Genomic DNA, 91,029 nt, shown 5'->3' on the forward strand with positions numbered 1-91,029 from the left:
TTCTGCCGTTCCAGAACACGCTTTCGACCTTTGAGATCAGCGGCCAGGGCGTGATTGATGCTTTGGAAAACGGCGTCAGCCAAGTCGAAGAGGTCAAGGGCCGCTTCCCGCAGGTGGCGGGCATGACCTTCACATGGGACCCGTCAGTGGCACCGAACGAAGGCCGCATCACCGAAGTCATGGTGGCCGATGGCGACGGCTTTAAGCCGATTGACCCCGCCGCGACCTATTTGGTTGTCACCAACAACTATGTCCGCAATGGCGGCGACGGATACAGCATGTTCGAAGGTGACGACAAGAATGCCTACGACTTTGGCCCGGACTTAGCTGATGTGACGGCGGAATACCTTGCAGAAAACGCGCCTTACACGCCTTATCTGGATGGTCGCATCAAGCAGAAGTAACGCGAATTAGATAACAAAAATCAGGCCGCATCAGTCGATGCGGCCTTTTTTTGTTTCGGACCCGTTAGCTGAAATCGTATTCCGGCCAAAGCTCTGCGTCGAACCCTTGCAGCATCGGTTGAAGATGCTCTGAAACGTCGCGCCAACCGCCAATGGACTTGGTCGAGATTTTCTTGCGCACTTGGTCGATACTGGCCGTTCTGACCTGTTTGGTGTTCTTTTCCGGGTGCATCATGGTTTCGGACCATTTGATGTCACAGAAATCGGCAACCTGTTGGCTGTACGTCTTGGGATCGGCGACCAGCTTTTCGTAAGGAACTGTCAGAATTCTGTCGCCAAACACAGCGGTCCAATGCGTCATATAGCGACGGTACAGGTTCGCTGTGTGGGCAATTGCTTCAAGGTTTGAGGCATAGCGCATCCCGCCAGCAGGGAACCTTCTGATCCATTTGGACAGACCAACGTCGCGCGGATCGCGCAGCATGTTGATGACTTTGGCATTGGGGAAGGCCGACAGAAGGAAACCCGCGCGCTGAAAGTTGTGCGGCATCTTATCGACAAACGCGGCGGAGTCGTGGGGGATTGGAGGCATCAACTTGCGGAATTCCCGTGCAAATTCCGCCGCCTCTTTTTCGCCGAACCGTTTACCGGTTTTTAAATGGGCCTGAGACAGGTCGCCGGTAATCGTAAGCTCTCCGCACCCCGCGATTTCGGGGTCAGAACTCAGCATCATTTCCATCAACGTGGTGCCGGAACGGGGCTGGCCCAGAACGAAAATGGGTTTGGGGGATTCCGAAAGGTCAGCCATGACCGGATCGACCCCAACGGGGAACAGGTCCGTGATCTGCGTCAGCTTTTCTTCTTCTGCCTGGAAATCATACGGGTTTGCTTCGTGCTGGACTGCATTGGCCCGCGCAAATTGAGGAAGCGCGGCGCCCAACCCTTCGGTCTTTGAGATCAGCTCGGCCTTGGCGAATTCTAACTCTGAAAGTTCATGCTCATTTGATTTGCGGGCGCCTTCAACCGCTGGCATCAGGTCTGGCGCGGTTTCCGCGTTCGCCATGGTTGAAAGTTGGAACAGCGTCGCCACATGCCCGGGCTCTTCGGTCAGAATCCGCTGCATAATTTCCTTCGACCCCGCCTTGTCGCCGCTTTGATGCAGGTTAACGGCCATCTGAAACGCTACATTGTGATTTTCAGGGTCCAGCGCATAAGCCCGGGTAATGTCGCGCGCGCTGTCTTCGACAAACGAGATGCGCCCATAGGCCCGTGCACGCGCCGACAAAAGACCGGGGTTATCCGGGTCCGAGGCCAGCTTTCTGGAAGTATAGTCGATGATCAGACGCCAGTTGCTTCCCTTTTGCTGGATTTCGTCGATGACGCGGGTCAGTTCCTTGTTGTTGGGGAACTTCTCAAGCTTTTGTTCAGCAAATTCCAGCGCCTTGGGAATTTGACCGGTTTGCATCAGCGCGTTGGCAAGGTTTTCGACAAATTGCGGATCGTCCGGTTTCATCCTCGAGGCTTCGACGAAATGTGGTATCGACTTTCGATACTGCTTCATCTCGGTCAGGACAAAGCCGGAAATGGCGTGAAAATCCGTGTCTTTTGGGAACTTCTTGAGGCCCAACTGTGCTTTTTTCAATGCTTGCTGCAGCTTGCCTGCGTCCAGGGCCGACAGCGCCTTACTTTTCAGGGAACTTGCTGTTTGATTTTGCATATGACCCCGTGAGAACCTGTGCCTGTAGGAAATACTGTTGATGGTTCATTACCCATGTGCGGACGGTTTGCAATAACTCTTCCCAACGACGCTATGGCGCAGCTTTTTGCAGCTCGGCCTGCTAATACGTTGCCTGCCGTGCCCAACTTTAATGTTTGCCCGACAAATCAGGTGCATGTGGTACGGGCCGGAGAAAACGGCCGCACGCTGGACCCTCTGCGATGGGGGTTTCTGCCGCATTGGTACAAGACGGAAACCGCGGGTCCCTTGCTGATCAACGCGCGGGCAGAAACATTGGCCGAGAAGCCCGCCTTTCGTGCAGCTTGCCGCGAGCGGCGGTGCCTGATCGTGGCCACCGGGTTTTACGAATGGACCAAGACGGACCAGGGTGATCGGCTGCCTTGGTACATTCAACGTAATGATGGCGCGCCCATTGCCTTTGCTGGAGTCTGGCAAGATTGGGGGGGCGAGGGCGCGCGGCAAGGGACCTGCGCAATCGTCACAACCCCTGCCAACAAACACCTGAGCGCGATCCATCACCGAATGCCCCTGATACTTGAGCAAAACAACTGGCCCTTGTGGTTGGGTGAAACTGGAAAAGGGGCCGCGCGATTGATGCAACCGGGGGCCGAAGGTGTTCTTAGTTTTCACCGGGTGGATCCGGTGGTGAATTCCAACCGGGCATCTGGTCCTGACCTGATTGAGCCTGTCGATGCGTGATCGCTGTTCTTTCCAAACCGGGCAGGGCGGGTTAGACCGCTGACATGGTTCTGAAATTTTCCAACCTGCCCGAACTCTATGCGCATGGATTTGACACGGTGATCGACGTGCGCAGCCCTGCGGAATTTGCCGAAGATCATTTGCCCGGTGCAATAAACCTGCCGGTGTTGGACAATGAAGAACGCGCAAGGGTCGGCACGATATACGTTCAGCAAAGCCCCTTTCTGGCGCGAAAGCTGGGCGCGGCATTGGTGTTTCGGAACGCGGCTAATCATATCGAACGCAGCCTGTCCCACCACGAAGGAGGGTGGAAGCCCTTGGTTTATTGCTGGCGCGGCGGGCAGAGGTCAGGGTCGTTTACTTGGATGCTGCAGCAAATCGGCTGGCGAGCCGAAGTTGTAGAGGGCGGTTATCGCACCTATCGCAGGTTGGTGAACCATTACCTGTATGATGACCCGTTGCCCCACCGATTGATTGCGCTGGACGGGTATACGGGTACCGCAAAGACCGAATTGCTGACCAAGCTCGGCGCGTGTGGCGTTCAGGTGCTTGATCTTGAAGGGCTGGCAAATCACCGGGGGTCATTGCTGGGTGAAATGCCCGGAGGACAGCCCAGCCAGAAGGCCTTCGAATCTGCGTTGGCAGCCTGTTTGTGCCTGCTGGATCCCGCCCGTCCGGTGGTGGTGGAAGCGGAGTCTTCGAAAATCGGATCGTTGATCTTGCCTCCAACCATCTGGTCCGCGCTTCGAAACGCGCCCCGTATTCAGATCGCTGCCCCGATTGAGGCACGCTCGGCCTATCTGGTGTCGGCCTATGACGACGTGTTGTCAGATAGTGACCGGTTGCGGGATCGGCTGTCTCCGCTCCGGTTTCACCGGGGCCACGATATTGTGGATGGGTGGGTGTCGTTGATCGACGCAGGCGACAAGAAGGCTCTGACCCGAGCCTTGATGGAGCAGCACTATGACCCGGCTTATGCCAAGTCCAGCCGGGCGCGCAAAGCGCCGGTCATCGCCCATGTCGATGTTCCTAGGTTGGACGACGCGGGACTGGACAGTGCGGCGGCACAGGTCCAACAGGTTTTGGATCAGCTTTGAAGGCGCAGACCGGATGTTTCGGTCATTTGGCCAATGACAACCGCGGGGTATCCCGCCTCACGTAGCGTCGTACAGGTTTGATGTGCGTGATCCGGGGAAACGGCAGCCAATAAGCCCCCGGCGGTTTGCGGGTCGAACAGCAGGTCGATCTTGCCGCCGGAGGGCAATTCGGGCGCCAGCGCGCGATTGTCATTGAACAGCGTGGATCTGACGCCGCCTTCGCTCAGTTCAAGTGCGCCGGTCATGATCGGGATTGCATCGGGGTCAAGGGTTGCCCCGCAGCCTGATGCTTCGCAGATACCCAAAAGGTGCCCTGCGAGGCCAAACCCGGTTACGTCCGTCATGGCATGGGCGTCGGCCAGAATGCGCGAAGCTGCATCCTGCGGCTGGACCATCTGTTGAAATGCCTTTGAGACCCACGCTCCGTCCGCCGCGCCAGCCATTTCAGCGGCCATCAGGATACCGCTGCCCAATGGTTTGGTCAGGATCAGGGCATCACCGGGGCGTGCACCGACAAGCGTGATCGGGTCGCGCTCACACAGGCCGGTCAAGGTGAAGCCGATGGTCAATTCGTCCCCCATGGAACTGTGGCCACCTACAATTTCAGCTCCGGCTGAACGGATAACGTCGTTAGTCGTCGTCATGACCTCGACCATCGTGCGGTGCTGCAAGTCCGGGGACATCCTCGGCAAAATGATCGTTGCAGTCGCTGCCTGCGGTACGGCCCCCATCGCCCAGATATCACCAAGGGCGTGCACGGCGGCGATCCGAGCCATCAGGACCGGGTCGAGTGTGAAACCGCGAAGGTGATCCGATGTCATGACCTGCCGTGCGTTTCCGGTTAGCAGAAGGGCGGCGTCGTCATTGGGCAACGGCGTCACATCTGCGCGGTCGGGTTTGGGCAGGTTGCGCAGGGCGTCCCGCAACGCGCCCCTCCCGATCTTTGCGCCACACCCCCCGCACATAGGTTTGTCACCGACCGCGCTGTCCAACCCGGCGGCGTGGTCGCGGGGCAGTGCTGGTTGTGCCATCTGAGGCAGGTTGCGGAATTTGTTCATGAATGTCTGGTCGATGTGGTCCTTCCATTTCCACATCAACGCACCACTGAAGGAGGTGCCCAGACGTTCGGCCAGCGCGGACTTTCCGCCCAAAGACACCAGTTTCAGGTAGTCCTTTTGCGGGACATACCGGCGCAGTTTTCCCGCGCCAAGGGCTGCGCGCAAGTTGTTGAACAGAATGGGAGCTTCTCTTACTGCATAGACGCCTGCCTTGGGTCTTGGGCTTTCGGTCAGATGCGCGCAATCCCCGGCGGCAAAGACAGCCGGGTCACTGGATTGAAGGTGCCCGTCGACCTGAATAAAGCCGTCTTTCAAATCCAGCCCTGTCTGCGCGATCCACTCATGGGCGCGGGCACCGGCGGCACCGGTTACAAAGTTCGCCGGAATCTGACGCCCGTCCTCAAGCAGCACGTGATCGTTTGTAATCCGCGTGATGGTCGCGCCTTCGATGACTTCAATGCCAAGGCCGGACATCGAGCGCCTTATCGTCGATGCGGCTTTGTCCTGCGTTGCGGTCAGGGCTTGGGCATTGTCGATCAACGTGACCTGCGCGGGTCGGTTTCTGGACTTCAGGGCATGGGCCATTGCCATGACCAATTCGACGCCCGCTATACCGCCGCCAATAACGACCACCGCAGCAGGGCCGCTTTGGTCGACAAAATCGCCCCATTTGGCGGCAAATGGCCCCAGCGGTTTGGCTGGGGTCGCGTGTTCGGCGAAGCCCTCAAGTCGTGGCATGTCCGAGGTGATGCCCACGTTGACCGAAGCCACGTCAAACGTGATCGGAGGGCGTCCGGGCACATGCACATGTCGGTCATTCAGGTCGATTCCATCCACGGCCCCTAGAACGATGCGCGCACCTGCGAACCGGGCCAGCTTGACCAGATCGATATTCAGCTCGTGCCTGTCATAATGCCCGGCGACAAACCCCGGCAGCATGCCCGAATACGGTGCGGTCGGGCCGGGGTTGATCACCGTGACCCGAGCGCCCGGCAGTGGGTCCATCCCCCATTTCCGCAGCAGCAGTGCGTGGGTGTGACCGCCGCCAATAAGAACCAGATCGCGGGTCAGGGGCAGCGGAGGTGTATTCATATCGCTAGTTCGCCGTATGGTCCGGTACGTCTTCGACCTGTTCGACGGCGTGGGTGGCCCAAAGCCCGTCCTCGCCCGCGTCTGGCAGGTTCTCGGGTTTTTCATGGCGGTGAATGTGCCACTTTGCAATGAACAGGGCCGTGATCGGGGCTGTCAGGAACAAGAACAGCGTGATCAACAGCTCATGCAGGGACAGATGACTTTCAATCAAAACCGAATGGATGATCGAAGCCACAAGAACGCCGCCCACCCCCAGAGTCGTAGCTTTGGTCGGCGCATGAAGGCGCGACATCGGGTCTTTCAGTTTGATCATCCCGTAAGAGCCCACGAACCCGAAAATCCCCGAGACGGCTAGAAAGAACGCGATCAAAAACTCGAAAATGAATGCCATGCCGCCCTCACTCGATAATATTGCCGCGCAACATGAAACGCGCGTAAGCCACGGTTGAGACGAAGCCCAGCATGGCAATGATCATGGCGGATTCGAAAAAGATCTCGGTCCCCAGGGATAAGCCATACAGGATCAGAAGGGCGATAGTGTTGATCACCATCGTATCCAGCGCCAGCACACGGGTGCCGACACCGTCTGCTGTGATGATCCGCCAAAGGCACATCATGATGGCGGTTCCGAAGCACGCAAAGGCAAACCAGATGGCGTAGTCGATCATTCGAAAATCTCCTTGAGCCGGCGTTCATAGCGCTGCTTGATTTGATCCCGCACCGCATCGGGGTCGGGGGCGTCCAGGCAATGAACCAAAAGGCAATGACCTTGCGCTGACAGATCGCTGCTGACCGTGCCCGGTGTCATTGTAATGGTGCCGGCCAGAACGGTTATGGCCTCGGGCGTGCGTAGTTCCAGCGGTACGCTGATCCAATTGGGTTGGCGGTCTGCATCGCGTTTGAACAGGATGATCCGGGCGACGGTGACATTGGCCACGACGATATCCCAAAGTACGACCAGAATATACTCTACGACCATGGGCCAATTCCGCAGTTTCGGGCGATCCGGCCAGTAGGGTTGCGTGACGAATGGGATGATGATCCCTAAAATCAGGCCGAAGACCAACGAGTTCAGCGAAGGTCCGTTCGCCAGCAGAACCCACACAACCGTCAAAAGAAACGTCAGATGAGGGTGCGGAAATATCCGGTGCAGGAGTCTTATCATTCTTCGCCTCCCAATACGGCTGAGATATAGTCTTCCGGGGTAAACAACTGCTGGGCCGTGCTGCTGGCGTATTGCAATGCAGGACCAGCGAATAGCGTCAGCATGACAAGGCCAAGAACAAGCGTAAAGACGGCAGTGAAGGCAAGACCGGGTTGCGGTTCTGGCGCCGGAACTGCGTCAACCCCGTCTTCGTTTTCTTGGTCCGCTTCTGGGTTGTGCTGGGCGCCATGACTTTTCCAAAAGATCAGCGACCCGGCCCGCGCCAGCCCGACAATCGTGACGAATGAGCCGATCAGGATTACGGCCCAGATTGCGTTTGCGTCCGGTGCATCCCGCGCGGCGTCCAGAACCAACAATTTGCCGACAAAGCCGGATAGCGGCGGCATCCCTGCCAACGCGATGGCCCCGACAAAGAACAGGGCTGAAATCAACCCGCTCTGCGGCATTGGGCGCGTGGGGGCAATCGCTCCGCCGCGACGTTCCATCACCAGATCAGCCACCAGGAACAGCAGGGCGGTCGCTAGGGTCGAATGGTAGATATAGTACAGCGCGGCGGTCGTGGCGGTTTCCGTGAACAGTGAAATGGCAATCAGCAGCGTTCCCATAGACGCGATGGCGCAAAAGGCCACCATCCGCGCGATATGCTGCGCGCCAAGGATGCCGATCGTGCCCACCGCAAGCGTCACCAGAGCAGCCGGTTGTAGCCATGCGCCTACCAGTCCTTGCGTCGCTTCTACCTCGGGGCCGAAGCCCAGCGTGTACATCCGCAGGATCGAATAGGCCCCGACCTTGGTCATGATGGCAAACAGTGCTGCGACAGGCAGAGGGGCGTTCGCGTAGCTGGCGGGTAGCCAGAAATGCAGAGGCAATACCGCGGCCTTGATACAGAACACCAACAGCAACAGCACCGCGCCGACCCGCAGCAGGGCCGTGTCGTCGGCCGGTAGCTCGGCCACGCGTACAGCCATGTCCGCCATGTTTAGTGTACCGGTCACAGCATAAAGCGTTCCCAGTGCGAACAGGAACAGGGTTGATCCCAGCAGGTTATAAGCGACGTATTGCACGCCTGCCTTCAGACGCACCGCCCCGCCGCCATGGGTCATCAGGCCGTAAGAGGCGATCAGCAGAACCTCGAAGAAAACAAACAGGTTGAAGGCGTCGCCAGTCAGGAATGCGCCGCACACACCCATCAATTGAAAGTGGAACAAGGCATGGAAATGTTTGCCCCGGTCGTCCCAGCCCGAGGCGATGGCATACAGCACAATCGGCAGCGCCAGCAGGGCGGTCAGCAGTACCATCATGGCCGACAGTCGGTCCAGAACTAGAACAATACCGAACGGCGCGGGCCAGTCGCCCAGTTCATAAACCTGAATGTCGCCTCCCGCCGCCTGTGCAGTAATCGTCAGGGCAATCCCCAGCAGACCAACAACCCCGGCGACCGAGAAGATGCGTTGCAGGTCCAAATGATACCGCAGGACCATGATAATAAACGGGGCCAGGATCGCAGGAAGGACGACCGGCGCTACGATCCAGTGGTTCATGCGTCTTCTCCCGGCGCATCCACGCTGTCTTGCGCGGTCATGTCGATGTGGTCATCCCTGGACGACAGGTACGCCGACAATGAGATCATGACGATCACCGCCGTCATCCCGAACGAGATCACGATGGCCGTTAGAACCAGCGCCTGTGGCAGCGGATCGGTATAGGGAACGTCTTCGTATTTGTTCAGGACAGCAGGAGCGTTCAGCGCCAGCCGTCCGGTGGCGAACAGGAATACATTCACGGCGTAGGTCAGCAAGGACAGGCCCAGAATAACCGGAAAGGTTCTACGGCGCAGGATCAGGAAAATCCCGGCGGCGGTCATGATGCCAACGGCTGAGGCGACAAGCGCTTCCATTAGGCTTGCTCCTTTTCTTGTTCTTCTTCCGGGGGATTATCCCGCAGCGGGTTGATATCCATCGGGAATTCCTGCGCCATTCCGGGCTGCCAGGCAAACCGTGACAGACTGTCCAAAGCCAGCATGACAGCGCCCAGAACCGCTAGGAAAACGCCTGTGTCGAACAGCATCGCCGTGGCCCATTCGAACTCTTCCAGCGGTGGCCAGTGCAGATAGCCGAAGTCGCTGGTCAGGAAGGGGCGTTCGTTGAACCACGCACCCAGACCCGTTGCGGCTGCGATCAGGACACCCCAGCCGATTGTGCCGTGATAATAGAACCGCTGCCGTTCAATGGCCCAAGTGTATCCGCTGGCCATGTATTGCATCAGGTAGGCGATGGCGACGATCAGTCCGGCGATAAAGCCGCCTCCGGGCTGGTTGTGGCCGCGGAAAAAGATATAGGCCCCCACCATCAACGCAATTGGCATCATCATGCGCGTCACGACCACCATCATGAGAGGGTGTGAATCACCCGATTGTGGCCAGTGCGGTTTGCGGTTCAGCAGATAGCTGCGGACATTCGTCCCCAATACGGATTCTGTCAGCGCAAAGATGATCAGGGCAGCAATCCCCAGCACAATGATTTCACCAAAGGTATCAAAACCCCGGAAGTCGACCAGAATCACGTTGACGACGTTGGTGCCTCCGCCTCCTTTGTACGAGTTGGCAAGGTGGAACTCGGAAATGGTTGGAAACGCAAAGTCACGCAGCATGAGCGCATAGATCAACGCGCCAGTACCCAGCCCTGCGACGACTGAAATAGCCGCGTCCCGCCAACGCCGCGTTGCGCTGCTGTCCCATGGTGTATCCGTAGGCAGAAAGTTCAGCGACAGCAGCAGAAGGATCATGGTCACCACTTCGACCGAGATCTGCGTCAGGGCCAAATCCGGAGCCGAGAGGTAGTTGAACGCCATTGAAACGATCAGTCCAACGACTCCAATCAGGACCAGCGACAGCAACCGGTTACGGTGGAACCACATAATCGCCAGCGTCGCACCCGCCAGACAGATCCAACCGATGAACGGAATGAGTGGCGCAGGCAGGGCTTCGCGTGTCGCGACCCCCAGCGACCCGGTCGAATACGCATAGTATCCCAGTCCGAGCGTGAAGGCGATCAGGATTATGGCGTACCGGCTGATCACACCATTATGCAGCGCGTCTGTGACCCACCTGCTGAACACCGTGAATGCGCCAATGACATAGTCAAAGATCGCTTTGGCCTCGGGGCGGGGAAGGGCGTTCCAAAGCTGCTCGCCCCGGCGGTGAAGGGCCAGCAGGAACAGACCGCCCAGCGTTGCAACAACGGACATGTAAAGCGCAGGCGTAAAGCCGTGCCACAGCTTCAGCGAGTAGTAGGGCAGTTTCTCGCCACCAATCACCGCGCTGGATACAACGGCGACCAGTGGCCCTACAATGGCCGCAGAATACAGGCCAATCAGCACAACAAGCACCACAAGGAAAGCCGGGGCCAGCCATAGCCCGACCGGAGGATCATGTGGATGGGCCGGGTAATCGCTCCGCTGTGGGCCGAGAAACACATGGCTGACAAAGCGGAATGAATATGCGGCAGAAAACAGCGCCGCCAGCAAAGCAAGACCCGGCACCAGATAGTGTGAGTTCAACCAAGTGGTGTGAACGGTTTCTTCCAGCATCATCTCCTTGGACAAGAAGCCGTTCAGGGGCGGTAGCCCTGCCATTGACAGTGCTGCAATCGCTCCGATGGTGAAGGTTATCGGCATAAGCTTTCGCAGACCGCCAAGCCGCTTGATGTCGCGGGTTCCCGTCTCGTGATCGACAATGCCTGCGGTCATGAATAGCGCGGCCTTGAAGGTCGCGTGGTTGATGATGTGGAACACGGCGGCGACGGCTGCGAACTTGGTGCCAAAGCCCAACAACATCGTGACCAGCCCCAGATGTGACACCGTTGAAAACGCCAGCAGCGCCTTCAGGTCATCTTTGAACAGAGCGATGCAGGCACCGATCAGCATCGTGACCAAACCTGTTGTCGCGACAATATAGAACCACGCATCTGTTCCGGCCAGAACCGGCCACATTCGCGCCATCAGGAAAAGCCCGGCCTTCACCATTGTGGCAGAGTGCAGGTAAGCCGAAACCGGTGTCGGTGCAGCCATCGCATGGGGCAACCAGAAGTGAAATGGGAATTGGGCCGACTTGGTGAAACACCCCAACAGGATCAGGATCAGGGCAGGCAGATAATGCGGCGACGACTGGATCAGCTCTTTGTTCTGAAGAATGACGCTCAGGTCGTAGGAGCCGACGATATTGCCAAGGATCAGCATCCCCGCGATCATGGCGAGCCCGCCTGACCCCGTTACCGCCAGTGCCATTCTGGCCCCTTGGCGCCCTTCGGGAAGGTGTTTCCAATAGCCGATCAGTAAGAATGAGCTCAGCGACGTAAGTTCCCAGAAAATAAGTAGAAGAAGGATGTTGTCCGACAAAACGATACCGACCATCGCGCCCTGAAACAGCAGCAGGTACGTGTAGAACTGCCCCATCGGATCTTCGCGTGACAGGTAGAACCGGGCGTAGAGAATGATCAGCAGACCGATGCCCAGGATCAGCAGGGCAAACAGAAAACCAAGACCGTCCAGCATGAAATTGGCGTTCAGACCAAGGCTGGGAATCCAATCAAACCGAGCGGTCACGACATCCCCCCGCATGACCGACGGGATGTGGATGAGCAAACCCATCAAGGCCAGAAACGTGGTCAGCCCCGCGGCGGATGCAGCTGCGTTTCGTCCCGCCCTGATAAGAAGGGCTGGAAACACAGCGCCGAGAAAGGGAAGGGCCGCGATGAGGAATAGGGACAAGTGCGATACTCCGGTCTGGGCGGTCAAAATTAGTACTGATTTTGTAAGGAAATATTTCCGACTGTCCAGCTATTGCAAGTTTTGCACTTTGTCCTACCCCTGCATTCAGGGCGAAGTTTTGTGCGGGAAAATGACGCGATCTTGATTGGCGCGTCTATTTTCGGCGCGGAATTGAAACTGGGACTGTGATAAACCCGTCTTGTCGGTTTAGGAGTATGCGACGTGGCAGGTGAAACAGCTAGAACACGCAGATGGGTTGTGCTTGGCACGGTCGGCGTCGTGGCAACAGGGTTGGCGGTTCGCGAATACCGGCTGATCCCTCCTGTTTACGCGGGTGGGCAGCTTGGGGTTCGGGACGCGCACCAACAGGCTGTATCAGGTGAGATATTGTTGCTTGATATCCGCACGCCACGGGAATGGGCGGCGACAGGCGTCGGAGAAGGGGCGGCAACGCTGGACATGCGCCGGGAGGATTTTGTCGAGGTGTTGGATCAATTGACCGATGGCGACAGGACCACGGCAATCGCTTTGATCTGCGCGCGTGGTGTCCGGTCAGCCCGGCTGAGTAACCGCCTAAGCGAGGCCGGGTTTGAGAACATTATCGACGTTCCCGAAGGTATGCTTGGGTCCGCTGCGGGTCCGGGCTGGCTGCGTACGGGCCTGCCTTTGGTTGACTACGAAAAGGAATAGCTATGATCCGAACGGTGACATTGGCACTTGGCCTTTCGCTTGCGGGTCAGACCGGCCTTGCCGCCTGTGCTGATCAGGACGGGATGTGCGAAACGGCCTCGGGTGGGTACCACATCGAACTGCCACAGGCCGAAAACCCGCCGCTGGTGGTTTTTCTGCACGGCTATGGCGGCACCGCAACGGGAACTTTGAAAAACCGCAGGATGGTCGACCCTCTGCTGGCCCGAGGCTATGCGGTCATGGCCCCCGAAGGGTCAGAGCGAAACGGACGCCAAAGCTGGAATTTTTTCCCCGGATGGGAAGGCAGGGACGAAACCGCATTCCTGACCGAAGTGGTGCAGGACGCCTCGGACCGGTTTGGTGTTGATGCCGACCGCGTGGTTCTGGGTGGGTTTTCGGCCGGGGCCTTCATGGTCTACTATCTGGCATGCGCTGCGCCCGAGACATTCTCGGCCTATGTGCCGGTATCCGGCGGGTTTTGGCGGCCCCATCCCCAAAGCTGCGAGGGAGCGGTGCGCCTGTTTCACACGCATGGCTGGACCGACAATGTAGTCCCGCTGGAAGGCCGCATCCTTGGCGGAGGCCGCTTTCATCAGGGCGATATTTTTGCCGGGTTGGAAATATGGCGCGTAGCCAACGAATGCGCAGACACCAAGCCAACCGGTTTTTCCACAACCGGCCAATTCATGCGCCGTCACTGGAGTGGTTGCGCCGATGGCAGCGCGTTGGAATTCGCGCTTTTCCCCGGGGGGCACAATGTGCCAAAGGGGTGGTCCGATATGATGGTTGATTGGTATGAAGGCCTGCCGGGAGGCTGATCAAAGCCCATTACTCGGCAGGTGTCATGACGCCCTTGCCCTCGATCAGACGCTTCAACTCATCCCGGTGTCGACGGGCCGACCGGGTGATTGCGGGTTCCTGAATGTCCTCTTTCATACCGACCATACGGCGCGCGGGTGCAGATGAAACACCGCTGAGCGCCGATAACGGAATGGCAAACGCGAGGCTAATGGCAATCGGAGCCAGCCAGATCGACACGAGGCCCGACAGAATGCCAACACTCAGGGCGACGCCGCTGATGGTTTCCAGCGCATGGCACAGGATCAATGTACGCAACCCATAGCTGCCGCCATCGCGCGCCTGTGGGGACCAGCCTTTTTGCACACCAAACGCTGTACGGAAAACGGCGATCATCTGCTGCACCATAAGGATCGGAGCATAGAGGATGGACAGGACCACCTCGGCCAGAAAAGAGGTCAGGAACTTGGAACCGCCACCAAACTCGGAATAGCGCATACCGCTTAGGGGCAGTGCCAGAACGCCAAGCACTTTGGGGGCTAGTAGCATGGCGTACATGACCAAGATAATCAGGACGTGACGGGTTTCCGACATTTCAGGCCACTGCGGGAACAGAGGGTTATCGGGGCTGAAATAATGCAGAACCGACGCGTCTTCGCCCTGACCGATAAGCGCCCACATGACCAGTAACGCGAACCAAAGCGGTGACATCAGGTATCCAACAGCACCGTGGAACATGTGGAACCGCGATACGGCCCGGAACCCGGCAGAATCCAACAATTTCAGGTGCTGCAGGTTGCCCTGGCACCAGCGCCTGTCCCGCAATGCGTGATCAATCAGCGTCGGCGGGGTTTCTTCGTAAGATCCACGGATGCGCGGCAGGAACCGCACGCCCCATCCGGCGCGGCGCATTAGCCCAGCCTCGACGAAGTCGTGGCTCATGATCAGCTTTTCCTGACCGCTGAGCGTCCGTAGTTTTGGCAGACCCGCACAATTGGCAAAAGCCTTGGTGCGGATAATGGCGTTGTGACCCCAATAGTTGCCCTCTTGCCCGCACCAGCGGGCCAGCCCTTCGGCAAAGGCGATACCGTAAACCCCATTGGCGAATTGCTGCATGCGGGCAAAAACCGACTGCGCGCCGATCAATTGAGGATAGCTCTGGATCAGGCCCGCGCCGGGGTCGCGCGCCAACGAGTCGGTCAGGCGCAGGATTGCCTGGCCCGTCATCAGGCTGTCTGCGTCCAGCACTAGCATCGCGTCCCAATCAGCACCCCAGCGACTGACCCAATCGGCAATGTTTCCGACCTTGCGGTCCGTGTTCTGTTCACGCCGACGGTAATAGAGTTCCAACCCCGGCGCGAGCGTGGTGCGCAACGCTTCGATACTGGCTTGTTCCTGCGCGGCAATTTCGGGATCGCGGGTGTCGGACAAGATGAACATGCCATAGTGATGCTGACCACCTTGCGCGCGCAGGTCTTCCAGCATCGTCCGGGCATTCCCCAGAACATTCCACGGAACCTCGTTATAGACAGGCATCAGCAGAGCAACGCGCAGCGGCTGCGCGCGATCTTGCCGTTGCGGCGGTTCTTGCCGGGACAGCGACACCATGCCCAGCAATACAGTGCAGACCGTGAAAGCGATCCAGAAGAAATTAAAGGAAATCAGGGTTAGAAGGATACCTTCTACCAGATTGATTCCTTCGGCCGCAAACCAGTCCGCCATCACCCATAACAAGCACAGCGTCGCAACCATTGCGGGCGAGAACACAAGCGCACGCCAAAAGCCAGCCGAAGGACGCTGGCCGCCCGGGACTTGTGCATCGCGGAACCCTGCGCGGAAATTCTGCGCTGGCATCGCCAAAGGTGTCTCCGGCGGCATGATATGCAAATCGCTGCTCATATGGTCCATCGGTACAGCCAGACCTCTGAGGCCGGTTGTTTGTCTTTCATCAATTGCGCACGCAGTTCGACGTGGTTGCGTTCACCGGGTTGGAACGAGAATGCCAGCCGCAACCCACCCGTATCGGGGTTACGCTGCAATACACCGTCCGAGGTTTCGGCATGGGGCGAGTCCACGAAGATGGTCATCGCCTCGGGATCATCGAACAGATCGCTTGGCTCAAAGTCGATGACAGCCAGACGGCCGTCGCCAAAGGTGTTGTCCCCCATCGCCGTGTTGATCACGCGCGGCATTGGGGTCCGCTGTGGTTCTTCGCCCCAGATCAGGCGATAGGACATGTCGACCTGGCTGCCTGCCGTGTACGGCTCCATTGGCCGCCAATAGGCTACGATATTGTCATAAATCTCTTGATCGGCCGGAATTTCCACCAGCGTTACCGTGCCTTTGCCCCAATCGCCATTCGGTTCGACCCACAGGCTAGGGCGTTTGTGGTAATTGGCTTCAAGATCGGCATAGTCCGAGAATTCCCGCTTGCGCTGCATCAGGCCGAAACCACGCGGGTTCATGTCGACGAAAGAGGAAATCTGCAAACGGGTAGGGTTGGCCAATGGCCGCCACAGTACCTCGCCGGCGCCGTTGCGGATCAATAGCCCGTCGCTGTCATGGACAGCAGGGCGGAAGTCGTCAAAGCGGCTGTGGTTGGTTTGATCGAACAGGAACATCGACGTGCCCGGTGCGATCCCTACATGAGTCAGGTCCTCGCGCGGGAACAGCGTAGCTTCGACATCCATCACGCAATCCGCACCGGCGGTGACGTTGAACCGATAAGCACCGGTTACGCTGGGGCTGTCCATCAGGGCGTGCACAACCATGTTGCGCTGGCCGGGTTCGGGACGTTCCAGCCAAAAGCGGATGAATTCCGGAAATTCCTCGCCGTCCGGGTCGCCGGTTTTCAGGGCAAGGCCACGCGCGGACAGGCCGTAAACCTCGTGCAGGCCAATGGCGCGAAAATAGCTGGCCCCTTGCCAGACGCAGAACTCGTCTGTCTCGCCGGGGCGGTGCATTTCGGTCCGCAGGCGCAGGCCAGAAAAGCCCAGCGTATCGTCGATGGGCAGTTGTGGCACGTCTTTGGACTTGTCGAACATCGACAGGTCAAAAGCGACCGGCGTGGCCATGCCATCCTCGACCGTGGCCACTTTGACAGTGCGGGGGAAGTAAAGGCCGGGTGTGAAGAAATCGACGTTAAACGGCGTTTCGGTTTCGTACCACAGCGCGCGATCTAGACGGAACCGGATCGAGCGGTATTGCTGATAGGTCAGGTCCTGCCATTCCTGCGGGACCATTTCCCGTTCCGCAAATGGCCGACTGGCCAGATCGCGGGCAAGCGCGATCACGTCTTCGCGCTGAAATGGAACTTCACCACCTACCGCAAAGGTCGCCGGGGCGATTGCAAGCGCCGAGGTTGAGGTCAGAAATGCGCGACGTGTGAAATTCATTTTTTCGACTTCCAAGGTTGTGACTTAAACCACGCGGCCGTGTAAGCGACGCCGATGATCATGGCAAAGCCAATCATGTTTGCGGCAAACACGCTGGCAACATCCCGCCCACTCAGGTCCAGTCCGACGCCGATAAGTCGTGCTGCTGCCATTGAAAATACGAAGACAGCCAGTGACTGCTGCCCAACTTTGGTGATTACGGTCAACAGGAACTGCCAGACCCGCGCGGCAGCTCCGTGCCCGGTCGCGATCAGGCGGTGACCATGCTCACCGGCGACGACCCAGCCCAGATAGGCTAGCGACAGGAAGTGAATGTAACGGAAGAGGCCGAATTCCGTTTTGTCGCGGAATTCTTTGGTGACGGGCCAGACTTTGCGGATTTCGTCGGCAAGGTCAGGGGCTGCCGCATTGATCCACATAAACACTTTCCAGGACCCGAAAGGCATTGACAGGATCAGGAATAGCGCCGCTGCCCAGATCAACGTTTTCGACACAGGCGGGGCAGGAATCCAGCCTCGCATGAAGGCAAAGCCAGTGAAGAACAGCAACTGCCATCCAAAGGGGTTGAAAAACCACTCCCGTTCCGACCACGGTTCGGCGGGCAGGGCCAGCGCACCCGTCTGTGCGACGAGCCAGATCGCTATGGACGTGGCGGCAACGGCCCAAAATCCAACCCGATACAAGCCCATGAACACGGGCATAAGGGCCAGAACCACCAGATACATCGGCAGAATGTCAAAGTAGTTCGGCACGTAAGTCAGCGTGAACAACCCTACCATTTGCGGGGCCGGGTCATTGAAGAAATGCTGCAGGTTCAGGGACGAGATGTAGGTTTTCTCGAAAAGCCCGGTCTGATCCAGTGCAGCCATCGACATGGCCACGAAGAAGAACAGGCAGATATGCGCCCAGTATACCTGCCAGATGCGGAAGGCGACACGCGCCGTGCCCATCCACCAGCCTTTGCGCAAAAAAGCACCGCCAAATGCGATGGCCGAGGCCATGCCCGAGCAGAACACAAAAATCTCGGTTGCGTCCGAGAACCCGAACCGCGCGGGAATCCACTTGGCCCAGGGGTCGTTTGGGATATGGGCGATCAGGATGATAAACATCGCGATGCCGCGATAGAAATCCAGGCGCGGGTCGCGCACGCGGGCAGGGGCGGCTGCTTGGGCCGCCACAGGCGCAAAATCAGAAGCGGGCGATGCTGTCGCCATACGTGTTCTGTCCTTCTTTGGTCTTTTGTTTTTGTTATTCAGCCGGAACGCTTTGTGCATCCCGATCATCGCGGGCCGCGTCGATCAATGCGCGGCGCGCAAGGGCGTAATTGTCCTCGCCACCGGCCCGTTTTGCGCGGCGGTCATCCAAAATGCGCTCGACTGCATCTAGACGCCCGGCGCGCAGGCCGGAATCAATTGTGATGCGCTCGAATACATCCCGTTGCGCGTGACTGCCACCTGCCAATTGCATTCCGTCACGTGCATTGAACAGGAAATCAAAGGCTTGACCATAAAGCCCCTCGCCGAAGGCTTCCAGCCCCTTGGCCGCCGCGACCCCCGGATCGGACATGCGGATCGGGGTGTCACCCTGATTGCGCTGGGCGTCTTTCTGGATGCGTTGCAGCATCTTGCCGGTGGCCTCGGGGCGCTTGTCGCCAGTGAGGGCCAGCAAATAGTGCAGATCGGCGAAGATCAGGCAACCATCCTCGGTGCGCGCGGCGCTGAGATCGGCCAGTTCTTCCCAGCGGTTGCCAACATTGACGCCCTCAAGCTCAAGCCGGGATAGCAGAGAGGTGGCGTTCGAGATGTCGCGGTAGTCGTCGGTTTTGTCCTGACGGATATAGTTGTCATACAACTCCATCACCTGATCGACCTGACCCAAATCCAGATGCATCAGCGCCTTGTGCCACCAGACGTGATAGCGGAAGTTGTTGCAATGGGTCCAGGCGTCCTCGCGCCCGGCCAACCAGTCCAGACCCAGTTGTGCATTGCCTGTCATCTCATGCACATGTGCGACGGCGTGCAGGCCCCATGCATCGTCGGAGGCCATCCACAAGGCCTGACGACCTGCGATCTCGGCTTTTTCATAGGCGCCCGTTTCTTCCAGCGCGAAAGAGTGGCAGCCCAGCAGATAGCCGCGCCCCGCGTGATCAGGTTCATACGCGGGCATCACCCTTTCGATGGATCGGCGCATCCCGGCGGAGTCACCTAAAATAAACCGGGTGGCATGGCTGAGCTTCATTGCAAGCGTATCTTGCGGATGCGCGCGCAGGACCTCTTCGAACTTCTGTACAGCCTGCGAAGGCAGATCGGCCAGATAAAGCTCCAATGCATCAACATACAGACGTTCGCGGTCTGTGACTGGCTGACGCTCCATCGCGGCTTTTGCAGAGAACAGCGCGCCGGTTGCAACAGGCATCATCTCGCGCCGCCCCAAGAGGACCATGAACAAGCCTTTGACCGCGTGACCCAGCGCAAAGTCGGGCTCAAGTTCCAGAACAGCGACCAGGTGCTGCGGGGTGACCGCCGCGTGCGCCATGAATCCAAGCAGCACCCCGTTCCATGCTTCGACGCTTGTCGGGTGGCTCAGAGTGTTCATCTGTCCGAAAACGTCTTGTTTCATGCTCGTGGTCCGATCCAGTTTTGAATATGTTGCTCCATTCGACTTACCAGAGACTCTAGCGGCGTCGTATCAGTATCGACCAACCTCTCGAATTGGTGAAAGGCTGTGTGCCTAAAACGTGAAAAAAACCGCCGATTCAACGGCATGTTTCAGCAACATGCCGCCTAATTCGGCGTTCTGTTTCAATCTTTGAACGGATTTTCAGCGTTCAGAACATCCTGTGTGTCCGCCCCAAAGACCGGGGGAGCGGCACGATATGTAACCGGTGTGCGCGAGAAATTGAGCGGATTTCCGATCAGTTTCACTTCGGCTGGACCGGCCTGCATTGCAATCTGCATTTGCCGCGCCGCGACCTGTTCGGTGTCAAAAACCTGATCCATTGTCTGCACGGGGCCGACGGGCACTTTGCGGTTTTCAAGCTCGGATATCACCGTTTCAGTATCAACGGATCGAACGGCGGGGCGAAGTATTGCGTTCAGCGCATCCCGGTTTTCAAGACGCGAAGGGTTCGTGGCAAACCTCGCGTCATCGGCCAGTTCGGGGCGCTCGACAAAGTCGCAGAAACGCCTGAACTGGCTGTCATTCCCGACTGCCAGAATGACGTGGCCGTCTGACGTTTCATAGACATCATAAGGCACGATATTTGGATGGCCGTTTCCGCGCCGCTGCGGAACGTCGCCAGAGGTCAGGTAGTTGACCCCTTCATTGATCAGCCACGCAATCTGAGCATCCACAAGCGCAAGGTCGATCTGCTGGCCTTCTCCGGTCAAGTCTCGGTGACGCAGCGCGGCCAGAATGCCAACAGTTGCGTACATCCCGCACATGACATCCGCGATGCCCACACCCACTTTCATCGGAGCGCCCTCGGGATCACCTGTCAGGGACATGATGCCGCCGTAGCCTTGCGCCATCAGGTCATAGCCGGGTTTTGACGAATTGGGGCCCGTCTGCCCATAACCCGAAATGGAACAATAGACGAGGCCGGGAAGATCTTTGGACAACGCCTTGTAATCCAACCCGTATTTTGCCAGCCCCCCGGGTTTGAAGTTCTCGATCAGGATATCCGCATATGAGGCCAGTCTTTTGATCTCGGCCTGACCCTCGGCTGTAGCGATGTCTATGGCGACGGATTTCTTGTTGCGGTTGGCCGACATGAAATACGCGCTCAGGTCCGAGGGGTTTCCGTCGGCGTCCGCCACATAGGGCGGCCCCCATTGGCGCGTGTCGTCGCCCTTGGTTGCTGGGTTTTCGATCTTGATCACGTTGGCGCCCAGATCCCCCAGAAGCTGAGTGCAAGTCGGCCCCGCAAGGATGCGGGACAGGTCCAATACCTTTACGCCTTTCAGCGGGCCTTCAGATACGGCCATCATAGCCTCCACGGTCAATTTCTGCGGCAATCACAGTGAATGTGTCAGATTTCATCGCCGCGTCCAGTGCTGCGCGCAATTCGGAACGTGTGCGAACCGTGTGGCCGCTGCCGCCAAATGCGCGGCCCATTGCCGCAAAATCGTGTCGGTCGAAGTCCACACCTTTGTTTCCCATCTGACGTTGCCGCTGTTTCAACTCGATCAGGGCAAGGCTTGCATCCACGAAGACCAGAAAAATGGGGTTACCGCCCATTTCGGCGGCGGTCGAAAGCTCTCCGGCGACCATCAGGAATCCGGCGTCCCCCGAAAAGCTGATCACGGGGCGGTCGGGCTCTGCCAGTTTTAGACCGATCGCCATCGGCACGGCGCACCCCATCGTGCAAAGGGCCGAAGATTGGATCAACCCGCGTTCCTCGGAACATTCCCACATCTGGCTGAGAAGGATTCGATGGGCCCCGCTATCTGCCGTGGCTAGTGTTTCCGGTGGCAATGCAGCGCGTGTTTCAGCGATAACGGCTGCCGGTCCCCACTCATCATCAACCGGAAAGGCCTGTAACAATGCAGACTTGACCTTGTCCGGTTCACCGCCGGGCCAGGTTTTGCGGGCGGGGTTGCCCTTGGCAATCGCTTCAAGTGTCGCGCCTGTATCGGCCACCAAATTCAACCCGGCCTGATGCATGTAGTGGTCATTAACCACGGCCGAGATATCAATGACCCGCTTTTCATCTGGGTCCCAAATCTCGCGCCAGCCGGGGCGCATTTCGATTGGGTCATAGCCCAGACACAAAACCAGATCAGCCTGTTCAATCAACGGCACCAGATGCTTGTCGGCCAACGGTGACAGACCCGCACCACCCAAGCACAGGGGGTGATCTTCGGGGACGACGCCCTTGGCCTTGTAGGTGGTGACGAATGGAATGTCGAAATGTTCCAAAAACGCCTGCACGACGTTTCGCGAGTCATCGTAAAGAACATCAAGCCCGACAATGGCAATGGGGCGTTCGGCCTCGGTGACCCAGCGGCGGGCTTTCTCAATGCAATTCCCTTCGGGCGCGACCGCACCGGGTTTGGTAAGTCTGCGGCGTTTTACGCCCGATACGCGTGTATCCGCGACCGAGATGGGCACATCAATATGCACCGGACCGGGGCGGGGCTGGTTGGCCAGCGACACGGCCTTGTCCGCAATGATATCCGCGCCCTTTGCGGTAAGCGTAAAGGTCCCCTTGGTGATCGAGTGATAGACCTGCGCGTGATCCATGACCTGATGGGTATAGGTCAGCGCCTCATCCGCGTCGACGCACCCGGTCAGAACGATCATGGGCACCCTGTCCTGCAAAGCGTTGGCAACCACATTGATCCCGTTCATCGCTCCGGGGCCGAGTGTTGCGACAAGAATTGCAGGCGCGCCGTCGCGGTGATGCACGGCCTCAGCCATGAAACCTGCTGCGTTTTCGTGTTTGGTCAGGTGAAAGGTGATCCCGGCCTGTTCCAGCGCGTCCACCAGTGTCAGGACTTCGCCGCCCGGCATGCCAAAGGCGTGGCGGCACCCGGCCTCATAAAGACGTTCGGCCAGAAGGTCCGCAGCGCGGGGCGAAAGGTCCTGCATCAGTCGAGCTCCGAAAATATGTTTCAAAGCAGATTGCGGAGGACGGCCCCGGACGCAAGGCGGATCACGCCAGTGTGACTATTTGACTGCGGTTTCGGCTATGGACTGAAACTTTGTATCCAGATCAGCCGCGATGTTTCGCAACGGTTCGCCGCCTTCCAGCAGATAGGGTGAAAAAACAAAGCTGGGTGTCTTGTAGGACAAAGTGGCGGTGCCATCGGGGCTTTCTGTCACATAGAACCGGATCGGGGCCTCGATCATCGCGTTCACTGACGTTTCAAGAACGCGTACCGCGTAGTCATTGTTAAAGACACCAATGACCCGGTTGCCGGGAATGGTGATCCCACGTGCTGCGGCAGCCTGTGTCGGCCCGGCCTGAGTGACCACGATCAAACCGTTTTCCTTCACGGCGGCTTTTGTGTCTGTCAGCAGGTCCTCGTAGGATTTTTGCGTTGGATAAACGGCCCATCCTGACGGCGCGTCGTCTGCCCAGGCAGGCAAGGCCAAGAACCCCAATGCAAACAAAGCAGCTTTCATAATAAATCTCCCACGAAATACCCGAACGCGTCTTGCAAGAAATAGAACAGGCTTCGGTCGCAATACTGCGCGCATTCCAAACGGATTAACAGTTCAGAACCTAAGGGATCACAGCATTGTAGGTAAGAACCAAGACTGGGGACTAGCCTTGGTCTTCGCGCTTTTTCAACAAATAGACGTCCATGATCCAGCCATGATCCGCCCGGGCGGTGGCGCGTGTGTCCACAATCTGCTGGGCGACCTTTGCCAAAGCCCCTTTGATCAGGATTTCCTCGGTCATGCCGACGTAAGCGCCCCACCAGATGTCGTAATCCGCCATCGACAGGTGCTGGAATGAGCATTCCCCGTCCAGCATAACCGCGACTGTCGACGCATCCTGTGGCCATCCTTCATCCCGAATGCGCCGTCCGGTTGTGACAACATATGGCGCACCAAGGTTGTTGATCGGGATGGCATGAGCCGCAGTCAGGGCCTGCAAAGCAGTAATGCCCGGTATGACACGGGTCTCGGGGTAAGGGTTCAGCCGTGACGCGATCCTGAGAGAACTGTCATATAATGACGGGTCACCCCAGATCAGCAACGCAACGTGGCGCGCGCCAGGATGGGCGGAAATCGCATCGCGCCAGCGCTGGGCGATAGCGTCATGCCACTCGTCGACGCCCTGTAGATACCCGTCTTCCGAGCGGCGTTTGGGGATGTCAAAATACGCGATTTGCGGCGGTGTGTCCGTTACTGCATTGATGATTTCTTCGCGCAGCCCGGCAAGATCGGCTTTGTTCTCGCCTTTTTTCGGAATCAGGATCAAGTCAGCCGCCCGAATGGCCTGCGCGCCTTGAAAGGTCACGTGGTCCGGGTTACCCGAGCCGATGCCGATCAGGGTCAGGTCAAACATCGTCAAACTCTGCCAACGGACCATAAAGGATCAGGGCTGGGGCTGTGCCGATTTCTGCCGCTAACTTCTCGGACAGTGCGCCGACCGATGATCGGTGAAATTTTTGGTCGGGTGTAGATACGGATTCAGCCATCAAAGCAGGGGTTTCCAATGGTAAGCCATGATCGTGCAACGCTTTGACCAGAAGGGGAAAAGTTCGCTTGCCCATGAAAACAACAGTGGTTGCGCCTGGGTCGGCCAATGCGGGCAGGTTCAGATTGTCAGGAAGTTTTCCGCTGACATCGTGGCCCGTCACAAATTGCACACGCCGGGCGGTCAGTCGCCGGGTTAGAGGGATACCGGCCGCCGCCGCAGCGGCAACAGCCGATGGAATTCCGGGTATGATTTCGTACTCGATGCCGGCTTCTTGCAGGGCGACAAGCTCTTCCTCGAGCCGTCCGAATAAGCCTCCATCGCCCGATTTCAAACGCACCACACGCGCACCGGTATTTGCGTAGTCGACCAGCAATCGGCTGACGTGATCCTGTTTGGGCGACGGACGTCCGGCCCGTTTGCCGACACCCACCAGATCGGCGTCGTCCCGCGCATGAGACAGGATCGGACCGCTGCTGAGATCGTCAAACAGCACGGCGTCAGCCTTTTGCATTCTGTCCACAGCCTTCAGCGTCAACAGTTCCGGATCACCGGGCCCCGAGCCTATGAATGAGACAAACCCGCTCATGCCGAGGCTTCCGCGATCAGGTGAAAGAACGTGCCGGTTACGTTGCCGCGTACCGACCCGGTTTGCGGTCCTTCAGCCCCTTCAGCGTCGAATACGCGTGCCAATGGCGCATCTGGCTGCTCGAGAATGGATGAATAATGGAACTCATGCCCCCTCAGCGGTGTCTTGGCGTCATAGCCGGGCATTGGGGCCAACAGTTCTGCCCGGCGGTACCCAAGGTTGAACTTGCGTTTCTCATAGGACGTGACCAGTCCCAGCAACCCTGCCATCTGATGCCGGGTGCCATCCTTGTCGACAAGGGCTTCTCCCAAGGCCATGTAACCTCCGCATTCACCGTGAACGGGCTTGGTTTCCGCGTGTTTACGCAGGCCGGACAGAAATGTTGCAGCAGCGGCCAGTGTGCCCGCGTGAAGCTCGGGATAACCGCCCGGCAACCAGACCAGATCCGCGTCGGGTGCGGGCGGTTCGTCCGCAAGTGGTGAAAAGGGCAGAATTTCCGCCCCGGCGGCGCGCCACCCTTCCAGCAAGTGCGGATAGGTAAAAGAAAACGCCGCGTCCCGTGCCAGCGCGATCCGCTGCGCAGGAGGCCGCGGCAGCGCGGATGACGATGGCCTCTTGGGGCCTGAGGAAGCCGCATTCTTGATGGCCTCAAGATCCACGTGTTCCCGAAGGAACGCGGCATATCCGACGATTGCGCTTTCAAGGTCAGGATGTTCAACAGCCTGAATCAGGCCCAGATGCCGTTCAGGAAGCGTCAGGTCGCCCCGGCGCGGCAAAACGCCCAGAACAGGCAATCCGGCGCGCTCCATGCCCAGCCGCGTCAAACGTTCGTGACGTGGGCTGGCGCATCGGTTCAGGATTACGCCTGCAAAGGGAAGATCGGGATTGTACATCCGAAATCCCAGCGCCGTTGCAGCGGCTGATTGAGCCTGCCCTCCAACATCCAGCACCAACACGACGGGCCAACCCATCCGCTGCGCGGTTTCCGCGCTTGAGCCATGCCCAAGCTCACCGGGTTTGGCGACACCGTCGAACAGGCCCATCGACCCCTCGGCGACGACGATATCCGCGCCCTCAGCTTGCGCGGAAATCGCGGTCAAAAGCGGCTCTCCCATCGCCCAGCTATCAAGATTGAACGAGGCGCGCCCGGCTGCTGCCCTGTGGAAGGCCGGGTCGATATAATCCGGCCCGCTTTTGAACGGCTGCACCGTCAGCCCATCTTCGGCCAGCGCCCTTAGAAGCCCCAGCATGACTGTCGTTTTCCCAGTCCCCGAAGACGGTGCGGAGATCAACAGGCCCGGAGGGTTAGTCATCGCCATGGCTCCAGCTTGACCACGGGCTATCCGCGCTTTGCGGGCGATAGCGGCGGTCGTAATCCTTTGAATACAGGCAGCTTTCGTCAAACCCTTCGCCCGCCAATGCGGGGCCAACCATGATCAGCGCCGTGCGCGAGATACTTTCGTCCAGCGCATCTTTCAGCGTTTCCAGCGTCGCGCGGATGATGCGTTCATCCGGCCAGCTTGCGCGATAAACAACGGCGACGGGGCAATCTGCACCGTAGGCCGGGGTCAGGTCGGCGATCACCTTGTCCAGATTGCCGATCGACAGGTGAATGGCCAGCGTTGCGCCTGTGCGGGCAAAGTTTTCCAGGGTCTCGCCTTCGGGCATCGAGGACGCACGGCCCGGTGTCCGGGTCAGAACCACTGATTGCGCAAGCCCGGGCAGCGTCAGTTCGGTCCCCAGCGCTGCCGCTGCCGCCGCGAACGAGGGCACGCCCGGCGTGACGCTGACGGGGATCCCCATCTCTTTCAGCCTGCGAATTTGCTCGCCCATGGCCGACCAGACCGACAGGTCGCCGGAATGCAGGCGCGCAACGTCGTGGCCTGCTTTGTGCGCAGCCTCGATCTCGGCCATGATCTGATCCAGATCCATGGGGGCAGTATTGATGATTTGCGCCCCTTCGGGGCAGTGGCCAAGGATTTCCTCGGGCACCAGCGAGCCCGCGTACAGGCACACTGGGCAGGACGCGATGATATCGCGTCCGCGCAGGGTCAGCAGGTCGGCGGCACCGGGTCCGGCACCGATGAAATGAACGGTCATGATTTTCCTCCGATGGCTATGGCGCAGGTCGCTAGCCGGTCGTCCGATATGTGTCTGGGGGAAAGCAACCGGGCCTGAGGCCCGGCGGCCGCAAGGGCGGATGCTTCGGATACGCTGCCAGTGCCATATGTGGCACGGCTGCGGTTCGAGCATGTCAGGGTGCGTTGTCCGGCCAGTTCACCGGCCGCCACATAGCGCAAGGGCAGGGCCAGTGCGTCCGCAAAGGCCGCTAAGGCCGGATGCCCCTTTTTGTCGCTGGCCGTCGCCAAGGCTGAAACGTTGTGACCTATGGTTGCCGCTTCATAGGCAGCCCGCAGGCTTTCAACCGTCGCAGATGACGAAAAACCGAGGCCCGCGACAATCATAGCGTCACGCTCCACTGGACGACCGGGTAGGATGACTTCCACCCGCGGCGAGGGCCCAAAGCCGAAGCCTGCGCCAATTCAATCCGCAACAACTCACCGCCCAGCTTCTCGTGCCATTGGGTCAGCATTGCCTCGCTTTCCAATGTCACGGCGTTTGCCACCAACCGCGTCCCTGCCGGCAGTGTTTCACTGATCCATTCCAGAAGGGCGGTGCTCAGGCCGCCACCGATGAAAACAGCGTCGGGCTTTGGGAGCGCGGCCAAGGCTTCAGGTGCAGTACCATGCACTACCTCCAGCCGGTCTTGCCCCAACGCGTCCGCGTTGCGCCGAATGCGGTCGGCGCGGTCCTTGCGCGGTTCGATGGTGGTGGCGCTTAGCGTCGGATCACACATCAGCCATTCGATACCGATCGAGCCAGTGCCGCCTCCGATATCCCAAAGGTGCTCCCCTCTCTGAGGGGCGAGGGCAGACAGGGTCAATGCGCGAATGGGCCGTTTTGTAATTTGGCCGTCGGTTTCAAAAATCTCATCGGGTTTGCCAGAGGCCTTGGGAATGGCGTTGCCGTGTCCCGCCACGTCTAGTGCAACGCAAACGGGGTGGTCGAAACCGCCTTGCAAGGCTTCGGTCAGAGTCAAGCTGTGGGATCGCTCTCGGGGGCCGCCCAAAGCCTCCATCACGTGAAGCCGGGTGTCGGCAAATCCGGTTTCGGTCAGATACTGCGCCAGCTCTGCGACCGCAGCCCCGTTGCGCAGCAGAAGTATCGCACGAAGCCCCGCTGCCAAATGGGGGCGCAATCGCGTCAGGGGCGCGGCGTGCAAGCCGAAGGTCTGAGTCCCTTCGAGCGGCCAACCCAAGCGCGCAGCGGCCAGTGAAAACGTCGATCGCCCGGGCAGAGCCGTCCACTCACCGGCCTCAAAATTGCGGGCAATCACCGAGCCTGCGCCGAACCAGAAGGGATCGCCGGAGGCCAAAACCACGGTCTTGCGCCCCCTCAAACCGCTCAGGATAGGCAGGCCGTCGGAAAATGGGACAGGCCATTCGATCCGTTCGGCCTTGCCTTGGGGTATCAATGCAAGATGGCGTGGTGGGCCCATGATAACTTCGGCCTGTTCCAGCACTTGACGGATTGCAGGCGAAAGGCCATCCAGTCCATCTTCACCCAAGCCCAAAACGGTCAACCACGGAGTATCAGACATGCCTAACCTCCTGATTCTTGGTGGTACAACCGAAGCGAATGCATTGGCTCAAGCCACAGCGGATCTGGGGATGCCCGCGATCTATTCCTATGCTGGCCGCGTGGACAAGCCGCGTCCGCAACCCTTGCCGGTGCGGGTTGGCGGTTTTGGCGGCGTTGATGGGCTGGTTGCTTACATTTATGACAACGAAATAACCCACATTGTCGATGCAACCCACCCGTTTGCCACCCAGATGAGCCGAAACGCGATTGAGGCCAGCGCGGTTGCACAAACTAAGCTCGCTGCGCTGACCCGTCCCCCCTGGGCAGCACAAGCCGGTGACGATTGGCGCCACGTTCCGGACATTGCGGCGGCGGTTGCGGCGTTGTCTGGCGACCCTCGCCGCATTTTCCTGGCGGTTGGACGTATGCACCTTAAGGACTTTGCCGCACAGCCCCAGCATCATTATCTGTTGCGGCTGGTGGACGCGCCCGGCGCGCTGCCCCTGCCGAATTGCGAGATTGTCGTGGATCGCGGGCCTTTCGCCGAAGCGGACGACCGCGCGCTGATGCAAAGGCACGGGACCAAGTTGGTTGTCTCTAAGAACGCTGGCGGAACCGGGGCAAGCGCCAAACTGGACGCTGCCCGATCTTTGGGCGTGCCGGTCTTGATGATCGACCGGCCGGTCCTGCCGCAAAGAACAGAACTGACGAGCGTTGCTCAGGTTCTGGACTGGTTGGATCATTCCTGAACCTCGGCCTGATCCTCGTCCGGGGTAAAGCGCGGCGTGTAGATGATGGGTGTTCCGTCCCGCTCGATCAGGCGTGTTCGCGAGGAACCGACCAGAACGACGGTTTGCATATCGGCCATGTCCGGCGTTGCTTCGGCCAAAGTCGAAACTCGGATCGCCTCATCTGCGCGGGATACGGCGCGGGCAAACAGAATTAACCGTTCGGGTTCGCATTCGTCACGCAGAATTTCCAGCGTTTTTACAAAGCCTTCGGGACGAGACTTTGAGCGTGGATTGTAAAACGCCATCGAGAAATCCGCCTGTGCAGCCAGACGCAGACGTTTTTCAATCAGCCACCACGGTTTTAGGTTGTCGCTCAGGTTGATCGTGCAAAAGTCATGACCCAGCGGTGCGCCCGCCCGCGCCGCAGCCGCTAGCATCGCTGTGATCCCGGGTAGAACGTCTATCTGGAGATTGCGCCATTCCTCCGGCCCATTCTCCAACGCTTCAAACACTGCGGCTGCCATCGCGAAAACGCCGGGATCGCCCGAGGATACCACGACCACGCGCTTACCTTCCGCTGCCAATTGCAACGCATGCTGCGAGCGGTCGATCTCGACCCGGTTGTCACTGGCGTGCAGGGTCAGGCCGGCGCGTTCGGCGACGCGCGCGACATAGGGGATGTAGCCGACAACATCCGTCGCCTCATCCAGTGCAGCCGTAACTTCGGGTGTCACAAGTCCTTCGTTGCCGGGGCCGAGTCCAGCAATTTTGACCCAGCCGCTCATGGTCGCCGCCCTTGTCCGTGTACAATGATGATCGAGAAGTAAGGCGTGACCTTGTCCTCAGCTTCGGACAATTTCATCACTTTCTGGTTGGGCATCTGCGCAAATTCGACGATCCAAGCCCTGTCATACATTCCTGCCGTCCTGAGCGCCCGCTTCACCTTGTCAATGTTGCGACCGATCTTCATGACCACCAAAGCATCGGTATACGCCATGCGCTGCGCCAGATCGTCTTCGGGCAGCGTGCCAACCAACACGGTCAATACGTCGTCGCCCCATGTGATCGGGTCACCCGTGGCCGTCCACGCGCCGGACATTCCGGTAATTGCGGGCACGACTTCCACGTCAGCTTTGGTTCGCAAGCGGTTGTAAAGATGCATGAAAGATCCATAGAAAAAAGGATCTCCTTCACACAGAACCACGACATCCTCGCCTTGTTCCGTCAGGGATTTCAAATGCGCGGCGCAGCCTTCATAGAAGGCCGACAGCATTTCGTTATAGCGCGGATCACTTAAGGGGATTTCGGTCGTTACCGGGTATTCCATCGGAAATTCCACGGCGTTTTCTGGGATCATCCCGTTGACGATCTTGCGTGCCTGCCCGCTGCGACCGGGCTTGCGGAAAAACGCCACATGTCGCGCGTTGCGCAGCAGGCGGTCGGCCCGGACGCTCATCAGGTCCGGGTCGCCGGGGCCAAGGCCAACGCCGTATATTTTGCCCGCTGTCATTCGGCGCGGCTCGCGATGGCGTTAACGGCGGCGACGGTGATGGCGCTGCCGCCCAGACGCCCCTTAACGATGCACGAGGGGACGGGTTGCGCCTCCCACAGGGCGTCCTTGGATTCAACCGCACCGACAAAGCCCACGGGACAGCCAATGATAGCGGCTGGGCGAGGACACTCGGGGTCTTCTAGCATGTTCAGCAGGTGGAACAGCGCGGTGGGTGCGTTGCCAATGGCGACCACAGCTCCGTCCAGATGCGGGCGCCACAGCTCCAGCGCGGCGGCCGAGCGCGTGTTGCTCATCTCGGCGGCAAGCGGGCGCACGCGGTCGTCATGCAGAGTGCAGATCACCTCGTTGTCGGCAGGCAGGCGGAACCGGGTCACACCTTCGCTGACCATGCGCGCGTCACACAGGATCGGTGCGCCAGCCTCCAGTGCTACGCGTGCGGTGGCGACAAAACCGGGCGAGAAATGCACGAACTCTTCCAGCCCCACCATGCCTGCTGCGTGGATCATGCGGACGGCGACCTGCTCTTCATCGCTGTCAAAACGTGCAAGATCGGCCTCGGACCGGATGGTGGCAAAGCTTTCCTTGTAGATCGCCGCGCCATCGGTTTCGTAAGTGTAAGGCATCAGGTGAAGTCCATATTCATCAGTGTTTCTACGGTCAGGCCGGTCTGGCAGGGCTCATCCCCCGCTCGGCCTCGATTTACAAGATCAAAACGCCCAGCATTCCCGATCAGAGTCACATCGGCAGGGCCCATCCGCGCGCATCCCTTGGAACAGCCCGAGACATGCAGGTTGCCCGGTACGCGCGCTGCCAAAGCGCGGGCGATATCACGGGTTTCCACTTGCGCTTGCGGGCAGAATGGCGCGCCGGGGCACGCGTCGGTGGTCATCAAAGGATCGGTGCCGTCCGTGACAAAGGCTGGAGCGGGTATCGCCGCCCCGCCTTCCAGCAGGACCACCCGCCATGGGGTGACACGCAGAGCTTGGGCCCCGCTTTGCGCGATCAGGTGTTTCAGGGCGCGTGTAGGCAGTTGCCCAAAGGCTGCACCATAGAGCGTTCCCTGATCGCAGGGCCCGGGTTGCAGCGGGGTGCCCACTGGGCCCGGTGTTGACCCTTGCCACTCCGGCGGCAAGTTCGAGACCACGCGGGCCATGCGCCTGCTTTCGGGCGAGTAGGTTTGGGAGAACCATGCGGCTAGGGCGATCAGATGGTCGATGGCTTCGGAGCCTTGGACCAGACGCCCGGTCTCGGCCCCATCGGCGCGCAGGATCATGCCTTCCGGACCGATTTCCAACCGGATATCAGCGGAATCACCTGCCAGCAGGCGCTCAGGTCCGGTGTCGATGGCAAAGCCGAATTTGGCGGGCAGGGCGGGCAACTCCGCCAACCGGTCAATCAGTTCCTGTGTCAGCCGGGCGGTCATGTCGCCAGCTTGATACAGGGGCGAGACCAGAATGTTGCGGCGCACCTCGATACCCGGCTCGGCGTCCAGCAGGTTCAGCGCGGCCAGTTCGGTTAGCAGGGATTGATGATCCGCCTCGGCCACGCCCCGCAGCTGCAGGTTAGCGCGGTTGGTCAGGTCGATGGTGCCATTGCCGAAACGCTCGGCCAGATCACACAGGCCCATGGCCTGCGTGGCATCCAGACGGGCCAGCCGAGGCCGCACCCGCACCACCAGCCCATCGCCCGACATCATCGGTCGATGCGCGCCGGGGCACCAGCCCTGGACGATGGGCGCGCTCATCGCAGCCCCTCCAGATCGGCGCGGATCGAGTTTCGCCGCGTGTTCCAAAGCCCGGCCTCCATTAAGGCGCGGAACCGGTCCTGCATGGCCTGATGCGCCTTTGGGTTGGCCTCGGCCAGAAAGGCGTCGACGTCTTCGTTGCCCAGCGTGGCATCGTGGTAGAGGTCGAACAGATGCGGTGCGACCGTGCCAGATAGATGCGCGAATGAGGCCATATGATCCAGTGTCGCTGCGATCTCGGCTGCGCCACGGAATCCGTGGCGTTGCATCCCGGCGATCCAGCCCGGATTGGCGGCGCGGGCATGGACGACGCGGCTGATTTCCTCGGGCAGGGTCCGCGCTCGGGGGGTGTCGGGGTTGGTATTGTCCAGATGATAGAGCTGCGCCGTGCCGCCGGTAATCTTCTTGGCGGCGGCGAACCCGGCCTCGTGCGTGGCGTAGTCATTGGCCAGCAGCAGGTCGGTTTCCGTCAGGTCCTGTAGGTGAACAAAGCTGTCGGCTTTGGCGACGCGCTGGGTGATGCCGTCCTTGTCTTGCGCAATATGCTCGCCTTCCAGCGCGTAGGAACTGGCGTCCAGCCATGCCTCGCCCGCCTGCGCGCGCGCTTCGTCGGTGTAGATTTCCGACAATTGCGTCATGTTCACGCCATAGCTGCCAGGCGCGGGGCCATAGACGCGGGCGGCGGGTTCGTGACCGGCATAAGGGTTCCAGTCAGCGGCCTCGTCCCGCGCCGACAACGCCCGCACCGCCTGACCGTACAGCGCCGAAAGCGTCGGGAACACGTCGCGGAACAGGCCCGAGACCCGCAATGTCACATCCAGACGCGGACGGCTGAGGTCGGTGATTGGCAGAACCTCGATACCAGAGACCCGTTCCGAGCCCTTGTCCCAGACCGGTTTGACGCCCAGCAGATGCAGCGCCATGGCGAATTCCTCACCCGCCGTGCGCATGGTGGCTGACCCCCAAAGGTCAACGATTAGGCCTTTTGGGTAATCGCCTTCCTCTTGCAAATGTCGCCGCACAAGCTCCTCGGCCAGTTTGACGCCCTGCGCATAAGCCGCGCGGGTCGGGACCGAACGCGGGTCGGTGGTATAGAGGTTTCGGCCCGTAGGCAGCACGTCCGAGCGCCCGCGATAAGGCGAACCGGACGGCCCAGCTTCGATCCGCTTTCCGGCCAGCGCGTCGATCAGAGCGCTTCGTTCAGATTGGGCCGAGGGCGCGGGATCGAAACCGCCAGTGATTTCTGGCACGCGGCCGAAGATGTGCAGACCGTCGCCAAACTGGCTTTCCTTGATGTCGCAGACAAAGCGGTCGATGCGGGTGATTGCCTCGGCGGTGCAGGTGGCCTGATCCAACCCTAGATCGCTTTCCAACCCGATGGCCTGCGCCTCATCCCGGATATCCTCTTGTAGCCGGTCACGGCGCTTGGGGTCCAGACCGTCGGCGTTCGAGAATTCGTCCAACAGGGATTCCAGCCGCACCATCCGGTCGGGTGTGCCGCTTTCCTTCAGCGCGGGTGGGATGTGGCCCAGCGTAACCGCGCCGATCCGGCGTTTGGCCTGCGCGGCCTCGCCGGGGTCGTTGACGATGAACGGGTAGATCACCGGAAGATCGCGGATCAGAACCTCGGGCCAGCATTTGTCCGACAGGGCGACCGACTTGCCCGGCAGCCATTCCAGCGTGCCATGTGCGCCGATATGGATCAGCGCATCGGCGCCAAGGCTTTTGCGCAGCCACAGGTAAAACGCGACATAGCTGTGGCGCGGGGTGCGCGACAGATCGTGGTAGTCGTCATCGCGCAGTTCCGGCGTGCCGCGTTCGGGTTGCAGCGCGACCAGAGCTTTGCCCCGGCGCAGGGCGGTGAAGTGGAATGCGCCGTCAGTGCAGGCGGGATCATCCTCGGGTGCGCCCCAGACCGTTTGCAGGTCGGTGCGCAGTTGTTCGGGCAGGTCCGCCAGTGCGGTTTGATACTCAGTCAGTGGCCATGAAATGCGCGCGTCCAGAAGCGTATCGGCAATTGGTTCGGCGGGCGCGGTATCGTAGCCCTCGGCCCGAAGGTCACGCAGCATCGCCTCGGCCGAGGCCAGCGCGTCCAGACCAACCGCATGGGCCATCTGCCAGTCTTTGCCGGGATAGGTGGACAACACCAGCGCAGGCAACCGATCGGATTTGGGTTTGTCCTGCAGATTCAGCCAGCCGGTGACGCGGTCAAGGATAGCTTCGATCCGTTCCTCCTCGGCCCGGTGGGCAAAGCGGGAATATTCCAGATGCGGATCACGCTTGCCCGGTTCCTTGAACGAGGCGATGCCTGCGTTGATCCGCCCGTCCACCTCGGGCAGAACGACATGCATGGCAAGGTCGGCGGGGGACAGACCTCGTTCCGCCTCGGCCCAGGCTTTGCGGCGCGAGGTGGCCAGCGCGACCTGAAACACGGGGACATTCGCTGCGTCCAAGGGCGAGGTACCAGAGGCGCCCTTTCCCGAGAAAGACGTGGCGTTGAGGATCGCCGACGGAGAAAGCGATACGATGGTGTCGCGCAGCCAGTCGGCGGCGGCGGGGGCTTTCAACGAGGGGGCGAACAGGCCCACAGCCTGAAACCCGCGCGCACGCAGGCTGCGGATCAGGGCCGCCACGGGGGCGGTGTCTGCGGATGTGAGATAGGCGCGGTAGAAACTGACCACAACGCGTTTCGCATGGCCGGAAAACGCCTGTTCTGCCGGGATCACGCCGCGATCCGGGCACCAAACACCGCAGTCGGGGATGGTCTTGGCCCCCATCACCGGACCCGCATACAACCCCGCTGCCAGCGCCATCTGCGCCAAAGCGGCTTGTGCTGCGACCTCGCCCCCCGTGTCGCACAGATGTGCCAAGCGCCGCAGGGTCGAGACGGGCAGGGTGGAATAGTCATCCAGCCGCGTATCCTCGCGCCCATCGGCGGGCAGCACGGCCACAGCAATTCCTTTGGCCTGCGCCAGCGCCAGAACCTGTTGCAAGCCATAGGCCCAATAGGGCACCCCGCCAATCAGGCGGATCAGGATACCCTTGGCACCCTCCAACGTCTGCTCCACATAGGTGTCAACGGACAGAGGATGTTTCAGCGCCGTCAGATTGGCCAGCCGCAGGGTCGGCATCCGCCCCTCAGGGCCTCCGCCACGATGCCAGCCCGCCGCAAAAGCGCCAAGGTCGCTGTCGGAAAAAGACAGCACCACCAAATCCGCCGGGCTTTGGCCCAGATCGGTCGGGGTCTCGGATTCCTCGAGCCCGTGGCTTTCGCGGAAGACGACGTGCATGATTTACTCGGCGGCCTCTTTCACACCCACAAGGATATCACGGATTTCAGCTTCCTTTATATCGTCATGCTCGGCGATGACGACCAACCGCGAGCGGCGCGCCTCATCCGGTTCCCAAAGGCGATCATACTGATGACGCACGCGCGCGCCCACGGCCTGCACCAGCAGGCGCATCGGTTTGCCTTGAACGGCGGCATAGCCTTTGACGCGCAGGATGTTCAGTTCAGACGCCAGACGTTCGATTTTGGCCACCAGATCGGCCGGGTCGGCCTGTTCGGGCAGTTCGACGATGATGCTTTCGAAATCGTCATGTTCGTGGTCGTCGTGACCGTCATGATGGCTGGGGCGCGCATCCATGTCATCCTCGGCAGCCGCTTCAAGTCCTAACACAACACGGACGTCCACGGCACCTTCGGCAACCTCAACCACAGGCAGCGGGCGAGGGGACTCGGCGGCGATGATCTCGCGCGCTTTGGCGACGCCTTCGGGACCGGCCAGATCCGGCTTGGTCAGCAGGATGATGTCGGCGCAGGAAATCTGATCCTCAAACACCTCGGACAGGGGCGTTTCATGGTCGATCGAGTCATCGGCCAGACGCTGAGCGTCCACGGCCTCGACATTCGGCGCAAAGCGACCGGCAGCCACAGCCTCGGCATCGGCCAGCGCGATCACGCCATCGACGGTGATTTTCGAACGGATATCGGGCCAGTCGAACGCCTTCAGCAGCGGCTTGGGCAGGGCGAGGCCAGATGTTTCGATCAGGATGTGATCGGGACGCGGCTCAAGCGCCATCAGAGCTTCGATGGTCGGGATGAAGTCGTCGGCCACGGTGCAGCAGATGCAGCCGTTCGCCAGTTCCATGATGTTCTCTGCCGGGCAATCCGGGATCGAGCAGGATTTCAGGATGTCGCCATCGACGCCAACATCGCCGAACTCATTGACCACCACGGCCAGACGTTTGCCCTGCGGGTTCTGCATCAGGTGCTTAACCAAAGTTGTTTTGCCCGAGCCCAAAAAGCCGGTGATCACGGTGACGGGGAGTTTTTCCAAGTTGCTCATTTCTGGGCTCCAATCGGGGGAATGCGGGCCGCGCAGTTTTTGCGGAAATGTTCGGGGCGTTCGCGCCATTTGACTAAGCCGTCTTCGGTCGCAAGGTACTTGGTCGCACCTTCGACGATGGTTTCGACATGGTCGCTTTCATTCAGGTGCTCATACACGAACGTCCAGCGTTCGGGCCCACCGCGTAGAACGATGGAACAGCCCTGATCACAATTCGACAGGCATTCTACGGCTTTCAGGACAACGCCCTCTGGCAGCGTGGCCTGTTCAAGGGCTTTGTGCAGCAATGCGCCGGGCCGCTGCGCGTCGTCGTCGACGGGTAGTCCTCGGCGACAGGTGGTGCAGACCAGCAGCTCGACTGGTGCAGTTTCGGTCACGTCTCTCATCCCCCCAAATCCTCTTTGTGGGGGACGGGGTCTCATGCGGGCCACGCGTTGCGACATGGACCCGACACCGGAACACCCCGTCCGGTTACATCTTCGGGCGTTGGCAGGTCTCCCGGCTTGCGGATATCGGGGCATAGCCCTGTCAGATGTCCCGCCTTCCCGACCTTTTTGGCCAGTGGCTTTGGGCACCCTCTCCGGTCACGGTCGCGGGGGCGGCTGTGTTTCACGGAAGATCCGCTGACACATTCCCTTTTCATCCATCCTCAGATGGACACCAACGGATCGGACATGCGGCACCCGGCAGGGGATTGTCAAGCGACTCGCAGATATCTGCGCTACCAGAGTGAAAAAGCGACCTGACAGCGTCGCTGGGCGGCATGACTTGGGGGCAAGCGTCATGCTGCCATGTCCTAAACAAGAGAGGTATGTCGCATGAAGGTAGGCTTTATCGGGCTGGGCAATGTGGGTGGAAAACTATCGGGATCCTTGCTTCGCAACGGGATCGACCTGACCGTGCATGATCTTAATCCCGATCTGGTGGCTGAATTTGTTGCGCAGGGTGCAAAGGCCGCCGAAAGCCCTGCGCAGTTGATGCGCGACAGCGATGCCGTCATTACCTGCCTGCCATCACCCGCCGCGTCGGATGCGGTGATGCAAGAGATGCTGCCCAATGTCCTTACCGGCAAGATCTGGATGGAGATGTCGACCACCGACGAGGCCGAGGTCAAACGGCTAGGTGCCCTTGTTATCGAGCGCGGGGGCGCAGCGGTTGATTGCCCTGTGTCGGGCGGGTGCCACCGCGCTGCGACGGGTAACATCTCGATCTTTGCGGGCTGTGACCGGGATACCTTTGAGCGTATCCTGCCATTTCTGACGACAATGGGCCGGCGCATCCTGCACACCGGTGATCTCGGCTCGGCCTCGGTGCTGAAGGTCCTGACAAACTATCTGGCCACGGCGAATCTGATCACCTGCGCCGAAGCATTGGTTACCGCCAAGGCTGCCGGTATGGACCTGAATACCACGTATGAGGCCATCAAGATCTCTTCGGGTACATCCTTTGTCCATGAGACAGAAAGCCAGGTCATTTTGAACGGATCGCGGGATATCTCATTCACAATGGACCTTGTGAAAAAGGACATCGGTCTGTTTCAGGAGGTGGCAGACCGCGCCGGTGTTCCGCTTGAAATGAACCCGCTGATGATCCGCATTTTTGACGACGCCATCGCACGTTACGGAGAGCGGGAGCTTTCGCCGAACATCATCCGGCGCCTGGAGGATGCGACTGGGCTGGATGTCAGCGCCCCAGGGTTTCCGCCCGAGATGGAAGACGATGAACCCGAAGAGCCAGGGTACGAGGTCGTCCCTCAGGGTCGCAACGCCGTTTAGTTATTCATGAAGTCCGTCACCTTGCCACCGCGCGCTTGTCCACCGGGCGCGCAGCGGTCCTCCTGTGGGCAGGATCGCTTTTCTAGCAACAGAAGCAGGGTAAGGCCTACGGGAACAAAAATGCCATTTCTTGATGGGCTTAGGCGCGGGGAGGGCACTATTGCCTACGTGCTAAACTCGAGCACCACAGAGCTAAGTCGATGATTTAGAATAAAATGGAGGCGAGTACCGGATTGGAAGGCGGCGAATAAATTTGTTGTAAACCAATTGCTTAATGGAAGTGTATCCTCCTGAATATCCGCCTTATATCCTCCGCTTTGGTTCGTTTGTATCCAAGCGCCTGTTCTCGCGGTCTAGGATGTTGTGACCGGCTGAAGTCAGGCTTCACGCAACACTGAAGCTACCGCACCATCTCCGATTGAGTTTTCAAACAGACGATCACATCGTATTGATGCATTGAATCAATTAGGACTGCGCCTTGATGCCGACGTATTGTAGTTTTCTGGTTTTCCATCCTGATGACGCTGATTTGGTTCTTGCTATTTGTGAAGAAGTAGGTTGGCTCGCCGAATTGATCGATGACCCATCAGGGCGATATCGATTTGCTGGAAAGGCGTTGTTCGAATCTTTGCACCCTGAGACCTGCGCCAGGACGGATGAGATTCGCGAAGGAGAAGAACTTGGTAAACTTCTGTTGTTGGAAGGTGACTACGCTGACATCGATAATACAGTTCTGCTAATATTCGCTGCTATTCTGATACTTGAAGGCTTTCCTAACAAATACAATCCTCCATCCGGTTGCTTTGAGCTTGCCGATGACGCTCAAAAGCGCGAGGAAATCTTTGAAAACGTGTTTCGTAAGAAGGGATATTTTGAGAAATTCACTCATCGCGATGTCATGCCTACTGCATTGGCACTAGCAGCGAAAGCATGGACCGACAGGAGCACGATATATGCGATTCATAAGCTCGCAGACAGCATAATCACCGAAAGCGTATCGCCTTGGTCAATGCATCCAAGCCAAGGGCAAACCTTCGAGAAACACTCACCAAGTCACGCTTCGCATGTAGGAACTTCGACTGCAATTAATCTTGCGTATTCAGCGATTCAGGAGCTCGGTCTAGATGTGAAATCTGGTCCAAAAAAACCTCGTTGGTTGGACAAGGATAGCTTCGAATGGAACCCCAAGGTTCTTTCAGACTTGGAAAAACCGTCTAAGTCTGGTTGGTGTCGATCCATCTAGGACTTACGACTGGGTCGTAAGAGGCGTGCAGAGTGAAGTGCAGGTTCATCCAGTGCGAGATAGCCCTGCGCAAGGTAGTGACGGCGAGGGGATCAGAGACATTGAGATATCATTTCCGGATGCCATCAATTCTTGCGAGTATCTTCGGAATTATCTGACGGCTCATGCCTTTAGCACTTCAACAGCTAAGCTAGGTCCCTATGAGGTTTACAACGTGCAACAAGTGGCAAGACAGCTGGTTCTTTTTCGAAGCGGGCTATTCAACACTTGGACCAAGGAGCTTAAAGCTCGCTATGCGATAACTTGCTGATCTGGTCCAAATGTTACATCTGGTTTCGCTGGGGGCCATCGGGTTTGGCGATGAAAATTGTGGAAGCGTTATCTCTTAACACATCAGAACAATACTGACTGCTGGGTCCGATACTGAGGCAGTTTGAGTTTCGAACCAAAAATCTGAGTAGGTTATAAATACGCGATCCTTCCCCCGTTCCCCCCGTGGGGCCTCGAGATATCCGCGAAAAAGCATCAGGATGGCCCCCGGTCACACCATTCACTCTAGCCACGCGCCAAATTCAGGCGTTACCTCCTTAGATGTCGCGATAGTTGCGCCCCCACTTAAATCCAATGCCCCATGCACAGGCAGCACTAGCAAGAGCGGTATAGCCAGCGCCCATTTGTCCGGATGCATAGAGGCACACCAGCCCGACTATCGCCATCAACCAAGCCTGTGCTTTATCAGTATTATTCATTGCGGTAGTTTTCCTCATCTTCTGCATACGCTGACTACTTCTCACGCCCTCAGCCGTATCAAAGTGGCAGTGTAATTTGGCGTTTCTATGTCCCAAAATCGGAAATCGCATTGGTTTTAGCAAATCCGTAACACTCACAACCTTCCTTGACGATTGCAACGAAGCCTCCTATCTGCTTGAATTGAGCCATCATAGGAAGGCCGATCAATGAAGCAGTACGTTACCTATCGACGAGTATCCACGACCGAACAGGGGCGCTCTGGGCTTGGCCTAGAGGCCCAGACACGGGACATAGACTTGTTCCTGGCTAACTACTCAGACGAACCCTTCGAGGTCATAGGAGAGTTCACAGACGTCCTGAGCGGGACAAACAATGAGCGCCCTCAGTTGACCAAGGCGATCACCCTAGCGAAGCAGGCAGGGGCCGAGTTGCTGGTCGCTAAGTTGGACCGTCTTTCGCGCAAGGTATCTTTCATTGCAACGCTGATGGATGACAAGAAGCTGTCTCTGCGTGTCGCTTCGATGCCTCATGCAGACAAGTTCCAACTGCATGTCTACGCGGCATTGGCGGAACAGGAACGTGAGTTCATATCCAAGCGCACCAAGGCTGCGCTGCAGGCCGCCAAGGCCCGAGGTCAGAAGCTCGGTGGTATGCGTGATGCTACAATGAAACGGAACGAAGCTGTAAGGGCCAACGCTGTTGCAAGGGCTGAGAAGGTGCGGGGCCTAGTGCTACCCCTGAGAGACGCAGGGAGGTCATTACGGGCGATCGCTGAGGAGCTTGATAAGGCTGGCGTGGCAACTGCGCGAGGTGGTGCTTGGAGTGCCGCTCAGGTGAAACGGATCATCGAGAGGTTGGAGTTGAACACTTAGTTCTCCTCTCGCTTTTCGCTTGTTCTTCTTCCACTGCAGCATTCTGGGTTCGGAAACTAAGGGTAGGAAGCTGCAGGTCTATGGGTTTCTCCCTCCCCCCTGAATTAACCCAAAACGTCTCGGCTGGTGTTCATCTGGCCGAGGCTCGGAAGCCCCCACGACAGATGAGAGATCGAGAGGGGACTATTTCTGATAGACACCCCTCTTTTGCGTTTGGTGCGGGTTTGGATCGGGTGCCAGAAACCCAACGAAACAGGGGGGTTCTGGATTGCAGCTCCCTCATGAGACAGAAGAAACGAAAGCTATACCTCAAGGTTCGGCTCAACGACCGGCATAACCTCAGCGTTGTTGCTCAAACCTATTCTCCCTCCCCATAAGAATACAGATACCAAAAGTTACACCTCTAGTTATCGCCTAGAGTACACCTCAGGTTCACCTCGGTATCTCCTCTGTTTTGATGGTCGATGATGGTCAATTAACGGTCGATGACACGCTAGGTACATCTCGTGATAAATCAGTGGGTTAGAATTAGTGCTGACTTATGAGACACAGAAACCAAAAGATTTACCTTTAGTTACACGATCAGGTTCCTCTCAAGGCTTCAAGGTTCCCCGTCTGTGTACCTCCGGTGACTGTCCACCACCGATAATCAACCAACGACTGTGACCATCAATCCTTATTCCTATACCGCTTCGACCCTGGTCCTTGGTCGATGCCGGTTCAGGTCTCACGCGCATCCCTGTCGTCACTGACGGGTCGATGTATGAGACCTTTTATCGTTTCACCTCGCCCATGTTGCCTTTGTCAGCTTGGCACATGGGTGGGTTGGTGGGGACGCCCTCGGCTGTTGTGGTGACTGGCTTCGGGGGCGTCCTCAGTAATCCCAGCGTAAGCATCCAACGCACAACCCAAGGAGGCCATCATGATCACCTGTGCCTCAGCTACATGCGACAACCCATTGCCTGCCAATGAGTACACCCAGCGTCCACCTCAGCGATGGGGCCTGTGTTCCCGGTGTCGGTTGGTCGTCGAGAACCGAGGGGTTCCACTGGGTGGCTTCGTCGCTGGCGGTGCGATCAACGCTGTTGCCCGGTCGGTCTTGAGGCAGACCAAACCGACACCATCAGAGGTCGCTGAGGCGGTCCGGTTAACCCGAGGTACGCGGCATCGCATCGGTGATTGGGATGGTCGCCCGGCTTACCGCATGGCTGCGCTGCGACATGGTCGGGCAAGGGAACGATTACAACACTTGCTGGTCGGTAGGCGATATGAGCCGAACGCCTCGGTTATCGTCAGAGCGTTTGTTCACTACTCACTCGCACGAGAGTTCCTTGGCACCGGCCACCGTTACAACGTCTATCTCTCAGGTGGCACGTTCATGGGTCGCCAAGGTCTGTGTGCCCCGCCCGGTCGCAAGGATGAGGTGCTGACCGGCGATGTCCAATACTCGAAGTATCGCCTGAGTTACGCCGACTTTGCCATTGTTGGTACACACGCCCTGAGAGCAGCCGAGAGACTCGGTCTGCGTCGATCTGATGGAGACCTGCGAGCCTTCATTGTGACCTCCTACGGTCGCCTCCTCGCCTCTGGTGATGCACATCCACCGGTCTCTGTTCCCATTCGGTCGATGCGCACAGATTTCCTCGGTGACAGTTTGTTCGATCATGTTCTCCCGAGGTCCTCGAAGATACCCTTTCGATACCACAAGGCAATCCGTCGTTCCTCTGGTCTAATCTCCGGTGAATGGCCTGAGGGCCTCGACCCCGTCTCTGATCTGACACCCCGACCGTCACCCCCACCCAAACCCAACGCGGTACTGAAAGCACCCTCGATGCCAGACCCAAGCTGGCTGTTTGCGAAGACATAAGGACCGTCGCGATGCAAAGATCGAAACCCAAGAAGCCACCTCGGCAGATGTACCTCAAGACCTGCCACGCCTGCGGTGAAGAACATGAAACTCACAAGCCAAAAGCATCGAGGTGCGACCGGTGCATCTCTGAGAACCGCAGGATCAACTACAAGTCTTGCATCTCGTGCGGTGTGAAGTTCCCGGCTCCGTTCGGCGATGAATACAACTGTTCTTCCTGTGCCGAAGCTCATGGGATTGGGCAGGCCGAACTCACCCATGAACAACGCGAGGCTATCAAGGCTGAAGAGACGCTCGCTCGATGGAAGAACAAGGTCGCGATCCTCGAGGCAAAACTCGATGAACGCAGCAACGCAAGGCCGAAATGGACACGAAAGATGGCCACCAAGGTCAAGAAAAGCGCGGTCGGCGTAGCATGGCTCGAGCTTGTAAGCCGCGATGGGCAGGTCTCATCTTTATCCCAACTCCACGAGCGCGAGATCAACGAGGAAACCAAGCTGCGTCTGGCTATGGCGTTTATCCGCCTCCGGCTAAAAGGCTACGCGCTGGACGCACTGGCTCAACTATGCCCCGTCCACCTGATGTCTCTCGATGAGGACAAGGCGATCACTAGCCTGCCCCTAATCGAAAACCCAAACCCACCAACACCGCAAGAGTTGGCCGAGATCGAACTCGGTCTTCGATAACCAACCCATTCCAAAGGACACAAGAAACATGGTTGAAAGAGTAACCCTCGGTGGCGGCGATGCCACCGCACAAACAATGCCATCCTCCAAATCATATGCTTCAAGTGCAGACTACGTGAGCGGGGGCGTCACCGTCCGCGACACCAAGAACACGCAGCGCGATGTTCACTCACAAAGCGATCTCAAAGACAGCGACGTGATCAACGTACAAGGGATGTCAATGAAGGTCGCCCAGGCTAAAGAACTTGGATTGCTCAACGCCGTCTTTGATGAAGGCCTGTCGATTGGCGCGGCTCAGAGGGCAGCGCAGGAACATAGTTCTGTGGTAGTCGAGACGCTCGAAGAACCCAAAGGTAGCGACACAGGCCATGCAGAGTTCGACTCCGTGATCGACGGTCTGAACGCCTCACTCGATGACAGCATCATGACAATGGAAGAAGCCAAGACGTATGAAACAGCGTTCGGTCAGATTGCTATGTCTGGAATGTCAGTCGATGAGGTCATTGAAACCATGCGTGGTCTGGCTGATGGGTCGGTATCAGAACTAGACGTGGATGGCGACACCCGCGCGATGTTCGCGAATGTCCAAAGCACGATCACTGAGGCCGCAACCCAGAGCGCGATGCAGGAACTCGGACCTGATGGCTTCGATTTCCTGAAACAGGCGTCAGCCACAAATCCCGGCGTGGACCGCGTGGTCCGCCAGTTCGCCGTTGATCGAGCAGCGGGCCGTGCTGATGGCATCACTTGGACTGAGTTCGTGCAGCACATCCGTGAACAGCTTGGTCACTGACTTTGTCTGGTGATGGCTCGCTACCGTCACCAACCACGACCCCGGCAGGTTCGACACCCAGCCCAGACCAGTTCGCCTGAGGGCGGCTGCGAGGATAACTTTGGTTCACCTGTCGGGGTCGAAAGAACGAATGACAAGAACATGACCGATTTAACCGAAATGGTTTGGGACACCGACATTGATCGGGTCCTCAACCGTATCCAGCCCCGTTCCTGCGCCGATCCCGATCACTTCTATGCCACCGTTGATCTCATCGAAAACGGTTGGTCTCCCACCGGCGACGGCAGGTTAACCATGAGTCAACTCGAAGCGTGGGATGCGCGAGTGAAAACAGAACGAACAACCAATGCTCAAGATCCGACGCGCGGCGACGTACCTACGAACAACGATGTTCCCCACGGTGCAACGAGAGAAAACCACTGGCATCTTCGTCAGATACACCCACCACCCAGCCGATCCGCGAATTGACGCAGCGATCATCGACGTCGAACACGCCAAGACTGGTCGTTTCGGTATTGGCTGGCACTTTTTGGTGCTGGTCGATGGTACGGTCGAACTCTGTAGACACCCCCTGACGCGCGGCGCAGTCGGTCGAGAGAATTTCACCAGAAGCCACATCCAGATTGGCGTAGTGGGGGGCGAGACCGGGAGACCGGCAAGTTCTCTGAGACCCTCACGACTGCCCAGCGTGACGCCCTCGAAGCTCTCTATCAGAAACTCGCGGATACACTCGGTGTCCCCCTCGAGATCGACAAGAGCCTCGAGATGTTCACCCTATTGCAGCATGACCAGTCCGAAGCCGCCGAGGTCGAACTCGAAGACCGCCTCGACCGCAACGAAGTGATGACGACAGGCGGTTAATGACGCCCAAGAACAACAAAAGAAAGCTACATCCTCGGGGTTCGCTCCGAGACAATGTTTTCGATGGCATCCGCTAGGTGAACATCGGCAATCGCCAGATCACCGCGTTCCACGCGAAGCCTGTGAGCTTCAGCCAGAACGTCACCGTGAGTTGCACCTTCGGGTGGCTCAAAGCGGTAACTCGCAAGTTCGATCCTCAAGCCCAGCGGGTCGTGGAAATAGATCGAGTTCATGAAGCCTCGGTCTTTGATTGGAGTGTGCGTGATGCCTCTCTCATCCAACCGCTCCTCAACCTGCATAAGGACCGAGCGGGACACCGCAAATGCTAGGTGATGAACTGCGCCGACTTGATCATTGAGTGAACTGCCGGACGGCTTTCGATCTTCATTGGTGAACACCGTGATCGTCTGACCGTTACCGGCAGCGAAGTACAAGTGACCCTGTGAATGATCATCCAAGTTTGGTTGATCAAAAATAAGCGAAAACCCGAGAAGACCCTCCCAGAAATCTATTGATGTCTGCCGGTCTGCGCCTGTCAGGGTAATGTGGTGAATGCCCTGTGCCTGCAATTTGCGCATGTTGAGTTTCCTCCCCTTTGATGAGTTCGCGTCTCACCCAACCATTAAGTCCGCAAGCAAACCACGATAGCAACCGCCCGATTTCAGCTTGCAGCTTCCGCACTACTGCAAACCCTCCCCATGAACACCCTCGACCCCAGAATACACCTTCGGTGATCCATTGATTTCATTGGCTTTTCTGAAGCCAAAATCGACCCTCCGCAGGGGTCGGTAAGGAAGTGCTGTTTTAGGGGTTTTGAGGGCTTCCAGAAAAGGACACCCCAAATGGCAAATCCCCTGACAATAGGTGACGCGAAACGTCACTACCAAAAACACACTCCGCTGCACGGAAGGACCCGCCAGCACAAGGCAGACCTCGGCGCAATCGCCAAGGCATTCGCCCCGATGACCAAGGCTGAGACCCTTATCGGCAAACGCCGTGAAGAGGTGATCGACCGGAAGATCGAAGAGATGCTCGCGCGTCTCCAAGGTCGCCGCACCCGGCATCGCTACGATCAATCCGCAGTGATCGCCCTCGAGCATCTGACCGACCATCCCCTCGACCCCAATACGCAACTGCCGATCTGGCGTGACATGTTGCTCCGGTCGAAAGGGACGACCTTGTCCAAGGTTGAGTTCTATCGGGATGCTCGGTCGATCTTGCTGCAGCACTCAATGTTCAACTCGGCGGCACAGTGAAGCCGTTCAGATCAAAGGACCCAGAAACCATGACATCCAAAACCAACCCCACACCGGGACCACTAACCGACGACACTGAGGTCTGGCAGCGCACCCTGTCTATTCTGGCAGGTATCAAGCAGGTTGCCAGTGAGGTACGTGCAGAAGCCCGCCAGATCGAAGCGGTTTATCCTGATCAGTGGATTAAACCCGGACATTGGGAACGGGCCGATTTAGTAAGCGCCCTTAACAACGCCCACACGGTCATGAGCGCCGAAGTTCGCGCGATTGCGCGTGGCCGTAACTTAGCCATGCCTGAGAGTTTGAGGTGACGACGGACAAACTCAAAACCTCAAATCACAGGTTTCAAGCGGCTCAGGGTGACCCCCTTGGCCGCCCCTACTTACGCGACATCAGCTACGGCTTTGGGTGTACTGTCAGTTGTTCATTTTCCGAGCGGCCTGCTTCGCGTCGTATTGCTTCCACAGCCCCATATGTCCGTTTTGCCGCGCGTTTGCCAGCCATAGCTTCTTTCGAGCGTCGGGCCTTTCCATAGACCGGTACTGTCCACCGGAGAATTTTGGCCAGTCTATCGCTAAACCAAGTTTGACCATTTCAGCGGATAGATCACGACCATCCTCAAGGTAGCACTTTGCAACAGTCCGTCCGTGGGTGTCTTGCTCGGTCACTTCGGCCCTAATTTTTTGACCCTTGCAAAGCGAAACGAGCGCCCATTTCGCCTTTTTTCCATAGGGATGGTTCATCTCGGGAGCATCGACGCCAAACAGACGAACCTGTGTTTTCTTAATGACCAGTGTATCGCCATCTACAACGTAGGCTGAACCCGATAGTATCGTGACGTCGGGTTTCGGGACCGTATGGTCTGGATCAAAACGCTCTGGCTGCGACGTGCGCTGCCGTTGGTTCGTAGTCAATCTAGGTTTCTCATGCACACCTGACTGACTCGGCGGAGTAGTTGTATCGACTGGCCTGTTACTGCGAATTGCCAAATACACAGCAACAGCCAAAACCAAACCCAAAACTATCAAGATTTCCATGAGCTAGGTCTCCAAGAGTTAGGTCAATCAAATTTTTCGCACTGGATCAGGATCGAGCCAAGCACACGTTCGGGTTGATACGCTAGGGACACCTCATATTCACTCAGAGAGATGTGACGGATTTACCCCGCTGAGGGAATTCACGCGCGTGACAACGAGGCATGTGATCCATGCTCATGGCCACTCCCAGAATAGCTATCGGAATTTCAATTGGTTGATGTTTTTCCCGTCTTCTAGAGCTAACGGCGCAATTTGGCAGAAAATCGCAGAAGAATGGCAGCTTCGCAAAAGCAATCAATTCGTATCGTCCAGATGTGCAACCCAGGGTGAAAAGTCTTAATAAATGATTAAGTGAAGAATGATCGAGTGATGAGTGTGGAGCATGTTGTAGAATGACGGAGAACAAGGATCGCTTGACGGCTGAGGAAGCAAAGGGCCTTCGGACCGCAAAAGAACTAGAAGGTCATCTTGCGTGGTTGGACACGTTTACCCCCGCAGCCTTGGGTGTCCTGGCCATCGCATCTGGGATCTACACCTATCTCGGCGTGTCCTCATTGCTCGAAGACAATGGTGCGGTTTCTTTCTTCGCAGCCGTTGCGTACTCAATCGCTGTCTCTGTGGGCATCTTCGTGTTTTGGAGCTACATGCTCCGTCTGCTGCCTTCAATGCGAACGGCTAGTGGTTTCATTGGTTTGACGATCTCTACGATTGTTGGCTCTGTCGCCATTATCGCCATGTCTAGCTGGCTGAACGCAGCCGCACTCGCAGGCTCGGCGGCAGTCGAACAACACTTGGAGAACACTGTCCGCGACTACCAAGCTGCTCTCGAGCAAGCCCACGACATAGCCCTCAGTGGCCAAGCGTTGGGTCGCGAGGTGGAACGCGCCCGCCAGAGTTTTGAAGAACTGGCTGAACTTGAGCAGTCCGGAGACCTCTCAGGTACCGCCGGTCGGGGTGCCGTGTTTCGTGTGCTGACCCAAAAAGCTGAGGAGTTGCGAAACCTTGAAGAGCAGATCGCGGCGCAGCAAGAACCTATCGAGGAAGCCTTCCAACAAGGCAACGAAATCCTCGCAAAGATGCGCGAGCTTACTGTAGCCCCCGGTCCAGTGGATCGCCGATCGGTTCAGTTTTCTGAGGAAAGCGTGAAGTTGGCTGGTGTAATCTCGCGCCTCAACCAATACAGCGTCGCACCACTTGTTGCTCGTGCTGCTGAGGACTTGCCATCCTCGGTCGTACTCCCAGAGCTTGATGGGCGCAGCTCCGACGTACGAGACGCCCAATCGTCCACAATCAACTCTGTTTTGAACGCCTTGGACCAACGCAGCAAGACACTCAAGAACGCTGCTGACGAGGTATTGGACATGGAACCGCCCATCGAGACGGCATATAACCCGATTTCCAGCGCCGATGCAGTAATCAAGTACGCCCACAACTTCGTACCTTCTTGGGCTGGAGCTATAGCCATCGACTTGTTGCCCGCCGTGTTGGTGTTTGTGCTGGCTATCACTCAAGCCGCAATCCGCAGTGGTAAGGACGGCATGAGCATTGAGGATACTCTGACGCTTTCTGACCTTAGAGCGGCAATGAACGCCATGAAGGACGTAGAGGCGACTATGGGCGTGGCAGACGCAGCTATCCTCAACCGCGCCACTCCACAAAAAGATGAAACGTGATGAGCCTGTTAAGTCGTCTCGATCCTCGTTCAGGTCTACGCTACGTTCTCATCCTACAGCTCGCTATTGCAGGTGTTCTGATAGCGTCGGACGTTCTTGGTGTAGTGCCAAGCCCGTTCAAGGAGCGTGTTGAACTCCCGACTGGTCCGATATCCCCCGGCGATCAACGTCGAGAGTATCGCACTGATCGTAGCGATCCGTCGCTTTTGCCGCAGGATGGGCCTCTGGACGTACCCGTGCCAGAGGCTTTTCCAAACCGATTGGACTTTAATGTGCAGGATGTCGAGGGGCTAGGGCGAGTTCTCTTACTGAGCGGACAGATCGAGGTGGATGACTCTTCTCGCTTCGCCTCCTTCCTATCAGGCATGCAAGACAAACCAGACCTTGTAGCTCTTCACAGTCCTGGGGGCGTAGTCACTGAGGCGCTCGCCATTGGCAAGCGGGTGAGAGAAGCTGAGCTGACTTCTGCCGTTCTGGCTGGTGCAATGTGCGTGTCGTCATGCCCGTACATCCTAGCAGGCGGCGAGGAACGCATAGTTTCACTTCGCGGTATTGTAGGTATGCATCAGCACTACTACGACCAGCCTCGCTTAATACCTGTCGTCTTCGCAGTAGAGGGCATCCAGAAGGGGCAAGGAGAAACGATGCAGCATTTGATCGACATGGGTGTGGACCCGTCACTGATGCTGTTCTCACTGAATACCCCACCCGAAGAAATTTATGCGCTTATCGAGGAAGAACTAGTGGATACCCGCATAGCAACCCAAATTATCGATTAACACGTGACACCGAGGACTTCGCCTTGTTCAAGAAGCTAACCATTGCCTTGGCATTTTTCGCCACTACTGCTGTCGCTGGTGGCCTCCAAGTGCGCGACGCGGACACGATCGTTGTCGATGGCACTCCGGTCCGTTTGAACGGCGTGGATGCGCCGGAGCTTGGCACTCGTTCTGGTCAGGATGCTAAACGCTGGATGGTGAACTTCCTACGCGGCAAGAACATCGAGTGCAAACTCAATGGCGAGCGCACCTATGATCGCTGGGTTGGTGTTTGTTACGCTGACGGACAAGACATTGGTGCTGCCGTAATTGCGGCGGGGCATGCACTGGATTGTGCGAGGTACTCAGGGGGGCGCTATCGGCACTTGGAGACCTCTGCGGCCAAGTCTCGGTTGAGGCGGGCAGGGTACTGTAGGTGAGATTGCTTATACTTATTACATATTTAGCCGTTAGTGATAAAATCTGTTCAGGCGGTAAATGTCATTTCGCCGACTTGTTTGTCACTAACCGAGTATTGGCGAAACTGAAAACTTCACTAGTCCGGCGGAAGAACGCGATATCTGGCATCGAATTGATCATCAATACCCATCGAGGATTTATGCCATTCTTTGTTGGACTTCACGCGACACCTAAAGTCCATCTGCTGCCCAACGTGACCAGCAGTAATTGAAATCACGATTTTCGAGCTGGACGTGTCTCCTTGGATCGGCGGGCCAAAAGCGACCCAATCTAGTGTGTAATCCGATTGCTCAAATGCTGGATCAATGTCAACTTCCAGCGTCAAAATATCACCTACATTAAGATAAGACTCTGGTTCTTTGGAAAAATCGACCAGGACTCCTAGTGGAGAAACCTCTGTCATGTAAGGACGGGAAACTGAGTTTCCGAATGAGTCGGAAAAGTTGATAATCGTCGGAACGTTGTATTCTGTCTTCATTCCCATTTTTTGATAGTAGCCTTTAAGTGCATCAATTACGTCTCCCGAATAGCACACGGCTTGTTCAGCTTGACGAAGACTCAATGGATTGGCATGCGAGAGCCGATTACGGGGTTCGATAAGGCGACCAAGAAACTCTTTTGCAACGTCGCGACCCTGCGGGAAAGCCGCGGATAGCGGGCCGCGAAACCGTTGCCACTCCTGCCCACATATTATGGTTACTAGATCGTCGAGAAACACTGCGTCTATGAACCTTGGAAACCGATCCGGATTTCCATCTCGTCTTCTTTCGGCGTTTTCAACGATTTGTTTCTTAATCAATCGGTTTCCGTTGTTGTCTTGGTATTTCTCGTATTCCGTCGAGATTTCTATGAAACTTTCATCGATTAGTCTGCGAAGCCATCGCTCGAGTGTTTCAATTCGTGCCTTTGCAGCTTCTCTTACTTGTGAGTCCGTTAGGTGTTCCAGCATCGCGCCCCTCTAGATGGCTGGTTTAGTTGAAAGCTTCGCAAATGGCTTCGCGAACCAGTTCTAAGTCGCCATCGACACTCTCGTATAACTCTGCGAGATCGCTGGCGAAGTTAACTGCATCGCTGCGGTATTTGTTGATGGTGAAATAACCGTAGAAATTCCCATCTGGATCAACCAAGACAGGCACTGAATTGTCCGATGAATGCTTGTTCCATGGGCTGGAAGACGAGTATTTACTTCCAAATGTGCCAAATTTGTTAACTATGCTATCGCTGTCATATTTGGAGCCTTTTCCATACTTGTTGCAGATCGATTCAGAATTGTACTTGCTGCAATTCAGGCACCCGAGGAACTCATCGTGGCCGCTACCCCCAAATAGTAACAGCTCTTGTGCGTTCCCAATACTCGCAAGGAGCCAAAAGGCGAGCGCGATCAAGCTTTGTCTCAACTAACTATCCTTATTGACGAAAGTGGATCTTACCGAAACGATCAGTAGGGCAAATCACGTCGCAATATCTAGGCCAATTTTGCGCTCATTGCCTAGTGTTTAGTCAATCTGGGCAATATCTTCGGTATCCGCAGCTGTGTCGTTGATGAAGTGCTGCGCAGTGTCCGCTCAGCAACATAGCTACCGTTTCGGAAGGGGTATGAGTTTCTGATTATAATCGAGTGGCAGACGAAATCCGAGGTTGCTCTTCCAAGCCTCAGACCGTCTTAGTGATGTATTCGAACTTCAACCTCTCAATGGCTTCCTTCCGAACTTTCAAACTTGGACCTTCACCATAGGCCCCAGCCACATCGCCGGATCCATGCCCGGTGATGAAGTCGTTTATTTCTTTGGATACCCCGGCGTCACGCAGCATGTCCTTAAAGTTCCCCCTGAGTGAATGGACGACCTTAGTCGGGTTCTCAGTGATCCTTCGAACCCATAGCATCAGCGCCTTGGAGGCAGGACCTTGTGTCTTACCGTCGCGGTCTCGAGGGAACTCGGGGAACATCTGACCGGATTTACCCGTCTCTATCCATGTTAGGGCAGAATGGACTGGCACCCGTCGCTTAGACCCCGAGTTCTTCACGATGGCACCCGTAAGATCGAAGTAAAGAACACCTTGCTCCTCGTCCTCTTTGACGTCCTCCCACGTCAGCAGGGCGGCTTCGTCGAGCCTCATACCGGTGGTGGTCAGGATCGACAGTAGGGACCGCAGGTGTGGCTCCATGGGTTGCGCAAAGAGAGCCTTGAGTTCTCTCGAGGTAAACGGAGTATAGCTTTGCTTTTTGGCTCCGAGGTTCTTGTCTAGCTTAATCCCCGCGAACACGTTGTGAGGGACCCAGCCTTTGCGTACTGCGTGGTCAAACATACGCCGGACGTAGCCGATCTTCTTGTCTATGGTCTTTCGGCTTTTTGATGCGCCCACATCTTCCGCGAACCCGTGAACCATCACCGCAGTGACGTCAGAGAGGGCAATGTCCCCCGCGAAGTCCTTGAACTGCTCAAGGGCGTGTTCGGCTTCGCGTTGAGTCTTGATCGTGCTGTACGGATTGGTCTCAAGGTACTCCTTAGAGGCGATGGCGAGGTAAACTGTTCCCGATGCAGCCGTCGTCCGCTCGGTGCCTCCAGCCTTCCACTCTTGGTAGACCTTGAGAGCTTCTATGGCCTGCTCGTTGACCACCTCGACAGCAACGTCGTTTTCTTCGTTCTCACCGTATTCGAGGTTCTTGTGGTACTTGATGAGGTCCTCAAGTTCCCCGATGTCCTCCATGCGTTGAACCTCGTCGGCGTCACCGATCCAGCCGAGTAGATCGCTGATCACGTCGCGCGGATCAGGCTTGCAGTTGTCCAGTTGGGCATAAAGATCAGCAGATATGTTGTGTTGCCTGCGCTTGGCATCAGTCAAATCACTTGTTCCCGTGGACTTCTTGAGTTGCTTCCTGCCGTTGAAATGTTGGCGAAGCTCGGCGGGGATCGTCAGGAGAACGTAATACTTGCCTTTGTTCTTCGCTAAGGTCGTCGCGGGGTAGTCAAGCACTTGTATCCTCCAAAGTATCCTCCATGAGATACTCCAAGTGTCTAATATATTGAGAAAAAACACAATAAGGATGTGTGGAGGCGAGTACCGGAATCGAACCGGTGTACACGGATTTGCAAGAGCAATGCACTTAGAAAAGATTATTGAAAACAATTTGTTGTTTGCTGAAGATTTCCTTGTGTACAATTTTGCGTACGTTGCAACTGTTCCTACTTCAGTATGTCGCGAACTTGTACAATTGAACGAACAGCAGTGTGAAAATCCAATTTGTTGACCATAAGAATGTTGTTTCGTAACTCACAACCGTTGATGTATCGCGGAGCGTCAATTGCGTATTGTTGATTTTGCGCATTGCTAATCATCGTTACGTCAGCGGCTGTGTGTGTGTACGCGATCCTTATGTCCCAAAGTGCCTCAAGTCTACGTTTGAGTGAATGGGTTGGTTGAGGGCTGATATATGACTGCCAATTTGGATCATCGTTGTTGGGAAGTTGATCCAAAACTTTCTTTCGAAAACTTCCGTTCAGTCTTCTCTCCTCACTTGAAATCAACCAAGTAACCAAGCCTGCATTAACGGCGGACACAGCTTCATCAGTAGCTGCACCATATCCAAATTCAGATATGCGATACTCTGCTGTTTCCATGGCTGTAACAACATCGTTCGCGATCTGTTCGAATTCTGACATCACTTTCAGTTTCCTCTCTTCAGTGTGGGTGTGTTATCGAAATTCTAATTTGGTAAGATGCTCCAGCTTTCAATTTGGCCAATAATCCGAAATTTTAGGTGTATTGGATCCTACGCTCTAAGTCAGTCAATGCGAACTGGTGCCGCCAAGATAACTGCGGACGGCAACAGTTGAATTGCGAACGAAATCAATCAGTTCTTCTGTAAGTGTGACTTGGCTGCCTTCAATGCTAACTCCAGGAATATGTACTTCGCGGACCATTTGCAGGGCAGTTTTTTTATCGTTCTTGCTTAAATCTCCGTCGTTGTGCACGACAGCATTTCGAACTTGAGCCAACGCGTTCAAACTCGCCTTGCAGATACCTAACTGCGATAATCTTTCCTTACTGTCGCTAGGAAGAGAAGCGATAAACTCGTCGAAATCTGCATGTTTTGACGACTTTGAGTTCCAACTGTATTTTCCTTTCTCGCTTTCCAAATAAGCGAGACAGCCTGACAAATAGTAACTTACGAGATAGTGAGTAAAAACTGGGTGCTCCTCACCATACTTACCTTCTAAAGTACCATCTGGTCCTTCCCTAATCGCATGCGAAAATAGATCGCTTATTCTGCGTACATTGACCAACAGCTTTGTTTTCTCGTTCATGGGCTTCTCTGCATTTAAGTTTTGTTTCCTGCGCGGACGCTATCGCAGTATTGCTCAAATCCCAGTTCACTACTTGGGGAACGCGATACTGAATGAAACTCAGCGATGCGCGTCGCTTCTACCAGTGTTTTTTGGTGCTCTAGGCTACAATTGAAAACTGTAAGGCCTTCACAAGGCGCAACGCTCTTGGCCTTGTTTACATTGAAGCCCGCAACATCAAACGCTCCGCAGATCTCATCGTAGCAAGTCTCCAACGCCGTCAAATCGTTGGAAGACAGAGATATGTCATCCACATAAACAGCCACGTTGGCATGTTTTGAAACTCCGCGTAGTGCGGTGCCAAGTGCGGACTGAGACAAAACCAACGTCGCCAGAATGGGCGATTGCACAAATCCGTAAGGCAGGGCGTAACTAGGTTCTTTGAAGGGGTTTTGGACGCAAGACCATTTTCCGTAGTGAGTTGCACGAGGGATGCTGATTGCGCGCAAGCTTCTCACGACACGGTTGCGAGCTACAGAATAGAAAAAGTTCTCTATGTCTAACTTGCAAAAATACTGATTTGTACGGTGTGAGTGCAGAGCGGCTACATGCCCGCCGTTGCGTAAATGATAGTAAAAATCATCAAACGCGTAGCCTCGTTCAACCCTGTCCTTAACGTCGTTGCCTATGCGACGACCTAGATTGGATGGAGCGAAAACGGGTTTGCCATTAAGCTCAAACGAGTGGCTGTAGTTTTGGAAGGTTACGGGCATAGTTGACGACCTTACTCACAAGTTCAGCGAACTGATTGGCTACTTTGAGTGCCAAGAGCACCACGGGCAGCCACTTGCGAGCAAGGCGGTTGAGTTTCGAATATTTCATCGTCACATCCTCCATGCTTAAACCAACGGCAACCTGCAGCTCTGTTCACACAGAGTCGCCAACTAAGAGAGCATATGATACTCTCAAAGCTAATACTCAAGCGAACTCAAAGGTTTACTACAAGTATCAGCCAACGTGAGCTGCTGGCTATCGCCATTGGCTTGTATCAACCTAAGGTCGAAACTGGGGGCTTGCAAGGTCCGTTGTTCTTCGTTGCTTGCATCAGATGAACTGCGTCGCTTTTCGCAGTTTGCATTTTTTGAAATCTGTATATCGCTTCGTCAGGGCGAGCTGTTTGTGGTGAGGCCGCGCCTGCTTTGTCCGCCGCAACCTACATCAATTTTTTGGCGTGCTAAGGATACGCCCTAAGAAAAGACATCAATAAAGTTATCAGATAAAAAACGTAAATTGTTTTGAAAAAGGAATATGAAACAGCGCGGGTGTAGATTGAACTCGTTGGTAATCAGAGCCAACGAAAATCAAGCAAACCTAAAAGGAATTAGAACAATGAGTGACGGATTTGGCGGTCTGGTCGTATGCCAGAGCAAAGACTTCAATGGTGATGTAGAAGCTATCAGTAATGAACTGAACAATATTGGTGCCTGGGACGAAGACGGAGAAATATTTGACATTGAGAACGACGTTTACGGCTTACGGATCGTCTTCTCGTCACACATTGTGAGTTTTCCAACTGTTTTCCCAGTTAGTGCCGAAATGGCGGAAGTAGAAGCTCTTACTGCGGCGCTTGAGTACAGGGAGGCTGAGTTTGGTATGAACGTCTTGGTTCCTCTTGAGGAAATCTGCCGCAGAGTCTCTATGCACATACGGAGCGGTGAAATCACGATAGCTTGCTCCAAGCAACAAGATAACCTTTGCGTCACCTTTGAGAGATTGACAGTTCGCGCAGACGGCAGCGGCGAGCGGACTGGAACTGAAGTCGATATACTGGGACGCAATGGAATGCATGAGGTAGTTGAAGCGCAAATCGCGGCTTAGTCAGTATTAGTACCGCCTAAACGAGTTCGATAGCATTTCGCAGTTTGTTCTCGTTGATTTCAATGTATCGCATAGTTGTATTCAGGTGCTTGTGGCGAGCAAGCGCCTGAATAATGCGCGCGTTTACACCTTTGTCAGCGAGCTCTGTTAGAAATTGGCGGCGACCGCTGTGTGAGCTTGCGCCCTTGATGCCTGCGAGCGCATAGAATCGGGCGAACAAGTTTACGATCGTCTGAGGACTGAACCCGCCGCGCTTTGCACTGAAGAACAAAGGAGCGTCGTGCTGGGCGTTATGGTGGGGGTGGGCAGCTGCATATGCCGCCAGCATTTTGCTCAGCCGCTTACTTACAATCACCGTATTCGCCTCATCGCCCTTTGTCTGAACTGCCTTGAGAAAAATCGTGTCGCGAACCGCACCGTTACTCTCATAAACGTCCCCAACCTTCAGTGCAGCGATTTCACATGCGCGCAGACCCGCGAAGAAACTTAGCGCGAAAATGGCTTGATTGCGTTGGCTGTAGCGATGGGCGTTGATTACGGCTTGGATCCGCTTTTGCTCCGCATGGGTTAGTAGCTTGGCTTGTTTCATGTCTCACCTGAATTGTGTGGTTTTGTCTTAAGTCATTATAAAGTCGCACATTTTACCAAGCGATCAGAAAAGGCAGCCAATCTAACTTATTGGAATCCAAATAAGTTTAACGAAAATGTTAGGGTCTACTATTTTTCTAACAATTGCGATCTTGGTGTTTTGCTGAGTGCGACTTCAGTAATGCGGTGCTGTTCAGCAAGATAAGTCTGAATATCTTCCTGTAGCTGGCCAAGTTCTCGTATTTCAACTTCAAGCAGTCCGCTAAAGCGGCGACCTCTCATTGAAAGTAGTGCTCGCTTCAAATTGATTGCTTCAATGCAGTTGATTGCAGCAGTGACACTAAAATCTCGTTTGTTGTGACGCCTCTCCGCATACCAACTGCGGCTCTTTCCACACCAATCCCTACTGAAGTCCTCTGCCGTTTCAACCAGATCGCATTCAGACAGCTTTATGTACACCTGTTCAATCAAGAGCATTTGTTATCGCCCAGTTTTCAAACCAGTGTATTTTGGCTTCTTGGGTTTGGACGGCTCAGCGACCGTTATTGGGCGCAACGGTGGTTTTGGGTCCAGCTCCGTCTCCTTGCGTTTAGCCTTGCGTCTTTTTGCTGCCGCGTCTTCCTCGCTGAGTTCCTCGCGTAAATTTTGAATACAGTGATTTGCCGTATGGATTAGCAACTGAACAAGTTGAACTTGCTCGTTGCGGCCAATTTTGTGGAAATTCAATTGCAGGATTTTCAGTTGGCGGTGCAGTTCGTTACTTTTCATCTTTTCGTCTCCCGCGATTATTTATCCTTAGCGTGCTAAAGAGCGGTTGAAGTCTAAAGTATTATCACAATAAAAACGAAAAATACCTTGATGAGTGATGATGTTGGATGCTTCCTTTAAATTGGTTTTGTCAGCAATCAGCTGTCGTTACCAACTGAAGGAAATCAAATGTTTTATGTAATACAAGCCAACGCTCCCGTTGCTCATTTTGAAATGATTAACGGCGAAGAAGTCGCAACCCACAGCATCTTTGCGCTAGCCGCCCCAATGACCGTGCACAAAAGCGACATCGTCGCAGAAGGCTATTGCAGCTGCGGCTGTGGCGACAAAACGTCCATTGTAAGGATGGGCGCAACAGAAGGTGGTTGCATGTATATGCGTGTGTTTGACGCTGACAGAGCGATGCAGAAAGCAGCATGAATGCGGGCAGCGCAGTGCGTTGCTGCGCTGCGCTAAGACTTGGGAAAAACGCCCTGATCTACACCAGCAACAATCGCTTCAGCCTTTTTTAGGACGCGGCTGGCGTGAGTAGACATGTAGGCCTTGGCATCTACAACAGTCTTCGCACTCTGTTTAGATTGCTCATCATCGCTCAATTGATAAGAAGAGATGCCCGTGTTTTGGGTGATTTCCCAGAGTTTCGCATCTGGGTTTTGGCGACGATACTCAAGCGCCGCGTAGGCACTTTTAAGCGCCGCAACCTTGTCATGCAGCGGAATATAGCGGGCAGAGATATTCTTATTGTATCGCTGCCCGCGTTTGCCCGTATGGTGTTTCTGGATGATCCTGTTGAGCTGCTGACTGATCTGCCGCTTGCGCAGGCTTAAAGGGATGGCGATTAGCAGTGCGTCATCACCTAGGTCGTTCGCGGGTGGCTCAACGACACGAACCTCATCCAATGCTGGGTAACCAAACAGCACAGCACCCCTGTCAGCTGGCATGTCGTCAGTCTTGAAATTCCACCACTTACGAAATCCATCCCTGCCATCCTTGTAGTCAAAGATATCGCCAAAGTCCGTGTAAAGTTGCTTCTGCATGGCATTGCGGACACGTCCGCGCTTCTCGCAGGTCCGCTTATAAGTGGGTGACAGGCGCATGAAGCACCACCACCAATAGTAGACGCTGTCGTGCCAAATGACCCCACCGCCCTTGGTGGTAGGTCTGAGTTGCGCCTTGTTCAGGCGGCTCTCCACGAACACGGGGCGCGCGTTGGGAAAGTGATAGAGGATTTTGGGGCTTGCCTGCTTCGTCATTTGTTATCAGGCTAAGGGCAGATTTTGGCAGAAGCCAGAATAAATTTGCACGATTGCGTTGCGGTTGTCTTCCTGTAATGACGCGTGTGGGCTAGGGTTGTTGCAAAGATAATCTGAGCACGCGAGGCGAGAGTGGCAGTCACACTTACTGAGTTAGAACAACACCTTTGGGGCGCGGCGAACATCCTGCGCGGCAGCATTGATAGCGGCGAATACAAAAGTTACATTTTTGGCCTGCTTTTCTTCAAACGGCTTAGCGACGTATGGCAGGAAGAGTATGAGCAGAAGCTGACGGAATATGGCGACGAAGAGCTGGCCGCTGACGCTGACGAGCACCGCTTTGATATTCCGCAGGAACACACGTGGTCAGAGGTGCGCAAGCACACGACCAACATAGGCGAGTATCTGAACGCGGCCTTCCAAGCGATTGAAGACGCCAATATGAAGCTGCGCGGCATCTTCCAGAGCGTGGACTTCAACAACAAGGACCGCTTCAGCGACGCGATGCTGGAACGTCTGCTTCAGCATTTTGAACGCTACGACCTGCGCAACAGCAACGTTGACGCGGACATGCTGGGCAACGCCTACGAATACCTCATCAAGCAGTTCGCGGATGACGGCGGCAAGAAGGGCGGCGAATTCTACACGCCCAAGGAAGTCGTGCGGCTCATGGTGCGCTGCCTTGAGATTGATGAAGGCATGAGCATCTACGACCCCACCTGCGGCAGCGGCGGTATGTTGTTGGAGGCGTATCGCGCGGTGGAGCAGGCGGGTAAGAACGCACGGTCACTGAGCCTCTTTGGTCAGGAGCGGAACCTAAATACCTGGGCGATCTGCCAGATGAACCTGTTCCTGCACGACATTGACGATGCGGACGTGCGGCGCGGCGACACTCTGCGCGAACCCAAGCACACTGTGGGCGAAGGGCGCGGTGCGATCCGCACCTTTGACAGGGTGATCGCCAATCCGCCGTTCTCGCTCAAGGAGTGGGGCCACAGCGTTTGGAGTAACGGTGATCCTTATGGCCGCGACACCTATGGCACGCCGCCCAAGTCCTACGGCGATCTTGCCTTCGTGCAGCACATGTTGGCGAGCCTTAACGAGAACGGAAAGCTGGCCGTGGTCGTGCCACATGGCGTGCTGTTCCGCGCTGGCGCAGAGGGGGCGATCCGCAAAGCGTTTATTGAGAATGATCTGGTGGAAGGCGTAATTGGTCTCGCACCAAACCTGTTCTACGGCGCGGGTATTCCCGCAGCGATCCTGTTCTTGCGCAAGAAGAAGCCAGCGCACATGCAGGGCCATGTGATGATCGTGAATGGTGCGGAGCAGTTTGAAGAAGGGCGGGCGCAGAACTACTTGCGCGACCAGCATATTGATGCGCTCTGTGGTGCATACATTGGTTTTGAAGATGTTGAGCGTTTAGCAGTGGTGGTCAGCAACGACGATCTTGCCGCCCACGATTTCAACCTAAACATCTCCCGCTATGTCAATTTGGGAGAAGAGGCTGAAGCGATTGAGGTTTCAGAAGAGATTGAGAAGCTTGAAGAACTCATTGCTGAGCGAAATGCGGCTGAGGTCAGGATGAACAATTTCCTGCGGGAACTTGGCTATGTTGGATGAATTGCCAAGTGGATGGAAAAAAGACAAGTTCATCAACTTCGTAACCTTAAAGCGCGGATATGATCTTCCAGTATCTAAGCGCGTTGAGGGGGCGGTGCCTGTTGTTGCGTCTAATGGACCAGTTGGTTGGCATAACGAGGCGATCGTTAGAGGGCCAGTAGTTGTAACTGGCAGAAGTGGGACGATAGGCAAGGTTCAGTTCTACGAGCACGACTGCCACCCGCTTAATACCACGCTCTATACTCAGGATTTGCACGGTAACAATCCTCAGTTTGTGGCAGAATTTCTGCGACACTTCCGTTTAGAGAGGTTTGCAACGGGCACGGGCGTTCCAACCTTAAACAGGAACCTTGTTCACGAGGTTGTGGTGGCGTTTCCGCCTCTACCTGAACAACAGTGCATCGCTGAAGTTCTCGCCAGTGTTGACGATAGCATCCGCGCGACAGAGGCGGTGATTGAACAGGCTGAGCGCGTGAAGGGCGGCCTGATTAAAGACCTGCTGACAGGCGGTTTGGGCAGTGAATGCGTGGGAGGCGGAGAACTTCCTGAAGGGTGGCGTCTTGGCAAACTTGGTGACCTTGCGAAGATAAAGAATGGCTTTGCGTTCAAGAGCAAAGATTTCACAGATGAGACATCAAAGTCTGCGCTGGTTGTCCGTATGAGCAATTTCAACAATGGGCCCGTAGTATTTGAGGGCTGTAAGCGTATTCCATTGGAAGTTGTTGAAAGTTTGGAGCGGTTCGAACTTGGGGACGGCGACATTCTAATCGCTATGTCAGGCGCCACCGTTGGGAAGCTAGGCATCGTTGAAAGTCCAAACGAGCGCGTCTTTTTGAACCAGCGCGTAGGATGTGTTGTTCCAAACAAAGAGGCTTGCCGTGAGTTTCTTTGGCACTTTATGCGGACAGAAAATTTTGCAGCGCGGGTTTTCCAATCCGCAACTGGAAATGCGCAACCCAACATCAGCGGAAAGCAGATTGAGAGCATCCAAATTGTGGTGCCTCCAAGCGATGAACAGGCCAAGATTGCGGGCATTCTTTCTAGCCTTGACGATCAAGTTGCCGCAAACCGCGCTACCGTTGTTCAGCTTGAGACCGTAAAGCGCGGGTTGATGGACGATCTGCTAACGGGCCGCGTTAGGACCGTTAAATGAAGGGGCGCGGGAGCGAGTGGCGCTTGGCGGAAAAGCCAACGCTGCAATATTTGCAGACTTTGGGCTACGACTTCATTGAGCCGTCGCAGCATGCCAGCCTTCGCGACGGTGAGAACCAAACGATCTTCCGTCCGCATCTTGTTAAGGCGCTTGAGCGGCTAAACGGCATTTCACGAGCAGATGCAGAGGCTGCGGCTGCTGAATTGCTGCGCAAAGAGAACAACGAGGATTGGCTGAAGATACAGCGCGGCGACTTCAGCAGGATCGTAGAAGGTCAAGCGACGCAGAAGACGCTGAACGTCATTGATTTCCAGAACCCCGCGAACAACCACTTCGCCGTCACGCATCAGCTCTATGTGCAGGCAGAGAAAAGCCGCATTCCTGATATCGTCGTCTATGTGAATGGCCTGCCGCTCGTCGTCATTGAGGCCAAGTCGCCGCTGAGTGGGAAGGACAAGAACGGCGAAGCCTTTGACCAGATCAAGCAATACGAACGCGATATACCGCGCCTGTTCTATACCAACGCCTTCAACATCGTGACGGACGGCACAACCGTTCTTTACGGCGCGACGCACTCGCCATCCAAGTTTTACGGCTACTGGCGCGACCCGCATCCGCGTGCGGAGAGCGACTTTTCAAACGAACTGGAAAAGGGCCTTTGGAGTCTGCTGGAACCGTCGCGTCTCTTGGACCTGCTCGCGCATTTCATCGTGTTTGAGCGAGACCCAGATACGGGAGAGGTCGTCAAAAAAATCTGCCGCTACCAGCAGTTTCGCGCCGTCAACAAGATGGTGGAACGCGTGGTGGAGGGGAAGCACAAGCGTGGTCTGGTCTGGCACACGCAGGGCAGCGGCAAGTCACTGACGATGGTGTTCGCTGCGCTCAAGCTGAAGCATCACCACACGGTATCATCTGAGCAGCTAGCCTATGTGAACCTGCTGGTGCTGACGGACAGGATTGATCTGGACGATCAGATATCAGGCACATTTGTCGCCACGGGACTGCCTAACCCCGTCAGTGTTGGCTCCATTAGCGAGCTAAGGAGTTTGGTAGGCAGCGGTGTAGACGGGCAGACGCTTCTGAGCACGATCTTCAAGTTTGAAGGTTCCAAGACTGCAATCCCCAACAGTGACCGCTGGATCGTGATGGTGGATGAGTGCCACCGCACTCAAGAGAAGGATTTGGGCGCTGCGCTCCGCGCTACGTTGCCAGATGCGACCTTCTTTGGCTTCACTGGAACGCCCATCAAGAAGAACGACAAAGACACCTACCAGAACTTTGGCGTCGTGGGTGAGGGCTATCTGGACAAGTATGGGATTGATGACGCCGTCCGCGACAACGCGACGGTCCCCATCTACTACACCAGCCGCAAGACAGACTGGCAGATAGACGAAGCCAAGATAGACAGCCTGTTTGACATGTGGTTCGCGGATTTGAGCGACGAGCGGCTGGCTGAGATCAAGGAACGCGGCGTGAAGATCGCGGACCTCGTGAAGCATCCAAGACGCATTGAATTGATCGCGTTTGATATCTGGAACCACTTCAAGAGTTATGCCAAGCCAGATGGCTTTAAGGCGCAACTGGTCGCCTACGACAGAGAAGCGATCATACTTTACAAGCGTGCATTGGATGGCCTGATCGCTGAAGACTTCGTGAAGGACGGAATGAGCAAAGCTGACGCGGCAGCAGCTGCTACAGCCGTCAGCGCATGTGTCTATTCCAAGTCCCAGGAAGACGACAAACCCAGCGAAGACTCATATAAAAACGCGGTTCGTGGTGACCTCGTTCGCTGGTACGTGGACAGGGATGCAGAGCGGGATATTAAACGCGCATTTAATAAGCGCGGCGAAGACCCACAGATTTTGATCGTCTGCGACAAGCTACTGACTGGCTTTGATGCTCCCGCTGAAGCAGTGATGTATCTTGATAAACCTTTGAAAGAGCACACGCTCTTGCAAGCCATTGCCCGCACAAACAGGGTTGCGGATGCCAAGAAGAAGAACGGTCTGATCGTTGACTATATTGGCGTCAGCCAAAAGTTAGACGAGGCGCTTGAGAGCTACCGCGCAGAAGATGTTCAGAACGCCATGCGCGACTTGGACGCGCTTCGTGCGGAGTTAGCGGCTGCTCATCGCGCGCTGTTGGAGTACACCAAAGGAATCAATCGCACTGGGCGTGACCTGAAGGCTGAATACGATGCGCTTGTTGGTGCGATTGGTACAGAAGACGAGTGGATTTTATTTCAGCGAAAGGTGCGTAACTTCGTGACGCTCTACGAGGCGCTGGCACCTGACCCAAGTATTCTAGACCTGACAAATGACCTGAAGTGGTTTGCCAACTTCCTGCGCTACGGAAAGCAGGTATTTGAGAAGAAAGAGGCTTTTGAACAGTTTGAATACAGCGCCAAGATACGGGAGATGCTGGAAGACCATCTGAAGGTTACTGGGCTGACCACCGTCATCAAGCTCCGCAGTGTTGTGGACCCTGACTTCTGGGAAGACTTTGAAACTGAGGAAAAGACGGAAGACGACCTGAAGACTGCGGCATTGAGGAAGACAACAGAGCTGCGCAAAATTACGGAAGCGAAGCTTGCGGAAAACCATCACCAGTATTCAAAGTTCAGCGAGAAGCTTCGCGAACTCATTGAAAAACTTGACGATACGCAGCTTAGTTGGGGCGACAAACTGCGCGCGGCTGAAGACTATGCCCGCAAGCTGGATGCGGAGGCAGACGCACACAAGGGAACGGGTTTGTCGCCTGCTGCCCATGCCATCCTACGTGTGATTGAAGCTGTCGCAGGCGCGAACCAAAATGATGAAACCTGCAAGGCACTCGCGGAACAAGTTGAGTCGCTCTACACGGATGATGCGTTGGCACCCAAGTTGTGGCACACAAAAGACGGCTTGCGAAAAGACCTGCGACAGCGAGTGCGCAAGGCAGCTCACGGCCTTGGTTTCAAAGAGCTGAAAATTCTGCCAGTAGAAATTGAAGATATTGCGATAAAGCACTTCTCGCGCAGCTCGTTTCAAGGCGATTGCGAGTGCGTGAAGAACGGCCGTGCGTCGTGCAACCAAATTCCGTGTAGGACGACGATAGAGCGAGCCGCGCGGGAAGGCTGGGGGCCGCTTCAATGAGCGAGTTCAAGTTAGGTAACCTAGCCGTCCCTTATTCGCTCAAGCGCAGTAGCTCAGTTACCCGTTTGCACATTGAGCTAACAATGGATGGCATGCGGATTACCGCGCCTTCTGATGCGGAAGAAACATCAATAGAAGAAGCACTCTACCGCAAACGCCGTTGGATTGTAGAAAACCATGCAGATCTACGCGAGAAGTATGATCGCATGCACAAGATCGCGCGGTTTCGCACGGGCGCGAAGGTGCCATATTGGGGGAGGCTGGCGCGATTGACGACCAGCCAAGGTCAAGATGTGGCCGTCAATTATCAGAACGGCTTTCATGTTTCACTGCCTGCGCAAATGTCTGCTCAACAGCATGACGATACGGTTGAAAGTGCCCTTCAGCATTGGATGCGCGCGCGTCTAACGGAGGAAGCAAGGCGTTTCGTTAGGCGTTATGCAAAGCGGCTAGAGACGCAAGCTACTAACCTGCGCATCTCACGACTTAAAACGCGATGGGGAAGCTGCGGAAAGAATGGTGTTGTTACTCTTGATTGGCATCTCGTCTTTGGCCCAAAGCAGGTACTTGAGTATGTTGTGGCGCACGAGCTGGCGCACCTTGTTGAGCGAAACCACGATGAAGCGTTCTGGCGAACAGTACGTCGCATCTTTGGTGACTATGAGAAAGAGCATCAATGGTTGACCAAGAATGAGCACCTTCTTGGATACAGACGCATTCCATTGTTATATGACGAGCGCCTGACAGAGCGCGACAGCGCCCAATCAGTTGAAGCAGCAGCGCAGACTTACGAAATTTGTGATTGACGCCTTCTCGCCCCAATTCTTGCGGGAGACGAATGCTTGATCGTTGGTCCTTAATCATTGGCGACTTCAGCCACTTTGTGCTGCTGCAATAAGTAGTTGCTGAGTAACTTTTCAATGTCAGCCAACCTTCGCTTGCCTTCATCGTCATGGCGTTCAGCCAGTCTTTGGCGTGTGCGTCGCAAACAGTTGATTGCTGCATCAATGCTGAAGTCTCCACCTGCGTGTTTCTGCCGTGAATACCAGTTCTTGTTCTTCATGCACCACTTCGTGCTTAGCTCTTCAGCGGTTTTAATTTCTCCAATTTCAATGAGTTCTTTGAGTGTATAATCCATTGTCTTCATTGTTTTTTCCTAGGTTCGAAAGTTTCGTTTTTTGGTATTTAGGGATTTGGCAAAACCATAGGATTAGCTGCGAATGTATGTTCGTAGCTTCCAGCGTTTCCGCCAATACGCGTCATCAAGCTTAGCTGTGTTTCAGCGTGCGCAGTGCAAAACTGCTATGTCAGACTGGGCAGGGCATCGCCTGCCAAGCCATACTAAGTTGATCGTCTTCCCGTTGCTGCAATTTGAGCAACCTCCGCAACTGCGCCAAGTTCCTAAATTTAAGAGGATCGCGAGAAGGGGGTGTCAAGTTTGAAGCTGCTAGGAGCAGGCAATCAGGACCAAGTGATCTGTATTCATGGAGCACATACTTGGAAGCGGCTTGGTTGCTAAGCACTGGACCAATTTGAGTATTTTGCTCGCTCATGGTCCAACTTCCCATGGATGCCCATTGCTTTCTTGCAAGGTGAGAAAACAGCTGTGGATCAGTATAGGGCTTCGCTAAGAAGTGATAGTGAAGGTTCTGGCCACTTGATCCCAAATGCTTGAATACCAGCCTTTGATGCCGCATCCCAACATTTGTGGCGGCATTGCCATAGTAGGCTCTGTCCAACATACAAAAATATCGCTTCAGGATTGGCTCAGCCGTAAATTCGCTGATCTCAAAACCATCAGTGAACTTCAGTGTGCCAAAAACTGAAAAATGTTGTGACGCGATCCAGTCGCTAAGCTCTAAGTGAGTATTTGTTTCATACATGCTTTGATGTTCCTGTTAATTTGCAGCTCGTGGAGCATTGCTTTTTATGCGCGTAGGCGGCACCTCAAGTGAGGTGCGCGCATACGGTGTAGGGCATTGGATTATTTATCCTTTTGGAGCAAAGGTAAGCGCGCCTGAGCAGGACGGTACGCCTCTTTTTCTGAGGCAATGCGTATTGCTTTAATGAGAGCTACAACCTTCTCAATGAAACTTTTTTGGTGTCTGGTTTTGATCGCTTTTTAGAAGGCGAGACAGCAGACGATAGCGATATGCAAAAGGAGATGAAGCATGTCGCATTTGGAAAAACTTGAACTCAAATCTGTCAAACGCGCAAACAAGCAAGACCCTGTTCAGCAGCGCCGTTTAAAACTCGTGGCTGCAATTGATGAACAGCTGAATGTAGCGGCTGCGATGCTAGACGGCGAGAACTACGAAGTGAAACGCAAGTCTTGGGCAAAAAACGAGCAGGGGGAAAGTGTGCTCGTTGAACGCATGCGCAAACTGCGGCCTTGGTTTTTTGAGCAAGACGGTGGCTGGTACGTGCAGTGCAAATACGGAAACAAGGCGTTGGCGCTTGGCAAAGGCAATGCTGTTTTCGTCAAGGCGCTGAAGGATGTGCAAGGCACGTTGACGACTTTGAAGGCGGCTACTGAAGCTGGCGAACTGGACGAAGCTATCAGCCAAGCGGTGCAGAGGAAGAAAGCAAAGTAAGGCGTTTTGGTTGGCGCAGCGGAGGCTGCGTCAACTATCCATTTAAAATCCGCAGCAGCGTATCACCATCAATTAAGTCATCATTCTTTGCCGCCAGCGCCTTCATCGCGATTTCTTCTGTCACCACATAATTGGGTCGTTCAACGCCCAATGCTGCCAGCAACCCCGCTTCATCTAGCTTGCCTGCCGCAAGCATGTTGAACGCTGTTTCCGCCAAATTGCCGCCGTTCGTCTTTACTTCCTGCTTTGGGCTTTTTCGCATGTCGCGCCCGCTGTGCAGTTCAGCATTTAGGATTGGACTGACTTTGCTATAATGCTTGTCTAGCATCGCCGTGCTATTGCCCATTTGCTTGCTTAAAACATGTGTCGTAACACCGCGCTTTAGATCGCGCGTAGCGTAGTAGTGTCGCAAGCTATACAGCGGACGGGTTTTTCCATCCGCGCCCACCCTCAAGTTCAAATCGTCAAGCAAATCATTGTATGCACGGTTTAGGCTGAAAACGTTTGCCACCTCGCCCAAGCGCGTTGTGAACACGAACTCATCGCTTTGCGCTGACAGTAGCTCGTCGAAGCTGTCGTAGCTGATCCGTGGATTCAGCTTACTTTGTCTGTCCAAATAGCCCTCTACAGTGTCTCGCGCCACTGCCGCCCTCTTTCGTGTTTTCCCGTCCACATTGACTACGAGATAGCGATCGTCGCCGCGCGCTTGCCATTCAATGTTGCGCCAGCGTAGCCCAAGCGCCTCCGTGCCGTGCCGTACACCAGTGTTTGCGAGAAAAAGAATATAATTGCGAAGCACCTCTCGTGTCGCCGCCGCCTTCTTGTTTTTCGTTTTCTTGTGCCAGGTGCGCAGTGCTGTGTAGAGTCGCCTATATTCCTCGTCTGAGAAGCTGCCCCAGCTTTCGCTTTTGACGCCTTTGTTGAGCAGAGTAGGGCGCATTGATTGTACGAGCCATTTTTGAAGCACGGCTTCGTCAAAAACTCTGTTCAATGCTGCGTTGTGATTGTTGATGCCGCTTTGCGAAAACGGCTTCTTGTTCGTGTCCGTGCGCCACGCGTCAAATGCCTTCAGCGCAGCCATATCAATCTTATCCACGTCCGTGCTGCCAAAATACGGGATTAGCCAGATGCGCAGGGCTGAGATGTAGTCTTTGTAAGCTTGCTTTCCCGTCCCGTTTTCCAAAGCGTCTTGCATCCGCCTTATGGCGTACTCAGCAACATGTTTGAACTTTCGTGTTTGGGCTGGAAGGTTGTTTGCGATGCGCGCCTTGGTGTCGTGGTAAAGCTCAATCGCCCGCTCTTTCGCTTCCTCCAAGTCATCAGTTTTCGTGCTTTTGACTATGCGCTTGCCGTTATCCAGCGTCAGTCGCGCATACCAATTGTCGCTTCCGCCGCGCTTATCCAACTTAAGTTTTTTGTGCACATCTACTGTAGCTACACCGTAGCTCATGGCCTGTAACTCTCGTTAAGTGTGTGTTGCTGAACACTATACGGGAAATTGGGGTGAAAGTACGACTGAAACTGCACGCGGACTGTGTACGAATTGTGTACGGAATTAAGGCGACTACATATTGTATGTGGCGCGCCAAATTATTGGGAAATATACTAGATTTATGGAGGCGAGTACCGGAATCGAACCGGTGTACACGGATTTGCAATCCGCTGCGTCACCACTCCGCCAACTCGCCTTTTCAAGTAAAATCAAATACTTGCTGTGGTGTGGGGGGCGTTTTAACAGCTTTCGTCTGGGGCGTCCAGAGGGGTGCCTCAAAAATTCATGCAGAACGCTCTGGTTGGTTGTAGGTGCGCGGGAAATATTGGTTCTGCGGCAAAAGTTCTCTGCGCTGGCCGTTGCTGGTTCCTCCTTGATATGGCACAAGCGCATCATCCAAGGGAAAGATACGAGCGATCCAATGACAGACTTCGCAGCCCGCCGCCGCACGATGGTTGATACACAGATTCGACCCTCTGATGTGACCAAGTTTCCCATTATCGACGCGATGTTGAACGTGAGACGAGAGAACTTCGTGCCGGATTCCCAGCGCGAGGCGGCTTATGTCGAAGGATTGATAGATATGGGTGCGGGGCGCTGTATGCTAGAGCCCAGGACTCTGGCTAAGATACTGGATGCGCTGAACATTTCTAATGATGAAATTGTTTTGGATGTCGGCTCGGCAATGGGATATTCGACAGCAGTTGCGGCGCGCATGGCGCAATTGGTTGTCGGTGTCGAGGAAGACGAGGACCTTGCTGCCGAGTCTCAGACCGTCCTAATGGAGGCGGACGCAGACAACGCCATCGTGCATGTCGGGCCGCTGGCGCAAGGTGCGACCGAGCATGGGCCTTACGACGTGGTCATGATCCAGGGCGGGGTCGAGCAGGTGCCAGACGCCATTGTTGATCAGCTCAAAGAACACGGCCGGATTGCTTGCCTTTTCATGGAAGGTGAGCTGGGAACGGTCCGCATCGGCCATAAATCCGGAGGTCGGGTGACCTGGCGCCATGCTTTTAATGCCAATGCGCCGGTATTGCAGGCATTTTCCGCGGATCGTGCATTTTCGCTATAATTCTACGGCAGATTATTCTGCTGCCTTGATTAGTTGAAAACAAAGGCGCAAACTGCGCCTAGGGCTGCGTAATTTTGATTTGAGAGGATTTCGTTATGAGTTCTAAGTCGGGAGGTAAGCTGGTCAAGGCCTTGGCGCTTACGGCTGGTATTGCACTCAGCGTTGTTCCGGGACGGGCGGTTTGGGCAGATAATCTGACCGACGCCTTCATTGGTGCATATAACACAAGCGGATTGCTGGAACAGAACCGCGCGCTGCTGCGTGCAGCGGACGAAGATGTAGCAATTGCCCTGTCTGCGCTGCGGCCGATCATCAACTGGACGGTGCAGGTCAGTCAGGATTACACGCGTTCCACCACAGATGACGTCGTAGTCAGGAACGAACCATCGTCCTTTTTCACCGGACTGACGCTGAGCCAATTGATTTATGATGGCGGCTTCTCGGTTCTGGGCAAACAGTCTGCACAGGAAATCGTTCTGTCCACCCGTCAGAACCTGATTGATATTGAACAGCTTGTCCTGTTCCGCGCCGTGAATGCGTATCTGGAAGTCGTTCTTCAAGAAGAAACCGTTCAGATTCAGCTCAACGATGTTGATGTGTCCGCCGAGGAACTCCGGGCTTCTCAGGATCGTTTCGACGTGGGCGAAGTCACACGAACCGACGTTGCTTTGTCTGAAGCGCAGCTTGCCAGTGCTCAGGCGGAACTTGCCATTGCTCGCGGTAACCTGAGCCGCGCGCAGGCGGAATATGTGAACGCCGTGGGCAAGGCGCCGGGTGCGACTGCGGGCCAACCCAGCCTGCCGAACCTTTCTGGTTCGGAATCTGAAGCGATCGCCTTCGCTCAGCGGAACCACCCCGCAATTCTGGCCGCGCAGCACGAGGTGCGGGCATTTGATCTGGCCGTGCAGCAGCAGCGTGCCAACCTTGGCCCGAACGTGAGCCTGAACGCGGATGCGGGTATTCGCGAAAGCTATGACAATGATGACAACCTCGAAGACGCGTCGATTTCGCTGAACTTCAACCAGCCGATCTATGCTGGTGGCCGTCTGGCGGCAAACGTGCGTCGGTCTATGGCGACCCGCGACGCCTCGCGCGCAAACCTGTTGAACGTGCAAAAAGACATCACGCAGGGCGTGGCAGATGCCTATGCGCGTTTTCAGGCCGCAACCGCAAGTCTGAGGGCGTCGACGGAACAGGTTCGCGCCTCGCAGGTCGCGTTTGACGGTATCCGGGAAGAGGCGACATTGGGCGCTCGGACCACGCTGGACGTTCTGAACGCTCAGCAGGACTTGCTGAACGCGCAGTTAACCGAGGTTGGATCACGCACAGAGCGATCACGTGCGGCCTATGATTTGCTGCAGGCCCAAGGTCTGCTAACGGCCGAGCGGCTGGGATTGGCCGTGCAAATCTACGACCCGACGCTCTACTACAACCTGGTCAAGCGCGCGCCGGCGCAGGTCAGCAAGCAGAGCAAGGATCTGGATCGCGTGCTGAAAGCGTTGCGTCGCGACTGAGGGTCCAAGCTGACGGTTGTGAGGTCCGAAGTGTTTGGCTACACTCGATTCTGAGGACAGAGTGGTAGTGAAAAGATGACGGACAAGGTGGTAAATGGGAGCGTAGAGGACGTTTTGTCCTCTATCAAACGGCTGGTCGGTGAAGAAGGCCGCAAGATCCCGGACCTTGTTCCAACAGCCATGTCCAGAAAGCCGGGTCGCTTGGTCCTAACGGATGCTTTGCGCGTAAGCGAAGCAGCGGAGGACGAAGACGAGGCGGAACCCAAGGCGGAATACACCGCGGATGCGTCCATCAAGCCAATGGTCCTGCGTGCCAGCGACATTGTTAAGCGTGACGAACCTGTCGCCGAAGAACACCAAAGCACTGACCCAGCGGATAGTTTGAGCGCGAAGATTGAGGCGCTGGAAGCCGCAATTGCCCGCACCGAAGATCAGTGGGAACCGGACGGCGATAGCGAGGACGAGTATTCCGGCACGCGCACGACGTCGCTGGAATGGAGCGCGGATGAGGAAGCAAGCAGCGCCAAGGAAGATGTCCGCGCCGACAATGATGACTCTGCGCCCGAGGCCGAACCACAGGTTTCCGGAACGAAGGCAATGTTCATTCGCGATCCCGAAGTGACCGCTGCCGCTGTATCATCCACTGAACAGCCCAGGGACGTAACCGCCCTTGATGAGGCCGCGTTACGTGACCTGATAGCGCAGGTTGTGCGTGAGGAACTGCAAGGCGTTCTGGGTGAGCGGATTACGCGCAACGTCCGCAAAATGGTCCGGCGCGAGATTTATCGGGCGCTTGCCGAACATAAACCGGATTGACCGTTATCCGTGCGTAGGACTCTCTGCAAGGTCCAGCAGTTGATCCAGGTTCATATGCGTTTCAAGATGGTCCGCCAACGCGTCGAGTGTGTCCTCAACCCCATCTTCATAGCCTAAATCCGATGCTGCGCCGAGCTGTGACAAGTAGCTGGCGCGAAATGCGTCAGAAGAGAAGATGCCATGCAAATAGCTGCCACGAATGCGGCCGGACTTGTCAGTGGCGCCTTCTGGCCGCCCGTCGACTTCCAGCCAAGCGCGTCGGCAATCGGCCCCCTCTGTTTTACCCATGTGAATTTCATAACCCTGTACCGGCTCGCCACCTGGGACAGTTCGGGCGTTGCGCAGAGTGAGCGTCTTTTGTCTCGACATCACCGTGTCGACATCCAAAAGGCCTAAGCCTTCGACAGTCCCCGGGCGACCATCCACCCCGTCCGGGTCTGCGATTGTCTTGCCCAGCATTTGATACCCGCCACACAAGCCTAAGACATGGCCGCCCCGACGAACATGTGCATACAGATCCACATCCCAGCCCTGCGCGCGGAAATAGGCCAGATCGCCTATGGTCGATTTGCTGCCCGGCAACAACACCAGATCAGCATCACCAGGTAGAGCACGACCAGCAGGCACGATCTCTACAGTGATGCCCGGTTCGGCGGACAGGGGGTCAAGATCGTCGAAATTCGCCATCCTCTCCAGTTGCGGGACCACGACTTTACAGGCCCCACCGCTATGCGAGCGGATGTCCATCATGTCTTCGGCTGGAAGACGCCACGCATCGTGGAACCAAGGAACGACGCCCAGACAGGGCCATCCGGTTCGCGCTGCTATGTCATCTCGTCCTTCGTCAAACAGCGAAACATCGCCCTTGAAACGGTTGACCGCGAAGCCCCGGATCATGGCCAGATCGCCTGCGTCAAGCACGGCCTGTGTTCCGACGATCTGGGCTATCACGCCGCCGCGATGGATGTCGCCGACCAGAACCACCGGAACCCCGGTGGCGCAGGCGAAGCCCATGTTGGCAATATCGCCTTTGCGCAGGTTGGTTTCAGCCGGGCTTCCGGCGCCTTCTATCAGGACCAGATCGGCGTCGTCGCACAACCTGTCAAAGCTTTCCAAGGCAGCACTCAGCAGCTTGGATTTGTCCTTGCGGTAATCTCCGGCTTTCATCGTCCCGGCGCGTTGGCCCTGTATGATGACCTGAGCGCCGGTATCCGTTTCAGGTTTCAGCAGAATCGGGTTCATGTCGGTATGCGTTGGTCGTTTGGCAGCGCGGGCCTGCAGTGCCTGCGCCCGCCCGATCTCGCCCCCGTTTTCGGTGACGGCGGCATTGTTTGACATGTTTTGCGGCTTGAACGGTGCGACACGCAGGCCGCGCCGCGTAAAGGCTCGGGCCAATCCTGCCACCAGAACCGACTTGCCGACATTGCTGCCGGTGCCCTGAATCATGATGGCGCGAACCATGCCGAGTCTCCTATAACCTGAAGGGCACATGACCCGATTTGATGGCTGAGGAAAAGCCCCGGATGAACACACCTGCACATCTTTTGATCGGGGCTGCTGCCTTTGCCAATCCTCCTCGTGGGCGGATTTTGTGGGCTGCTTTGCTAGGCTCTGCGCTGCCGGACGTGTCGCTTTACCTGATGGCCGGGGTGTCTTTGTTCGTTTTGGGGATTCCTGAGCAGGTGGTTTTCGGTCAGCTTTATTATTCCACGGAATGGCAGACCGTATTCGCCATCGACAACTCATTTGTTGTTTGGGGACTGGCGCTATTGGCTGGGGTCTGGCTCCGCATCAGGCCGCTAATCGTTGGCGCGTCGGCTGGCTTGCTGCATTTGTTACTGGACTTTCTATTGCATGCCGGGGACGGGCGGCCCCAGTTCTGGCCATTCAGCTCGTGGGTCTTTGACGGCCCAGTCAGTTATTGGGACAGCGCGCACCACGCCTATTGGGTGGCACCTGTGTCACTGACAGTGTGCGCGGTGTCTTATCTGTTACTGTGGCGGCGGGGCATGGCATGGTCGGCGAAGGTGTTCTTTGTCATGATGCTGTGCGCCGAGGTTTGGGTTGCGCGACAGTGGTTGCTGTTTTTCTGACGCAACGCTTGGGGCAAACGAAAAGCGCGCTCCAGTGGCAGGAGCGCGCTTTTTCATTCGGCCAGAAGTTTTGATCAGGCTGCTTCTGCCTGTTGTGCGGCGTTGCGACGCTCGCTCTCTTCACGCGACAGGGCGACCGAGGTGCGTACACCACGGCCAACGAACTCCATCAGTCCGCTGACAACGCGTTCGTTCGGGTCAATCCCTGCACAAGACAGGACCTCGCGACCATCGCGCGAGCGGGCCCACCGAGCGATCTGTTCGGGGCCATTGCCGTACTTTTTATCGTCGGCGATTGCGTCATCCAGTGCAGCCAACACAACGGCTGCGAAAAGTTTACGAGCACGGTTGCCTTGCTCATTGTTAAAGGCGGTGCCGTCAACGAAATCTCTCATCTCGTCTTCCTTGTTGTTCTTGCTCTTGCATTTTCGGCGTGACGGTCCTTATGACCGATTAAGTGCGATTCGGATACACCTAATATGCATAGTTGCGTTGCGTCATTTGCATGGCTTGCTGCAGCTGCAGCACAAGGTCTCGTTGTCTTGCCAGGTGCAGCCACGCCAGATATAGGGAGCGCAACTTACGCATCAACCGTTTGTGAAGGATTTATGTCATGCCCAAGATAAATGGGAACGAAATTCGCCCCGGCAATGTGCTTGAGCATAATGACGGTCTGTGGGCAGCCGTAAAAGTCGATCATGTAAAGCCCGGAAAAGGCGGTGCTTTTGCGCAAGTCGAATTGCGCAACCTGCGGAATGGGTCAAAATTGAACGAACGGTTCCGTTCGGCGGATAAAGTTGAACGCGTGCGGCTAGAGCAGAAGGACCAGCAGTTCCTGTACGAATCTGACGGTATGCTGGTGTTCATGGACTCTGAGACCTACGAACAGATCGAACTGCCTGCCGAGCTGCTGGGCGAGCGCCGCCCGTTTCTGCAGGACGGCATGACCATCGTGGTCGAGTTCTACGAATCCGAGGCGCTAAACGCCACGTTGCCCCAGAAAGTGACCTGCAAGATCGTCGAGACCGAGCCGGTCGTCAAAGGTCAGACCGCTGCGAACTCGTTCAAACCGGCGATTCTGGACAATGGCGTTAAGGTCATGGTGCCGCCGTTCATCGGACAGGATGAGATGATCGTCGTGAACACCGAAACCATGGAATATTCCGAGCGCGCCTAAACGGTTGCCTTGATGGGAATGAAAATGACCGCGACGGCAGGGGCCGCGCGGTCTTTTTTTATCTTAACCTTCTTGGGTTCCGATATTGTTCAGGATTGGGGCCGAACAATTCCAGCATCAACTCGTACTTGATGCGATTGGCGCTGACTTGCCGGTAGAACGCGATCAGAAAGGCGGTTGGTCCTTGGATGCGGCTTAAGCCGCTGGTAGCGGCGACCACAGTGCCCACATCCGTTTTGCCCTGTAAAACGAGATAACCGCCCAGCATCAGAACGCCGACGGTGCCCGCGCCGTTGATGACGCTAAGCAGGAACTTGGCGGACAGTTTCCACAAAAACATACGTCGCCGTGTCTCAAAGATTTCGTCGAACTGCGCTTCGATGTCTCGTGCGACGGCGTCGATATCTTCGACCGTCAGCTTGTCGGTCGCGCTGCGCAGGATATGGACGCGCTCGGCCACAAACGTGTTCACTTTGCGCTGCGAGATCAGAACGATGACGATCTGCGGCACAATCATCGAAAATGCAATCAGGCCAAGTCCTGGCTGCGTCGATGAAATATACCCGATCACACTGATCAGAGTTCCCACTTGCACTACCGGATCCGAAAACGCCCCGCCCGCAAACTTGCCCAGCTCTTCGGCTTCGGCCGAGATGGCGGTGGTCATTGTTCCCTTGCGGACGGTTCCGCCGGTTTCACCCAGATCCGATGAGCGCAATAGCAGCCGCTGCCGGATCATGCGGATCATGTCTTCGCCCAGTGTGCCAGCCCGAAAGCCCAGCAGCCATTTCAGAGCGAGACTCAGCAGGATCACGGACATCATGCCGCCTCCGAGATAGATCAGGTGATCCGTGTCGACGTTATCCTCGGTCAGGTGGTTGACGATGTCGCGCTGAAACTCCAGCGGCACAGCAGCCAGACCCGCGATGGCTATGGATAAAATAATAAGGATAATCTGACGCCCGGCACTGGCACGCCAGATCGCTCTGTATAGTTTGAACATTTGTTTTTCCGGTTCTTGAACCTGCGCACAGTGTGGCAGCGCCTTTGGGCGTGTTCAAACTATACCTCAAAAACCGTGGGTTACGCCGTGCTGGATTGGCAACAATCAAATCTCAACGGAGATAGGGACCCCGTCAGCGGTTAAATCGCCTTTGGCGCGGTCCAGTCTAAGATATGCGATGCCCCGACCATCAGACTGGGTAAACAGCGTGCCTGCGGGTTTCCCATCGGACAGAATTTCCGCCCCGACCGGGGCCGCGCCGCCGACCCGGACGCTGCGCAGACCCTTGCGCAACTCGGTCTTGTGTTTCATACGCGCGGTGACTTCCTGCCCGACATAGCAGCCCTTTTTGAAGTCGACACCGTTCAAGACCTCGAAACCGGATTCAAGGATATAGCTGTCAGGTGTCAGTTCGATTGCAGTCTCGGGAATGCAGTGACGCACGCGGATCGCGTCCCAATCGGTGCCGTCGTCGCCCTCGGCGCTTTCCGAGTAGATGCGCCAGCCCATTTCGGGATGACGGGGATCCGACAGCGCGCCTTGGGGGGCAGGGCCCGTGCCGCGTTGAAGGTTCAGGCCGCTATCTTCGATCGTGACATCGGCCCGCAGCTTGTACATGTTCAATCGCTTGACGAGACCGTCAGCCAGTTCCTCTGCCACGTCCAGAAGAACGGTCTCTCCGTCCCGCAGCAGAAAGAAATCTGCCAGATACTTGCCCTGAGGTGTCAGCAGCGCGGCGTAGACGATCCCGTGTTCCATCCCGGCGATGTCATTTGTCACCAGTCCTTGCAGGAAACTGTCAGTGTCCGCGCCGCCAAAGCGCAGGATGCGGCGATTGGGCATGTTACGTCCTCGTCTTTTCCCTGAGCCACGTGATATAGGAGTTCACGCCGACAAGACCAGAGGGTTTCAATCATGCCAGCGCCGATCAGCATAGTCATCCCTACGCTGAATGCGGCGGACAGCCTTCCTGAAACGCTGCAGGCTTTGATGGAGGGGCTGCATACCGGACTAATCCGGGAACTGATTGTCTCTGATGGTGGCTCTACCGATTCTACGTTGGAAATTGCCGATGACGCCGGGGCCGAGATTGTGACCGGTGCTGCGTCACGCGGGGGACAACTGCAGCGCGGATGCGCATTGGCCAAGGCTGAATGGTTATTGGTTTTGCACGCGGATACCGTCTTGCAAGAAGGGTGGAGCAAGGCCGTGGGTGATCACTTGCGGACCGGCGGCCCGGCTGCCTTTCGTCTTGCTTTCCGCGCTGCGGGGTTTGCGCCTGCGTGGGTTGCGGGTTGGGCCAATTTGCGCAGCCGCCTGTTTCGGTTGCCGTATGGCGATCAGGGGCTTTTGATCAGGCGCAAGGCTTACATGGATGCAGGGGGATACCCGGACCAGCCATTAATGGAGGATGTTGCGCTGGCGCGTCGGCTGCGGGGTATAACCCTGTTACCTGTTCGTGCCTTCACAAGTGCGGATCGGTATCAGAGGGTGGGGTGGGCCCGTCGGGGTGCGCGGAACTTGTGGACACTGACGCGGTATTTTCTGGGTGGTGATCCCGAACGGCTGGCTCAGTCATACCGGCGCTGAGGCTTGTGCGCAGTTCAACGATCGACTTACCCAGCCGAAACGGGGCCGCGAAACTAACCAGACAGAGGGCGACGATCTGGAGCACCAGAATATGTGCATTGGCCTGCAGGTATTCCCATTCGTCCTTTAGCTTCCCAACCTGCGCGATCAGATCGTCATAACTCTGGGCAAGAATGACATAGTCCCCGGCGATTGCCGGAACTTTTCGGCGCATGTTGTCGATTGCAGCCTGCGTTTCTTCGTCGAGTGACGTGAAAACCAGAAACTGATCTAAGTCGAAGGATTCAACCTTTGAGGCCATTGCCCGCATATCGTCCTGCTCGGCCTTTGCGCCTTGTCCGAACAGGAAATGCAGGCCCTGAAGCGGCGCGACCTCGTTGGTGAAGGCGATAAACAACGGAAGCTCGGAATTACTGGCGGTGGACGCCGACAGGAACTCCACCTTGTCGCACAAAACCCCGATATCTTTGTCGTAGGCGGGGTCGCAAAAGCGCAGCCGGAACCGTGCGGCATCCCGGTCGAACGCAAGCGTTGCGGCATAAGCCACGTCAATCTGCCGGTCCAGCCGCGAACTGTCCGAGGTGTACAACCCCGCAAGAACAGCAACCAAGGCACCGATTCCGCCCAGAACAACCCAAACGAGATCAGCCAGTTTCCACGCACGGTGGCCAGCAGGTTTACGGAACAGAAACCCGGTTCCAACCGATCCAATCAGAAAGAATAGGATTAACAGGGGCAGTTGATTGTCGGCAATAAACGTCATGCATACAAAGTGACGACGCGTTCACGACGTGGCAACACTCTTCACGGGCTGTTGTTCTTTTTGTCGGATCAGAAATCAAGAGCCAGAGCTTTGGCCAAACTTCCGAAATAGCTTGGTGCGGTCAAAGGCTTGCTCCAATTCGTCAGTGCGTTCCTTGACCGAATCCCAAAGCCGCTCCTGCACTTCAGCGATGGCGCATTCCATCAACGCAAGGATCGAAGCCATCGAGTCCCAGGCCGAAGGCACGGCAATCCGGGCCGCAAACGTGTGCCTGGCGAGCCGGTGAATAGGCGAGCGCCACTGGTCGGTGAACAGCACAATCTCGGCCTCGCGTTCCTGGCAAAGCTGTCCGATCAACATGGTCGCGTTCTCGTACCTGCGCACGTCCAGCGCAACCAGAACGTCATTTTTTCGAACATCCAGCAGATCATGCGTCCACGAGGCCGCAACGGGCAGCAACCGGACGTCGGGCCGGATCATTTGCAAGTGCAGATAGAGGTACTGCGCCAAGGTGCCCGTTATTCGCCCCCCGGTGATGAAAATCCGCCGATCCGGGTCCGATAACAGGTTGCAAAAGCTATCGAATTCGCCGGGATCAACTTCGTCTATCGTACGCTTCTGGTTGGCAAGGGACTGCTGGGAATAGCGATTCAGGATGTGTTCTTCGGGCAGGTCATTCTGCCAGACGTCGCGCTTGGCGACGGGCCCCGAGATCATCTCTTTCACCTCGCCGCGCAAGGCGGCCTGAAACTGAGGGTAGCCGTCAAACCCGGTTTTTTGCAGCATCCGCGCGACCGTGGTGGTCGAGACCGAGGCGGTGCTGGCCAATTCGGTGATGCTGCCCAGCCCGGCCATCGGGTAATCATCCAGCAGAACACTGACGAGTTGCCGTTCAGAAGGGGTCATCTTGTCCCGATGGGCCAGCAGCCTGTCCGTCACCCGCACTGAACGATCCTCCTGTATGCGACAGGCGCATAATGTGAACAATTTTTCATCAAGATCAAGCGTGGAAAAATTTATACAGGAAAATTATTGACAGGAGATTGCCGAGTGTGGAAATTTTTCCACAACGATCACGCATGGAATCGCAGGGCTTAGAATTGGACTTCGGAAAAGTCGTTCACACGGATTTGGCAGACGATGCGCCTTCGGTGGCGCTGGTTTGTGAGCACGCGTCCAATCGAATCCCTGTATGTCTTGGGGGCATGGGATTGGAGACAGATGCGTTGCAAAGCCATATCGCCTGGGATCCCGGCGCATTGGCTGTGGCAAAGCTGATGGCAGTGCGCATGTCGGCCCCCTTGGTTTATGGCGGTGTTTCGCGTCTGGTTTACGACTGCAATCGCCCGCCCGAAGCCGCCGGGGCCATGCCGGTAAGAAGTGAGAACTGGGACATTCCGGCCAATGCGAACCTGTCTTCGCAAGAGCGTAAAGCGCGTATCGAGGGGGTTTATGAGCCGTTTCGTGCATCCCTGTCGGATGTGTTGGACCAGTATCGGCGCTCGCTAGAGTTGATGGTCACTGTTCACAGCTTCACGCCCATTTATCTTGGCAAAAAGCGTAAGGTGGAACTGGGTATCCTGCACGGAGAGGATGACCGGTTCGCGACCTCAATGATGGCCCAACAGCCAGCCCAGAACCCATACGTCACCCGTTTGAACGAGCCCTATTCGGCCGTCGATGGTGTTGCGCATACACTGGACGCGCAGGCCGCGCCGCGCGGGTTGCTGAACGTAATGATCGAAATCCGCAACGACCTGATCGAAACGCCTGAACAGCAATCGGCTGTGGCTGACGCGCTGGTTCCGTGGATCGTAAGTGCCTTGTCGGGCATCAAAAAGAAGGTGGCGATGTGATCCGGGTCATGAGCTCATATGTCCGCTTCGTCGATGCGATCAACTATAGGATCGGGCGGGTGATGATGTGGGGCCTGTTCGTGATGATGGGAATCCTGCTGTGGTCTTCGATCTCGAAGACGTTTTTCTTGCCGTCGCTGTGGACGCTGGAAATGGCACAGTTCGCGATGGTGACCTACTACATCATGGGCGGGCCATATTCGATTCAACTGGGGTCGAACGTGCGGATGGACCTGTTCTATCACAATTGGAGCCACACGAAAAAGGCGTGGTTCGACGCCTTCACCGTTTTGCTGCTGATCTTGTATCTGGGCGTGCTGTTTTACGGCGGGCTGGGATCAACCGCCTATAGCCTTGGCTATTGGGGGGATTCGCCGATCTCGTACTTCACCGGCCTGCTGACCGGAAGTGAAGAGATCGGGCGCCTTGAAAGATCCTCGACCGCATGGCGACCTTATATATGGCCCGTCAAGGCGATCATGGTGTTCGGCTTCTTCCTGATGCTGCTGCAGGCGATATCGGAATTCTTCAAAGACATGGCCCGGATCAACGGGCAGGAAATCGGGGTTCGTCGGGCATGAGCCAGGAATACATCGCCATTTTCATGTTCGCGTCGATGATGCTGATGCTGTTCACAGGTCAGCGCGTCTTTGGCGCGATCGGCGCGGTCGCTACTGTCGCTGCGCTCGCCCTGTGGGGAACGGGCGGGCAGGACATAACATTCTCGGCCGCGATGAAGCTGATGAAGTGGTATCCGCTGCTGACCCTGCCGATGTTCATTTTCATGGGCTATGTTCTGTCGGAAAGCCGTCTGGCCGATGACCTGTATCGGATGTTCCATGTGTGGATGGGGCCGGTGAATGGTGGGTTGGCGATCGGCACGATTGGCCTGATGGTTCTGGTTTCGGCCATGAACGGTCTCAGCGTCGCGGGGATGGCCATTGGCGCAACCATTGCGCTGCCGGAACTGCTGCGGCGGGGCTATGACAAGACAATGGTGACGGGTGTTATTCAAGCCGGGTCCAGTCTGGGCATTCTGGTGCCGCCCTCGGTTGTGCTGGTGCTTTATGCGATGATCGCGCGGCAACCGGTGGGGCAGTTATGGCTGGCCGGGATCGTGCCGGGCCTGCTGATGGCAAGCTTGTTCATCCTCTATATCTGGATCCGATGCCGTATTCAGCCCGAACTTGGCCCCGCAATGAAAGACGCGCATGAAGTGCCGAGGGCCGAGAAAATCCGCCTATTGGGCGCCGGTGCGCTACCGCTGATCATCTTTGCCGCGATGATGGTGCCGTTTGTGAACGGCTGGACTTCGCTTGTTGAAAGCTCGGCGATCGGGGCGCTGACTGCTCTGGTCGTTTCGGTTGTCAAACGGCGCATGACGTGGAAGATTTTCGAGGATTGCACCAAGCAAACGCTGGCAATCTCATGCATGTTCATGTGGATCATCCTCGCCGCCCTTGGCTTTGGCGCGGTGTTCGATGGGCTGGGCGCGGTGAAAGCCATCGACAATCTGTTCACCGATCAACTGGGCCTGTCGCCGTGGATGATCCTGATCCTGATGCAGCTCAGCTTTATCGTCATGGGCACGTTTCTGGACGACACGGCGATGCTGGTGATCGTGGCGCCGCTCTATGTGCCGCTGGTGGGGGCGTTGGGTTTTGATCTGATCTGGTATGGGGTGCTTTATACAATCACCACCCAGATCGCCTATATGACGCCGCCATTCGGTTATAACCTGTTCTTGATGCGGGCCATGGCCCCGCCTGAGATCACGCTGCGCGACATCTACCGCTCGATCTTTCCGTTTGTCGCGGTGATGGTGCTGGCGCTGACGATCATCATGATCTTCCCGGAAATCGCCCTGTGGTTGCCCGGCTATGTCTATGGAAATTAACAAGAATGCCCGTCTAAGCGGCACGAAAAACTACAACAGAGAGGAAATGACATGACAACAAGACGTAAGTTTTTGAAAACAGCCGGGGTAGGTGTTGCCGCCGCACCTCTGGCTGCGCCTGCACTGGCGCAGAGCACGATCACCTGGCGGATGCAGACTTATGCCGGTCCTGCGCTTGCCGCCCATGTGATCGACCCCGCGATCGAGATGTTCAACAAGATCGCTGGCGACCGGATGCAGATCGAGCTGTTCTATGCCGATCAGCTTGTCCCGACCGGAGAGTTGTTCCGCGCCATGCAGAAGGGCACGATTGATGCGGTTCAGTCCGACGATGACTCGATGGCGTCGCCCACCGAAGTCACCGTGTTCGGCGGCTATTTCCCGTTTGCGTCGCGCTATTCGCTGGACGTGCCGGTGCTGTTCAACCAGTACGGCCTGAACGAGATCTGGGACGAGGAATATTCCAAGGTCGGCGTCAAGCATATCAGCGCCGGTGCATGGGACCCCTGCCACTTTGCCACCAAAGACCCGATTAACAGCCTGGCCGACCTACAAGGCAAGCGCGTCTTTACCTTCCCGACAGCGGGCCGCTTCCTAAGCCAGTTTGGTGTCGTGCCGGTGACCCTGCCTTGGGAAGACATCGAAGTCGCCGTGCAGACCGGCGAGTTGGACGGCATCGCATGGTCTGGCATCACCGAGGATTACACTGTCGGTTGGGCGGATGTGACCAATTACTTCCTGACCAACAACATCTCGGGCGCATGGGCGGGATCGTTCTTTGCAAATATGGATCGCTGGAACGAGCTGCCCGAAGACCTGCAGACCTTGTTCCGCGTCTGCTGTGACCAGTCGCACTACTACCGTCAGTGGTGGTATTGGGGTGGCGAGGCCAGCCTGCGCGTCAACGGCGATAAGATGCAGCTGACCTCGATCCCGGATGAAGAATGGGCGACGGTTGAAGAAGCGGCCGTTGCCTTCTGGGATGAAATCGCAGCCGAGTCCGAGACCAAGGCGAAGGTCGTCGAGATCTTCAAGCAGTATAACGCCGACATGCTCAAGGCCGGGCGGCCTTATCGTTACGGCTAAAATCCAAGCGACTACGGCGCGCGGCCTCGGTCGCGTGCCGGTATTGAACCACTGGAACCCCTGTCCCCAATGCTAGGCTTGCCTCCGAAACAGACAAGAACGCTCCGGTCACGCTTTGGCGTGAACCGAGTCCGAGGGGTATAGGCAAATGGCAATCGCCGGGTTCCTGATCGAGATTTTTGCGGCAACCATGTTGTTGCTTTTTGCGGTGCGGCTGGTCCGCACGGGCATCGAACGGCGCTTTGGTGCGTTGTTTCAGTCGCTGTTGACGCGCCATTCAAACGTATTTGTTGCAGGTGGGGCCGGTATGGTTCTGGCCACGATCCTGCAAAGCTCGGCCGCGGTGACGGTATTGCTGACCGGTTTTGCGGCGGCTGGCATGGTCAGCTTTGGCATCGCATTGGCCGGGGTGCTGGGTGCGGATCTGGGGGCTGCGCTGGTCATTCAGGTTTTGTCTTACGATCTTGGCTGGCTGCAACCCGTTTTGCTGGCGCTTGGTGGCTGGCTTTACCTCAAATCCGATCGCGCCAATGTGCGGCTGATCGGGCGCATTGTTCTTGGCATTGCGTTCATTCTGGTCTCATTGCAGTTCCTGCGGGATGCGGTTGATCCGATCCGCGAAAGCGCCTTTTTGCCCGCGATCGCGGGCTATCTGGAAAGCGACTATTTCAGCGCCTTCATCGTGGGCGCTGTTTTGGCCTTTGTTATGCACAGTTCCGTGGCGACGATCCTGATGTGCGTAACACTGGTTCAGGTCGGAGCAATCCCCTTTGCGGCTGGTCTTTCGCTGGTGCTTGGGGCCAATCTGGGTTCGGCCTTCATTCCCATCTGGCTGACGCGCGACCTGCCAATTTCAGCGAGGCGCATTCCGCTGGCCAACTTGCTGCTGCGCGGCAGTGCGGCGCTGGTGATGCTGATCGCGGTTAACGTGACCGGCGCGCATCAGGCGCTTATGGTGACCGGGGCAGGGCAGTCGTTGATCCTGGCCCATATCGGGTTCAATTTTGCCATATTCGTGCTGGCCACAGGGTTCGTAAATTGGTTGGAGCGCCCGATGACGCTGTTGCTTATCCAATCCTCTATCAAAGCGGGCAGGTGCTGGAGACACGTTTGGTGATGGAAATGGAAAACGAAGCGGTCGAAGACTAGGGCCGCGGGACAGAGTTTGGGGCGATAGCCTCAGAAAATAACAAAGGATGAACGGGATGGGCAATGACGCACGTTTGGACGATCTGAAAGCCAAGGTCGAAGCCGGTGAGGTTGATACCGTACTGGTCTGCATGGTCGACATGCAGGGCCGTCTGATGGGCAAACGGTTTCACGCGGGCCATTTCGTGGCTGGTGCGTGGGAAGAGACCCATTGTTGCAACTACCTGCTGGCGACAGACCTCGAGATGGCGACCCCCGATGGCTATGCCGCCACAAGTTGGGAACGCGGCTATGGCGATTACGTGATGAAGCCCGACCTGAGCACTCTGCGCCCGGTGCCGTGGCTTGAGGGCACTGCTATGGTGATGTGCGATGTGCTGGATCACCACACGCATGAGGAAGTACCCCATGCGCCTCGGTCCATTCTGAAAAAGCAGGTGAACCGGCTGAAGGCTATGGGCTATGACGCAATGTGCGCCACCGAGTTGGAGTTCTTTCTGTTCGAGAAGAGCTTTGACCAGATCCGCAAGGAAGGCTTCCGCGATCTGGAGCCGATCTCGGGCTATAACGAAGACTATCACATCCTGCAGACCACCAAGGAAGAGCATGTGATGCGCCCGATCCGCAATCATCTTTGGAATGCGGGAATTCCGGTTGAGAACTCGAAAGGTGAGGCCGAGACCGGTCAGGAAGAGCTGAACATCAAATACGCACCTGCGATGGACACGGCCGAGTATCACTCGATTGCCAAGAACGCGGTGAAAGAGATCGCATGGCAGCATGGTCATGCGGCGACGTTCCTGCCCAAATGGCATCATGAGAAAGTGGGCAGTTCGTCCCATGTGCATCAGTCGCTTTGGGCGGATGGGCAACCGGCGTTTTTCGATAAGTCGGATGCGCTGGGCATGTCGGCTCTGATGAAAAGCTACATGGCTGGATTGTTGAAATACGCGGCCGATTACACCTATTTCATGGCACCGTACGTTAACAGCTATAAGCGGTTCATGAAGGGCACCTTTGCGCCTACACGGATCATCTGGTCGGTGGACAATCGCACCGCGGGGTTCCGTTTGTGTGGGGATGGCACCAAGGCGGTACGGGTAGAGTGCCGTATTCCGGGTTCGGACATGAACCCTTATCTGGCTATGGCAGGGATGCTGGCCGCTGGGATTGCCGGGATTGAAGAGGGGCTGGAGTTGCAGCCTCCGACGCAGGGAGACGTCTATCAGGGCGAAACGGGTATGATCCCCGGCAATCTGCGTGCGGCGCGGGATGCGTTGTATGGGTCAGCCATGTTGCGGGCTGCCATGGGCGACGAGGTGGTCGATCATTATTCCCGTGCGGCAGAGGTCGAGGTTGAAGAATTCGAGCGTGTGGTGACCGATTGGGAAATCGCGCGCGGGTTTGAGCGGGCTTGAGACGGGTTGGCTGGGGGCTCTGCCCCCAGACCCCCGGGATATTTTTGGCCAGATGAAGCAGGGGATCCTGCTTCTTTCGGAAATGGAGTGAAGATGGGGCAGATGTTGAAATGTGTCTCGCCGATTGATGGATCGGTTTATGCAGAGCGTGAAGTGCTGTCGGCTGAGGCGGCGTTTGAGGCTGCTGCGCTGGCGCGGGCGGCACAGGCGGATTGGGCGGCACGTCCGTTGCAGGAGCGGACCCGCCTTGTGATGGCAGGCGTGGCTGCTGTGGGTGCGATGAATGATGAGATCGTGCCTGAGCTTGCGCATATGATGGGTCGCCCCGTGCGCTATGGCGGTGAGTTTGGTGGGTTCAATGAGCGTGCCAGCCATATGGCCGAGATTGCCGAGGTTTCGCTGGCTGATATCGCGGTGGGTGAGGATGAGACCTTTAAGCGCTATATAAAGCGTACCCCGCATGGGGTCGTTTTTGTAGTGGCGCCCTGGAACTATCCTTACATGACGGCGATCAACACGGTCGCGCCTGCGTTGATTGCGGGCAATGCGGTGGTGTTGAAACATGCCACGCAGACTTTGTTGGTGGGTGAGCGGATGACGCAGGCATTTCATGCAGCGGGCGTGCCGCAGGATGTGTTTCAGAACGTGTTTCTCAGCCATGACGTGACCAATGATCTGATCGCTGGCAAGGCGTTTGATTTCGTAAACTTTACCGGCTCGGTCGCAGGCGGACAGGCGATGGAACGCGCGGCGGCGGGCACCTTTACTGGCGTTGGTACCGAGTTGGGTGGCAAGGATCCGGGCTATGTCATGGAGGATGCCGATCTGGATGCGGCCGTGGATACGTTGATCGACGGGGCGATGTTTAACTCGGGCCAGTGTTGTTGCGGGATTGAACGGATTTATGTGCATGAGAGCCTTTACGATGCGTTTGTCGCCAAGGCGGTTGGGGTCGTGAACGGCTATAAGCTGGGCAACCCGCTGGATGCCGAGACGACGATTGGTCCGATGGCCAATGTCCGCTTTGCCGATGAGGTGCGCGCGCAGATTGCCGAAGCGGTCGCGGCGGGTGCGGTGGCCCATATCGAGACCTTCGCCGAGGATGATGGCGGGGCCTACCTGACCCCGCAGATCCTGACCAATGTCACCCATGATATGCGTGTGATGCGGGACGAAAGCTTTGGCCCGGTGGTGGGCATCATGAAAGTCTCGTCCGACGAAGAAGCCATCGCGCTGATGAATGACAGCGAGTTTGGCCTGACCGCCAGCCTCTGGACCCGCAATGTGGATCGTGCTGCGCGGGTGGGCGATCAGATCGAAACTGGCACCGTGTTCATGAACCGGGCCGATTATCTGGACCCGGGCCTGTGCTGGACCGGTTGCAAGAATACCGGGCGCGGAGGGGGATTGTCGGTTATCGGCTATCACAACCTCACACGCCCCAAATCCTACCATCTGAAAAAGGTGACATCATGAGCCTTGTTGGAAACTGGTCCTATCCGACCGCGATCAAGTTCGGCGCTGGCCGGATCAACGAATTGCCCGAAGCTTGCGCGGCTGCCGGGATGAAACGCCCTTTGCTGGTGACTGACAAGGGGCTAGCCGATCTGCCGATCACGATGGCGACGTTGGATATCCTTGAGGCTGCGGGACTGGGCCGCGGTCTGTTCAGCGACGTTGACCCGAACCCCAATGAAAAGAACCTCGAAGCCGGGGTTGCCGCCTATAATGCGGGCGGCCATGACGGCGTGATTGCCTTTGGCGGTGGCTCGGGGCTGGATCTGGGCAAAATGGTTGCGTTCACGTGCGGCCAGACTCGTCCGGTGTGGGATTATGAGGATATAGGCGACTGGTGGACCCGTGCTGATGCCGATGCCATCGCGCCGATCATCGCCGTGCCGACCACGGCTGGGACGGGGTCCGAGGTGGGGCGCGCAAGCGTCATCACCAATTCGGAAACACATGTCAAAAAGATCATCTTCCACCCGAAAGTGCTGCCGACGGTCGTGATCTGCGACCCCGAGCTGACCGTGGGTATGCCCAAGTTCATCACCGCAGGCACCGGTCTGGATGCATTCGCCCATTGTGTCGAGGCGTTCTCGAGCCCGCATTACCACCCCATGTCCCAAGGCATCGCGCTGGAGGGGATGCGGCTGGTTAAGGACTACCTGCCGCGTGCCTATAAAGATGGCTCCGATATCGAAGCGCGCGCCCAGATGATGAGCGCGGCGGCGATGGGGGCGACGGCGTTTCAAAAGGGCCTTGGCGCGATACACGCGATGAGCCACCCGATTGGCGCGGTGTTCAACACCCATCACGGCACCACGAACGCCGTTTGTATGCCGGCCGTTCTGGACCTTAACGCCCCCGCCATCGCCGACCGTTTCCAGCAGGCCGCGGCCTATCTGGGCATCGAGGGCGGCTTTGACGGCTTCCGCGCCTTTGTGCAGGAGTTCAACGACAGCTTCGCCATCCCGCGCAAACTGTCCGATCTGGGTGTGACCGAAGCGTCGATCCCCGCGTTGGTCAAAGGCGCGATCATCGACCCGTCCTGCGGCGGCAACCCGATTGAATTGACCGAAGACAACCTGACCGCGTTGTTCAAAGCAGCGCTGTAACAGGCTTGCAGACACGCTACCTCACCTCGCATACTGTGTGCAGGTGAGGGAGATTTTCATGACCAAAGAGATTGTTCTGATCCACGGGGCCTTTGCCGGTCCGTGGTGTATGCAGGATTATGCGGACTTCTTCCGCGCGCGCGGCTGGACGGTTCACACCCCTGCGCTGCGCTATCATGGAGGAGACCCCAAGGCCGAGCCCGATCCCGGCCTGACCGACACCAGCGTCATGGACTACGCCGATGACATTGCGGCCTTTGTGCAGGGGCTGGACAGCAAGCCCGTGCTGCTGGGCCATGCCATCGCGGGGGTGGTGGCGCAGCAGGTGGCGTCTCGCGGGTTGGCCAGCGCCCTTGTTCTGATCAATCCGAACGCGGCCTGGGGGACGTTGCCTGAAACCGATGACGAACGCGCCGTGCCCCGCGCACTGATGGAAGGCGGGGCGTTCTGGAAGCAGCCCATGCGCGTAGATTTCGACCTTATGGCCCCCTTTGCGCTGAACAAACTGCCCAAGGCGCAGCAGCACGCGGTGTTCGATCAGCTTGGCCCCGAAAGCGGTCGGGTGATGTTCGAGATGTTCTTCTGGATGTTCGACGATCACCACGCGATGAAGGTGGACAGGGATAAGGTCGACTGCCCCGTTCTGATCGTTTCCGGCACCGAGGACCGGGCCGTGAACCCCAACACCTGTCGCTCGCTAGCCAATCTGTACGGAGAACGCGCAACCTTTCTGCCCGTAGAAAACCACGCGCATTTTCTGTTCATGGAGCCCGGCTGGGAAGGCCCGGCCGGACAGATTGCGGACTGGCTGGATCAGACGTCGGGTGTCACCGGCTGATCTGGAAGCTGCTCTGGGGTTTCCAACTGAGCGAGCCGTCGTCGTTCTTGACGCAGCGCAGCAGGTGTTCTTCGCGCGTGCTGATCGTGTCGGTCACGGTGTTGTCGCCGAAAATGACCACGAACGCGTCCATCGAATAGGCCATGCCCGCATAATAGCAGAACCGGGTCTCGGCCCCTTCCGGAATTGGCGATGCGGTGCTGAGCGTCTGCTGTGCGGTTGCTTGGCTGGCCAGCAATGCCAGCGCCAGCCCGAGGGTTGCTGTCTTCATGTCGTCCTCCCGTTCGAAAATCACTTGGTCTCATTGGGTCTTGGACGCTCGGGAACCTCAAATATCGTTCTTGGATGACGGGTTGAGCGTAAGTGTGAACGAGATCAACGGGTTAGGCAAGGGGGTGTTTGTGGGGCGTTCAGTGCCCTTTATCCATTTTTGTGTTAAGCCGCGTTTCTGCTCCGAGTGCTTGGACTGCGCACGCGCCTAAAAGTTACACTGTCATCTTGGTCGGATAAATTGAATGGGATTCACAAGAGTTTTTGACGTTGTTTTTCAGAATGGGAATTGCAAACATGGGGTGAGTGGTTTTTACATTTTGATACCGGAAGTTGAAAATGAAAAATTATACACATGGCAGCCCAGAGTTAGGCTCAGGACCCATTGATTTCCGTTTGGTTGCGTGATTCACGGGCCGAAAAAC

At 56.5% G+C, this 91,029-nt stretch carries 90 protein-coding genes, 1 tRNA gene, 1 pseudogene and 1 riboswitch (1 of these 93 running past the window's edge); of the genes and pseudogenes, 40 read left to right on the plus strand and 52 right to left on the minus strand.

What is annotated here, in order from left to right; all coding sequences use genetic code 11:
* Positions 1 to 404, plus strand: partial view of a bifunctional UDP-sugar hydrolase/5'-nucleotidase gene (locus tag GOX73_RS12765; protein WP_171122009.1) — the final stretch only. Its footprint begins 1,180 nt before the window's first position; 404 of the gene's 1,584 nt are visible here — the last part of the coding sequence; its start codon lies off the left edge, out of view; the stop codon is at positions 402 to 404.
* Positions 405 to 468: 64 nt separating this feature from the next.
* Here GOX73_RS12765 and GOX73_RS12770 read toward each other — a convergent pair whose 3' ends face one another.
* Positions 469 to 2,121, minus strand: coding sequence for a sulfotransferase (locus tag GOX73_RS12770; protein ID WP_171125432.1), 1,653 nt, complete (start codon positions 2,119 to 2,121; stop codon positions 469 to 471).
* A 54-nt stretch (positions 2,122 to 2,175) separates the two neighbouring features.
* Between GOX73_RS12770 and GOX73_RS12775 the strand changes: the two genes are divergently transcribed.
* Together GOX73_RS12775 and mnmH are read left to right on the plus strand one after the other, a co-directional pair.
* The gene (locus tag GOX73_RS12775; protein ID WP_171122011.1) at positions 2,176 to 2,841 is read left to right on the plus strand and encodes an SOS response-associated peptidase; all 666 of its coding nucleotides are present in this window, start codon (positions 2,176 to 2,178) and stop codon (positions 2,839 to 2,841) included.
* A gap of 44 nt (positions 2,842 to 2,885) precedes the next feature.
* Positions 2,886 to 3,938 carry a tRNA 2-selenouridine(34) synthase MnmH gene (gene mnmH / locus GOX73_RS12780; RefSeq protein WP_171125430.1) on the plus strand — a complete coding sequence of 351 codons (1,053 nt, stop codon included), beginning with the start codon at positions 2,886 to 2,888 and terminating at the stop codon, positions 3,936 to 3,938.
* On the opposite strand, the gene selD is transcribed toward mnmH, so the two are convergent.
* From selD to GOX73_RS12815, 7 genes are read right to left on the minus strand one after another with little or no spacing between them, the layout of a single operon-like run.
* Positions 3,929 to 6,088 (minus strand): selenide, water dikinase SelD, encoded by a 2,160-nt coding sequence (gene selD / locus GOX73_RS12785; protein WP_171134929.1) that lies wholly within the window; start codon positions 6,086 to 6,088, stop codon positions 3,929 to 3,931. The two genes, mnmH and selD, sit on opposite strands and share 10 nt — an antisense overlap.
* A gap of 4 nt (positions 6,089 to 6,092) precedes the next feature.
* Complete coding sequence (locus GOX73_RS12790; RefSeq protein ID WP_171125427.1) at positions 6,093 to 6,479, minus strand: Na+/H+ antiporter subunit G; 387 nt, start codon at positions 6,477 to 6,479, stop codon at positions 6,093 to 6,095.
* Between the two features lie 7 nt (positions 6,480 to 6,486).
* Positions 6,487 to 6,756 carry a K+/H+ antiporter subunit F gene (locus GOX73_RS12795; protein ID WP_171122015.1) on the minus strand — a complete coding sequence of 90 codons (270 nt, stop codon included), beginning with the start codon at positions 6,754 to 6,756 and terminating at the stop codon, positions 6,487 to 6,489.
* Entirely contained in the window at positions 6,753 to 7,253 is a 501-nt protein-coding gene (locus GOX73_RS12800; protein ID WP_174825655.1) for a Na+/H+ antiporter subunit E, read from the minus strand. The genes GOX73_RS12795 and GOX73_RS12800 overlap by 4 nt, the downstream gene beginning before the upstream one ends.
* On the minus strand, positions 7,250 to 8,794 hold the full coding sequence (locus tag GOX73_RS12805; RefSeq protein WP_171125424.1) for a monovalent cation/H+ antiporter subunit D: 1,545 nt from the start codon (positions 8,792 to 8,794) through the stop codon (positions 7,250 to 7,252). The genes GOX73_RS12800 and GOX73_RS12805 overlap by 4 nt, the downstream gene beginning before the upstream one ends.
* Positions 8,791 to 9,150: a Na+/H+ antiporter subunit C gene (locus GOX73_RS12810; RefSeq protein WP_171122017.1), complete on the minus strand. Its 360-nt coding sequence runs from the start codon at positions 9,148 to 9,150 to the stop codon at positions 8,791 to 8,793. Before GOX73_RS12810 ends, GOX73_RS12805 begins: the two co-directional genes overlap by 4 nt.
* Positions 9,150 to 12,020, minus strand: coding sequence for a monovalent cation/H+ antiporter subunit A (locus GOX73_RS12815; protein ID WP_171125421.1), 2,871 nt, complete (start codon positions 12,018 to 12,020; stop codon positions 9,150 to 9,152). Before GOX73_RS12815 ends, GOX73_RS12810 begins: the two co-directional genes overlap by 1 nt.
* 222 nt (positions 12,021 to 12,242) lie before the next feature.
* Between GOX73_RS12815 and GOX73_RS12820 the strand changes: the two genes are divergently transcribed.
* Positions 12,243 to 12,710: a rhodanese-like domain-containing protein gene (locus tag GOX73_RS12820; RefSeq protein WP_171125419.1), complete on the plus strand. Its 468-nt coding sequence runs from the start codon at positions 12,243 to 12,245 to the stop codon at positions 12,708 to 12,710.
* A 2-nt stretch (positions 12,711 to 12,712) separates the two neighbouring features.
* Positions 12,713 to 13,528 (plus strand): PHB depolymerase family esterase, encoded by an 816-nt coding sequence (locus GOX73_RS12825; RefSeq protein WP_171125417.1) that lies wholly within the window; start codon positions 12,713 to 12,715, stop codon positions 13,526 to 13,528.
* A gap of 10 nt (positions 13,529 to 13,538) precedes the next feature.
* On the opposite strand, the gene mdoH is transcribed toward GOX73_RS12825, so the two are convergent.
* The 13 genes from mdoH to cbiE all read right to left on the minus strand — a co-directional run bounded on the left by mdoH (position 13,539) and on the right by cbiE (position 28,306).
* The gene (mdoH, locus tag GOX73_RS12830; RefSeq protein ID WP_171125415.1) at positions 13,539 to 15,407 is read right to left on the minus strand and encodes a glucans biosynthesis glucosyltransferase MdoH; all 1,869 of its coding nucleotides are present in this window, start codon (positions 15,405 to 15,407) and stop codon (positions 13,539 to 13,541) included.
* On the minus strand, positions 15,404 to 16,903 hold the full coding sequence (locus tag GOX73_RS12835) for a glucan biosynthesis protein (protein ID WP_171134930.1): 1,500 nt from the start codon (positions 16,901 to 16,903) through the stop codon (positions 15,404 to 15,406). The genes mdoH and GOX73_RS12835 overlap by 4 nt, the downstream gene beginning before the upstream one ends.
* Positions 16,900 to 18,117: an OpgC family protein gene (locus GOX73_RS12840; RefSeq protein ID WP_171125411.1), complete on the minus strand. Its 1,218-nt coding sequence runs from the start codon at positions 18,115 to 18,117 to the stop codon at positions 16,900 to 16,902. The genes GOX73_RS12835 and GOX73_RS12840 overlap by 4 nt, the downstream gene beginning before the upstream one ends.
* A 34-nt stretch (positions 18,118 to 18,151) precedes the next feature.
* Entirely contained in the window at positions 18,152 to 19,522 is a 1,371-nt protein-coding gene (locus tag GOX73_RS12845; protein ID WP_171125409.1) for a tetratricopeptide repeat protein, read from the minus strand.
* A gap of 182 nt (positions 19,523 to 19,704) precedes the next feature.
* Positions 19,705 to 20,889, minus strand: coding sequence for a CaiB/BaiF CoA-transferase family protein (locus tag GOX73_RS12850; RefSeq protein WP_171125406.1), 1,185 nt, complete (start codon positions 20,887 to 20,889; stop codon positions 19,705 to 19,707).
* Entirely contained in the window at positions 20,876 to 22,495 is a 1,620-nt protein-coding gene (locus GOX73_RS12855; RefSeq protein ID WP_171125404.1) for a thiamine pyrophosphate-binding protein, read from the minus strand. Before GOX73_RS12855 ends, GOX73_RS12850 begins: the two co-directional genes overlap by 14 nt.
* A 78-nt stretch (positions 22,496 to 22,573) precedes the next feature.
* Entirely contained in the window at positions 22,574 to 23,032 is a 459-nt protein-coding gene (locus GOX73_RS12860; protein WP_171125402.1) for a DUF302 domain-containing protein, read from the minus strand.
* Positions 23,033 to 23,174: 142 nt separating this feature from the next.
* Positions 23,175 to 23,924 carry a precorrin-6A synthase (deacetylating) gene (gene cobF, locus GOX73_RS12865; protein WP_171125400.1) on the minus strand — a complete coding sequence of 250 codons (750 nt, stop codon included), beginning with the start codon at positions 23,922 to 23,924 and terminating at the stop codon, positions 23,175 to 23,177.
* Positions 23,917 to 24,645, minus strand: a complete 729-nt coding sequence (gene cobA / locus GOX73_RS12870) for a uroporphyrinogen-III C-methyltransferase (protein WP_171125399.1) — start codon at positions 24,643 to 24,645, stop codon at positions 23,917 to 23,919. Before cobA ends, cobF begins: the two co-directional genes overlap by 8 nt.
* On the minus strand, positions 24,642 to 25,964 hold the full coding sequence (locus GOX73_RS12875) for a cobyrinate a,c-diamide synthase (RefSeq protein ID WP_171125397.1): 1,323 nt from the start codon (positions 25,962 to 25,964) through the stop codon (positions 24,642 to 24,644). The genes cobA and GOX73_RS12875 overlap by 4 nt, the downstream gene beginning before the upstream one ends.
* A complete protein-coding gene (gene cobM, locus GOX73_RS12880) occupies positions 25,951 to 26,745 on the minus strand; it encodes a precorrin-4 C(11)-methyltransferase (RefSeq protein ID WP_171125395.1) in 795 nt (264 codons plus the stop codon). The genes GOX73_RS12875 and cobM overlap by 14 nt, the downstream gene beginning before the upstream one ends.
* Entirely contained in the window at positions 26,742 to 27,110 is a 369-nt protein-coding gene (locus GOX73_RS12885; protein ID WP_171125393.1) for a cobalamin biosynthesis protein, read from the minus strand. The genes cobM and GOX73_RS12885 overlap by 4 nt, the downstream gene beginning before the upstream one ends.
* Complete coding sequence (cbiE, locus tag GOX73_RS12890) at positions 27,107 to 28,306, minus strand: precorrin-6y C5,15-methyltransferase (decarboxylating) subunit CbiE (protein WP_171125391.1); 1,200 nt, start codon at positions 28,304 to 28,306, stop codon at positions 27,107 to 27,109. The genes GOX73_RS12885 and cbiE overlap by 4 nt, the downstream gene beginning before the upstream one ends.
* Between cbiE and GOX73_RS12895 the strand changes: the two genes are divergently transcribed.
* Entirely contained in the window at positions 28,305 to 29,036 is a 732-nt protein-coding gene (locus tag GOX73_RS12895) for a cobalt-precorrin-6A reductase (protein WP_171134931.1), read from the plus strand. The genes cbiE and GOX73_RS12895 overlap by 2 nt on opposite strands.
* On the opposite strand, the gene cobJ is transcribed toward GOX73_RS12895, so the two are convergent.
* Genes cobJ through GOX73_RS12930 form a run of 7 tightly spaced genes read right to left on the minus strand, consistent with a single transcriptional unit; the run spans position 29,027 to position 37,010 of the window.
* The gene (cobJ, locus tag GOX73_RS12900) at positions 29,027 to 29,803 is read right to left on the minus strand and encodes a precorrin-3B C(17)-methyltransferase (RefSeq protein WP_171125386.1); all 777 of its coding nucleotides are present in this window, start codon (positions 29,801 to 29,803) and stop codon (positions 29,027 to 29,029) included. The two genes, GOX73_RS12895 and cobJ, sit on opposite strands and share 10 nt — an antisense overlap.
* Positions 29,800 to 30,528, minus strand: a complete 729-nt coding sequence (locus GOX73_RS12905; RefSeq protein ID WP_171125384.1) for a precorrin-2 C(20)-methyltransferase — start codon at positions 30,526 to 30,528, stop codon at positions 29,800 to 29,802. The genes cobJ and GOX73_RS12905 overlap by 4 nt, the downstream gene beginning before the upstream one ends.
* Positions 30,525 to 31,154: a precorrin-8X methylmutase gene (locus GOX73_RS12910; protein ID WP_171125381.1), complete on the minus strand. Its 630-nt coding sequence runs from the start codon at positions 31,152 to 31,154 to the stop codon at positions 30,525 to 30,527. Before GOX73_RS12910 ends, GOX73_RS12905 begins: the two co-directional genes overlap by 4 nt.
* Positions 31,154 to 32,275, minus strand: a complete 1,122-nt coding sequence (locus GOX73_RS12915; RefSeq protein WP_171125379.1) for a cobalamin biosynthesis protein CobG — start codon at positions 32,273 to 32,275, stop codon at positions 31,154 to 31,156. The genes GOX73_RS12910 and GOX73_RS12915 overlap by 1 nt, the downstream gene beginning before the upstream one ends.
* A complete protein-coding gene (gene cobN, locus GOX73_RS12920; protein WP_171134932.1) occupies positions 32,272 to 35,565 on the minus strand; it encodes a cobaltochelatase subunit CobN in 3,294 nt (1,097 codons plus the stop codon). The genes GOX73_RS12915 and cobN overlap by 4 nt, the downstream gene beginning before the upstream one ends.
* A 3-nt stretch (positions 35,566 to 35,568) precedes the next feature.
* Entirely contained in the window at positions 35,569 to 36,624 is a 1,056-nt protein-coding gene (cobW, locus tag GOX73_RS12925) for a cobalamin biosynthesis protein CobW (RefSeq protein WP_171125375.1), read from the minus strand.
* Positions 36,621 to 37,010, minus strand: coding sequence for a DUF1636 domain-containing protein (locus GOX73_RS12930; protein WP_171125373.1), 390 nt, complete (start codon positions 37,008 to 37,010; stop codon positions 36,621 to 36,623). The genes cobW and GOX73_RS12930 overlap by 4 nt, the downstream gene beginning before the upstream one ends.
* Before the next feature lie 84 nt (positions 37,011 to 37,094).
* Positions 37,095 to 37,304: riboswitch (cobalamin riboswitch) on the minus strand.
* A gap of 138 nt (positions 37,305 to 37,442) precedes the next feature.
* On the opposite strand from GOX73_RS12930, the gene GOX73_RS12935 reads away from it, so the two are divergent.
* Both GOX73_RS12935 and GOX73_RS12940 read left to right on the plus strand, forming a co-directional pair.
* On the plus strand, positions 37,443 to 38,399 hold the full coding sequence (locus tag GOX73_RS12935) for an NAD(P)-dependent oxidoreductase (protein WP_171125371.1): 957 nt from the start codon (positions 37,443 to 37,445) through the stop codon (positions 38,397 to 38,399).
* Between the two features lie 478 nt (positions 38,400 to 38,877).
* Positions 38,878 to 39,642 (plus strand): hypothetical protein, encoded by a 765-nt coding sequence (locus tag GOX73_RS12940; protein ID WP_171134933.1) that lies wholly within the window; start codon positions 38,878 to 38,880, stop codon positions 39,640 to 39,642.
* 587 nt (positions 39,643 to 40,229) lie between these two features.
* On the opposite strand, the gene GOX73_RS12945 is transcribed toward GOX73_RS12940, so the two are convergent.
* Positions 40,230 to 40,391: a hypothetical protein gene (locus GOX73_RS12945; RefSeq protein ID WP_171134934.1), complete on the minus strand. Its 162-nt coding sequence runs from the start codon at positions 40,389 to 40,391 to the stop codon at positions 40,230 to 40,232.
* Positions 40,392 to 40,598: 207 nt separating this feature from the next.
* Here GOX73_RS12945 and GOX73_RS12950 point away from each other — a divergent pair, with 207 nt between their 5' ends.
* The 5 genes from GOX73_RS12950 to GOX73_RS12970 all read left to right on the plus strand — a co-directional run bounded on the left by GOX73_RS12950 (position 40,599) and on the right by GOX73_RS12970 (position 45,078).
* Positions 40,599 to 41,264, plus strand: coding sequence for a recombinase family protein (locus tag GOX73_RS12950; protein ID WP_171134935.1), 666 nt, complete (start codon positions 40,599 to 40,601; stop codon positions 41,262 to 41,264).
* Positions 41,265 to 42,186: 922 nt separating this feature from the next.
* Positions 42,187 to 43,131, plus strand: coding sequence for a hypothetical protein (locus GOX73_RS12955; protein WP_171134936.1), 945 nt, complete (start codon positions 42,187 to 42,189; stop codon positions 43,129 to 43,131).
* A gap of 11 nt (positions 43,132 to 43,142) precedes the next feature.
* Entirely contained in the window at positions 43,143 to 43,817 is a 675-nt protein-coding gene (locus GOX73_RS12960; RefSeq protein ID WP_171134937.1) for a hypothetical protein, read from the plus strand.
* A gap of 115 nt (positions 43,818 to 43,932) precedes the next feature.
* Entirely contained in the window at positions 43,933 to 44,610 is a 678-nt protein-coding gene (locus GOX73_RS12965; RefSeq protein ID WP_171134938.1) for a hypothetical protein, read from the plus strand.
* A 141-nt stretch (positions 44,611 to 44,751) separates the two neighbouring features.
* A complete protein-coding gene (locus tag GOX73_RS12970) occupies positions 44,752 to 45,078 on the plus strand; it encodes a hypothetical protein (protein ID WP_171134939.1) in 327 nt (108 codons plus the stop codon).
* Positions 45,079 to 45,497: 419 nt separating this feature from the next.
* On the opposite strand, the gene GOX73_RS12975 is transcribed toward GOX73_RS12970, so the two are convergent.
* Entirely contained in the window at positions 45,498 to 46,049 is a 552-nt protein-coding gene (locus GOX73_RS12975) for a VOC family protein (RefSeq protein WP_171134940.1), read from the minus strand.
* 264 nt (positions 46,050 to 46,313) lie between these two features.
* Between GOX73_RS12975 and GOX73_RS12980 the strand changes: the two genes are divergently transcribed.
* On the plus strand, positions 46,314 to 46,727 hold the full coding sequence (locus GOX73_RS12980; RefSeq protein ID WP_171134941.1) for a hypothetical protein: 414 nt from the start codon (positions 46,314 to 46,316) through the stop codon (positions 46,725 to 46,727).
* Between the two features lie 29 nt (positions 46,728 to 46,756).
* A complete protein-coding gene (locus GOX73_RS12985) occupies positions 46,757 to 47,038 on the plus strand; it encodes a hypothetical protein (protein WP_171134942.1) in 282 nt (93 codons plus the stop codon).
* A gap of 105 nt (positions 47,039 to 47,143) precedes the next feature.
* Here the strand turns inward: GOX73_RS12985 and GOX73_RS12990 are convergent, their stop codons facing one another.
* Complete coding sequence (locus GOX73_RS12990; protein ID WP_171134943.1) at positions 47,144 to 47,764, minus strand: thermonuclease family protein; 621 nt, start codon at positions 47,762 to 47,764, stop codon at positions 47,144 to 47,146.
* Positions 47,765 to 48,156: 392 nt separating this feature from the next.
* Here GOX73_RS12990 and GOX73_RS12995 point away from each other — a divergent pair, with 392 nt between their 5' ends.
* Genes GOX73_RS12995 through GOX73_RS13005 form a run of 3 tightly spaced genes read left to right on the plus strand, consistent with a single transcriptional unit; the run spans position 48,157 to position 50,635 of the window.
* Entirely contained in the window at positions 48,157 to 49,437 is a 1,281-nt protein-coding gene (locus GOX73_RS12995; RefSeq protein WP_152457318.1) for a hypothetical protein, read from the plus strand.
* Entirely contained in the window at positions 49,437 to 50,216 is a 780-nt protein-coding gene (locus tag GOX73_RS13000) for a hypothetical protein (RefSeq protein WP_171134944.1), read from the plus strand. The genes GOX73_RS12995 and GOX73_RS13000 overlap by 1 nt, the downstream gene beginning before the upstream one ends.
* Before the next feature lie 23 nt (positions 50,217 to 50,239).
* Positions 50,240 to 50,635 (plus strand): thermonuclease family protein, encoded by a 396-nt coding sequence (locus GOX73_RS13005; RefSeq protein ID WP_171134945.1) that lies wholly within the window; start codon positions 50,240 to 50,242, stop codon positions 50,633 to 50,635.
* Between the two features lie 116 nt (positions 50,636 to 50,751).
* Here the strand turns inward: GOX73_RS13005 and GOX73_RS13010 are convergent, their stop codons facing one another.
* From GOX73_RS13010 to GOX73_RS13035, 6 genes are all read right to left on the minus strand, one after another.
* Positions 50,752 to 51,624, minus strand: coding sequence for a hypothetical protein (locus GOX73_RS13010; protein WP_171134946.1), 873 nt, complete (start codon positions 51,622 to 51,624; stop codon positions 50,752 to 50,754).
* 22 nt (positions 51,625 to 51,646) lie between these two features.
* Positions 51,647 to 52,060: a hypothetical protein gene (locus GOX73_RS20650; RefSeq protein WP_217351010.1), complete on the minus strand. Its 414-nt coding sequence runs from the start codon at positions 52,058 to 52,060 to the stop codon at positions 51,647 to 51,649.
* Between the two features lie 268 nt (positions 52,061 to 52,328).
* The gene (locus tag GOX73_RS13020; RefSeq protein WP_171134947.1) at positions 52,329 to 53,651 is read right to left on the minus strand and encodes a DUF6538 domain-containing protein; all 1,323 of its coding nucleotides are present in this window, start codon (positions 53,649 to 53,651) and stop codon (positions 52,329 to 52,331) included.
* 209 nt (positions 53,652 to 53,860) lie between these two features.
* Positions 53,861 to 54,337 (minus strand): hypothetical protein, encoded by a 477-nt coding sequence (locus GOX73_RS13025; protein ID WP_171134948.1) that lies wholly within the window; start codon positions 54,335 to 54,337, stop codon positions 53,861 to 53,863.
* A 126-nt stretch (positions 54,338 to 54,463) separates the two neighbouring features.
* Positions 54,464 to 54,982, minus strand: a complete 519-nt coding sequence (locus GOX73_RS13030; RefSeq protein WP_171134949.1) for a hypothetical protein — start codon at positions 54,980 to 54,982, stop codon at positions 54,464 to 54,466.
* Between the two features lie 14 nt (positions 54,983 to 54,996).
* Complete coding sequence (locus GOX73_RS13035) at positions 54,997 to 55,734, minus strand: reverse transcriptase domain-containing protein (protein WP_171134950.1); 738 nt, start codon at positions 55,732 to 55,734, stop codon at positions 54,997 to 54,999.
* 616 nt (positions 55,735 to 56,350) lie between these two features.
* Here GOX73_RS13035 and GOX73_RS13040 point away from each other — a divergent pair.
* On the plus strand, positions 56,351 to 56,839 hold the full coding sequence (locus GOX73_RS13040) for a hypothetical protein (protein WP_171134951.1): 489 nt from the start codon (positions 56,351 to 56,353) through the stop codon (positions 56,837 to 56,839).
* A gap of 16 nt (positions 56,840 to 56,855) precedes the next feature.
* On the opposite strand, the gene GOX73_RS13045 is transcribed toward GOX73_RS13040, so the two are convergent.
* From GOX73_RS13045 to GOX73_RS13055, 3 genes are all read right to left on the minus strand, one after another.
* Positions 56,856 to 57,428 carry a site-specific integrase gene (locus GOX73_RS13045; protein ID WP_171134952.1) on the minus strand — a complete coding sequence of 191 codons (573 nt, stop codon included), beginning with the start codon at positions 57,426 to 57,428 and terminating at the stop codon, positions 56,856 to 56,858.
* A gap of 128 nt (positions 57,429 to 57,556) precedes the next feature.
* Positions 57,557 to 57,904 (minus strand): DUF6626 family protein, encoded by a 348-nt coding sequence (locus GOX73_RS13050; protein WP_171134953.1) that lies wholly within the window; start codon positions 57,902 to 57,904, stop codon positions 57,557 to 57,559.
* Positions 57,905 to 57,907: 3 nt separating this feature from the next.
* A complete protein-coding gene (locus GOX73_RS13055) occupies positions 57,908 to 58,195 on the minus strand; it encodes a hypothetical protein (protein ID WP_171134954.1) in 288 nt (95 codons plus the stop codon).
* A 168-nt stretch (positions 58,196 to 58,363) separates the two neighbouring features.
* Between GOX73_RS13055 and GOX73_RS13060 the strand changes: the two genes are divergently transcribed.
* Complete coding sequence (locus tag GOX73_RS13060) at positions 58,364 to 58,615, plus strand: hypothetical protein (protein WP_171134955.1); 252 nt, start codon at positions 58,364 to 58,366, stop codon at positions 58,613 to 58,615.
* Positions 58,616 to 58,647: 32 nt separating this feature from the next.
* Here GOX73_RS13060 and GOX73_RS13065 read toward each other — a convergent pair whose 3' ends face one another.
* Positions 58,648 to 59,448 (minus strand): hypothetical protein, encoded by an 801-nt coding sequence (locus GOX73_RS13065; RefSeq protein WP_171134956.1) that lies wholly within the window; start codon positions 59,446 to 59,448, stop codon positions 58,648 to 58,650.
* A 132-nt stretch (positions 59,449 to 59,580) separates the two neighbouring features.
* Here GOX73_RS13065 and GOX73_RS13070 point away from each other — a divergent pair, with 132 nt between their 5' ends.
* From GOX73_RS13070 to GOX73_RS13085, 4 genes are read left to right on the plus strand one after another with little or no spacing between them, the layout of a single operon-like run.
* Positions 59,581 to 61,068: a class I SAM-dependent DNA methyltransferase gene (locus GOX73_RS13070; protein WP_171134957.1), complete on the plus strand. Its 1,488-nt coding sequence runs from the start codon at positions 59,581 to 59,583 to the stop codon at positions 61,066 to 61,068.
* Entirely contained in the window at positions 61,058 to 62,221 is a 1,164-nt protein-coding gene (locus GOX73_RS13075) for a restriction endonuclease subunit S (protein WP_171134958.1), read from the plus strand. The genes GOX73_RS13070 and GOX73_RS13075 overlap by 11 nt, the downstream gene beginning before the upstream one ends.
* Positions 62,218 to 65,355 carry a type I restriction endonuclease subunit R gene (locus tag GOX73_RS13080; RefSeq protein ID WP_171134959.1) on the plus strand — a complete coding sequence of 1,046 codons (3,138 nt, stop codon included), beginning with the start codon at positions 62,218 to 62,220 and terminating at the stop codon, positions 65,353 to 65,355. Before GOX73_RS13075 ends, GOX73_RS13080 begins: the two co-directional genes overlap by 4 nt.
* Positions 65,352 to 66,161 carry a M48 family metallopeptidase gene (locus tag GOX73_RS13085; protein WP_171134960.1) on the plus strand — a complete coding sequence of 270 codons (810 nt, stop codon included), beginning with the start codon at positions 65,352 to 65,354 and terminating at the stop codon, positions 66,159 to 66,161. Before GOX73_RS13080 ends, GOX73_RS13085 begins: the two co-directional genes overlap by 4 nt.
* A 50-nt stretch (positions 66,162 to 66,211) precedes the next feature.
* Here GOX73_RS13085 and GOX73_RS13090 read toward each other — a convergent pair whose 3' ends face one another.
* Together GOX73_RS13090 and GOX73_RS13095 are read right to left on the minus strand one after the other, a co-directional pair.
* Complete coding sequence (locus tag GOX73_RS13090; protein WP_171134961.1) at positions 66,212 to 66,502, minus strand: hypothetical protein; 291 nt, start codon at positions 66,500 to 66,502, stop codon at positions 66,212 to 66,214.
* A gap of 160 nt (positions 66,503 to 66,662) precedes the next feature.
* The gene (locus GOX73_RS13095; protein WP_171134962.1) at positions 66,663 to 67,238 is read right to left on the minus strand and encodes a hypothetical protein; all 576 of its coding nucleotides are present in this window, start codon (positions 67,236 to 67,238) and stop codon (positions 66,663 to 66,665) included.
* 288 nt (positions 67,239 to 67,526) lie between these two features.
* Here GOX73_RS13095 and GOX73_RS13100 point away from each other — a divergent pair, with 288 nt between their 5' ends.
* A complete protein-coding gene (locus GOX73_RS13100; protein WP_171134963.1) occupies positions 67,527 to 67,949 on the plus strand; it encodes a hypothetical protein in 423 nt (140 codons plus the stop codon).
* A gap of 34 nt (positions 67,950 to 67,983) precedes the next feature.
* On the opposite strand, the gene GOX73_RS13105 is transcribed toward GOX73_RS13100, so the two are convergent.
* Complete coding sequence (locus GOX73_RS13105; protein ID WP_171134964.1) at positions 67,984 to 69,399, minus strand: tyrosine-type recombinase/integrase; 1,416 nt, start codon at positions 69,397 to 69,399, stop codon at positions 67,984 to 67,986.
* A gap of 164 nt (positions 69,400 to 69,563) precedes the next feature.
* Positions 69,564 to 69,637: transfer RNA gene (locus tag GOX73_RS13110), tRNA-Cys, on the minus strand.
* A 225-nt stretch (positions 69,638 to 69,862) separates the two neighbouring features.
* Between GOX73_RS13110 and GOX73_RS13115 the strand changes: the two genes are divergently transcribed.
* The 3 genes from GOX73_RS13115 (at position 69,863) to GOX73_RS13125 (ending at position 72,846) form a co-directional block, all read left to right on the plus strand.
* Complete coding sequence (locus GOX73_RS13115; protein WP_171125369.1) at positions 69,863 to 70,516, plus strand: protein-L-isoaspartate O-methyltransferase; 654 nt, start codon at positions 69,863 to 69,865, stop codon at positions 70,514 to 70,516.
* Between the two features lie 95 nt (positions 70,517 to 70,611).
* A complete protein-coding gene (locus GOX73_RS13120; RefSeq protein ID WP_171122054.1) occupies positions 70,612 to 72,030 on the plus strand; it encodes a TolC family outer membrane protein in 1,419 nt (472 codons plus the stop codon).
* A 75-nt stretch (positions 72,031 to 72,105) separates the two neighbouring features.
* Positions 72,106 to 72,846, plus strand: a complete 741-nt coding sequence (locus GOX73_RS13125; RefSeq protein WP_171125367.1) for a hypothetical protein — start codon at positions 72,106 to 72,108, stop codon at positions 72,844 to 72,846.
* Between the two features lie 3 nt (positions 72,847 to 72,849).
* On the opposite strand, the gene GOX73_RS13130 is transcribed toward GOX73_RS13125, so the two are convergent.
* The gene (locus GOX73_RS13130) at positions 72,850 to 74,307 is read right to left on the minus strand and encodes a cobyric acid synthase (protein WP_171125365.1); all 1,458 of its coding nucleotides are present in this window, start codon (positions 74,305 to 74,307) and stop codon (positions 72,850 to 72,852) included.
* Between the two features lie 41 nt (positions 74,308 to 74,348).
* Between GOX73_RS13130 and GOX73_RS13135 the strand changes: the two genes are divergently transcribed.
* Positions 74,349 to 74,939, plus strand: coding sequence for a cobalamin biosynthesis protein CobQ (locus GOX73_RS13135; protein ID WP_254429187.1), 591 nt, complete (start codon positions 74,349 to 74,351; stop codon positions 74,937 to 74,939).
* Positions 74,940 to 75,013: 74 nt separating this feature from the next.
* Here the strand turns inward: GOX73_RS13135 and GOX73_RS13140 are convergent, their stop codons facing one another.
* Positions 75,014 to 75,334 carry a DUF6280 family protein gene (locus GOX73_RS13140; RefSeq protein WP_037310273.1) on the minus strand — a complete coding sequence of 107 codons (321 nt, stop codon included), beginning with the start codon at positions 75,332 to 75,334 and terminating at the stop codon, positions 75,014 to 75,016.
* Between the two features lie 218 nt (positions 75,335 to 75,552).
* Between GOX73_RS13140 and efp the strand changes: the two genes are divergently transcribed.
* Positions 75,553 to 76,116: an elongation factor P gene (gene efp / locus GOX73_RS13145; RefSeq protein ID WP_170325421.1), complete on the plus strand. Its 564-nt coding sequence runs from the start codon at positions 75,553 to 75,555 to the stop codon at positions 76,114 to 76,116.
* A gap of 58 nt (positions 76,117 to 76,174) precedes the next feature.
* On the opposite strand, the gene GOX73_RS13150 is transcribed toward efp, so the two are convergent.
* Together GOX73_RS13150 and GOX73_RS13155 are read right to left on the minus strand one after the other, a co-directional pair.
* The gene (locus tag GOX73_RS13150; protein ID WP_171125363.1) at positions 76,175 to 77,119 is read right to left on the minus strand and encodes an ABC transporter transmembrane domain-containing protein; all 945 of its coding nucleotides are present in this window, start codon (positions 77,117 to 77,119) and stop codon (positions 76,175 to 76,177) included.
* A gap of 105 nt (positions 77,120 to 77,224) precedes the next feature.
* Positions 77,225 to 77,962 (minus strand): folate-binding protein YgfZ, encoded by a 738-nt coding sequence (locus GOX73_RS13155; RefSeq protein WP_171125360.1) that lies wholly within the window; start codon positions 77,960 to 77,962, stop codon positions 77,225 to 77,227.
* 72 nt (positions 77,963 to 78,034) lie between these two features.
* Between GOX73_RS13155 and GOX73_RS13160 the strand changes: the two genes are divergently transcribed.
* Complete coding sequence (locus GOX73_RS13160) at positions 78,035 to 78,709, plus strand: TIGR04283 family arsenosugar biosynthesis glycosyltransferase (RefSeq protein ID WP_171125358.1); 675 nt, start codon at positions 78,035 to 78,037, stop codon at positions 78,707 to 78,709.
* A 7-nt stretch (positions 78,710 to 78,716) separates the two neighbouring features.
* Here GOX73_RS13160 and GOX73_RS21050 read toward each other — a convergent pair.
* Together GOX73_RS21050 and GOX73_RS13170 are read right to left on the minus strand one after the other, a co-directional pair.
* Positions 78,717 to 79,472: pseudogene (locus GOX73_RS21050) on the minus strand (hypothetical protein); the annotation flags it as partial.
* A gap of 75 nt (positions 79,473 to 79,547) precedes the next feature.
* Complete coding sequence (locus GOX73_RS13170) at positions 79,548 to 80,417, minus strand: MurR/RpiR family transcriptional regulator (protein ID WP_171122060.1); 870 nt, start codon at positions 80,415 to 80,417, stop codon at positions 79,548 to 79,550.
* A 155-nt stretch (positions 80,418 to 80,572) separates the two neighbouring features.
* On the opposite strand from GOX73_RS13170, the gene GOX73_RS13175 reads away from it, so the two are divergent.
* The 9 genes from GOX73_RS13175 (at position 80,573) to GOX73_RS13215 (ending at position 90,334) form a co-directional block, all read left to right on the plus strand.
* Positions 80,573 to 81,328, plus strand: a complete 756-nt coding sequence (locus tag GOX73_RS13175; RefSeq protein ID WP_254429188.1) for an N-formylglutamate amidohydrolase — start codon at positions 80,573 to 80,575, stop codon at positions 81,326 to 81,328.
* Positions 81,329 to 81,336: 8 nt separating this feature from the next.
* The gene (locus GOX73_RS13180) at positions 81,337 to 81,909 is read left to right on the plus strand and encodes a TRAP transporter small permease subunit (protein ID WP_171134965.1); all 573 of its coding nucleotides are present in this window, start codon (positions 81,337 to 81,339) and stop codon (positions 81,907 to 81,909) included.
* Positions 81,906 to 83,225 (plus strand): TRAP transporter large permease subunit, encoded by a 1,320-nt coding sequence (locus GOX73_RS13185; protein ID WP_171125354.1) that lies wholly within the window; start codon positions 81,906 to 81,908, stop codon positions 83,223 to 83,225. The genes GOX73_RS13180 and GOX73_RS13185 overlap by 4 nt, the downstream gene beginning before the upstream one ends.
* A gap of 51 nt (positions 83,226 to 83,276) precedes the next feature.
* Entirely contained in the window at positions 83,277 to 84,311 is a 1,035-nt protein-coding gene (locus tag GOX73_RS13190; RefSeq protein WP_171122063.1) for a TRAP transporter substrate-binding protein, read from the plus strand.
* A 148-nt stretch (positions 84,312 to 84,459) separates the two neighbouring features.
* Positions 84,460 to 85,428 carry a Na/Pi symporter gene (locus GOX73_RS13195; RefSeq protein WP_171125352.1) on the plus strand — a complete coding sequence of 323 codons (969 nt, stop codon included), beginning with the start codon at positions 84,460 to 84,462 and terminating at the stop codon, positions 85,426 to 85,428.
* Positions 85,429 to 85,516: 88 nt separating this feature from the next.
* Positions 85,517 to 86,878, plus strand: coding sequence for a glutamine synthetase family protein (locus GOX73_RS13200; protein ID WP_171122065.1), 1,362 nt, complete (start codon positions 85,517 to 85,519; stop codon positions 86,876 to 86,878).
* 93 nt (positions 86,879 to 86,971) lie between these two features.
* Positions 86,972 to 88,354, plus strand: coding sequence for an aldehyde dehydrogenase family protein (locus GOX73_RS13205; protein WP_171125349.1), 1,383 nt, complete (start codon positions 86,972 to 86,974; stop codon positions 88,352 to 88,354).
* The gene (locus GOX73_RS13210; protein WP_171125347.1) at positions 88,351 to 89,496 is read left to right on the plus strand and encodes an iron-containing alcohol dehydrogenase; all 1,146 of its coding nucleotides are present in this window, start codon (positions 88,351 to 88,353) and stop codon (positions 89,494 to 89,496) included. Before GOX73_RS13205 ends, GOX73_RS13210 begins: the two co-directional genes overlap by 4 nt.
* Positions 89,497 to 89,554: 58 nt before the next feature.
* A complete protein-coding gene (locus GOX73_RS13215; RefSeq protein ID WP_171125345.1) occupies positions 89,555 to 90,334 on the plus strand; it encodes an alpha/beta hydrolase in 780 nt (259 codons plus the stop codon).
* Here GOX73_RS13215 and GOX73_RS13220 read toward each other — a convergent pair.
* Complete coding sequence (locus GOX73_RS13220) at positions 90,324 to 90,605, minus strand: hypothetical protein (RefSeq protein WP_171125343.1); 282 nt, start codon at positions 90,603 to 90,605, stop codon at positions 90,324 to 90,326. The genes GOX73_RS13215 and GOX73_RS13220 overlap by 11 nt on opposite strands.
* Positions 90,606 to 91,029 lie beyond the last annotated feature (424 nt).

The sequence above is a fragment of the Ruegeria sp. HKCCD7221 genome (assembly GCF_013031225.1).
In the GTDB taxonomy this organism is placed as follows: Bacteria; Pseudomonadota; Alphaproteobacteria; order Rhodobacterales; family Rhodobacteraceae; genus Ruegeria.

Coding starts and splice junctions, on each gene's coding strand:
- GOX73_RS13080 (WP_171134959.1), top strand. CDS start 62,218: ATGAAGGGGCGCGGGAGCGAGTGGCGCTTGGCGGAAAAGCCAACGCTG.
- GOX73_RS12955 (WP_171134936.1), top strand. CDS start 42,187: ATGATCACCTGTGCCTCAGCTACATGCGACAACCCATTGCCTGCCAAT.
- cobN (WP_171134932.1), bottom strand. CDS start 35,565: ATGCACGTCGTCTTCCGCGAAAGCCACGGGCTCGAGGAATCCGAGACC.
- GOX73_RS13150 (WP_171125363.1), bottom strand. CDS start 77,119: ATGTTCAAACTATACAGAGCGATCTGGCGTGCCAGTGCCGGGCGTCAG.
- GOX73_RS12945 (WP_171134934.1), bottom strand. CDS start 40,391: ATGAATAATACTGATAAAGCACAGGCTTGGTTGATGGCGATAGTCGGG.
- GOX73_RS12980 (WP_171134941.1), top strand. CDS start 46,314: ATGGCAAATCCCCTGACAATAGGTGACGCGAAACGTCACTACCAAAAA.
- cobF (WP_171125400.1), bottom strand. CDS start 23,924: ATGTTTGACCTGACCCTGATCGGCATCGGCTCGGGTAACCCGGACCAC.
- GOX73_RS12770 (WP_171125432.1), bottom strand. CDS start 2,121: ATGCAAAATCAAACAGCAAGTTCCCTGAAAAGTAAGGCGCTGTCGGCC.
- GOX73_RS13085 (WP_171134960.1), top strand. CDS start 65,352: ATGAGCGAGTTCAAGTTAGGTAACCTAGCCGTCCCTTATTCGCTCAAG.
- GOX73_RS12885 (WP_171125393.1), bottom strand. CDS start 27,110: ATGATTGTCGCGGGCCTCGGTTTTTCGTCATCTGCGACGGTTGAAAGC.
- GOX73_RS13055 (WP_171134954.1), bottom strand. CDS start 58,195: ATGAAAAGTAACGAACTGCACCGCCAACTGAAAATCCTGCAATTGAAT.
- GOX73_RS12855 (WP_171125404.1), bottom strand. CDS start 22,495: ATGCAGGACCTTTCGCCCCGCGCTGCGGACCTTCTGGCCGAACGTCTT.
- mdoH (WP_171125415.1), bottom strand. CDS start 15,407: ATGAGCAGCGATTTGCATATCATGCCGCCGGAGACACCTTTGGCGATG.
- GOX73_RS13210 (WP_171125347.1), top strand. CDS start 88,351: ATGAGCCTTGTTGGAAACTGGTCCTATCCGACCGCGATCAAGTTCGGC.
- GOX73_RS12935 (WP_171125371.1), top strand. CDS start 37,443: ATGAAGGTAGGCTTTATCGGGCTGGGCAATGTGGGTGGAAAACTATCG.
- GOX73_RS13190 (WP_171122063.1), top strand. CDS start 83,277: ATGACAACAAGACGTAAGTTTTTGAAAACAGCCGGGGTAGGTGTTGCC.
- GOX73_RS13135 (WP_254429187.1), top strand. CDS start 74,349: ATGGCTGAGGAAAAGCCCCGGATGAACACACCTGCACATCTTTTGATC.
- cobJ (WP_171125386.1), bottom strand. CDS start 29,803: ATGAGCGGCTGGGTCAAAATTGCTGGACTCGGCCCCGGCAACGAAGGA.
- GOX73_RS12930 (WP_171125373.1), bottom strand. CDS start 37,010: ATGAGAGACGTGACCGAAACTGCACCAGTCGAGCTGCTGGTCTGCACC.
- GOX73_RS13205 (WP_171125349.1), top strand. CDS start 86,972: ATGGGGCAGATGTTGAAATGTGTCTCGCCGATTGATGGATCGGTTTAT.
- GOX73_RS12840 (WP_171125411.1), bottom strand. CDS start 18,117: ATGGCGACAGCATCGCCCGCTTCTGATTTTGCGCCTGTGGCGGCCCAA.
- GOX73_RS13200 (WP_171122065.1), top strand. CDS start 85,517: ATGGGCAATGACGCACGTTTGGACGATCTGAAAGCCAAGGTCGAAGCC.
- GOX73_RS13100 (WP_171134963.1), top strand. CDS start 67,527: ATGTCGCATTTGGAAAAACTTGAACTCAAATCTGTCAAACGCGCAAAC.
- GOX73_RS12915 (WP_171125379.1), bottom strand. CDS start 32,275: ATGAGCGCGCCCATCGTCCAGGGCTGGTGCCCCGGCGCGCATCGACCG.
- GOX73_RS12845 (WP_171125409.1), bottom strand. CDS start 19,522: ATGAAACAAGACGTTTTCGGACAGATGAACACTCTGAGCCACCCGACA.
- GOX73_RS13105 (WP_171134964.1), bottom strand. CDS start 69,399: ATGAGCTACGGTGTAGCTACAGTAGATGTGCACAAAAAACTTAAGTTG.
- GOX73_RS12990 (WP_171134943.1), bottom strand. CDS start 47,764: ATGGAAATCTTGATAGTTTTGGGTTTGGTTTTGGCTGTTGCTGTGTAT.
- GOX73_RS13030 (WP_171134949.1), bottom strand. CDS start 54,982: ATGAACGAGAAAACAAAGCTGTTGGTCAATGTACGCAGAATAAGCGAT.
- GOX73_RS12995 (WP_152457318.1), top strand. CDS start 48,157: ATGACGGAGAACAAGGATCGCTTGACGGCTGAGGAAGCAAAGGGCCTT.
- GOX73_RS12800 (WP_174825655.1), bottom strand. CDS start 7,253: ATGATAAGACTCCTGCACCGGATATTTCCGCACCCTCATCTGACGTTT.
- GOX73_RS13050 (WP_171134953.1), bottom strand. CDS start 57,904: ATGCTCTTGATTGAACAGGTGTACATAAAGCTGTCTGAATGCGATCTG.
- GOX73_RS13185 (WP_171125354.1), top strand. CDS start 81,906: ATGAGCCAGGAATACATCGCCATTTTCATGTTCGCGTCGATGATGCTG.
- cobW (WP_171125375.1), bottom strand. CDS start 36,624: ATGAGCAACTTGGAAAAACTCCCCGTCACCGTGATCACCGGCTTTTTG.
- cobM (WP_171125395.1), bottom strand. CDS start 26,745: ATGACCGTTCATTTCATCGGTGCCGGACCCGGTGCCGCCGACCTGCTG.
- GOX73_RS12825 (WP_171125417.1), top strand. CDS start 12,713: ATGATCCGAACGGTGACATTGGCACTTGGCCTTTCGCTTGCGGGTCAG.
- GOX73_RS12805 (WP_171125424.1), bottom strand. CDS start 8,794: ATGAACCACTGGATCGTAGCGCCGGTCGTCCTTCCTGCGATCCTGGCC.
- GOX73_RS13095 (WP_171134962.1), bottom strand. CDS start 67,238: ATGTATGAAACAAATACTCACTTAGAGCTTAGCGACTGGATCGCGTCA.
- GOX73_RS12860 (WP_171125402.1), bottom strand. CDS start 23,032: ATGAAAGCTGCTTTGTTTGCATTGGGGTTCTTGGCCTTGCCTGCCTGG.
- cobA (WP_171125399.1), bottom strand. CDS start 24,645: ATGAGCGGGTTTGTCTCATTCATAGGCTCGGGGCCCGGTGATCCGGAA.
- GOX73_RS12875 (WP_171125397.1), bottom strand. CDS start 25,964: ATGGCGATGACTAACCCTCCGGGCCTGTTGATCTCCGCACCGTCTTCG.
- GOX73_RS12850 (WP_171125406.1), bottom strand. CDS start 20,889: ATGGCCGTATCTGAAGGCCCGCTGAAAGGCGTAAAGGTATTGGACCTG.
- GOX73_RS13125 (WP_171125367.1), top strand. CDS start 72,106: ATGACGGACAAGGTGGTAAATGGGAGCGTAGAGGACGTTTTGTCCTCT.
- GOX73_RS13120 (WP_171122054.1), top strand. CDS start 70,612: ATGAGTTCTAAGTCGGGAGGTAAGCTGGTCAAGGCCTTGGCGCTTACG.
- GOX73_RS12970 (WP_171134939.1), top strand. CDS start 44,752: ATGACCGATTTAACCGAAATGGTTTGGGACACCGACATTGATCGGGTC.
- GOX73_RS12985 (WP_171134942.1), top strand. CDS start 46,757: ATGACATCCAAAACCAACCCCACACCGGGACCACTAACCGACGACACT.
- GOX73_RS12950 (WP_171134935.1), top strand. CDS start 40,599: ATGAAGCAGTACGTTACCTATCGACGAGTATCCACGACCGAACAGGGG.
- GOX73_RS13115 (WP_171125369.1), top strand. CDS start 69,863: ATGACAGACTTCGCAGCCCGCCGCCGCACGATGGTTGATACACAGATT.
- GOX73_RS12960 (WP_171134937.1), top strand. CDS start 43,143: ATGCAAAGATCGAAACCCAAGAAGCCACCTCGGCAGATGTACCTCAAG.
- GOX73_RS12790 (WP_171125427.1), bottom strand. CDS start 6,479: ATGGCATTCATTTTCGAGTTTTTGATCGCGTTCTTTCTAGCCGTCTCG.
- GOX73_RS12910 (WP_171125381.1), bottom strand. CDS start 31,154: ATGCCTTACACTTACGAAACCGATGGCGCGGCGATCTACAAGGAAAGC.
- GOX73_RS12810 (WP_171122017.1), bottom strand. CDS start 9,150: ATGGAAGCGCTTGTCGCCTCAGCCGTTGGCATCATGACCGCCGCCGGG.
- GOX73_RS12775 (WP_171122011.1), top strand. CDS start 2,176: ATGTGCGGACGGTTTGCAATAACTCTTCCCAACGACGCTATGGCGCAG.
- efp (WP_170325421.1), top strand. CDS start 75,553: ATGCCCAAGATAAATGGGAACGAAATTCGCCCCGGCAATGTGCTTGAG.
- GOX73_RS13060 (WP_171134955.1), top strand. CDS start 58,364: ATGTTTTATGTAATACAAGCCAACGCTCCCGTTGCTCATTTTGAAATG.
- GOX73_RS12895 (WP_171134931.1), top strand. CDS start 28,305: ATGCCTAACCTCCTGATTCTTGGTGGTACAACCGAAGCGAATGCATTG.
- selD (WP_171134929.1), bottom strand. CDS start 6,088: ATGAATACACCTCCGCTGCCCCTGACCCGCGATCTGGTTCTTATTGGC.
- GOX73_RS12905 (WP_171125384.1), bottom strand. CDS start 30,528: ATGACAGCGGGCAAAATATACGGCGTTGGCCTTGGCCCCGGCGACCCG.
- GOX73_RS13130 (WP_171125365.1), bottom strand. CDS start 74,307: ATGGTTCGCGCCATCATGATTCAGGGCACCGGCAGCAATGTCGGCAAG.
- GOX73_RS13160 (WP_171125358.1), top strand. CDS start 78,035: ATGCCAGCGCCGATCAGCATAGTCATCCCTACGCTGAATGCGGCGGAC.
- GOX73_RS13065 (WP_171134956.1), bottom strand. CDS start 59,448: ATGACGAAGCAGGCAAGCCCCAAAATCCTCTATCACTTTCCCAACGCG.
- GOX73_RS13045 (WP_171134952.1), bottom strand. CDS start 57,428: ATGAAACAAGCCAAGCTACTAACCCATGCGGAGCAAAAGCGGATCCAA.
- GOX73_RS13180 (WP_171134965.1), top strand. CDS start 81,337: ATGAGCTCATATGTCCGCTTCGTCGATGCGATCAACTATAGGATCGGG.
- GOX73_RS13140 (WP_037310273.1), bottom strand. CDS start 75,334: ATGAGAGATTTCGTTGACGGCACCGCCTTTAACAATGAGCAAGGCAAC.
- mnmH (WP_171125430.1), top strand. CDS start 2,886: ATGGTTCTGAAATTTTCCAACCTGCCCGAACTCTATGCGCATGGATTT.
- GOX73_RS13075 (WP_171134958.1), top strand. CDS start 61,058: ATGTTGGATGAATTGCCAAGTGGATGGAAAAAAGACAAGTTCATCAAC.
- GOX73_RS13000 (WP_171134944.1), top strand. CDS start 49,437: ATGAGCCTGTTAAGTCGTCTCGATCCTCGTTCAGGTCTACGCTACGTT.
- GOX73_RS12795 (WP_171122015.1), bottom strand. CDS start 6,756: ATGATCGACTACGCCATCTGGTTTGCCTTTGCGTGCTTCGGAACCGCC.
- GOX73_RS13155 (WP_171125360.1), bottom strand. CDS start 77,962: ATGCCCAATCGCCGCATCCTGCGCTTTGGCGGCGCGGACACTGACAGT.
- GOX73_RS13010 (WP_171134946.1), bottom strand. CDS start 51,624: ATGCTGGAACACCTAACGGACTCACAAGTAAGAGAAGCTGCAAAGGCA.
- GOX73_RS13215 (WP_171125345.1), top strand. CDS start 89,555: ATGACCAAAGAGATTGTTCTGATCCACGGGGCCTTTGCCGGTCCGTGG.
- GOX73_RS12835 (WP_171134930.1), bottom strand. CDS start 16,903: ATGAATTTCACACGTCGCGCATTTCTGACCTCAACCTCGGCGCTTGCA.
- GOX73_RS13035 (WP_171134950.1), bottom strand. CDS start 55,734: ATGCCCGTAACCTTCCAAAACTACAGCCACTCGTTTGAGCTTAATGGC.
- GOX73_RS13090 (WP_171134961.1), bottom strand. CDS start 66,502: ATGAAGACAATGGATTATACACTCAAAGAACTCATTGAAATTGGAGAA.
- GOX73_RS13195 (WP_171125352.1), top strand. CDS start 84,460: ATGGCAATCGCCGGGTTCCTGATCGAGATTTTTGCGGCAACCATGTTG.
- GOX73_RS13040 (WP_171134951.1), top strand. CDS start 56,351: ATGAGTGACGGATTTGGCGGTCTGGTCGTATGCCAGAGCAAAGACTTC.
- GOX73_RS13025 (WP_171134948.1), bottom strand. CDS start 54,337: ATGTCAGAATTCGAACAGATCGCGAACGATGTTGTTACAGCCATGGAA.
- GOX73_RS12975 (WP_171134940.1), bottom strand. CDS start 46,049: ATGCGCAAATTGCAGGCACAGGGCATTCACCACATTACCCTGACAGGC.
- GOX73_RS13220 (WP_171125343.1), bottom strand. CDS start 90,605: ATGAAGACAGCAACCCTCGGGCTGGCGCTGGCATTGCTGGCCAGCCAA.
- cbiE (WP_171125391.1), bottom strand. CDS start 28,306: ATGTCTGATACTCCGTGGTTGACCGTTTTGGGCTTGGGTGAAGATGGA.